94 protein-coding genes and 4 pseudogenes are annotated in these 114032 nt (G+C 68.8%); 51 read left to right on the top strand and 47 right to left on the bottom strand.

Features of this window, described 5'->3' with window-relative positions; all coding sequences use genetic code 11:
* On the bottom strand, positions 1-362 hold a 362-nt coding region (locus ACWDV4_RS21595), incomplete at its 3' end, for a hypothetical protein (RefSeq protein ID WP_449981555.1).
* A gap of 181 nt (positions 363-543) precedes the next feature.
* On the opposite strand from ACWDV4_RS21595, the gene ACWDV4_RS21600 reads away from it, so the two are divergent.
* Positions 544-1185 (top strand): LuxR C-terminal-related transcriptional regulator, encoded by a 642-nt coding sequence (locus ACWDV4_RS21600; protein ID WP_449981557.1) that lies wholly within the window; start codon positions 544-546, stop codon positions 1183-1185.
* A 54-nt stretch (positions 1186-1239) separates the two neighbouring features.
* Here ACWDV4_RS21600 and ACWDV4_RS21605 read toward each other — a convergent pair whose 3' ends face one another.
* From ACWDV4_RS21605 to ACWDV4_RS21625, 5 genes are read right to left on the bottom strand one after another with little or no spacing between them, the layout of a single operon-like run.
* Positions 1240-2619 carry an EsaB/YukD family protein gene (locus ACWDV4_RS21605; RefSeq protein WP_449981559.1) on the bottom strand — a complete coding sequence of 460 codons (1380 nt, stop codon included), beginning with the start codon at positions 2617-2619 and terminating at the stop codon, positions 1240-1242.
* A 32-nt stretch (positions 2620-2651) separates the two neighbouring features.
* A complete protein-coding gene (gene eccCb, locus ACWDV4_RS21610; protein ID WP_449981561.1) occupies positions 2652-6674 on the bottom strand; it encodes a type VII secretion protein EccCb in 4023 nt (1340 codons plus the stop codon).
* 9 nt (positions 6675-6683) lie between these two features.
* Positions 6684-9383: a right-handed parallel beta-helix repeat-containing protein gene (locus ACWDV4_RS21615; protein ID WP_449981563.1), complete on the bottom strand. Its 2700-nt coding sequence runs from the start codon at positions 9381-9383 to the stop codon at positions 6684-6686.
* A 43-nt stretch (positions 9384-9426) separates the two neighbouring features.
* Entirely contained in the window at positions 9427-10221 is a 795-nt protein-coding gene (locus ACWDV4_RS21620) for a hypothetical protein (RefSeq protein WP_449981565.1), read from the bottom strand.
* Positions 10214-12091 carry a S8 family serine peptidase gene (locus ACWDV4_RS21625; RefSeq protein WP_449981567.1) on the bottom strand — a complete coding sequence of 626 codons (1878 nt, stop codon included), beginning with the start codon at positions 12089-12091 and terminating at the stop codon, positions 10214-10216. The genes ACWDV4_RS21620 and ACWDV4_RS21625 overlap by 8 nt, the downstream gene beginning before the upstream one ends.
* A gap of 284 nt (positions 12092-12375) precedes the next feature.
* On the opposite strand from ACWDV4_RS21625, the gene ACWDV4_RS21630 reads away from it, so the two are divergent.
* Entirely contained in the window at positions 12376-13479 is a 1104-nt protein-coding gene (locus tag ACWDV4_RS21630) for a CE1758 family FMN-dependent luciferase-like monooxygenase (protein WP_449981569.1), read from the top strand.
* A 10-nt stretch (positions 13480-13489) separates the two neighbouring features.
* Here ACWDV4_RS21630 and ACWDV4_RS21635 read toward each other — a convergent pair whose 3' ends face one another.
* From ACWDV4_RS21635 to ACWDV4_RS21655, 5 genes and pseudogenes are all read right to left on the bottom strand, one after another.
* Complete coding sequence (locus ACWDV4_RS21635) at positions 13490-14317, bottom strand: zf-HC2 domain-containing protein (RefSeq protein WP_449981571.1); 828 nt, start codon at positions 14315-14317, stop codon at positions 13490-13492.
* 204 nt (positions 14318-14521) lie between these two features.
* Positions 14522-16126 carry a S8 family serine peptidase gene (locus tag ACWDV4_RS21640; RefSeq protein ID WP_449981573.1) on the bottom strand — a complete coding sequence of 535 codons (1605 nt, stop codon included), beginning with the start codon at positions 16124-16126 and terminating at the stop codon, positions 14522-14524.
* 88 nt (positions 16127-16214) lie between these two features.
* On the bottom strand, positions 16215-17567 hold the full coding sequence (locus ACWDV4_RS21645; RefSeq protein WP_449981719.1) for a sigma-70 family RNA polymerase sigma factor: 1353 nt from the start codon (positions 17565-17567) through the stop codon (positions 16215-16217).
* 24 nt (positions 17568-17591) lie between these two features.
* Positions 17592-17708, bottom strand: a pseudogene (locus tag ACWDV4_RS21650) (hypothetical protein); the annotation flags it as partial.
* A gap of 452 nt (positions 17709-18160) precedes the next feature.
* Complete coding sequence (locus ACWDV4_RS21655) at positions 18161-18745, bottom strand: hypothetical protein (protein WP_449981575.1); 585 nt, start codon at positions 18743-18745, stop codon at positions 18161-18163.
* On the opposite strand from ACWDV4_RS21655, the gene ACWDV4_RS21660 reads away from it, so the two are divergent.
* The 3 genes from ACWDV4_RS21660 to ACWDV4_RS21670 all read left to right on the top strand — a co-directional run bounded on the left by ACWDV4_RS21660 (position 18735) and on the right by ACWDV4_RS21670 (position 22689).
* On the top strand, positions 18735-19466 hold the full coding sequence (locus tag ACWDV4_RS21660; protein ID WP_449981577.1) for a hypothetical protein: 732 nt from the start codon (positions 18735-18737) through the stop codon (positions 19464-19466). The two genes, ACWDV4_RS21655 and ACWDV4_RS21660, sit on opposite strands and share 11 nt — an antisense overlap.
* A 107-nt stretch (positions 19467-19573) precedes the next feature.
* Positions 19574-22015 carry a hypothetical protein gene (locus ACWDV4_RS21665; protein ID WP_449981579.1) on the top strand — a complete coding sequence of 814 codons (2442 nt, stop codon included), beginning with the start codon at positions 19574-19576 and terminating at the stop codon, positions 22013-22015.
* A gap of 140 nt (positions 22016-22155) precedes the next feature.
* On the top strand, positions 22156-22689 hold the full coding sequence (locus tag ACWDV4_RS21670) for a hypothetical protein (RefSeq protein ID WP_449981581.1): 534 nt from the start codon (positions 22156-22158) through the stop codon (positions 22687-22689).
* Between the two features lie 63 nt (positions 22690-22752).
* Here the strand turns inward: ACWDV4_RS21670 and ACWDV4_RS21675 are convergent, their stop codons facing one another.
* Positions 22753-23484, bottom strand: coding sequence for a FadR/GntR family transcriptional regulator (locus tag ACWDV4_RS21675; RefSeq protein ID WP_449981583.1), 732 nt, complete (start codon positions 23482-23484; stop codon positions 22753-22755).
* 140 nt (positions 23485-23624) lie between these two features.
* On the opposite strand from ACWDV4_RS21675, the gene ACWDV4_RS21680 reads away from it, so the two are divergent.
* The 8 genes from ACWDV4_RS21680 (at position 23625) to ACWDV4_RS21715 (ending at position 32961) form a co-directional block, all read left to right on the top strand.
* The gene (locus ACWDV4_RS21680; protein ID WP_449981585.1) at positions 23625-25253 is read left to right on the top strand and encodes an ABC transporter substrate-binding protein; all 1629 of its coding nucleotides are present in this window, start codon (positions 23625-23627) and stop codon (positions 25251-25253) included.
* Between the two features lie 107 nt (positions 25254-25360).
* Positions 25361-26317: an ABC transporter permease gene (locus ACWDV4_RS21685; protein WP_449981586.1), complete on the top strand. Its 957-nt coding sequence runs from the start codon at positions 25361-25363 to the stop codon at positions 26315-26317.
* Positions 26317-28275, top strand: a complete 1959-nt coding sequence (locus tag ACWDV4_RS21690; protein ID WP_449981588.1) for a dipeptide/oligopeptide/nickel ABC transporter permease/ATP-binding protein — start codon at positions 26317-26319, stop codon at positions 28273-28275. Before ACWDV4_RS21685 ends, ACWDV4_RS21690 begins: the two co-directional genes overlap by 1 nt.
* Positions 28272-29369 (top strand): oligopeptide/dipeptide ABC transporter ATP-binding protein, encoded by a 1098-nt coding sequence (locus ACWDV4_RS21695; RefSeq protein WP_449981590.1) that lies wholly within the window; start codon positions 28272-28274, stop codon positions 29367-29369. The genes ACWDV4_RS21690 and ACWDV4_RS21695 overlap by 4 nt, the downstream gene beginning before the upstream one ends.
* A complete protein-coding gene (locus ACWDV4_RS21700) occupies positions 29366-30301 on the top strand; it encodes a dihydrodipicolinate synthase family protein (RefSeq protein ID WP_449981592.1) in 936 nt (311 codons plus the stop codon). The genes ACWDV4_RS21695 and ACWDV4_RS21700 overlap by 4 nt, the downstream gene beginning before the upstream one ends.
* A 2-nt stretch (positions 30302-30303) precedes the next feature.
* A complete protein-coding gene (locus ACWDV4_RS21705; protein WP_449981594.1) occupies positions 30304-31254 on the top strand; it encodes an ROK family protein in 951 nt (316 codons plus the stop codon).
* A complete protein-coding gene (locus tag ACWDV4_RS21710; RefSeq protein WP_449981596.1) occupies positions 31251-31958 on the top strand; it encodes an N-acetylmannosamine-6-phosphate 2-epimerase in 708 nt (235 codons plus the stop codon). The genes ACWDV4_RS21705 and ACWDV4_RS21710 overlap by 4 nt, the downstream gene beginning before the upstream one ends.
* A gap of 25 nt (positions 31959-31983) precedes the next feature.
* On the top strand, positions 31984-32961 hold the full coding sequence (locus ACWDV4_RS21715; RefSeq protein WP_449981598.1) for an acetylxylan esterase: 978 nt from the start codon (positions 31984-31986) through the stop codon (positions 32959-32961).
* Positions 32962-32992: 31 nt separating this feature from the next.
* Here the strand turns inward: ACWDV4_RS21715 and ACWDV4_RS21720 are convergent, their stop codons facing one another.
* Positions 32993-33871 (bottom strand): alpha/beta fold hydrolase, encoded by an 879-nt coding sequence (locus ACWDV4_RS21720; protein WP_449981599.1) that lies wholly within the window; start codon positions 33869-33871, stop codon positions 32993-32995.
* 154 nt (positions 33872-34025) lie between these two features.
* On the opposite strand from ACWDV4_RS21720, the gene ACWDV4_RS21725 reads away from it, so the two are divergent.
* Positions 34026-37409 carry a BTAD domain-containing putative transcriptional regulator gene (locus tag ACWDV4_RS21725; protein ID WP_449981601.1) on the top strand — a complete coding sequence of 1128 codons (3384 nt, stop codon included), beginning with the start codon at positions 34026-34028 and terminating at the stop codon, positions 37407-37409.
* On the opposite strand, the gene ACWDV4_RS21730 is transcribed toward ACWDV4_RS21725, so the two are convergent.
* Positions 37348-38448 carry a ricin-type beta-trefoil lectin domain protein gene (locus ACWDV4_RS21730; protein ID WP_449981603.1) on the bottom strand — a complete coding sequence of 367 codons (1101 nt, stop codon included), beginning with the start codon at positions 38446-38448 and terminating at the stop codon, positions 37348-37350. The two genes, ACWDV4_RS21725 and ACWDV4_RS21730, sit on opposite strands and share 62 nt — an antisense overlap.
* 339 nt (positions 38449-38787) lie before the next feature.
* Between ACWDV4_RS21730 and ACWDV4_RS21735 the strand changes: the two genes are divergently transcribed.
* The gene (locus tag ACWDV4_RS21735) at positions 38788-40173 is read left to right on the top strand and encodes a hypothetical protein (protein ID WP_449981604.1); all 1386 of its coding nucleotides are present in this window, start codon (positions 38788-38790) and stop codon (positions 40171-40173) included.
* A 146-nt stretch (positions 40174-40319) separates the two neighbouring features.
* Here the strand turns inward: ACWDV4_RS21735 and ACWDV4_RS21740 are convergent, their stop codons facing one another.
* Positions 40320-41474: a phospholipase D-like domain-containing protein gene (locus tag ACWDV4_RS21740; RefSeq protein ID WP_449981606.1), complete on the bottom strand. Its 1155-nt coding sequence runs from the start codon at positions 41472-41474 to the stop codon at positions 40320-40322.
* 75 nt (positions 41475-41549) lie between these two features.
* Positions 41550-41711 carry a hypothetical protein gene (locus ACWDV4_RS21745; RefSeq protein ID WP_449981608.1) on the bottom strand — a complete coding sequence of 54 codons (162 nt, stop codon included), beginning with the start codon at positions 41709-41711 and terminating at the stop codon, positions 41550-41552.
* 272 nt (positions 41712-41983) lie between these two features.
* Here ACWDV4_RS21745 and ACWDV4_RS21750 point away from each other — a divergent pair, with 272 nt between their 5' ends.
* The 3 genes from ACWDV4_RS21750 to ACWDV4_RS21760 all read left to right on the top strand — a co-directional run bounded on the left by ACWDV4_RS21750 (position 41984) and on the right by ACWDV4_RS21760 (position 44653).
* Positions 41984-43336, top strand: a complete 1353-nt coding sequence (locus tag ACWDV4_RS21750; RefSeq protein ID WP_449981610.1) for a hypothetical protein — start codon at positions 41984-41986, stop codon at positions 43334-43336.
* Between the two features lie 154 nt (positions 43337-43490).
* Entirely contained in the window at positions 43491-43985 is a 495-nt protein-coding gene (locus tag ACWDV4_RS21755) for a hypothetical protein (protein WP_449981612.1), read from the top strand.
* A complete protein-coding gene (locus tag ACWDV4_RS21760) occupies positions 43982-44653 on the top strand; it encodes a hypothetical protein (RefSeq protein WP_449981614.1) in 672 nt (223 codons plus the stop codon). The genes ACWDV4_RS21755 and ACWDV4_RS21760 overlap by 4 nt, the downstream gene beginning before the upstream one ends.
* Before the next feature lie 21 nt (positions 44654-44674).
* Here the strand turns inward: ACWDV4_RS21760 and ACWDV4_RS21765 are convergent, their stop codons facing one another.
* The 13 genes from ACWDV4_RS21765 to ACWDV4_RS21825 all read right to left on the bottom strand — a co-directional run bounded on the left by ACWDV4_RS21765 (position 44675) and on the right by ACWDV4_RS21825 (position 60244).
* A complete protein-coding gene (locus ACWDV4_RS21765; RefSeq protein WP_449981616.1) occupies positions 44675-45271 on the bottom strand; it encodes a nicotinate-nucleotide adenylyltransferase in 597 nt (198 codons plus the stop codon).
* Positions 45272-45345: 74 nt separating this feature from the next.
* On the bottom strand, positions 45346-46515 hold the full coding sequence (locus tag ACWDV4_RS21770; protein WP_449981618.1) for a low temperature requirement protein A: 1170 nt from the start codon (positions 46513-46515) through the stop codon (positions 45346-45348).
* Between the two features lie 115 nt (positions 46516-46630).
* Entirely contained in the window at positions 46631-46999 is a 369-nt protein-coding gene (locus ACWDV4_RS21775) for a hypothetical protein (protein ID WP_449981619.1), read from the bottom strand.
* A gap of 178 nt (positions 47000-47177) precedes the next feature.
* Complete coding sequence (locus tag ACWDV4_RS21780; protein ID WP_449981621.1) at positions 47178-49148, bottom strand: glycosyltransferase; 1971 nt, start codon at positions 49146-49148, stop codon at positions 47178-47180.
* The gene (locus ACWDV4_RS21785; RefSeq protein ID WP_449981622.1) at positions 49145-50236 is read right to left on the bottom strand and encodes a glycosyltransferase family 2 protein; all 1092 of its coding nucleotides are present in this window, start codon (positions 50234-50236) and stop codon (positions 49145-49147) included. Before ACWDV4_RS21785 ends, ACWDV4_RS21780 begins: the two co-directional genes overlap by 4 nt.
* A gap of 21 nt (positions 50237-50257) precedes the next feature.
* On the bottom strand, positions 50258-51331 hold the full coding sequence (locus ACWDV4_RS21790; protein WP_449981721.1) for a CU044_5270 family protein: 1074 nt from the start codon (positions 51329-51331) through the stop codon (positions 50258-50260).
* Between the two features lies 1 nt (position 51332).
* Complete coding sequence (locus tag ACWDV4_RS21795) at positions 51333-51968, bottom strand: RNA polymerase sigma factor (RefSeq protein WP_449981624.1); 636 nt, start codon at positions 51966-51968, stop codon at positions 51333-51335.
* Between the two features lie 164 nt (positions 51969-52132).
* Complete coding sequence (locus tag ACWDV4_RS21800; RefSeq protein WP_449981626.1) at positions 52133-54613, bottom strand: hypothetical protein; 2481 nt, start codon at positions 54611-54613, stop codon at positions 52133-52135.
* A gap of 353 nt (positions 54614-54966) precedes the next feature.
* Entirely contained in the window at positions 54967-55104 is a 138-nt protein-coding gene (locus tag ACWDV4_RS21805) for a hypothetical protein (RefSeq protein WP_449981628.1), read from the bottom strand.
* 281 nt (positions 55105-55385) lie between these two features.
* Positions 55386-56813 carry a dihydrolipoamide acetyltransferase family protein gene (locus ACWDV4_RS21810; RefSeq protein ID WP_449981630.1) on the bottom strand — a complete coding sequence of 476 codons (1428 nt, stop codon included), beginning with the start codon at positions 56811-56813 and terminating at the stop codon, positions 55386-55388.
* Between the two features lie 4 nt (positions 56814-56817).
* On the bottom strand, positions 56818-57807 hold the full coding sequence (locus ACWDV4_RS21815; RefSeq protein WP_449981632.1) for an alpha-ketoacid dehydrogenase subunit beta: 990 nt from the start codon (positions 57805-57807) through the stop codon (positions 56818-56820).
* Complete coding sequence (pdhA, locus tag ACWDV4_RS21820) at positions 57807-58991, bottom strand: pyruvate dehydrogenase (acetyl-transferring) E1 component subunit alpha (RefSeq protein ID WP_449981634.1); 1185 nt, start codon at positions 58989-58991, stop codon at positions 57807-57809. The genes ACWDV4_RS21815 and pdhA overlap by 1 nt, the downstream gene beginning before the upstream one ends.
* 911 nt (positions 58992-59902) lie before the next feature.
* A complete protein-coding gene (locus ACWDV4_RS21825; protein WP_449981635.1) occupies positions 59903-60244 on the bottom strand; it encodes a hypothetical protein in 342 nt (113 codons plus the stop codon).
* Positions 60245-60289: 45 nt separating this feature from the next.
* Here ACWDV4_RS21825 and ACWDV4_RS21830 point away from each other — a divergent pair, with 45 nt between their 5' ends.
* Positions 60290-60868 carry a phosphatase PAP2 family protein gene (locus ACWDV4_RS21830; protein WP_449981637.1) on the top strand — a complete coding sequence of 193 codons (579 nt, stop codon included), beginning with the start codon at positions 60290-60292 and terminating at the stop codon, positions 60866-60868.
* 106 nt (positions 60869-60974) lie between these two features.
* On the opposite strand, the gene ACWDV4_RS21835 is transcribed toward ACWDV4_RS21830, so the two are convergent.
* A complete protein-coding gene (locus ACWDV4_RS21835) occupies positions 60975-61667 on the bottom strand; it encodes an NUDIX hydrolase (RefSeq protein WP_449981639.1) in 693 nt (230 codons plus the stop codon).
* A gap of 76 nt (positions 61668-61743) precedes the next feature.
* On the opposite strand from ACWDV4_RS21835, the gene ACWDV4_RS21840 reads away from it, so the two are divergent.
* The 3 genes from ACWDV4_RS21840 to ACWDV4_RS21850 all read left to right on the top strand — a co-directional run bounded on the left by ACWDV4_RS21840 (position 61744) and on the right by ACWDV4_RS21850 (position 64505).
* The gene (locus ACWDV4_RS21840) at positions 61744-62805 is read left to right on the top strand and encodes an SPFH domain-containing protein (protein WP_449981641.1); all 1062 of its coding nucleotides are present in this window, start codon (positions 61744-61746) and stop codon (positions 62803-62805) included.
* 34 nt (positions 62806-62839) lie between these two features.
* Positions 62840-63754 (top strand): hypothetical protein, encoded by a 915-nt coding sequence (locus ACWDV4_RS21845; RefSeq protein WP_449981643.1) that lies wholly within the window; start codon positions 62840-62842, stop codon positions 63752-63754.
* Between the two features lie 109 nt (positions 63755-63863).
* Positions 63864-64505 carry a Uma2 family endonuclease gene (locus ACWDV4_RS21850; protein ID WP_449981645.1) on the top strand — a complete coding sequence of 214 codons (642 nt, stop codon included), beginning with the start codon at positions 63864-63866 and terminating at the stop codon, positions 64503-64505.
* 136 nt (positions 64506-64641) lie between these two features.
* Here the strand turns inward: ACWDV4_RS21850 and ACWDV4_RS21855 are convergent, their stop codons facing one another.
* Positions 64642-64824, bottom strand: coding sequence for a DUF397 domain-containing protein (locus ACWDV4_RS21855; RefSeq protein ID WP_449981647.1), 183 nt, complete (start codon positions 64822-64824; stop codon positions 64642-64644).
* A complete protein-coding gene (locus ACWDV4_RS21860) occupies positions 64815-65627 on the bottom strand; it encodes a helix-turn-helix domain-containing protein (protein ID WP_449981649.1) in 813 nt (270 codons plus the stop codon). Before ACWDV4_RS21860 ends, ACWDV4_RS21855 begins: the two co-directional genes overlap by 10 nt.
* 463 nt (positions 65628-66090) lie before the next feature.
* On the opposite strand from ACWDV4_RS21860, the gene ACWDV4_RS21865 reads away from it, so the two are divergent.
* Positions 66091-66441 carry a hypothetical protein gene (locus ACWDV4_RS21865; RefSeq protein ID WP_449981651.1) on the top strand — a complete coding sequence of 117 codons (351 nt, stop codon included), beginning with the start codon at positions 66091-66093 and terminating at the stop codon, positions 66439-66441.
* Positions 66442-66533: 92 nt separating this feature from the next.
* Here the strand turns inward: ACWDV4_RS21865 and ACWDV4_RS21870 are convergent, their stop codons facing one another.
* From ACWDV4_RS21870 to ACWDV4_RS21880, 3 genes are all read right to left on the bottom strand, one after another.
* The gene (locus tag ACWDV4_RS21870) at positions 66534-67763 is read right to left on the bottom strand and encodes a hypothetical protein (RefSeq protein ID WP_449981653.1); all 1230 of its coding nucleotides are present in this window, start codon (positions 67761-67763) and stop codon (positions 66534-66536) included.
* Between the two features lie 115 nt (positions 67764-67878).
* Positions 67879-69615, bottom strand: coding sequence for a GTPase (locus ACWDV4_RS21875; RefSeq protein WP_449981723.1), 1737 nt, complete (start codon positions 69613-69615; stop codon positions 67879-67881).
* A gap of 5 nt (positions 69616-69620) precedes the next feature.
* Positions 69621-71351: an ABC transporter gene (locus ACWDV4_RS21880; RefSeq protein WP_449981655.1), complete on the bottom strand. Its 1731-nt coding sequence runs from the start codon at positions 71349-71351 to the stop codon at positions 69621-69623.
* A gap of 387 nt (positions 71352-71738) precedes the next feature.
* Here ACWDV4_RS21880 and dnaK point away from each other — a divergent pair, with 387 nt between their 5' ends.
* The 4 genes from dnaK (at position 71739) to ACWDV4_RS21900 (ending at position 76556) form a co-directional block, all read left to right on the top strand.
* Positions 71739-73643, top strand: coding sequence for a molecular chaperone DnaK (gene dnaK, locus ACWDV4_RS21885; RefSeq protein ID WP_449981657.1), 1905 nt, complete (start codon positions 71739-71741; stop codon positions 73641-73643).
* A 172-nt stretch (positions 73644-73815) separates the two neighbouring features.
* Positions 73816-74802, top strand: a complete 987-nt coding sequence (gene grpE / locus ACWDV4_RS21890; protein WP_449981725.1) for a nucleotide exchange factor GrpE — start codon at positions 73816-73818, stop codon at positions 74800-74802.
* A 93-nt stretch (positions 74803-74895) separates the two neighbouring features.
* Positions 74896-76083, top strand: coding sequence for a molecular chaperone DnaJ (dnaJ, locus tag ACWDV4_RS21895; protein ID WP_449981659.1), 1188 nt, complete (start codon positions 74896-74898; stop codon positions 76081-76083).
* A 26-nt stretch (positions 76084-76109) separates the two neighbouring features.
* Positions 76110-76556, top strand: coding sequence for a heat shock protein transcriptional repressor HspR (locus tag ACWDV4_RS21900; protein ID WP_449981660.1), 447 nt, complete (start codon positions 76110-76112; stop codon positions 76554-76556).
* Between the two features lie 242 nt (positions 76557-76798).
* Here the strand turns inward: ACWDV4_RS21900 and ACWDV4_RS21905 are convergent, their stop codons facing one another.
* The 4 genes from ACWDV4_RS21905 to ACWDV4_RS21920 form a co-directional block, all read right to left on the bottom strand.
* Positions 76799-77887: a S66 peptidase family protein gene (locus tag ACWDV4_RS21905; RefSeq protein ID WP_449981662.1), complete on the bottom strand. Its 1089-nt coding sequence runs from the start codon at positions 77885-77887 to the stop codon at positions 76799-76801.
* 212 nt (positions 77888-78099) lie between these two features.
* Positions 78100-78531 carry a hypothetical protein gene (locus tag ACWDV4_RS21910; protein WP_449981664.1) on the bottom strand — a complete coding sequence of 144 codons (432 nt, stop codon included), beginning with the start codon at positions 78529-78531 and terminating at the stop codon, positions 78100-78102.
* 188 nt (positions 78532-78719) lie between these two features.
* The gene (locus ACWDV4_RS21915) at positions 78720-79925 is read right to left on the bottom strand and encodes a cation:proton antiporter (protein WP_449981666.1); all 1206 of its coding nucleotides are present in this window, start codon (positions 79923-79925) and stop codon (positions 78720-78722) included.
* A 4-nt stretch (positions 79926-79929) separates the two neighbouring features.
* Positions 79930-80430, bottom strand: a complete 501-nt coding sequence (locus ACWDV4_RS21920; RefSeq protein ID WP_449981667.1) for a cation:proton antiporter regulatory subunit — start codon at positions 80428-80430, stop codon at positions 79930-79932.
* 348 nt (positions 80431-80778) lie between these two features.
* Here ACWDV4_RS21920 and ACWDV4_RS21925 point away from each other — a divergent pair, with 348 nt between their 5' ends.
* The 14 genes and pseudogenes from ACWDV4_RS21925 to ACWDV4_RS21990 all read left to right on the top strand — a co-directional run bounded on the left by ACWDV4_RS21925 (position 80779) and on the right by ACWDV4_RS21990 (position 93328).
* Complete coding sequence (locus ACWDV4_RS21925) at positions 80779-81735, top strand: hypothetical protein (protein WP_449981669.1); 957 nt, start codon at positions 80779-80781, stop codon at positions 81733-81735.
* Positions 81736-81818: 83 nt separating this feature from the next.
* Positions 81819-84410 carry an ATP-dependent chaperone ClpB gene (gene clpB, locus ACWDV4_RS21930; protein WP_449981671.1) on the top strand — a complete coding sequence of 864 codons (2592 nt, stop codon included), beginning with the start codon at positions 81819-81821 and terminating at the stop codon, positions 84408-84410.
* A 192-nt stretch (positions 84411-84602) separates the two neighbouring features.
* Positions 84603-85259, top strand: a complete 657-nt coding sequence (locus ACWDV4_RS21935) for a DUF4178 domain-containing protein (RefSeq protein WP_449981673.1) — start codon at positions 84603-84605, stop codon at positions 85257-85259.
* A gap of 2 nt (positions 85260-85261) precedes the next feature.
* Entirely contained in the window at positions 85262-85780 is a 519-nt protein-coding gene (locus ACWDV4_RS21940) for a DUF2617 family protein (RefSeq protein WP_449981674.1), read from the top strand.
* On the top strand, positions 85777-86202 hold the full coding sequence (locus ACWDV4_RS21945) for a DUF4247 domain-containing protein (protein WP_449981676.1): 426 nt from the start codon (positions 85777-85779) through the stop codon (positions 86200-86202). Before ACWDV4_RS21940 ends, ACWDV4_RS21945 begins: the two co-directional genes overlap by 4 nt.
* Positions 86203-86254: 52 nt before the next feature.
* On the top strand, positions 86255-86677 hold the full coding sequence (locus ACWDV4_RS21950) for a DUF350 domain-containing protein (RefSeq protein WP_449981678.1): 423 nt from the start codon (positions 86255-86257) through the stop codon (positions 86675-86677).
* Positions 86677-87492: a hypothetical protein gene (locus ACWDV4_RS21955; protein ID WP_449981680.1), complete on the top strand. Its 816-nt coding sequence runs from the start codon at positions 86677-86679 to the stop codon at positions 87490-87492. Before ACWDV4_RS21950 ends, ACWDV4_RS21955 begins: the two co-directional genes overlap by 1 nt.
* A complete protein-coding gene (locus ACWDV4_RS21960) occupies positions 87489-89072 on the top strand; it encodes a polyamine aminopropyltransferase (protein WP_449981682.1) in 1584 nt (527 codons plus the stop codon). Before ACWDV4_RS21955 ends, ACWDV4_RS21960 begins: the two co-directional genes overlap by 4 nt.
* Before the next feature lie 140 nt (positions 89073-89212).
* On the top strand, positions 89213-89923 hold the full coding sequence (locus ACWDV4_RS21965; RefSeq protein ID WP_449981684.1) for a hypothetical protein: 711 nt from the start codon (positions 89213-89215) through the stop codon (positions 89921-89923).
* A gap of 159 nt (positions 89924-90082) precedes the next feature.
* A pseudogene (locus ACWDV4_RS21970) lies at positions 90083-90350 on the top strand (spermine/spermidine synthase domain-containing protein); the annotation flags it as partial.
* A gap of 140 nt (positions 90351-90490) precedes the next feature.
* Positions 90491-91198 carry a hypothetical protein gene (locus ACWDV4_RS21975; RefSeq protein ID WP_449981686.1) on the top strand — a complete coding sequence of 236 codons (708 nt, stop codon included), beginning with the start codon at positions 90491-90493 and terminating at the stop codon, positions 91196-91198.
* Between the two features lie 114 nt (positions 91199-91312).
* Entirely contained in the window at positions 91313-92164 is an 852-nt protein-coding gene (locus tag ACWDV4_RS21980) for an SDR family NAD(P)-dependent oxidoreductase (RefSeq protein WP_449981688.1), read from the top strand.
* A 189-nt stretch (positions 92165-92353) separates the two neighbouring features.
* The gene (gene pyrE, locus ACWDV4_RS21985; protein ID WP_449981727.1) at positions 92354-92893 is read left to right on the top strand and encodes an orotate phosphoribosyltransferase; all 540 of its coding nucleotides are present in this window, start codon (positions 92354-92356) and stop codon (positions 92891-92893) included.
* A 57-nt stretch (positions 92894-92950) separates the two neighbouring features.
* On the top strand, positions 92951-93328 hold the full coding sequence (locus ACWDV4_RS21990; protein WP_007073957.1) for an ArsR/SmtB family transcription factor: 378 nt from the start codon (positions 92951-92953) through the stop codon (positions 93326-93328).
* A 656-nt stretch (positions 93329-93984) separates the two neighbouring features.
* Here the strand turns inward: ACWDV4_RS21990 and ACWDV4_RS21995 are convergent.
* The 5 genes and pseudogenes from ACWDV4_RS21995 to ACWDV4_RS22015 form a co-directional block, all read right to left on the bottom strand.
* Positions 93985-94692, bottom strand: a pseudogene (locus tag ACWDV4_RS21995) (DedA family protein); the annotation flags it as partial.
* Positions 94693-94839: 147 nt separating this feature from the next.
* Entirely contained in the window at positions 94840-97386 is a 2547-nt protein-coding gene (locus ACWDV4_RS22000) for a polynucleotide kinase-phosphatase (RefSeq protein ID WP_449981690.1), read from the bottom strand.
* Entirely contained in the window at positions 97383-98879 is a 1497-nt protein-coding gene (locus ACWDV4_RS22005; protein WP_449981692.1) for a 3' terminal RNA ribose 2'-O-methyltransferase Hen1, read from the bottom strand. Before ACWDV4_RS22005 ends, ACWDV4_RS22000 begins: the two co-directional genes overlap by 4 nt.
* 151 nt (positions 98880-99030) lie before the next feature.
* Positions 99031-100428, bottom strand: coding sequence for an LPXTG cell wall anchor domain-containing protein (locus ACWDV4_RS22010; RefSeq protein WP_449981694.1), 1398 nt, complete (start codon positions 100426-100428; stop codon positions 99031-99033).
* Positions 100429-100605: 177 nt separating this feature from the next.
* Positions 100606-100815 (bottom strand): hypothetical protein, encoded by a 210-nt coding sequence (locus tag ACWDV4_RS22015; protein WP_449981696.1) that lies wholly within the window; start codon positions 100813-100815, stop codon positions 100606-100608.
* A gap of 224 nt (positions 100816-101039) precedes the next feature.
* On the opposite strand from ACWDV4_RS22015, the gene ACWDV4_RS22020 reads away from it, so the two are divergent.
* From ACWDV4_RS22020 to ACWDV4_RS22040, 5 genes are all read left to right on the top strand, one after another.
* Positions 101040-101423, top strand: a complete 384-nt coding sequence (locus tag ACWDV4_RS22020; RefSeq protein WP_449981698.1) for a phage holin family protein — start codon at positions 101040-101042, stop codon at positions 101421-101423.
* Positions 101424-101552: 129 nt separating this feature from the next.
* Positions 101553-102578, top strand: a complete 1026-nt coding sequence (gene fbaA, locus ACWDV4_RS22025) for a class II fructose-bisphosphate aldolase (protein WP_449981699.1) — start codon at positions 101553-101555, stop codon at positions 102576-102578.
* 208 nt (positions 102579-102786) lie between these two features.
* A complete protein-coding gene (locus ACWDV4_RS22030; protein WP_449981701.1) occupies positions 102787-103215 on the top strand; it encodes a DUF3151 domain-containing protein in 429 nt (142 codons plus the stop codon).
* A 30-nt stretch (positions 103216-103245) separates the two neighbouring features.
* Positions 103246-103437, top strand: a complete 192-nt coding sequence (locus tag ACWDV4_RS22035; protein WP_449981703.1) for a hypothetical protein — start codon at positions 103246-103248, stop codon at positions 103435-103437.
* 69 nt (positions 103438-103506) lie between these two features.
* Positions 103507-103722 (top strand): hypothetical protein, encoded by a 216-nt coding sequence (locus tag ACWDV4_RS22040; RefSeq protein WP_449981705.1) that lies wholly within the window; start codon positions 103507-103509, stop codon positions 103720-103722.
* A 71-nt stretch (positions 103723-103793) separates the two neighbouring features.
* Here ACWDV4_RS22040 and ACWDV4_RS22045 read toward each other — a convergent pair.
* Together ACWDV4_RS22045 and ACWDV4_RS22050 are read right to left on the bottom strand one after the other, a co-directional pair.
* Positions 103794-104984 (bottom strand): annotated as a pseudogene (locus ACWDV4_RS22045) (chromosome partitioning protein); the annotation flags it as partial.
* 1641 nt (positions 104985-106625) lie between these two features.
* A complete protein-coding gene (locus tag ACWDV4_RS22050) occupies positions 106626-107612 on the bottom strand; it encodes a hypothetical protein (protein WP_449981707.1) in 987 nt (328 codons plus the stop codon).
* A 126-nt stretch (positions 107613-107738) separates the two neighbouring features.
* On the opposite strand from ACWDV4_RS22050, the gene ACWDV4_RS22055 reads away from it, so the two are divergent.
* The 4 genes from ACWDV4_RS22055 to ACWDV4_RS22070 all read left to right on the top strand — a co-directional run bounded on the left by ACWDV4_RS22055 (position 107739) and on the right by ACWDV4_RS22070 (position 112255).
* The gene (locus ACWDV4_RS22055) at positions 107739-109028 is read left to right on the top strand and encodes an adenylosuccinate synthase (RefSeq protein WP_449981709.1); all 1290 of its coding nucleotides are present in this window, start codon (positions 107739-107741) and stop codon (positions 109026-109028) included.
* Between the two features lie 180 nt (positions 109029-109208).
* Entirely contained in the window at positions 109209-110138 is a 930-nt protein-coding gene (locus tag ACWDV4_RS22060) for a type IV toxin-antitoxin system AbiEi family antitoxin domain-containing protein (protein ID WP_449981711.1), read from the top strand.
* 184 nt (positions 110139-110322) lie between these two features.
* The gene (gene purD / locus ACWDV4_RS22065) at positions 110323-111573 is read left to right on the top strand and encodes a phosphoribosylamine--glycine ligase (RefSeq protein WP_449981713.1); all 1251 of its coding nucleotides are present in this window, start codon (positions 110323-110325) and stop codon (positions 111571-111573) included.
* A gap of 247 nt (positions 111574-111820) precedes the next feature.
* On the top strand, positions 111821-112255 hold the full coding sequence (locus ACWDV4_RS22070) for a hypothetical protein (RefSeq protein WP_449981715.1): 435 nt from the start codon (positions 111821-111823) through the stop codon (positions 112253-112255).
* Between the two features lie 102 nt (positions 112256-112357).
* Here the strand turns inward: ACWDV4_RS22070 and ACWDV4_RS22075 are convergent, their stop codons facing one another.
* A complete protein-coding gene (locus ACWDV4_RS22075; protein WP_449981717.1) occupies positions 112358-113707 on the bottom strand; it encodes an MFS transporter in 1350 nt (449 codons plus the stop codon).
* Positions 113708-113782: 75 nt separating this feature from the next.
* On the opposite strand from ACWDV4_RS22075, the gene ACWDV4_RS22080 reads away from it, so the two are divergent.
* The gene (locus tag ACWDV4_RS22080; protein ID WP_449981729.1) at positions 113783-113932 is read left to right on the top strand and encodes a pentapeptide repeat-containing protein; all 150 of its coding nucleotides are present in this window, start codon (positions 113783-113785) and stop codon (positions 113930-113932) included.
* The last annotated feature ends 100 nt before the right edge of the window (positions 113933-114032 follow it).

Below are 114032 nucleotides of genomic sequence, written 5' to 3' on the forward strand. Positions count from 1 at the left end.
TTGACGGGCTGTGGTGGTTGGCCGTTTTCGCCTGCGAGTACGCCGTGGGTTGGTTCGCCGTTGGCGTTGAAGCGGTCGAAGACGGTGCCGTCGGGCAACTGTTGGCGTATGACGTTGCCATCGCTGTTGTAGGTGACGGTGGTGCCGTCGGTGTAGTGCCAGGTGCTGCCGTTGTCGTTGTAGCTGATGTTGACGGCCTGGCTGTTCTCGCCTGCGAGTACGCCGTGGGTTGGTTCGCCGTTGGCGTTGAAGCGGTCGAAGACGGTGCCGTCCGGCAGCTCCTGGCGTATGACGTTGCCATCGCTGTTGTAGACGATGGTGGTGCCGTCGGAGAGCGTCTGGGTAGTGCCGTCGGTCGGCACATCGGCCTCCTCGCTAGGCGGACGGATGCCCGTCGAGGCTAGGAGCGGGTTTGGGAACGGGCGCAATACCTCCTTCGGGGACGTGCCGTGGACATCCGCCGGGTGATCCGTGAACCGGCCTGTGCCCGGACCCGTCTTAGGGCCAAGTTCCCGCATGTGCGGGAGGCCGTATGGAGGAGCCGTGTACCAAGTAGCGATCGTCGCGGACCACCCGGTATCACGCGCCGGAATGGAGAAGTTGGCGTCCGACGATGCCAGGATGCGGGTCGTGACGGCCGTCGCGACGGTCGAGGAGCTGTACCAGCGCGCGGACTCTTACGACGTGGTTGTGCTAGATCTCCCGCAACTGTCGGCTGCCGCGCTCGACGCGGTGGCCAAGGTGGCGACCGTCGGGCCTCCGCTGGTCAGCTCTTTGTGGGAAGGCTCGCCGACGCTGCTCGCCACCATCCGAACCGGTGCCCGGGGCTGCATCAGCCGGTTCGCCGAGCAGCGTGACGTCCGCGAGGCGATGCGCGTCATCGCCCATGGTGGCTTCTACATCTGCCCGCGCATGGTTGGCCAGTTCCAGGTGGAGCTGGCCGGGCATACCGAGGAGGAGCAGAGTGGCCTGGCGCCGCGGGAGATCGAGACGCTGCGCTGGATCGCGTCGGGACTGACGCACGCGCAGATCGCCACCCGGATGGGCCTGTCACAGGCGACAGTCAACACGTACGCGAAGCGGATCCGCGCGAAGCTGAACGTCAGCAACAAGGCCGACTTGACCCGTATGGCGATTGAGTTGGGACACGTCGCGCAGAAGCGGCGCATCAATCCGGCAGCGTAGCGACGCTGGTCCGCCGGAGCCGGGTGCCGCGCCCACCCGTGCATCCGGCAACTGTCAGAACAACGTGCGGCCGACCATGACGAGGTGGCTGAAGACACCGAACACGCCCATCGTGAGCGGGGCGATGGCGATGCCGGCAACCATGCCGATCCCATCGGCGCGGCTGCGCTTGCGGGGCCGGATGAGCCCCCCTGGCGTCTCGGGTTGGTCGTCGCCAGGCCCGGTGACCAGGACCGCCAACGCGACGCCGATACCGACGACGGCGAGGCCGGAGCCCAGCGACAGCACGGTCAGCAGAGCCACGGATCCCCCGATCATGCTGATCAGCTGGTGGAGCAGGCTGAACAGACCGACGATTGCGGCACCGCCGATCAACAGAAGCTCGCTGGTGAGGGCGGGCCGCCGGACCCGGGCGAGCAATGCGATAGTGACGACGGCTGCCACTGCGACGGCGAAGCCGCGGCCGGACAGGGTCAGAAATGGCAGCGCCACGACGAGAGCCACCGCCGGTCCGGCCATGACGACGCCGAGAATCCGCCCGGACTGGGCCACCAACTGGGCGGTGGCGTCGGCCGCCGTCTCCCGGCCACGGGGGCGTTCCCGGCCCCAGGCGGTGACCGTGGCGGCGGTCCGCCGGGCGGCGGCGAGCAGCCCGGTCGCCACGGCGGCGATCGCCGCAGCGGCCTCGACCCCGCTTGCGTCCAGGCCGAGTAGCAGGAACGCGAGTACGGCGGCCACGAGCAGCTGGAACTGCACCGCCATCAGGACCAGGTTGGGGCCGATCGCGAGGGCCATGAGGGTGGCCAGGTTTGCGCCGACGATGATGCCAGCCCAGCGGTAGTCGGGGCCGCCCAGCCCATCGGCGACGAACATCCCGGCGACCGCGAAGCAGGGCACCGCAGCGAGGGAGATGACCGGCAGTAGGCCGTTGGGTATCGCCGTCTGCCGCTGCCCGAGCCCCCAGCTGGTACCGAGCAGCGTGACGCCGGCTACGACGAGCATCGCCAGGGCACCGATGCCGAGTCCGGTCCGCCACGCTGTCAGCACAGTGGCGGCGAGCAGCCAGACCAGGCCGAACGCCAGGACTGCGGGTCCGGCGTGCATGCGGTGGCGACGCTGCTGTGCCGACTCGTCGGCGACCACCTCGTCGATGTCCTTGACGACGGGCGCGTCACCGGGTTCCTGGGCGAGGTCGCGCAGGTAGAGCACCTGACCGTCGACGACGCGCAGGTCCCGCAGGGTCGCGTCGAGCGGGTAGGCGGCGTCTTCGGCGGGTGCCAGCGACCAGGCCGGCGGCATGACACCGGTTTCCTTCTGGCCACACAGTTCCGCCAGCCGGGGTGCGTACTCGCCGATCGGGGCGTCGGAGGGCACAGCGATGTCGACTCTGCGGCGCGCGCCGACGACGGTGATTCGGCTCTGTTCGTTGGCCATCGATGTTGCCTTTCGAGGGGTCGCGCGGGTCGTCAGGAGGAGGCCGGGGCGGGCGTCTCGGCGGTGGTGGCCACCTGGATCAGCCGGTTCGGGTAGCCGCGCTGCACCAGCACCCCGCGACCGGGCGGGCGCTGGGTGGCCCGTTCGTCGCCGAGCACGACGCCTTCGCGCTGGTCACCGGAGAGGATCAGGCCGCCGGTGCCCATGTCGCGGATGCGGGCGGCGAGCGGATCGCCGAGGCTGCGGGACATGCCAGCCACCCGCCGGGCGAGGACCACGTGCAGGCCGACCTCACGGGACTGCGGGATGAACGCGGCGAGCGGATTCAGCGGTGCCCCTGCGCCGCCGGCCAGCAGGTCGTAGTCGTCGACCACGACGTACAGCTCGGCCCCCTCCCACCAGTCTCGGGCCCGCAGTTGCGCCTGGGTGATGCCGATCGGGGGAATACGTTCCTGGAGTTTCTCTACCACCTGCTGGACGTACACCTGAGCGGTGGTGGCGTCGCCGGCGTACGCGCCGAGGTGCTCCTCGGGTACGACGTCGAGCAGGGCGTGCCGGTAGTCGAACACGACCACTCGGATGTCGTAGGCCGATTTGCGGCTGGTGAGTCCGGTCAGCCAGGTCTTGAGCAGGGTCGACTTGCCCGATCCGGCGTCGCCGTACACCAGGAAGTGCGGGTTTTCGTCGTTGAGGTCGATTGTGACGGTTTGTAGGTTGTCCTCGGCCAGCCCGATTGGTACGGCGCTGGTGTCCGGCTTGCTGGTCAGCTCGCGCACCTCGACGCGGTGTGGCAGCAACCGGATCGGTGGCGCGGTGTGCCCGGTCCAGCCGGAGACGATCTTGGTCAGCACTTCCTCCTGGGCCTCCCGGAGCCCGTCGACGCTGTCCTGGCCGTCCAGGCGTGGCAGCACCAGTTGGAAGAACGCGCCCGGCGGGCTGATGCCCCGGCCGGCGACGTCGTTGGGCACCCGCGCGGCGAGCCGGCGGTGCACCTCGGACTCGGTGGGGTCGTTGAGCCGTAGCTCCATCCGGGTGCCGATGCTGTCGCGCAACTGGGGCCGGATGTCGTTCCAGCGGCCGCTGGTCATCACCACGTGGACGCCCACACCGAGTCCGCGGCCCGCGATGTCGGAGAGGATCGCGTCGGCGTTCTCGAACTCGGCCCGGAACGCCCCCCAGTTGTCGATCATCAGGAAGACATCGGCGCTGCGTAGGGTGCCGGGCAGTCGTCCGGCGGCGCGGCGTTCCCGGAAGTCACCGATCGAGTCGACGCCGAGTTGCCGCATCAGCCGTTCCCGTTCCGCGATGAGCTGGCGGATCTCGGCGAGCGTCCGGCTCACCAGTTCCCGGTCGGTGCGCCCGGCCACCGAGCCGACGTGCGGTGCCTGCGCGAACGGGTGCAGGGTGCCACCCCCGTAGTCGATGCAGTAGAACTGCGCCTCTTCTGGCGTGTGGGTGAGCATCGTGGACAGCATGATCGTGCGTAGCAGGGTGCTACGTCCGGTTCTCGGCGCGCCGACCGCAGCGAGGTGCCCGTGCGCCCCGCCGAAGTCCATCACCAAGGTTTCCTGCTCCTGCCGGACCGGCAGGTCCAGCAGGCCGAGCGGCACGGCAAGCTTGCCGTTGTACGGCCACACCCGGGACGAGTAGCCACGGCCGGACTGGATGGCGGGACGGCCGATGAGGTGGTCGAGGGCGAGGGCAGCGGGCAGCGGTGGCAGCCACACCTGGTGCGCGGGCGCGGTGACCGAGCTGAGCCGGTCCACGACGATCTGTAGCTCGGTTGGTCCGGTGCCGACATTCAGCTCGGGCTCCTCGGGCTCCGGCTCGACGACATCCGCAGCCGTGCGGATCTCGAACGCCACCAGCCCGCTGGTGGCGCGCCCAGCCGCCGCGTCACGCTCGGCGGCACTGACGTAGCGGGCGGAGACGTGTGCGACGCGCAGCCGGGTGTAGATGGACTCGTCGACCTTCAGGTAGGCGGAGCCGGGGATCGGAGGCAGCTTGTACGCGTCCGGAGTGCCGATCACGGTACGGCTCTCGGAGGCGCTGAAGGTGCGCAGGCAGATCCGGTACGACAGGTGGGAGTCCAGTCCGCGCAGCCGGCCCTCCTCGAGACGCTGGGTGGCCAGGAGCAGGTGCATGCCGAGGCTGCGGCCGAGTCGGCCGATCTGGACGAACAGGTCGCTGAACTCGGGTCGGCCGGTCAGCAGCTCCCCGAACTCGTCCACGATGATCAACAGGTACGGCAGCGGCTCCAGCGGCTCGCCGTTCGACTTGGTGGCGCCGGCGCTTCGGCGCATCTGGTACTCCCGGATCGTGTCCAGGTTGCCGGCGTCGCGCAGCATCTGCTGGCGGCGTTGCTGCTCCCCGATGAGCGCGGCGAGCACCCGGTCGATCATGGCGCTGTCGTCGACCAGGTTGGTGATCAGCCCGGCCGTGTGTGGGAGCCCGGCCAGTGGCGCGAACGCCGCACCACCCTTGAAGTCGATCAGTACGAAGCTGAGCAGTTCCGGCGAGTGGGTCAGCGCGAGCCCGGTGACCAGCGTCCGCAGCAGCTCACTCTTGCCGGAGCCGGTGGCACCGACGATCAGTCCGTGTGGGCCGGATCCGCCCTGCGCCGACTCCTTGATGTCGAGGACCACCGTCTCGCCCTCGCCGTTCGTTCCGATCGGCGCGCGCAACATACGCGGGTCGCCGGCGCCCACCCAACGGCTGGTCAGGTCGCCGTCGAACGGATTTGCGCCGAGAACCATCTCCGCCAGGGAGGTGACCCGGGACAGGACCTGCTCGCGTTCGTCACTGAGCCGCAGCGGTGCGAGGCTGCGGGCGATCAGTTCGGCGAAGTCCGGGGTGATCGCGTCCGGCACGCAGCCCATCGCGGGGGTGGTCACCAGCTCGGTGCGTCCCTCAGTGACCAGCCGGCCGTCGCCGCCCACCCGGATGCGCAGGTCCACCCGGCTTGGCTCGTCCGGATCCTGGTCGGCGAGGAAGATCAGGGTGAGGCCGAGTTCTGGGCTGGCGGCACCGAGTAGTGCGGTCATCAACTCGGAACGGCCCCATTCGGAGACCGGGGCGAATCCGGTGAAGACGACGATCAGCCGCCGCTGGCGAGGTGCCTTTCCCTGCTCCAGCGTGCCGCGACGGTTGCTCTGCTCCTCGGCTCGCCTGACCAGCTCCTGTTGCAGGTACGGGCCGAGGAGCTCGGGCTGGGGCGAGACGAGGGACACGGTGCCGGCCTCGCCGCGGGCCTTCGGCTCGAACGTGTGCGGCAGCCACTTGGCCCATTCCCACTGCGATGACCCGGAGGTCTCGAGGGCGATGGTCACGTCGTCCGGTGCGTGTAGCACGGCGATCTGGCAGAGCATCGCGCGCAGCAACGGCTCGGTGCGGGCCGTGCCGCCGACCAGGCTGACCACCCCGGCGGCACCGATGTCGATCACCATGGGCTGCCGGTCGACCCGGCCCATCCGTTCGATGAGCAGGTGCGCGGCTTGGGCGGAGTCCCAGTCGTACTCGGTCAGTGGGTCCATCTGACCGTCCATCTGCATCGGCGTGGCCAGACGTACGGACCCGCAGCCGACGCGGACGCGCAGGAAGTCGGTGTCGTGCTGCCGCCGCTCCCACACCCGCATCCGGCTGGTGGCGATCGACCAGAGCCGAGCCGGTTCCGGGTTGGCCAAAGCGGCGACCGTGCGCTGCGCTGCGGCCACCTCCCGGGCGCGGGCTCGGGACAGTTTGAGGTGGCTGCGATAGCGGACCCGCTGCTTACGGAGTTGCTTGCCGGCCGTGCTGCGCTGTTGCATCCGCATCGCGATCACCGCACCCACCGAGGTGACCATGAACAGTACGCCGATGATGATCATGGTTGGCCGGCCGAAGGTGACCATGTAGGCGGCCATACCCACACTGCTCAGCAGGGGCATGACCAGACTCCACATGTTGGAGGCGGCGTTCTCTTTGGGCGGTTCCGGCGGGGTGGGCAGCGTGACGCTCTCAGTGGGCAGCTCGGGTGCCAGGAACCGGGCCGGTCGGTGAAAGGCGAGCTTGGTCATTGCGCCTCCTCAGCCGCGTACGTCGATGTCGATGCGGGCGAGATCGTCAGCCTCCAGGGTGCTCAGCTGCTCGGCGGTGATATCGGCAAGCTCGGTGACCCGGCCAGCGTGCTGCTCGGTCATCTGCTGGAACACCTTTCGGGCAAACCGACCGTTGCCGAAGCCCTCGCCGCGGTAGACGGTGACGAAGTATTCGGCGAGCGCGGCACGGGCGGCGTCGGACAGCTGGTACTGGTGCTGTTCGGCCTGGCTGTCGACGATTCCGACGAGTTCGGTCGCCGAGTAGTCGTCGAAGGTGAGAGTGCGGGAGAACCGCGAGGACAGACCCGGGTTGGCCGCAATGAAGTGCCGCATCTGGTCCGGATAACCGGCGACGATGACCACCACCTCGTCCCGGTGGTCCTCCATCAGCTTCACCAACGTGGAGATGGCCTCCTGGCCGAAGTCGGTGCTCTGGCCCTCGGGCACCAGGGCGTACGCCTCGTCGATGAACAGGACACCACCCAGGGCACGGCGGAAGGCGGCCTGCGTCTTGGGTGCCGTGTGCCCGACGTACTCGCCGACCAGGGTGCCCCGATCGACCTCGACAAGGTGGCCGCTGCCGAGCATGCCGAGGGCGGCAAGTAACTGTCCGTACAGTCGGGCGACGGTCGTCTTACCGGTGCCCGGGTTGCCGGCGAAGACCAGATGCCGTGACATCGGCGGCGGAGACAGACCGGCCTCGCGGCGCCGCTTGACCATCTGCATCAGGCTGACCATGGAGCCGACATCCTGCTTGACCCGGGTCAGGCCGACCAGGGCGTTCAGTTGGGCGAGCAGGACATCGAGGCCGCTGGCGTCGCCCGCCGGGGCACCGCCCGGTTTCGTGGTGGACGGGGTGGCCGCTCGTCGTCCCTCGGCCGGCGCCTGCCGGTCGGTTGGCCAGACCGCGTTGGCGACCTCGGTGCTCCAGCAGTCCTCGTACGCGGCACCGGCTCCGTCGTCGGCGCTGACGTCCTCGTCGGAGTTGCGCACCTGGCACCGGACAAAGGTCGGGTCGGCGGCAGCACCGAGGTAGATCGCTGGGTACTCGGTGTGCGAGACCTCGCTGTCGATGATGCGCCCGTGTGCGCCCGGCGCGAAGTACAGCCCATTCTTGCGGCACTTGCTGACTCGCAGGTTGCGGATCTGCGGGCTCGCACCCTCCCAGACGGCGAGTCCGCTGCCACCAGCCCCGGTGATCTCGCACTCCTCCAGCACCGGGGCGGCGCCCTCGTCGATGAAGATACCCGCCGCTCCGCATCCGGAGACCTTCGTGCCCAGCACGGTAGGGATGGCCCGGGTGGCGATCTCGATTCCGGTCTGCGCGACGTCGGTGATCCGGCAGTTCTCGATCAGCGGACGGTGCGGCGTGTCGACGTGCAGCCCGATCCGGCCGCCGGTGAGCGTGATGTCGCGCAGCACCGCGTCGGCGGTGTCTTCGATGCGTACGCCCTGCAGTTCGGCCGCTTCGATTACGCCGCCTCGGACGTGCAGCAGGGCACGCTCTCCGGCGCGGATGCCGATCTCTGGGGTGTTCGCGACCACGCAGTCGAGCAGCACGGCGGAGGCGGTACCGCCGAGGTGTACGGCGGTGAGTCCGGTGCCGCGGATTTCGCAGCCACTCAGCAGGACCTGCCCACCGGTGACGTACAGGCCGTTGGCGGCGGAGTCAGCGAGCGTGCCGCCGACGCCCCGGACCTGCGCGTCGTCGTGCACGGCGAGGCCGGTCTTGGCCGTATTGACGATGCGAGTGCCGACCAGTGCGACACGGCTGTCCGCCGTGGCCAGCACTCCGGCCGTCCCGGCCCGATCCACCGTCGAATCGATGAGCTGCACCTGGGCCTGCCCGCCGAGCAGCAGGCCCGACGCCTCGGTCCGGCTGATCGTGCATTTGTCCAGCACCACACCTCCGGTATCACCGGATTCGCCGGTTTCGGCGGAGCCGGCCCGGCCCGGCTGCATTGTCGGCCACCACCCGGAGGGGAGCGCGGCGCTGCCGAGCGCCTGCACTCCGCTGCCGGCGATGTCATGGATTGCGCAGTTCCGCAGCCGTGCCGAGCCGGACTCCGACACGTCCACCCCGGCCACGCCGGTATGGCCGATGTCGCAGTTCTCCAGCACAGCGGTGGCGGTCCCGCCGACACTGACACCGGCACCGGTCAGCGTGGAGAACCGAGCTCCGGCCAGGACCAACCGGGCGGCGCCGTTGGCCCGTACCCCGGTGCCGGCGACCCGCTCCAGGCGCAGATCCGCGGCCTCGACCTGGGCGCCATCGGCGGCGACCAGGGCGGGACCATCGGTGTCCTCGATCGCACACTGCCGCAGCGTCGCGGTGGCGCTGCCACCGACCTCGACGCTCCCGGCCGTGATCAGCACGGATTCCAGGGCGAGACTGCCTGCGGCGACGCTGACCGCAGGGCCCTGCCGGGGCCCGCGAATGGTCAGCCCGCGGACCGTGACCCCGCCGAATCGTACGGCCAGGGCGGGGCCTTCGGCGCAGACGAGTTCGACGCTGCCGGCATTCTCCTCAGCCACGATCGTGACCGCGCGGTCGAGCACCAGCCGTTCCCGGTATACGCCGGCGGCGACGGAGATGACGCTGCCCTCCCGGGCCGCACGGACCGCCGACCCGATGGTCTTGTGCCGGCTCCACGCCCGCGTCGAGACCCGTTCGATCCGGGCGCTCATCGGGGTCGCCGTCCGGCCGCTGCCTGACGGCGTCACGCTGCTATCAGTGGCCACAGTGCACCTTTATCTGGGCGAGGACGATGCGACTATCGCGCGCTCCGGTGGCACTCGCTAGATCGAGCGATATCGCGATCTGGTTCTGGTGGACCGGGTACGACCCGACGTTGACCCACTTGCCGAGGTTCGCGGCCTGGTCGACGGTGAAAACCGCGTACGGTGTGCCGGTGCCGCCGGCTCGCATCGCGTAGCGCACGGTTTGCGCGGGACGGTAGTCGGCCCCCGGCACGTGGATCGAGACCTGGCAGCTGTTCATACCCGGGGGTGGGGTGAACCACCAGGTCGCCGACTGCGACGCGGCGTCCTGATCCTTGTTCGGGATCGGCAGGGTGGCGAAGGTGCCGTGACATCCGTCGCCGGTCCACCCGCCGGACGGCATGGTTTGCCAGCCCGCCGACCGGCCCTGGGCATCGAAGCCGTGGTCGGATGCCGCAGCGCAGTCCCACCCGGCCACGGCGGTCCAGCTGGTGGGCGCACCGGCCGACGGCGATCCGTTCGGCCCGGCGGCCACTCGCCGTGCTGCCTCCTTCTCCGCATCCGGCAGGGGCCGGAGCAGGCCCCAGAACACGCCGACCACGAAAGCGGCCAAACAGACCAGGGCACTGACGGTGATGAGGGTGGGCCAGCGCACGGTGAACCGCTCGCTGGCTGGCGGGTCGCCCGCATGCTCCACGAAGGCACGGACGAACTCGCTGCGCTGCGCGATCGCCGCTGAGGCACCGGCATCGTCAGGCGTGGGCATGACGACCGAGGTGCCGCTGCCTCGGCTTCGGTCACTCATCGGTGGACCGGGCCGGAGCGGACGACTTGGCACCGGCGGTCGCCTTGTCCGCGATAGTCGTCTTGCCTGCGGCGGCTGTGGTTGCGGCGGCTGTGGTTGCGGCACCGGCCGGTGCGGGGTGGCTGGCCTCCAAAGTGTCGGTGTCCTTCGCCCGAGCACGCCCAGTTGACTCGTCCACCGAGTCGCGGTCGTCCATGGCTGGTCGAGACAGGCCGCCGCTGGGCTTGGCCGCCAGCCTGACCGTCGGCTGGTCGGCCGTGACGGCCGAATCCGGCTGGTTGACCGTGATGGCCGGACCCGGCGGGGCGGCCGGGGCGGACGGAACAGGTGAGGGTGGCGCGGCGGCCGGAACAGGCAGGCCGGGCGGGGCAGGCGGACCGCCCGGCGGTACGTCGTCGGGCCGTCCGGTGGCTGGCTCGGTCGGGAGCCGTGGGACCCCGATGGACGGTTCGTCGGGCTTGTCAGCCTGCACCATCCGTCGGAACCGGAAGACCAGCAGGACCACTGCCGCGAGGGCGACCAGTACGACGATCACCAGCAACGTCGTCTGGCCGCTCGGCGTGGTCGGACTGGCCGTGCTCGCGTCCCCGTCCGCCGGATCGGCGCGGGTCTCCTCGGGCAGCACCGTGGAGACCGACGCGGCCGGGTCGATCAAACCCCAGCCGTACTGGCCGTCGGGTACGACGCCATTGCCCATGCTTTTGGCAGTCTTCCGCATCCGGTGCGCCACCTGCTGTGGGGTGAGTTCCGGGTGGGCCGACCGGACCAGAGCTGCCTCGCCCGCGACGAAGGCGACGGCGTAGTACGTGCCGCTGCCGGCAATCGGCCCGGTACCGGTGATACCGATACTGCTGACGTCGACGCCGGGGGCCACCACATCAATGCCGCCCCGCCGATAGCCGTCGGCCACCTGGCCGGCTATCCCGATCCCGCCGACGCGCAGCACACCCTCGCCGAGCTTGGCGGCCGGGTTTACCGGCACCGTGCTGAGCACGGCTCCGACCACCACCACCGCACCCTGCTCGACCGCAGCGTTGACGGCCTTGGCCACCTCGACCTGGTTGATGTCGACGTGCGAGCCAATCGCGATGACGGTCGCGCCGGCGGCCACCGCCGCCCCGATGGCCGCAGCGCCGTCGGCGGGCCGCGACGGAGCGTTCTTGTCGACGACGCGCATCGGCAGGACGGTGGCGTCGGGCGCGATGCCCGCCACCGTGCTGCCCTTGATCGGCTGTGCGGCGATCAGGCCGGCCATGGCGGTGCCAGAACCGAGGCAGTCGGTGTCACCACGACCGCTGCCGGTGATGATGTCCCTTCCCATCGCGACACGGCCGCTCAGTTGCGGTAGGGCACCGTCAACGCCGGAGTCGATCACCGCGACGAGTTGGCCCGCGCCACGGCTCCACGGCCAGGCTTGGTTGGCGGCGAGCCGCAGGCTGGCCCAATCCGAACTGGCTTTGGATCCCGCTGCGGTATTGCATCCTTGCGTCGTGGCCGACACATCGTTGCGTGGCGGAGAACTGGGCGATGTGCTGGGCGGTGTGCTGGGCAGAGCTGCGTCGGGGACGGTCGTACGGGACTCTGGTGGTGTGCTGGGCTTCGTGGTCACCGGGGCCTTGTCGGGCAGGAGCCCGTACTGGACTCCAGCGCCAACGGCGTCCCACGGCAGCACCAGCAGCCAGCCCGGGTTCAGTTGTCTGGGGTTTGTCAGTGCCATGCCGTCCGGCTGTTTACGCCCGGCGTTGAGGCTGAGCAGTTCCCCGGACCGCGAGCCGTCGCCGAGTAATCGGGTCGCGATCTCGGTGAGGTTCTGGTCGCTCGCAGCCACCACGTAGTACTTGACATACTCGCCGTTGGCCTTCGCGGACACCGCTGTGACGGACAGGCCGAGCAACGCTGCCGCTACACCGACGGCGACGGCAACACGACGTGTCGTTCGTCTGATCCAGGACATACGCGTCTCTCACCTTTATGGTCGCCCACGGCTGTCGCGCTACAGACGCGCCCGAAGATGGCTCGGTTCACGTTGCGTCCGGCAAATCTGGTGCCGTGCCCGGTTTCCGAACTTCGGCGAAGCGCACCCTCGGATGTGCTGAACTAGCGGACCCCGCTGGTCGTCCTATCGTCGAAGCGAAAGTCGTTTGGGGAGGGCGCATGCAATTTGGGGTCTACAGCGTCGGTGACGTCACGCCTGATCCGACCACTGGACGCGCGCCCTCCGAACACGAGCGGCTCGCCGCCATTACGGCGATCGCGGTCCGCGCCGAGGAAGCCGGTTTCGACGTATTCGCCACTGGCGAGCACCACAACCCGCCGTTCGTGTCGTCGGCTCCGGCGGTCCTGCTGGCCGCCATCGCCGCCCGAACCGACCGGCTGCTGCTGAGTACGGCTACTACCCTGATCACCACCAATGACCCCGTCCGGGTTGCCGAAGAGTACGCCCTTCTGCAACACCTCGCGGGCGGCCGCGTGGACCTCATGATGGGGCGGGGAAACGCTGCCTCGGTCTTTCCCTGGTTCGGTAGGCGGTTAGCGGACAGCCATCCACTGGCCGCCGAGAACTACGCCCTGCTGCGTCGGCTGTGGCGTGAGGAGTCGGTGACGTGGTCCGGTGAGCATCGCACGCCGCTGACCGACTTCACCTCCGTGCCGCGTCCCCTGCACGGGGTGCCGCCCTTCGTCTGGCACGGTGCGGTGACCAGCCCGGAGACCGCCGAGCAGGCGGCGACGTACGGCGACGGTTTCTTCGCCAACCACATCTTTTGGCCGCCCGAGCACACCCGTCGGATGATCGCGCTGTATCGGGAGCGGTTCGCCGCCCACGGCCACGGTGACGCCGACCGGGCGATCGTGGGCCTGGGGGGACAGGTCTTTGTCCGCCGCAACTCGCAGGATGCCATCCGCGAGTTCCGGCCCTACTTCGACCGGGCACCCGTTTACGGACGCGGGCCTTCTCTTGAGGAGTACTGCTCTACTACGCCGCTGACCGTGGGAAGCCCACAGCAGATCATCGACCGGGTGCTCGGCTTCCGGGAATATGCCGGCGACTACCAGCGGCAGCTGTTTCTGATTGACCACGCCGGCCTGCCGCTGAGTACGGTGCTGGAACAGCTCGACCTGCTCGGGGCGGAGGTGCTTCCGGTGCTGCGGGCCGAGTTCGCGATCGGCCGCCCGGCACACGTTCCGGATGCGCCGCAGCACCCGGCGGCCACCACCGCCACCGGTACGCCGCACTCGGCCAGTGCGGGCGCTCGCTGACCGGGTCGGCTCAGCGAGATGCTGACGGCGACGGCGACGCAGGATCGTTGACGTCCGCCTGCACCGCTAGCGCACCGTCGTCCCCCGTGACGCTGAAGCGTGCCAGCGCGTCGAGCGGTACCGGGCAGCTCGCCTCGACATCCTGCGTGCCATCACGGCCCGTCAGTACGGCCAGCTCCCAGATTTGACCATCACGATCGGTCGCATAGAGCCGGTAACGGTGTCCTGGCCGTAGACCCGCGACGGTGGCGCGGACAGTGGCTCGGTCGTCCTGCCCATCGTCGGTGACGACAACCGACAGCGAGGCACCGGTAGACCGGTCAGCGGCGTCAGCGACGAGCGTGACGCCGTTGGGTGGGCGCTGTGGTTCGTCAAGGGTCGACCAGCTCAGCGCACCGATCGAAAGCACCAGAAGCGTCACCACCCCCGCGATGACGAGCAGAGAGCGGGGGCGGCTGCGGCGAGGCGATCTCGCACCACGGCCCGGTCCGGTTTGTGCCGTCGGCTGCTGTCGTGGACCTGAGGCGTTCGATGGCCGGGGCGAGGGTGAGGATGACCCGACTCCGGGTGCGCTGCTGGACGGAGAACCTGCCGCATCCGCCAGTGCGTCCCGCGAATTTTGGGTACCGAACTCCGCGACCAGCTCCCGGCGATCCGTCTCGGTCAGCAGCGCCAGCGCAGCCACCACCTGACTGAGCTCATCGGCCTCGCCCAGACATACTTCGCAGTTGGTCAGGTGCTCCTCGATGCGTGCTTGTTCGTCGCTCGATACCGCCCCCGCCAGATACAAGCCGAGCGAGGACTGGACATGCTGCTCGTTGTCCTCAGACTCATCCACGACACATCAGTCCTCAATCCACCTCACCCGCCGTACGACTATCGACGTATGTCGTAGGAACGGGTGGCCGTAGTTTATTGGTTCAGTCACGAGCCGGAGTTCGCAACATCCAGCAAAGCGCCACCGGCTCGGCACAGTCAGCTCTCGAAGATTCGCGCCAGTTTGGCCAGGTCAGCTTGGCCAAGCCAGTCGGCATGTCGATAGTCAGCGGGATTTGGGTTCCTCCTCCTCCGGCCGCCCCGCGGCCGCTGGGGCGGGAGCCTCCTCGCTTCCGTCGGCTACGTCGTCATCGCCACCACGCTTCTGCCCCAGGGTGCGCCGTATCCGGAAGGTAACCAGGGCGGCAAGGGCGAGCACAGCGAGTATCGGGAAGAGGAACAGCAGGCCCTTGCCATCGTTGGTGCCAGCGGGATCCGCCGCAGGCCGACCATCCGAGGCAGTCGACTGTGCCTCCTCGGACAGCTCCCTCGTTACCGACGTTGCCGGATTGATCATGCCGTGTCCGTACCGCCCGTCCGGCTGGGCGTCGCCCATCGAGTCCGCGGTCATCTTGATTCGGGTTGCCACCTGGGCGGGGCTGAGATCCGGGTACGCGGATCGCACCAGAGCCGCCTCGCCAGCCACCAGTGCGACGGCGTACTGGGTGCCGCTGCCGACGAACCCCTTCGTGCCAGTGATGCCGATGCTGGTCACGTTGACGCCTGGTGCCACGACGTCGATCGCTCCGGCGACGTATTCCGCGACGGCCTTGCCGTCAACACCGACCCCAGCAACCCGGATGACCTCGTCGGGGAGGTCTGCCCGCTCGTTCGTCGTGCCGGTCACCGGTGCTCCGGCCACCACGACCACGCCCTGCTCGACGGCGGACTTGATTGCCTGCGCGACGGTGGGATTGTCGGGGTCGAGGTATCCCCCGAGGGCGAGTACGGTCGCACCTGCGGAGACCGCCACCTCAATCGCGGTGGCCTGGTTGGCCGCGCTCGCCTCGGGGGAGTCCGTTACCACCCGCACCGGCATGACAACCGCCTCAGGTGCGACACCGGCGAAACCACCGGTGCTGGCCGGCTGTGCGGCAACGAGCCCTGCCATCGCCGTACCAGACCCCAGACAGTCCGTGTTGCCCTGACCGCCGGTCACGATGTTCGCACCGGCCGAGACTCGCCCGCTCAGTTGGGTGAGAGTGCCGTCGACCCCGGAGTCGATGATCGCGACCAGTTGTCCTCGGCCACGACTACGCGTCCAAGCCTGTTCGGGAGCGAGCCGCACCATCGCCCAGTTGGACGAATCACTGGCCGCAATCGCCTTGACGCAGTTGCGGCCGTTCGCCGACGACGTACCACCGGGTGATGGGCTTCCACTGGTCGCCCCGGGTTGCGGCCCGGGAGACGCGGAGTTCGTCGCGCCAGGCGTTGGGTTCGTCCCGGACGAACGGCCAGGCGATGGTTGTGGTGCGGTTTTCGGTAACAGGCCGTACTGCACTTCGGTGCCGACGGCGTCCCAGGGGAGGACGAGGTGCCATCCGGCGTGCAGCACCGTCGGGTCGGAGAGGGCCGCACCGTCGGGCTGGGTACGCCCGACGTTCAGGTTGAAGATTTCCGTACCACGGTTCGCGTTGCCCAGGAACCGTATTGCGATCGCGCGCAGGTTCTCCGGGGCGCCCTGGTACGCCGCCGTGACGGTGTAGTACTTGACGTATTCGTCGGCCGCTGCAGCCGGGGCAGGAACAGCCGTAACTATTCCCAACGCCACCAACAGGGCAGCGAGGATGCCGTGGCGTACCTGCGCCGTACGCCAGAGACCGGCACTCATCGGATCACCGGCCATTCCTGGTCTTCTTGCGTCTTGGTCACGAATGGTTCCCTCTCGACCGCAGGGGTGCCTCGAAGGTCGGTGCCGATCAAAACGTAAAACCCCGTTCGATCAGCGCCTTGTGCAGGGCACGTAGCGCATAGAACGTGCGCGACTTCACCGTGCCGACGGGCACAGCCAGGTTCTCTGCCGCCTCGGCAGCCGAGTGCTCCTGGAAGTAGATTTCGATCAGAGCGCTGCGCAGGCGCTCGGGTAGCCCAGCTACCGCCTCACGGACCGCCTGGGCGTTGAGCAGCCGTTCGATGTCGTCGTCCTGGCCTCTGTGATCCTCGATTCGCTCGTCGAGCACCTCGGCAGGGCGACGCTGCGCTGCTCTGATGTGGTCTATGGCGATACGTCGGGCCACAGTGAACAGCCAGGCCCGGCTCCACTGACCGTCGTTGGTGCGCGCCTCCGGATGGCTCCAGGCTCGCACCAGCGTTTCCTGCACAATGTCCTCTGCCATGCCACGGTTTCCATTGGTCAGTCGCAGCAGGTAGTTGAGCAGGACCGGACCGTGTTGCTGGTAGGCGAGCCGTAGCGCCCGCTCTTCTGTGGAGGCAGGCGTCAGCTCCTCAGGCGCCGTGTACCCCATGGTCGGATCCATGGGAACGATGATGGACGCTTCGGCGGCAAAATTCACCAGTGGACGGAGTTCTTCCGACCTGAAAGTAAGTGGTCCCTTGCCGAGGCTGCTTGTCCGGGACGACGCGGTTGTCGATGCGCTGGGCGAGCCGTACATGACGTCGGCCTCCACCATGACGGTACCGTCCAGTTGCCTGATTATGAACGACCGGAGCTGGTCGACCGGGATGGTGACGGGTCCCACGTACTGTCCGCCATCGTCGCCGCACGTCAGCTGGCCAAGGACCAGTTCCGCACCGTCGGTGGTGACAGCGAACAGTTGACAGGGAGTGTGTACGCCCAGCCCACCAGTGGTGAGCCGGACCGTGGCACCTCCCTCGCCGCCATATATGACTGCCGTCAGATGAATGCCGTAGATGATGTCCTCAGCGGACGCGAACGCCACTACCGGGCTGGGCGACGGGTGCCTGGTCGAGTCGGTCAGTACGAAGAGGGAGCCGGCGCCAATGATGATCGCCATCCCGATGGCCAGGAGTGCCACTCGTACCGGCCGGCGGCCCGGTCGCGATCGGTGTGAGTGCGGGCCCCGCGACAGCGGGCCGGTGGGTGGGCGGGGTGGCAGAAAACCCTCTGCGCTGCGGGGCAGGCGACGGCGATCGACGGGACGTGGCTCCTGCTCCACCCCTGGGGCGGTGAACAGGTGTTCCGTCGTTGCGGCGATGGATGGTTCGGGTGCCGAATCGACGGCGAACTCGGCAATGAGCCCGCGAATGTCCTCGGCAGTCAGCAGTCCCAACGCCGCAGCGACACGATCCACGTCGTTTCGTTCCGACCGGCAGGACGGGCAGCTATCCAAGTGGAGCTGGACAGCGCTACGTTCGCTGTAGGAGAGCCGGTCGAGAACGAGAAAGCCGACCAGGGTCCGCATGGAAGGGGCACGGCAGGTGGGCGGACTCATTCCGGGCGTAACCCGAGGGGTCGCGCGGTGCGATGTGTCAATATTGCGATGCCCTCCGATTGGCTGGGCCGAAGGCAGCCGGCCGACCCGGTGGCCTCGACAACATGGCCCGGAGACAGGAAGATTTGCCGCATTTCGCCTCCATCGCTCGCGAGAACACCACTTGAACGAGGAGGGCCGGGCGCTGGTTCAAGACTGGCGGATTGAAGCCCAACTCGGATTCGTCGGTGCTGTGGTGTCAAGGTCTCGATTTTCTCGGCGAAGGACGATCACACGATGACGCGACTCATGGCAGTGTTCGGCCTTGTTGCCGCCCTGTTCCTGGTGGCGGCACCCGTACCGGCGCAAGCCGCGGAGGAAACGGGTAAGTACTACGTGGTTGGGCCGCCGGTGAATGGCCAGCGGGAATACCTCTTCGCGATCGCTTCTGCCACTTTGGGTGACGGCAGACGTTACGTGGAGATCTTCAAGATCAATGAAGGTCGATTGCAGCCGGACGGCCAACGCCTGACGAAGCCGACCACGGTGGAGCCAGGGTGGGTCCTCGCACTGCCCAAGGATGCCAAGGGGCCTGGCGTGGTGAGTGGGCCGTTGCCGGTGGTATCACCGGTCACGGCGCAAGAGTCTCCATCGGCAGGCGCCACAACCAGCAGTCTGCGTTCGTCCGGGGAGTTAGCCGCCGGTGGCGGCTCGACGACAGCACCGTTGCAGATCTGGTCGCCGACCGGGCTCTGGCTCGCGCTGTTCGCACTGGTCGTCCTGCTGTTGCTCTGGCGTCCGCTGACGACGCGTTCGCGTAGCCGGCGGGCGGCGACGGTACCGGCACAGCAGTCTGAACCAGCAGCCGGATCCACGATGGTGGCAACGGCGACGCCTACCGCGAAAGCCACGACAGAGACGACGGCGACGCCTACCGCGAAAGCCAGGCAATCGACATCCGCGGTCCCGGTTACCACCAGCACTGGACAGAAGCTGCCGGTGCCGCCGCTACCTGCCAGGTCGGCGTCCGCAACAACATCCGCGCTGATGGTGCCCACGACACCGGTTGCCCCGCCTACACCGACAACCGGTCCCGCGGAGGGCGAGGAGGTCACCTCCGCCGCTTCGCGGCGAGTGTTTTCCCCGACCGCGCTCTCGCTGCCGATGCTCGCCGCTGGTCGGGACATCGGCGCGGTTGGGCGCGGTGTCTCGTCGAGCCCCAGCGGGTTTCCGATCCTCGAGGCAGAGCTGACCTGTGGCTCCGATCGTGCGACCGTTCGGCTGATCGGCACTCGGGCAGTCCGATGGGGAGCCGCGCACGGATGGCTCGGCCCGCAGGATGACCCACCGCCGTCCAGTGTCCCGTTGGTGCTCGGTGAGCAGGAGGACCGCCGGCTCTGGGTCGACCTGGCACTGGCTCCCGACGTGTTCACCATTGGCGGTGATCCGGCTGCGGTACGTCGGCAGGGAAGTGCGCTGATCACACAACTGCACCGCGCTGGAACGGACGTGGTGGTGGCCGGCGATGTGCTTGGCGAGACGCTGCCGTCCGGGGCTCGGCGAATCGCGACCGTGGCGGAGTTGGCAGCGGACCGTTCGGCGAGCGGTATCCGGGTGCTGGTGTGCGCGCCTGCCGACGTACCCGCGCTGCGACGGCTGCTTCGGTCGGCGCGACCGTCACGGGAGCAGCTCGTTCCGGTGGTCATCGGAGACGGCCCGGCCGCACGGTGGTCACTCCGGCTGGGCGAGTCGGCACCGGTGGCGTCGGCGAAGCAGTGACCCCGGTCGCACCGGCGGCACTGATCGGCCAACAGAGGTAGCCGGGTCCGAAGGATGCGCGCAAAATTGTTGCATCGGCCGTCGGGGGGCCAGAGCCGACGGATGGAATGCGAGGAACGTTGCGAGCCAGCGGTGTGCCCAGGAACGCCTCGAACGAGCTGTCTGGCGATCAGGAAGCCTCGGCGGACTCTCCGCTTCCGGTTGACGGGCTGTGTGACCTGCGGCTTGTCCGGGCTGCGGACGGTGGCTTGGCCGACCCGGTCCACCCCGGTGTTTCGTTGGGTGTGGGCGAACTGGTCGAGCTCGCACAGGCGTCCGGTGTCGTTGGTAGCGATCTACGCATCCTTGTCGACGACGGCGCCCGCAACGCGTCGCTGCTTGGCCTCGTCGCGGACCAACTGGGCTGCGACATTCTGGTCACACCGATAGGTGCCACCTTGCGTTGCCCGGCCGGTACGACGCCCGATGAAGCCGTGGAGGCCATGCCGGTCGACCGGGCCAGCGGCAACGTCGTGGACTGGATACTGATCCAGCCGAGCGCGCTGCGCACCGCGCTGCCTGGCTGGTTCGATTTGGTCGGTGGGCTGGTTCTGAGCCGTACCGGAGTGGTGACCCTCCCACTGCCCGATGGGCTGGAGTTCGCCAACCGGGAGGATTTCGTCGTCCGACGGGCGGCAGCCGCGCGACTCGGCGTGGGCCATCCCGAATTGGTTACCGTGGCCCTGGCCAGCAGGTCTGGTGGCTTCCTGCTTTCCGTGTACGACGCTGGCACGGCCGGGCCATCCCAGACCGTCCATGGCGGGCGAGATGTGGCGGCGGCGCTTTCCTCGATCGATCTTTACGGCGGCGACCTGCGGCTGTGGCTACGTTGGCCGGACAGTCACGCCGAACAGCAACAGCTCGACGAACAGTTGCGCGAGTTGGCGCTGGCGACCGGGGCCAGCATCTGGACGCCTGCGCTCGGCGGTATGGCCGTACTGCTGAAGGGTTGTCTCGATCTTGCCGTTCGTGACCGGGACGGCCGAGGTGACCAGTGGCGGGAGTACCGGCCGCCGGGCCTGACCGAGCCGGCACGCTTTCTCAGCGACCGGGACGGTCGGTTGGTGCCGCAGGGCGGTCCAGTGACCGAGACCGTCGGAGACGTGGCGTTGATCAGCGTCGGCCAGGCCCGCGAGGACGCGCTGCGCGACCGGTACACGCAGCTTTCCAGCGAGCCGGGGATGTTCCTGTTCGACCTCACCGTCCTGGAGGACGGGCGGCTGGCCCTGCGCTACACCGACGACAGCTACCTCGCCGTCGGTGTGACAGAGTTTCGGGCTCGCCTCGACCAAGCCGGTTGGGCGGGCGAGGACCTGATGTTGCTGACCCAGGTCGCCCCTGAACGGGCTGTTGGGCTTCGGGAACACCTGACCGTGCTCGCCGACGAGCTGAGCGTCGAGATCTGGACCCTGACGCCCGGCAACACGGTGGTGGTCCAGCAGGGATTGGCCCGCACAGTCGACGAGCAGCGTCGTCCCGCACGGTGGGCGAGGATCGCGCCAGGCGATGTAGAACCCCGTTGGCGCAACGACGACGGCTGGTTGATTCCGAGGCGACCGGACGCCCCCACGCCGGTTCCGGTACCGGCGGCCGCGCCGGTCATGCCGCTGCCGCCCCCCGATACCGGTGCGCTGCCCCAGGCCAGTCCCCGGCCGGCGCTGGCCAATCCAGCCCGGAACACCCGACCGCACGGCGTGCGCTGGCTGCCCGAGCGCCCAGGCGTCAACGCCGAACCGATCAGGCTGTGGATCAGCAGCGAGTGCTCCCCGCAGCAGGCCGCGGTGGAGGGGGTACCCGGCGCCGAACTGTTCCTTCTCGGCATCCTGGACGGCGAGCGGCTGGCCCGTAGCCACCCGCAGCACCATCTGATCTGCCTACGGGTCGAGGCCGGCGGCGCGGTGGACCTCAGCCAGACTGGCATCGACATTCCGGCAGACCTGCGGCATCTGGTCACGTCGTCCGACACCTTTCTACTACCGGCGGGTTGGCTCGACCAGGCACGCCTACAGGCGGGCTACCTGATCGACGAGACGGGTCATCCGCAGCAGTGCGACGAGCTGCCGGGCACACCACTGACGCTGCGCTGCACCGGAGCGCGACACGGAACGGAGGGTCTGCCGAACGAGGTGGTGCGCTGGCCGCACGCCACCCGGGGTGCCCGGGCCTGGGCCGTCATCCCAGAAGCGCCGGTCACGTTGGACAGCGACTACCTGGCGCTCCATCAGCGCCGACCATCGGTGGTGCCGGGACAGCGCCTGGTGCAACTACACGTCGGTACGAACCGGGCCATCGACGTGAGCGCGAGCATGGCCGGACTGGCCGGCTTCACGTCGGTGCGATCCCGGCTGCCCGAGCTACTGGCGAACGGCGTCGCGCTGCTGCTGCCCCGGCGCTCCTTCGAGCGGACCACCGTCAACCGGGTACTGGTGGCAGACGAGGGCACCTGGCGGGAACGGGCCAAACACATCGACCTGCCGTTGTCGAGCCTGATCGAGCCGGGACACCAGTAACCCGCCTAGATGGACTTGGGAGCTATCCCCAGAACATGCCATCAGCGGACCCGATTGGAGATCATGTTCCGGATCTGACACACACTATGGCGACATCACCTCAGGAGAGCGCCATGACAATCCCCGCAACCGGTCGGCCGTTGACCCGACTGGAGATCGCCAAGCAGCACACGGAGCGTTTGTACGGCCGCAAAACCGCTGACCGGGTCGAGATGTTCAAGAACGGCATCCTGTACGTCCGGCCCGGTGGCTGGGCGCAGTTCTTCACCTGGCTCATCGACTTTGTGGTGTACGTGGTGACTGTCGCGGTGGGCATCGTCGTCGTGGCCTTGGTGGGCAGCAGTGCGGGCCTGACGAACGGTGTCCTTGCCCTGCTGATGATTGCTGTGCTGTTCGGGGCGCCGGTGCTGTACGGCCTGTTCTACGGCAATGGCCGCGCGCTCGGCGCGCTCTTCACCGGCACGCAACTGGTGCGGGTCAAGGACGGTGGTCGAGTCGGTTTCGCGGCGTGCTGGGCAATGCTGATCAGAACGGTGCTTATGCCGGGGCTCTTCCTCGTGCTGATGTTTGGGGCGCTCGAAGGGGGTGGCTTTGTGTCGCCGGGGGGTTCGTTGGTGCGGACCAGCATCGACCGTGCCGCCACCCGACAGCTCCATGCCGCAGGCATCCGGTGAGCCACTGAGCGGCTGGTGTTCGCCGGGACGACTCGATGAGGCCTCCCGGCGAACTTGTGTAGTTCAGCCCTGGACGGTACGGGCGAGGCTCGCTCGTACGGGTGCATAGTGGTCGGCCAACGCGTCCCGCAGCACCGCCGGGTCCCCGCCGATGACGGCGTCCACGATGGCCCGATGTCGTTGGACGGTGATCGCCCGGTCTTCGGGGTCGGTGCGTAGGGTCGGGGCGACGATCGCCTGGACCTGCCAGAACGCCTCGGTCAGCTGCAGGATCAGGTCGTTGCCCAGGGGCTCCATCAGTTTCAGATGAAATTCCCGGTCGACCGCGAGGAAGTCCTCGCCCTTGGCGGCCAGCTCGGCCATCTGGTCGGCGAGATCGGCGAGTTCGGACCGGTGGTCGGCGTCGAGGACCTCGATGATCTGGGCGGCCAGCCCCTGTTCGAGCGTCTGCCGGACGTCCACGACCTGGCCCAGTACGTGATGATCTTCTTCGCCGCTCAGTAGGCCCCGGAAGGCCAGGCTCTCCACGAGCGCATTGAGGGACATGCGGCCGACGAAGGTGCCGTGCCCGTGACGTACCTCAACGATGTCGAGGGCGGAGAGGATCTTCACCGCCTCCCGGATGCTGGAGCGGCTTGCTCCCACGGCTTCGCACAGTTCCGTTTCGGTGGGCAACAAATCGCCCGGCTTGAGCCGATTGCGCAGAACGTACTCCTTGATCCGCGTTACGACCTCCTGCCGGCGGGGACCTGGGCGCGCCTGCCCGCGTAGCGGACTCGCGTCAATCGTTGTCATCTGGCCCTTGCCCTTCCTTGACAGATCTGCCACGCTCAGAGTACTGACATCAGACATCAGACGTCGTACCCCATACACTCGGACCCCCGCAGCGCTGAGCGGTCACGCGGAGCGCATGAAGAGCCTATGGAGGCAGTTACGTGAGCACCACCCATAAGCGGGCAGTGCGGCGAATCGGCGCGTCGCGCCGGACTCGCTCGCTGGCCATGATGGCTACCGCCACGACCGTGGCGCTGGGGCTGGCGGCGTGCAGTGGCGGCCCCGCCTCGACCAACGCCGTCGGCGGCGGCAAGGACGGGAAGACGTCGATCGAGGCGACGATGGCGTTCACCCTCTCCAGCGGGTTCGACCCCGCCAACGCCTCGTCGGCGGTGGCGACAGCGGTCAACCAGCACATCTCCGAAGGTCTCATCGACCTCGACCCGATCACTCGCGAGCCGTACCTGGCGCTGGCCAAGGCCGACCCGGTGGCCAGCGCTGACGGGCTCACGCAAACCGTGACGCTGCGTGACGGTGCCAAGTTCTCCGACGGCACCCCGGTCACGGCCGAGGACGTCGCCTGGTCCTTCAACCGGGTGCTGAAGCCGGCGGACCCGGCGGCGCCGCCGCTGATGCAGGGCTTCATCCCGTTCATCGACTCGGTCACCGCCAAGGACGCGACGACGACCGAGTTCAAGCTGAAGTACCCGTTTGCCCTCTTCTCCGAGCGCATCTCGGTCATCAAGATCGTCCCCAAGGCGAAGACCGGCGACGCCGCCGCCGCGAAGGCCTTCGACACGGCCCCGATCGGCTCCGGCCCCTTCAAGCTGGACAGCGCGTCGAAGGAGTCCGGCATCAAGCTGAGCCGGAACGAGAACTACAACGGCCCCCGGGCGGCCAAGGTCGACACGATGACGTGGAACACCACGTCGGAGGCCGCAGCCCGGGTGTCTGACCTGCAGGGTGGTCGGGTCCAGGCCATCGAGTCGGTGCCGTACCTCAACGTCGACTCGCTCAAGGACAAGTACACCGTCGACGTGAAGCAGGCCTTCAACCAGGTCTTCCTCATGTTCAACACGGAGGCGAAGCCGTTCAGCGACAAGCGGGTACGGCAGGCGCTGCACTACGCCATCGACAAGGACGCGGTCATCAAGACGGCGCTCAACGGGTACGGCAGCGCGGCGACCAGCTACCTCGACGAGGGCAACAAGGACTACCAGAAGGCCGCGACGGTCTACGACCACAACATCGACAAGGCCAAGGCCCTGCTCCAGGAGGCCGGGGTCACGAACCTGTCGTTCCAGCTCGACACCACCGACAACTCGGTCGTGAAGGACGTCGCCCCGCTGGTCATCGAGCAGTGGAAGAAGATCGGCGTCAACGCCACCCTCAACACGGTGCCCTCCTCGGCTGTCTACGGCGACCTCGTTCCGAAGGACACCTTCCGGGTGTTGATGGCCACCGGTGACCCGAGCGTCTTCGGCACCGACACCGACCTGCTGATGCGCTGGTACTACTACGGCGAGACCTGGCCGGGAGACCGTTACCGCTGGTCCGACGCGGATCGCAAGGCCATGGCCGACCTGCTCGACAAGGCGGCCCAGACCTCCGACGAGGCGACCCGCAAGGCCCTGTGGAAGCAGGCCCTCGACATGGTGGCCGACCAGGTCCCGCTCTACCCGATCCTGCACACCAAGGTCGTCACGGCCTACGACCCGGCCAAGGTCACCGGTTTCTCCGGTGCCGCGACCACCGGCCTGTACTTCCTGGGCAGCAGCCGCAGCAGCTGAGCCCGAAATCGGGGGCCCGGACCCCGCTCCCCCCAACGTCCCGCCCTGCCCCGGTCACCCCGGGGTAGGGCGGGACACCCGGTGCCTCCCGACGAGAGAGAGACACGATGCTGACCGTCCTGAACCTGGTCGCGCGACGACTACTGACCCTGATCCCCCTGGTGCTGGGGATCACGCTCTTCGTCTTCGTGATCATGCAGTTCTCCCCGATCGATCCGGCGCTGTCCGTACTCGGGGACCAGGCAACCCCCGCGCAGATCGAGGCGTTCAAGGCCGCCAACGGCCTCAACGACCCGCTGCCACTGCGCTACCTGAACTTCCTGGGCGACCTGGTCCGCGGCGACCTGGGCATGACCTTCCCGCCCTCGGTGCCGGTCGCCGAGAAGATCGCCACCGCGCTGCCCCTGACGATCCAGCTGACGTTGCTGGGTGTGCTCGGCGCGCTGGTCATCGCGCTGGCCCTCGGCATTCCGGCCGCCCTGTACCGGGACCGCTGGCCCGACCAGGTCATCCGGTTCGTCTCCATGGCCGGCATCGCCACCCCGTCCTTCTGGCTGGCCCTCCTGTTCATCCAGGAGTTCGCGGTCCGGCGACCGATCTTCCCGACCGGCGGGTACGTCAACCCGGCCGACTCGGTCTCGCTCTGGTTCCAGTCCCTCGCCATGCCCGCGCTCGCGCTCGCCATACCGGTGGGGTGTTCGCTCGCCCGGATCGTGCGGACGTCCATGGTCGAGGAACTCGACAAGGACTACGTCCGTACCGCCATCGGCGCCGGCCTGCCGCCGCGCGTGGTGATCGGACGTAACGTGCTGCGCAACGCGCTGGTCAACCCGCTCACCGCACTGGGCCTGCGGATCGGCTACCTGATCGGCGGCACGGTCGTCATCGAGGCCATCTTCTCGCTGCCCGGGATGGGCACCCAGATCATGAGCGCGGTGCAGCAGAACGACACCGCACTCGCGCAGGGGACCGTCCTGACGATCGCCCTCGGGTTCGTCGTGGTGAACCTGATCGTCGACATCCTCTACCTCTTCGCCAACCCTCGACTGCGCGGAGGCCACTGATGCGCCGGACGCTCACCGCCCAGCTCTCGCGCCCCGGCGTCGCCTTCAAACGGCTCAGCCTCGCCGCCCGGGTCGCGCTCGGCTTCGTCCTGCTCATCGTCCTGGTGGGCCTCTTCGCCCCGGTCCTGCTCCGGTACGACCCCGCGCAGGCCGGACTGGGGCCGGCACTCACCGGCCCGAACGGTGACTTCTGGTTCGGTCTGGACAAGCTCGGGCGGGACGTCTTCTCCCGTCTGGTGGCCGGCACCCAGCGTTCCCTGATCGTCGGGTTCGGTGCCGCCGCCATCGCCCTGGTCGTCGGGGGGATCCTCGGTGCGGTGGCGGGCACCAGCCGGACCGCCGTGGACGAGGTGGTGATGCGCTGCCTCGACGTCATCATGGCCTTCCCCGCCATCGTGCTCTCCGCCCTGCTGATCATCTCGTTCGGGAAGAACAGCCTGCTGGTCCTGGTGCTCGCGATCGGCTTCGTCTTCACCCCCTCCATCGCCCGCATCGTCCGCGCCAACGTGCTCTCGCAGTACCGCGAGGACTACGTGGCCGCCGAGCGGATCATCGGGGCCCGGCGACCGCACATCCTCTGGCGGCACGTGCTGCGCAACTGCGCCGCGCCGATCCTGGTCTTCGTCACCGTCATGGTCGCCGACGCGATCGTCTTCGAGGCATCCCTCTCCTTCATCGGTGGCGGGTTGGCACCACAGGAGGCGGAGTCCTCGTGGGGCTCGGTGATCGCGTACGGCAAGGAGATGGTGCAGATCGGTGGCTGGTGGGCCACCTTCTTCCCCGGCCTGCTGATCCTGCTGACCGTGCTCGCGCTGAACGTACTCTCCGAGGGCATGTCCGACGCCTGGGCCGCCCCGGCGGCCCGCCGGGCCACCAGCAAGCCGGCCAGCGACGTGGCCGAGCCGGCGCTGGCCGGCTCCGGCGAGGTCGTACCGCTGCCCGGTCTCGACACCGCGGCCCAGCGACTGCGGGAGCGGGCACGTCCCCTCCCGCAGGGCGAGCCGGTCCTGACGGTCCAGGACCTGTCGATCGGGTTCGAAGGACGTCACCAGGGCGTCGACATCGTCGACGGCCTCAGCTTCGACGTTCGTCCCGGTGAGGTGCTCGGTCTCGTCGGCGAGTCCGGCTCGGGCAAGTCGCTGACCGCGCTGGCCGTCATGGGCCTGCTGCCGCAGGGGGCGCGGGTACGCGGAGAGATCCGCTTCCAGGGCGCGGACCTGCTGACGATGAGTATGAAGCGTCGGCGCGCCCTGATGGGGCGGGAGATCGCCATGGTCTACCAGGACGCGCTCTCGGCGTTGAACCCCGCACTACGCGTCGGCACCCAGCTGGCGCAGATGATCCGTCGGGGCGGCACCCGGTCCGCCGAGGAACTGATGCAACTGGTGGGTCTGGACCCCCGGCGCACGCTGGGGGCGTACCCGCACGAACTCTCCGGTGGGCAGCGGCAACGAGTGGTGATCGCCATGGCGCTGTCCCGCGACCCGCGCCTGATCATCGCCGACGAGCCGACCACCGCGCTCGACGTCACGGTCCAGGCGCAGGTGATGGAGCTGCTGCTGCGGCTGCGTGACGAGCTGGGCTTCGCCCTGATCCTGGTCAGCCACGACCTCGCGCTGGTCAGCGACGTCTCCGACCGGGTCGTCGTGATGTACGGCGGGCAGATCGTGGAGACCGGGGTGACCGCCGACGTGATCGAGGCCCCGGCGCACCACTACGCCCGGGGCCTGCTCGGATCCGTCCTCTCCCTGGAGGCCGGTGCCGAGCGGCTCACCCAGATCCGTGGTGTCGTGCCAGCACCGGCGGACTTCCCGGCCGGCTGCCGCTTCTCCGACCGGTGCCCAATGGCGACCGAGGTATGTCGGGACACCGTTCCTCAGCTGACCGGCACCGCCGAACACGGGTTCGCCTGCCACCACCCGGCCGTCACCGTCGACGACAAGGAGCTGGCCCGATGAGCACGACATCCCTGTCTGCACCGACTGCCGTGCCGGGTAAGCCGATCGTCGAGCTGGACGACGTGTACGTGCTGCACCGTACCCGCAGCAGCGGCCTGTTCAACCGGGCCCGGGTGCACGCCCTGACCGGCGCGGACCTGGCCATCCGTCCTGGCGAGACGGTGGGCATCGTCGGCGAGTCCGGGTGCGGAAAGTCCACCCTGGCCAAGGTGCTGGTCGGCCTCCAGCGGCCGACCAGCGGCACGGTCGCCTTCGCTGGGCAGGACGTGTGGTCGATGAGCGCGGCGGAACGCCGCCGGCACATCGGCGCGGGCGTCGGCATGATCTTCCAGGACCCCGCCACCTCACTGAACCGCCGCATGCCGGTACGCGAGATCCTGCGCGACCCGCTCGACGTACACAGTCGGGGTACCCGCCGGCAGCGGGAAGAACGGGTCGCGGAACTGATGGCCCTGGTGGGGCTGCCCCGCTCGGTCGCCGACGTCCTGCCGAGTCAACTCTCCGGCGGCCAGCGCCAGCGGGTGTCCATCGCCCGCGCCCTGGCCCTGGAACCGGGGCTGGTCATCGCCGACGAACCCACCAGCGCCCTCGACGTCTCGGTCCGGGCCCAGATCCTCAACCTGCTCCTGGACCTCAAGGACCGGCTCGGGCTGGCCATGGTCTTCGTCTCGCACGACATCCAGACCGTCAAGCGGATCAGTGACCGGGTGGTCACCATGTATCTCGGCCGGATCGTCGAGCAGGCACCGGCCGCCCTGCTCCCCGAGGGGGCACGGCATCCGTACACCCGGGCGCTCTTCTCCGCCACGCCGGGGCTGCTCTCGCCGATCGACCCGATCCCGCTGGTCGGCCCGGTCCCGTCCGCCGTCAATCCGCCCAGCGGATGCCCGTTCCGGACCCGCTGCTGGAACGCCACCGACCAGTGCGCCACCGAGCTGCCGCCGGTCCAGCGCGCCAACGCCGACGGCGGCGACCACCACGAGTTCCGGTGCTACCACCCGGTTCCCGCCGGGACCAGCAACGCGGAGCTGGTCGCACTCGCCAGCGCGGCGACCGGCCGTACCACCCCCCAACATGTCGAGGAGATAGCGTGACCACCCCTGCCCGGTTCGCCGGAGTCGTGCCGCCGACCGTCACCCCCCTGACCGAGGAGGGCGAGGTCGACGTCAGCTCCCTCGAACGGCTCGTTGAGCGGATGCTCGACGCTGGCGTCAACGGGATCTTCGCGCTCGGCAGTTCCGGGGAGACCGTCTTTCTCACCGACCGGCAGCGGGACCTGGCTCTCGAAACCATCGTGAAGACCGTCGGGGGAGCCGTACCGGTCATCGCGGGCTGCATCGAGCCGACCACCCGGCGGGTGCTGGACCGGGCCGAGGCGTCGACCCGGCTGGGGGCCGACGGGCTGGTGGTGACCGCCCCCTTCTACGCCATCGTCGGCCCGCACGAGGTCGAGCGACACTTCCGGTCGATCGCCGCATCGGTCGAGCTGCCGCTGCTCGCGTACGACATCCCGGTCTGCGTACACACCAAGCTCTCCGGCGACCTGCTCACCCGGCTCGCCGAGGAAGGGCTCCTCGCCGGCGTCAAGGACTCCAGCGGAGACGACGTCGCCTTCCGGCAGCTGGTGCTCTCCGTCGCCGAACGCGCCCCGAACACCGGGTTCAGCCTGCTGACCGGGCACGAAGTGGTGGTCGACGCGATGATGCTGGCCGGAGCCTCCGGCTCGGTCCCCGGACTGGGCAATGTGGACCCGGCCGGCTACGTACGGCTGCATCGGGCCTGCGTCGACGGCGACTGGGACACCGCCCGTCGCGAGCAGGACCGCCTCACCCGGCTGTTCCGGATCGTCGACGCCGCCGACCCCGCCACGTCGGCCGGCGCGACCCGGGGCGTCGGCGCGTTCAAGACCGCCCTCGCCCTGCTCGGCGTCATCGACAGCAACGCGGTCTCCCTGCCGCTGCGTCCGCTCGACGCCGACGAGACGGCCCGCGTGCGTACCCACCTGGAACTGGCGGGGCTGCTCTGACCATGCCCGAGGCAAGCACGCCCCGAGCTGCTACCACTGAGCTGGTCGCGGCGCTCGACATCGGTGGCACCAAGACGGCAGCCGCCCTGGTGACGAGGCAGGGGGAGATCGTCGACCGGCTCACCGCCGCGACCCCCGGCCGGGCCGGCGCATCCGCTGTCCTGGACACCGCCGCCGGCCTGGTCGAACAGTTGCGGGCGAGGTCGGCGGGAGCAGCCATCCGGGCGCTCGGCGTCGGCAGCGCCGGGGTGATCGACCGTACGACCGGCCGGGTGCTCTCGGCCACCGACGTACTGGCCGGCTGGGCCGGCACCGACCTGCGTGGGAGCCTGCACCAGGCAGTGGGGCTACCGGTCACGGTCATCAACGACGTGCACGCGCACGCCCTCGGTGAAGCCCGGTACGGGGTCGCCGCCGGACGCGAGACCGTGCTCTACCTCGCGGTCGGCACCGGCATCGGTGCCTCGTTCGTCATCGGCGGCACCGTGCTCGCCGGTGCCCACTCCGCAGCCGGTCACGCCGGTCACCAGCCCTCCCCGTACGCCGGGTCGCTGCCCTGCACCTGCGGCGGCCGGGGACACCTCGAAGCGATCGCGGCCGGGCCGAGCCTGGTCGAGGAGTACGCGCGGCGAACCGGGCAGCCGGTCGAAGACCTACGGTCCGTGGCCACCCTTGCCGCAGCTGGCGACGAGGCGGCCAGCGAGGTGGTCCGGCTGGGCGGGACTGCCGTCGGCTCGGCGGTCGGCGGGCTGGTCAACCTGCTCGATCCCGATGTCGTCGTGATCGGGGGCGGGGTCACCGGCCTCGGCGAGCGCTGGTGGCAGGCACTGCGGGACGCGGTGCGGCAGGAGACGTTGCCCGGTTTGGACGCCGTCCCCGTCCTGGCCTCCGACCTCGGTTCGGATGCCCCGGTCCTCGGGGCCGCCTCGCTCGCCTGGGAGGTCGAGTCATGAATCCACTGATCGCGCAGTTTCGGCACCGGCTGGTGGTGTCGTGCCAGGCGTACCCGGGTGAACCGATGCGCGACCCGGACACGATGCGCCGGGTGGCCCTGGCCACCGTCCGGGGCGGAGCCGCTGGCATCCGCGCCCAGGGGCTCGAAGACATCGCCGCGATCCGCGACGCGGTCGACCTGCCGCTGATCGGGCTCTGGAAGGACGGCGACGACGACGTCTTCATCACCCCGACCATCGACCATGCCATAGCCGTGGCGCGGGCCGGCGCGCACATCGTGGCGCTTGACGGCACCTCTCGGCCCCGGCCCGATGGTCGGACCCTCGCCGAAACTATCGCCGCCGTACACGAGCAGACCGGTGCCCTGGTCATGGCCGACTGCTCCACCCTCGACGAGGGGATCATCGCGGCCCGTGCGGGCGCGGACCTGGTCGGCACCACGCTGGCCGGTTACACCGCCTACACCAGCAAGGGTGACGGCCCGGACCTGGACCTGGTGGCACGGCTGGCGGCAGCGGTCGACGTTCCGGTGATCGCCGAGGGGCGGGTGCACACCCCGGCGCAGGCCGCGCAGGCCCTGCACGCCGGTGCCTGGTCCGTGGTGGTCGGCACCGCCATCACCCACCCCACCACCATCACCAGCTGGTTCGCCACCGCCATCAACGACGCCGCCGTTGCCGACGCCGCAGCGGCAGAGGCGTGACCGGTACGTAGTAGGAGGCCATGCCGTGGCTCTGACCGATCTCACCCTGGACCAGTGCTGGGCGTACCGGCCCGACCTGACGGTCCCTGCCGACCTGGACGACTTCTGGGCGCGCACGCTCACCGCCGACCAGCCCGGTCAGGCGACGTACGAGCCGGTCGACACCGGCCTCACCCAGATCCGTACCTTCGCGGTCACCATCGCCGGGTATGCGGGTGAACCCGTACACGGCTGGCTGCACCTGCCCGCGCAGGCCGAGGAGCCACTGCCCTGCGTCGTCGAATACCTGGGGTACGGCCGGGGCCGGGGTCGACCGCACGAGAAGCTGTTCTGGGCGGCGGCCGGCTTCGCCCATCTGATCATGGACACCCGTGGTCAGGGCTGGAGCGCTGCCTCCGGCAGCACCCCGGACCCGCACCCGTACCCGGCGGGCACCGTCCCGGGCTTCCTCACCCGGGGCATCACCGACCCGGACGAGTTCTACTACCGTCGGGTGATCACGGATGCCGTACGGTTCGCCCAGGCCGCCCGGGAGCATCCGGCCGTTGATGCCGATCGGGTCGCGGTCACCGGCATCAGCCAGGGCGGGGGTCTTACGCTGGCGGTGGCCGCGCTGTGTCCCGGCGTTGCGGCGGCCATGCCCGACGTGCCCTTCCTGTGTGACTTCCGGCGGGGGACCCAGGTCGCCGGCCGGGGCCCGTACGGCGAGATCGTCGAATACCTCAAGCTGCATCGGGACCGGGGCAGTCAGGTGTTCCACACCCTGTCCTACTTCGACGCCGCGGTGCTCGCGCCTCGGGCCACCGCCCCCGCGCTCGTCTCCATCGCGATGATGGACGCCGTCTGCCCGCCATCGACCTGCTTCGCCGCCTACCACCGTTACGGCGGCGAGAAGGAGTTGCGGGTGTACGAGTTCAACGACCACGAGGGCGGCGAAGCCGACCATCAGGTTGAGCAGCTTGCCTGGCTACGCAGGACCCTCGACGTGGGCAGCCCCCGGTAGCCGGGTACGCCCGGAGCTACCTGGCCCGGAGCTACCTGGCCAAGAGCGCGCGCAGCGCCTTCACCACCTCGGCGGGAGCCTCCTCGGCCATGAAGTGACCGCAACTGACCGTACGGTGTTCCAGCTCCGGGGCCCACGCCCGCCACACCTCGGCCGCGTCGTAGCCGAGGGCCGCCCCCCAGTCCTGCTGTAGTACGGCAACCGGCATCCGCAGCTGGGTTCCGGCGGCCCGGTCTGCCTGATCGTGCTCGATGTCGATACCGGCGGTGGCCCGGTAGTCGGCGACGATGGAGGGTACGGCGTTACGGGAGGCTGTCAGGTACGCGTCCCGTACGTCGGCCGGAATGGCGTCCGGGTTCTGGGTCCAGATGTCGAGGAAGTGGCCGAAGAACGCGTCCGCGCTGGCGCTGATCAACTGCTCCGGCAGGCCGGGCGGCTGCGCCATCAGGTAGAGGTGGAAGCCGACGGCGGCGCTGGCCCCGTGCATGACGTTCCACGTGTCGAGGGTCGGCAGCACGTCGAGCGCGGCCAGATGAGTGATCGTCTGCGGATGGTCCAGACCGGCGCGGACCGCGACCAGAGCACCCCGGTCGTGTCCGGCCAGGGCGAACCGTTCGTGTCCCAGGTGCCGGGCCAACGAGACGATGTCGGCGGCCATGGTGCGCTTGGCGTACGCCGTACCGTCGGGGTCGGCGGGCTTGTCGCTGTCGCCGTAGCCGCGCAGGTCGGGGCAGATCACGGTGTGATCGGCGGCGAGGTCGGCGGCGACATGTCGCCACATGAGGTGGGTCTGCGGGAAGCCGTGCAGCAGCACGATCGGGCTGCCGGATCCGCCTACCGCTGCGTTGAGCGCCACGCCGTCGGCGACGGGAACCCGCTGGTAGTCGAATCCGCTGATCTTGGTGGTCATGGGAACCTCTCGCTCGGATCGGGTCTTCGCGTACGACACCCAGCCTGGCCAGCGGCGATGAGCAACGGATCAGCAGCGGATGAGTGCCCGGAGGCAGACTGTCGTCCAGCGAGTGCTTGCGAGCTGCCGTCGGTGGCATGCCTAGATTGGGTGCATGACCAGGCAGGCGTCGACCCCGGGGGTGGCCTTCGGCGTACTCGGCCCGCTGGAGGCGGTGGACGGGCGTGGTCCGGTCCCGCTGAAGGGTCCACGCCACCGTACGGTGCTGGCCCGCCTGCTGATCGCGCGTGGCCGGGTCGTGTCGACCGACCGCCTGGTCGATGACCTGTGGACGACGCCACCGGAGGGTGCGGTGGCGGCGATCCGTACCTTCGTGGCCGATTTGCGGCGAGCCTTGGAGCCTGACCGGCCATCCCGGCAGCCGGCCCGGCTGCTGGTCACCGCCCCACCCGGGTACGCGTTACGTGCGACGCCGGCGGCCGTGGACGCGTGGCGGTTCGAGGCGGCGGTCGCCGAGTCGGCCCGACTGTTGGCAGCGGGCGAGGCCGGGCCCGCCCTGCGCTGCCTCGACGACGCGTTGGCGCTGTGGCGGGGACCCGCATACGGCGAGTGGGCCGCCGAAGGGTGGGCCCGCGCCGAGATCGACCGTCTGGACGAGCTGCGGATACTGGCCGTCGAGCGGCGGGCCGAGGCACTGTTGGCGTTGGGGCGGGCCGCCGAGGCGGCTTCCGACCTGTCGGCCCACGTGCGCGACTATCCCCTGCGCGAGGATGCCTGGCGGCTGTTGGCCACCGCCCGATACCGCGCGGGCCGCCAGGGGGAGGCGCTGGCCGCGTTACGCCAGGCCCGGGAGACCCTGGTGGCGGAACTCGGTATCGACCCCGGCCCCCGGCTGCGGGAGTTGGAGAGCGACATCCTCGCCCAGGCCCCGCACCTCACCCCGACACCGCCGATCGAGGCTACTTCGGTGACCGCCGCCGCCTCTCGCCCGCCGCCGTCGTTGTCGCTGTCGCCGGAGGAGCCACGTCCGTTTGTCGGTCGGGACGAGGAGTTGGGCCGCCTGCTCGGGGTGGCCGAGCAGGTCGCCCGGTCTGGTCGCCCCGGCCTCGTCCTGGTCTCCGGGGACGCGGGGGCGGGTAAGACCGCGCTGGCCGAGGCACTCACTCGGCGGCTGGCGGCCGACGGCTGGACGACGGCGTGGGGTCGCAGCCCCGAGTACGAGGGTGCGCCCGTCGCCTGGCCATGGACGCAGATCACCAATGCCCTGGCCGGGACGGCTCCGGCTGGCGGCGCGAACATCGGCAGCGCGAACATCGGCAGTGCCGAGGAGCCGGCCGTGGCCCGGTTCCGTCTGCACCGTACCGTCGTGTCACTGGTGACGACGGTGGCCGAGCGAGGGCCGGTGCTGCTGGTCCTCGACGACCTGCACCGGGCGGACGAGGACACCCTCGACCTGCTGGTCGCGCTGCTCGGCGAGCCGGAACCGGTCACCGGTCCCGTCCTGGTCGTCGGCACGTTCCGCGCCACCGAGATCAGCCCGGTGCTCACCACGACCCTGGCGCGGTTGGCCCGGAACGAGCCGGTCCGCAGCTATCTGGGCGGGCTCGCCGAGCCGGCGACCGGGGAACTCGTCCGAGCTGTCGTCGGGCCGGACCCGGACCCCTCGGCGGTACGGCAGATCCACCGTCGCAGCGGCGGTAACCCCTTCTTCGTACGGGAGTTGGCGCGGCTGTTCGAAGCCGAGGGCGGCACGGCGCTGGAGCGGGTCCCGGCGGGGGTACGGGACGTCATCCGGCATCGACTGGCCCAGTTGCCGGACGCGGCACAGACACTGTTACGGCAGGCCGCGGTGATCGGCCGGGACATCCATCCGGACGTGCTGACCGCCCTGGCCGGCGACGATCCGGCGGTGCTCGACGCGCTGGACCACGCCGTACAGGCCGGGTTCCTGATCGAAGCGGACACTGGCGGCGGCTTTCTGGCCGAGCAGGGCATCGCCGACCAGCTTCGATTCACCCACATCCTGGTGCGCGACACGCTGTACGGCGACCTGTCGGCACTGCGTCGGACCCGCTGGCACGCCGCAGTCGGCGAGGCTATTGAACGGCTACACCCGGACGATGTCGCCGCCCTCGCCCACCACTTCACCCAGGCCGCCAGCCGGGCCACCGCACCCCGCGCCGCCAACTACGCGCGGGCCGCCGCCGAACAGGCCGAAGGCCGGTCCAACCTGCACGAGGCGGCCCGTCGGTGGCAGCAGGCGGTCGAGGCGTACGACCGGGCCGGTGGCGACGACGTACCCGGACGGTTGTCGGCGGTGATGGGCCTGGGCCGGGCGTTGGCCGTGACCGGTCGCCTGGCGGAGGCCCGTCGGCACCGGGTCGAGGCGATTACGGTAGCCGAGCGGATCGACGATCCTGATCTGATGGCGACCGTGCTCGCCGCCTTCGAGGTGCCGGCGGTCTGGACCCGCAACGACGACGAACAGCTCTCCCAACGGATCGTCCAGGCGGCCCGACGTGTGTTGGCTGCACTGCCCGAGGGCGAGGCGGAACAACGTAGCCGGCTGTTGAGCACCCTCGTCCTGGAACTGCGGGGCACCACGACCGAGCACGGTCGCCGGTCGGCGCAGGAGGCGGAGACGCTGGCTCGACAGACCGGCCACCCGGCCCTGCTGGCCTTCGCGCTCAACGCCCGTTTCATGCACACCTTCGAACGCACCGGGCTGGCCGAAGCCCGAGCCCGGATCGGTGCCGAACTGGTGGACCTGGCCGCCCGGCACGAACTGGTCACCTTCGAGGTGCTCGGGCACCTCATCCTGCTCCAGGCGCACTGCGCGTTCGCCGACCTTGCCGCCGCCGACACCCACGCCCGTACCGTCGACCGGCTCGCCGAGCAGTACGACCTACCACTGGTCGGCGTCTTCACCCGGTGGTACGCCGCCCTGCGCCGGTCCATCACGGGGCACCTCGGCGAGGCGGAAGCCGCATACCGGGCGGCGAACGCCAGCCTGCCCCAGGGCGGGATGCCCGGCCTGGAGCAGGGACTGCTTCCCCTCGCCCTGCTGTCGTTGCGGCTGTCCGGGGACCGGTCCGCGCCGGCGGATCCGGACGAGTGGGCGGGAACCGACTGGGGTCCGTACGAACCCTGGGTACGTCCACTGGTGTTGTTGGCGGCCGACCGTCGCGTCGAGGCGCTCGCCGCGCTGCGTACCTGCCCGGAATCTCCGTACGACCTGCTCCGGGAAGCCCGCCTCTGTCTCACCGCCCGGGCCGCGCTCGCGCTCGACGACCACGACACGATGGCGTACGTCTACGCCGAACTCCTCCCCGCAGCCGCCGAGCTGGCCGGGGCGGGGAGCGGCGTGCTCACCCTCGGTCCGGTGGCCGGCTACCTTGGCGACCTCGCCACCGCGCTCGGCCGATCCGATGAAGCCGATGTCCACTGGCAGCGGGCGGAGGAGCTGACCGGGAGCGTCACCGCTGCTGACGGAAATATTGGTTGCCCTGGTCCAGACAGCCGTACATCAGAACAGTAATCTGCTTGTCGAGAATATGGACGTTCAGGCACTTGTTCGCGAACGGGCTGTAGACCTGCTTCTTGCTGTTGATCCGGAACTGCTGCGCCGGATTGCCACTGCACCAGGCCACCTGGACCGGGGTCCAAGAGTCCGTCGAAGCGTTCGCGACGTCCATGCACAAGCCCACCGATCGGATCGTGCCGTCGGATCGCGTTTCCCAGCGCTGCACCGAGGAGCCGTCGCACTTCATTACCCGCAGGTGGGTGCCATCCTGCGCCCGCACCGCGCTCACGCAGCCGTGGTACTCGTCGTTGACCAGTGCGAAACCCGGCGGCGTGGTCGGTGTGGCGGAACGCGTTGGCGTCGGGGTGGCCGACCTGCTGTTACTGGGCGAGGAGGATGCCTGCGGTGACGGTGTGCTGCCGGCCCGGGGTGAGGTGGTCGTGGTGGCCCCGGGGGGACCGGCAGCCAGCAGCGATGGGTCACTGAAGGTGGTGTTGAGCGCGTACCAGGCCGCGTACCGTTCTATCCGGTTCACGTAGTCGCTGGCATCGTCGGGAACGCCGCCGGCCGAGAGCACTGCTGGCATTCCCGAGTGGTAGGCAGCCACTGCCAGTGGCCACGGCTCTCCTCCGACCTTCACCTCGCGGACCTGTCCCATCAGGTGGCAGAGGTAGTGCGCCAGCGCCAGGACGCTTGCCTCCGCGTCCACCTGATCGACGCCTGGCCAGGGCTGCCAGGTACGCCATTCGTCGTCGGTCAATCCAGCCAGCCCACGACCTGTCCGGGCGGTGGTCGCATCGGCGACGAATCGCGACTCCTCCATGAGCTGTCCGGCCAGCCTCGCCGGAGTCAGGGTCGGGCAGGATGTGGCGGCTTCGGTGATCGGTCGCAGGTGTTCGGCCGGTACGGTCACGCCAGGTAAGGGTGCCTTTTCGGCGTCGCCCAGGCTGGCCAGCACGACCGTCGTCCCGGCACTCGCCACGACGACGAGAGTGATGGCGGCCAACGCCGTACGCCAGCTTGCGCGCAGCGCGGGTCTCTTGGGCCGGCTCATCGGGGGCACCCCTTCGATCGTCCTTGCTGTTCACACAGCGGCCCGGACCCACGTGCGCTTGGTGTGGCCAGGTCAGACACGACATGCGACCGCATCGGATACTGGGCCAGTGGAAGGATAGCGGGACGACGGACCGCCGCTACTAATCCACTGTAACCAGTCGTCTCCGGCACGCCCCAAACCCGACGACTCCACCTTGGGCGTGGCTTCGCTACAGTTGCCCAGCGTGCCGGAATCGGGCTCCTGACAAACCCCGATCGTGATGAGCCGTTCGGGGATCAAATCATCAGGTGGGGCCGGCCCATCCCGAGCGTCGGGTTCTCGGCGGAGGAGGATGCCGTGCCTACGATTCGGCGGAGACTGTCCCTACTGGCCATGCTTCTTACGGTGGCCATCTCTGGGCTCCAGCTCGCGCTACCGGGAATCTCGGCCGGGCAGGCGCCCTCCGACACACGTACGGTCAAGTACTACACCGTGTCCGATTCTCCGGGCGGCGAGACGCTGGCCAGCGTCGCTGGTCGGATCCTCGGTGACGAGTCGCGTGCTGACGAGCTCTACCAGCTCAATGCGGGCCGGACGCAGCCGGACGGCGGCACGCTCACCGAGCCCACCCGGCTACGAGTCGGCTGGCACCTGATCCTGCCCTGGGACGCGGTAGGCGACGGCGTGCAGTACGGTCGGTTGCCGACCGGAAAGGGGACTCCGCCGCCGACCACGCCCCTGCCCTCGGTCGATCCGGCCGCAGCTCGAACCGCAGCCGCAGCCCAGGGCGACGGCAAGCTTCCCATCCTGTGGATCGCGCTGGCCATCGTGTTGGCCTTGTTGCTCGTGGCGGCGGTCGGCATCTGGTGGTGGCGCGGATCCGGGAGCAGCGGTGGCCAGGGCCGGCCGCGACGGCCTGGAAGGAACGCGACCCCAGGCGGTCCCGAGCTCCTCGGTACCACGGTCGCCGCCACGATCGACCAGACACTGCGCACGTTGGGAACCGAGTGCGCGGCCACCGGTCAGGCAGTTCCCCGTATCCAGGGGATCAGCGTCGACGACGAGCTGGTCACACTTCGGCTGTCCAGCGCCGATGAGCAGACCGTAGCGCCGTGGACAGCCGACAGGTCCGGCCGGACCTGGCACGCGCCGCTCGGGGCGCTTCGGGATCGACCCACCAGGTGGGACATCGACGTACCCTGCCCACGCCTGGTCACCCTCGGCACCTGGGATGGCCACGAGGAGCTGGTCGAACTTGGGGCTGCCAGCGGGCTGATCAGCGTCGGTGGGGACCGGACAGCAGCCCAGGAGCTGGTTTTGGCCTGGGCGAACCAACTCGTCGTCAGTCCCTGGTCAGAGGAGGTCCAGGTGGTGGTCAGTGGGCTTGGCGAGGTGGTGGTGGATGCGGACATGGACGATCGGATCGTCTCGGTTGGCAGCACGAGCGAGGCGTTGGCCGAGATCGACGGACAGGGGCAACTGGCCGACTGGTTCGGGCCGGGCGTGCTGATTCTCGCCTCCGCCCCGACCGAGCAGGAGGCCGCCCGGGTGGCCGCCCTGGTCTCGCGACCGCAGAACCCCTGGGCGGTGGTGGCCCTCGGGGAGAGCCCGCACGATCAGTGGCGGTTCACTGTGGACGAGCAGCGCCGGGTGGAAACGGGCGCGCTCGGCATCACGGTCTACTCGGCCGCCACGACCGGCGCGCGGCCCTGGGCCGGGCAGGAGAACACCGTCTGGCGCTGATCCCCTCCCGCCGAACGAGTGGAACCTGCTGCGGGGGCACAACCGGCACGGCCGACCGGGTGCCGTCAGCTGACGAAGCGAAAGGGCGGGTGCGCGTCCCCCCGAAGCCCGCGCACCCGCCCTGCTAGATGGCCAACCGTCGACGATCAGCCGCCGGCGGCGGTACGCAGCGACCAGAAGTTCGACCGGTACGCGTCGTGGATCGAGTTCGAGGTGATCCGCAGCAGTGCCTCGTCGTTCTCCCGCAGCGCCGAGTAGCTCCAGTTGTGGCTACCGGTGAAGACGAGCTTGGTGTCCTTGACACCGGCGTAGGTGCCCTCGATCGCCATGTACTTGGAGTGCACCAGGTAACCGTCGGCGTTGTTGAGCTTGTAGACCATGATCCGGTCATGGTTCAGCGCCGCCAGCACCTCCGGCGTCGACTCGGCGTAGACGATGTCCACCCAACACTTCTGGTTGGCCAAGGCGCGGAGCACGTTGGCCACCTCGACCCGGGTGAACGACCACATTGCGATCCGGATCATGGTCCGCCCGGTGCCCGTACCGGTGTTGGTGTTGCCGGTGCAGGTGACGTTCTCACTGAGCGCGTTGGCGATGGTGTCGCTGCTGGCACCCGATCCGGCGCGGGGGAAGAAGTACGACTTCACCGATCCGACTGAGGTCGACCGGTAGTAGTCGTTGTTCTTCACCTTGGCCGCGAGGTCGTTGTGGTAGCTGACGTAGCTGTTGTATATCTCGTTGTGGCCGACGAGCTGCAGCGCGTTGTTCCAGTAACGCTCGCTGTTGGACCAGTTCAGGTTGGCCGACGACTGCACCAACACGTTCGAGGCACCGAGCGTGCTGGAGAAGAGGAAGAACTTGTTGTGCATGATCGGCGTGTTGAGGTTGCCGATGCACGCCCGGCCGGCGGTGCAGACAACGCCCCAGGACGGGTTGGCCCGGTTGGTGCCCAATGCCGAGATCAGCGTTGAAGCGGCCGTCTCGCTGGCCCGGTCCGAGTCCACGACTACCCGGACGTTGACCCCCCGGTCCCGGGCTGCGATCAGGTCGGCGGTGATGTTCTGGTCGGTGGTGTTGTAGATCGCGACCCGGATGGTCGAACCGCTGGGCGAGCCCTGGATCAGTTCGCGGATCCGGTTGACGATGGCGTACTTCTGCGCCGTCGTTCCCGTCGGGTTGTTGAACACCGCCCCGGTCACCGGCGTCGCCACCTCGGCAGCGGCCGGTGCGCCGACGAGCAGTCCGGTCACCACCACCGCCGAGAGTAGGCCGGCCAAGCCGAGCCTCGTCGTACGTCTCATCGCATCCCCGTTCGATGATCGTGGGCGCCTGCTGCGCCCGACGTAAGGGAGGTAATCAGAGTCCGGCGATACCGGTCAATGCCGCCGGAGTTGTAGTCGACTACCACCCGGGTCGTCGGCGGCCTCGCCCACGACGGTGATGCCCGGGGCGGCGCGGAGCAGGGCGACCAGGCCTGCGCGGATCAGGGTCTGATCGTCGACGACGAGGACCTCGACCGGCCGACTGGTGCTGGTCATGGGATTCCCGTCTGTTACCGGTTTGATGCCGAATACTTCGGAGGTGTCACTGAAGCCTATGACTGCATGGTTGGCCGCAGTACGCTGACCTACCGCATAGGTTGTAGACACCCGCACATCCACGGTGGTGGCTGTCCACTGAAGATCTACCCGCTGTTGGATTCGGCCCCACGAAGAACCGCCTAGCTTGGGTACGTCTATGGCCTGGCAGGGCACTACCTGATTCACGGCTTATCGGGCGTTCGTTCGGGACTATCGGAAGAGGGCGGTACGTGCGGCAGCGGGAGCGGCAGCAGCCTGGTGGCGGAGTTTGTGGCGGGTGGTCGCGGCGGTCGTTGCTGCTCACCACCGGTCTCGTGGCCGCCGGTTGTGGAAAGCAGGAGCGACCCAGACTCCAGGACGAGGGCAGCCAGTCCACGGGTGAGCCCACCAAGCAGGGGCTACAGGCCCTGCTCAACCGCCGGGCCGAGGCGCTGCAAAAGGGTGACGAGGCAGCTTTCCTGGCGGACCTCAACCAGGCCGACGACAAGCTGGTCAAACAGCAGAAGCTCCTCTTCGACAACCTACGTAAGTTCAAGCTTGCCGCCTTCCGCTACACCATCGGCCAGTCCTTCCTGATGCCGGAGGGAGAGGTGTACCGGTTTATGCCGGTGCACGAGGTGGTACAGCTCACCGCGGATGACGGGCCTGGTGGGGTGGCGCCTGCGGGCAGTTACCGCTACTCGGTCGTGCGCCGTGACGGTCGGCTGGTGATCACCGAGATCCTTCCCGTCACCAGGGAGAACAGCAAGGAGCTGAACGCGTTCAACGCGCTGGAAGCCGATGCTCCCTGGATGCACACGCCGCTGACGGTCCAGTACGTCGACAACGCCTGTCTGGTCGGCGACGCCAGCGTCTCCGACCTGCAGCGCTACGCCGATGCCGCCCGCAGCGAGGTTCGCCATGTCGAGTCACTCTGGGGTGACCGGCTCCGCTTCCCGGGGTATGTGCTCTTTCTGACCAGGGACGAGGAGAACTTCAAGAAGTGGTTCAGCGTCGGTCAGGCCAGTAACTACAAGTCCACCGTCGAGGGATTCCAGATCCCGCAGTACGGTGTGCGCCAGAACGGTGACGTCTACAAGGATCAGTACGTCGGCTCCCGGGTTCTGGTCAATCTCAAGACCATCGCCAACTTCAACGACGATCCGCGCCGGGTGATTCGGCACGAGCTGGCGCACAGTGTTGGTTCGCGGGCGACCACGCTCAGTCCGGGTGGTTGGGTGCTGGGTGCGCCGACCTGGGCCGTTGAGGGGTACGCCCGCTGGACGGAGCAGATCAACGAACGCCCGTACATCGCCAGTCAGTTGGCGGCCTTCAAGGGCAGATTGCCCACGTCAAAGGACTTCTATGGTGGCACTGCGCCGTTCAACTATGCGTTGAGCTCGACGGCCTTCTACTTCGTCGAGCAGAAGAAGGGCCGGGCCGCCGCCGTCGAGTTCTACGCCAGCGTGATCAAGTACAACGACACCGAGGGCGAGCCGGTGGTCGATACGCCGATCTTCAATGCCATCTGCAAGCGGGTGCTCGGCGTGACGAGCAGTGACTTCACCCAGCAATGGGCGAGCTTCGTACGGAATGGAGCGTGACGCGGTGCAGGTGACACCCCCGACGTCGCCGTTCGGCCCAGCCGGTCCGCCCGGCGCGCCGCTGGGTCCCCCACCTCCGGTTGTCGCCGAGTCGAGCGGGGGCAGGCGCGGGACGAGCTGGGGACGGTTGGTTCTTGTGGCCGCAGTGGTCGGCTTGGTCTCGCTGCTGGGTGCTGGTGGCGGCGGCTACGCCATCGCCCGCAATACGGAGCTCGCGAAGCAGACCGCTCGATGCGGAAATGCCCGCTGTATCCCTGGCCTCAGCGCGACCACCCTGATCGACGGGCTCAAGCAGAAGGGCTTTACGTGCGAGGAGCGCAGCGGTAGCTGGACTTGCCAGCTCAAGATCGGTCAAGCGTACTTCGAGACCTACGTCAGCAGTCACGAAGGGTTGATCATTGATTTCTCCGGGTCGGTCCGTTCTGTTTACGAGGACGAGGTCCCGGCGATGACCAAGTCCTTCCTTACCTGGCTCGGATCCGTGCCGGTTGCCCACGACCCGGTCTCCATCGAAGAGGTCCGTGGTTGGCTCGACCAGCGGTTCGAGGGCGGCGCGGACGCCAACGCGACCATCGGTAGCTACAGCTACCAGTTGACTGCCACCGACAAGCGGGCTCTCCGGCTTCGGGTCCTGGTGAAGCAGGGATGAACATGCCCCATCAGCCACCCATGAACACCGGTGCGCAAGGGCTGCCGCCGGCGGTTCCACCGTCTGGACGCCGTGCGCGCTCCTCCGGGCCGGGCAAGGTCCTGCTGGTGCTGGCCGTGGTCGTGTCTCTGGTTCTGAGCGGGCTCGTCGGGGCAGTCGTCGGCGGGGTCACCGGAACGTTGACCACCGGCCCGGAGGGGCCGTCAGCGCTACCGTCGACCGATGCCAGCTTCCCCACCGTGGAACGTCGCTACCTGCCGGGAGTCAAGGTTTCGACCGTTACCGAGGAGTGGCTGAAGAAGGCCAACTCCTACACCTGCACCCCACCCGATTCGGGCCGCAGGACCATCAGTGAGGCGGCGAAGCAACTGCAGTGTGAGCCCCCCGGCAACCTCAAGTACGCCATGAGTGTCGGCATCGAGTTCGGTGACGAAGCTCAGGTGCGGTACGTCCGGGCGGACTGCTGGCTCAAGCCGGGTTCCAAGGTGTGCGTCTCGCTCTTCGCCACGTTTGCTGACGCGCTGATGTACGGAAACACTGAGCTGCGCAAGCAGGCGTACGAGTGGGCGGAGAAGAACGCCGAAACCGACAATGTCACCACGATCGGCGGGATCCGGTTCACGGTCCGTCTGGAACCGCGCAGCATCGTGGCGGAGCCGGCACTCTGACGCGGTCGGTCCACCACGCTGTTACCGCTGGTCCTCGTCCGCCAAGTGGCGTAGTCGATGCTCGATGTCCAGTTCGAGCAGATAGTCCCGGCAGGCCGGCGGGACCAGGTCGGGCCAATCGGTACGCCGCTGCCGGATCATCTCCCGGATTGCCGAGCCGGTGATCCGGTCGGCGGTGCGATGGAAGAGGACCCGTACGTCGTAGCCGAGGCTACGGAGAAGCTCGACCTTGCGTACGTTCCACTCGTCGCAGATCGTCACGTAGGCGACCACCGTCGGAGGGATGGACCGGGTGAGCAGTTCCGGCTGCTCGATCGGAAATGGCTGCACGGTGAAGCGATCCTGGTCCAGCCCGGCGGCGAACAGAGTGCGCCGGATCATCGTTGCCCGCTCCAGGTAGGTGAGCGGATTGGCCTGCGGTTGGTGGCGGTGCGCAGCGCCCTGGTGAGTGCTGCGCAGCCGATGCGGGTCCGGCTGGGTGACACCGACCCGGAGGAAGTCGCACTTGTTCGCCGCGGCGAGCAAATAGGCGAGGTGGTCGAGGTGCAGGATCTGGAATCGGCCGTGCGCGAATCCCTCCCGGGGCCGACCTGCGTACGGCTGTCTGTGGTCGACCACGCACGTCTCCGTACCGCAGATGGAAAGCTGTCGATCGAAGTATAGAGATGAGTCGTGCTCTTGTTCTGTCCGATTCAAGAGCCCAGCGGGGTGGTGTGTCGTTCGACCCGGGTCAGGTGTCGGCTGATCGTGAAGGCGTAGCCGACGAGTACGGCGGCCAGCGCGACGATGGTCGCCACCGGCGTTGGCATCGTCATGGTGACCACGGCGGCAAGCGTGACCCCCACGACCGTGGTCAGCAGTCGGGCGACGTTGAACGGGCCGAAGGTGACCCGTTGCAGTCCGGCTCCGCCGATCATCCAGGTGCCGATCGCTGCGGCGAGGAGTAGTCGTAAGCCGGTTGGTAGGTCGTCTGCGCCCTCTCCGATCTGGGCCAGGATCTGCCCGAGTGCCCATCCGAACAGCAGGACGGTTGTGGCGAGGCAACCGTGCAGATAGGCGTACGCCTGTCCGCCCCTGAGCCGGTCTCGGCTAACGCCCTTCGACACGAAGATGCTGTACACCCACCAGATGGAGGCGGGTACGCAGAAAGCGACGACGGCGCTGGCGAAAACTGGACCACGTGGTGCGTCGGAGACCGCGTCGAGCAGGTCCGTCAGCGAGACACCCAGCAGGATGATCGTGAACAGACCGAGTCGCTCTGGCAGGTGAGAGGTGTGTACCGGAGCGCGTTTGAGCAGGTAGCGGCCGATCCACGGGGTGAGTAGCTCGATGGTGAGTCCGGTGGCCCAGAGGGCCGGCCGGGTGCTGGGCGGAGCGAAGAGTGAACCGAACCAGATCAGCCAGCCGAGCCCGAAGCCCGGTAGGTAGATGAAGGTGACCCAGCGGAATTCGGTTCGGCTGGCCCGTACCCGTAGATAGAGACCGAGTAACGCGCCTCGGACGACGAGGTAGCCGATCGGAAAGAGCAGGGTACGGGGCGCGTCGGCGACCCCGACGGCCATTGCGCCGGCCCCGACCATCGCCGCGAGGACGCTGAGCCGTTGCGTCACGTCGTCGCAGTCGAACCGGGTGTCGAAGAAGGCTTGGCCGACCCAGGCCCACCAGAGAGCGGCGAAGAGTCCGAGGGCGGCGAGGACCTCTCCCCAGGTGAGGCGGGGATCATTGCCGAGTCGGGCGGTGACCGTCGTCATCGCGAACACGAACGCGAGGTCGAAGAAGAGTTCCAGCCAGCTTGAGTGCCGGTTCTCCTCGTCCTTTCCGTTGATTCGCGGATTCACCCCGTCGGAGCAGCGTTCGGTCACTCCCCATCGTCCCCCTAAAATGCCACTAATTCACCTCATACTCGTCATCCCGATAGCGCTGTGGCCCCGGCGTCAGCCGGGGCCACAGTTGGTTCGACCTGCCTGGTCGAGGAGGTCACTTCCTGTTCTCGCCGCCCCGCCAGGCACTACCTGCCTTGGCCAGACCACGGCTGACCAGGTAACCGATCGTCAGCAGGGTGATCATGAACCAGGCGTTGTCGGCCCGGAAGATGTCTACCCCGGTGCTGTTCCGTCCGACGATCTGCGACGCGATCAGCACACCGGCCACCGCCGCCAGGTAGACGTACAGCTCAGTGCTCTTCAAGGCCGGCTTCGTCTCCGTGCCCGGTTTCATCTCCCGATGGACGTGACCGCCGCCCCGCATGTCCATTTGTTGGGTGGGCAGGTTGCCGATGTCCGTCCTCGGCTGGTTCTGGGTCCGGGTGGCCTGCTGCGGTGCCCGCACAGGTGTCTGGATGCTCATCTTTCCTCCTCGGAATTCGATGAGTGTTCCCGGTTCCGCCCTTCGCCGTCCGCGCACGCGTGAACGGCAGGGCACCCACCTGGCTACCCGACCGAGCCCTGGAGTAACCAGCGGCGGTACGGGTGCGCCACCGTTCGGGCATTGGCGGCATGACCGACCCAGCAGACGGTTGACAGACCTAACAGAGCGAAGCCGCAGGATCCCGCTCAACAGGGTCGAATACGACGTCAACCGGGTCGAGTACGACGTCGCGGGGAATGCCCGGCCAGCGTTCGAAGGTGGCGTCGAGGAAGTACTGCTGGCCAGGATCCCAGGTATGACCAGTGGCCCGACGGTGGTAGATGTAGCCGAGCGAGTGGGTGCGGTAGATGGTCGCGCCGGCACGACGGAGACGGTCGAGTAGTCCGTAGTCGACTGATCTCGGCACCGGCCGCCAACCCCCCACCGCTTCCAAATCGCCCTTTGCGATCAGCATCGTGCCACCGGCGACGGCCTCGCAGTCTGTCTCGGGAACTCCGACGGCCCGTCGAACGGTGACGCCCAAGGTTTCGAGATGGACGAACTCGCTGCCCTTACCGACGAGTGTTGCCCCGGAGTAGTGCCGAGCCAGCACCAGATCCCACACGTGTTCAGTGGAGTAGGTGTCGTCGTCATCGAACTTGGTTACCAGGCTGCCTTGCGCCCGTCGGGTGGCCAGCCCGAGCGCCTCGCCGAAGCTGACCGTCTCCGGCACGGACACGATCTCGAACGGCCGCCCAGATTCGGCCAGCCGGATGCGCAGCCCGGCCGGCAGTTCGACGCCGTGCAGACAGAGAATGATCTCCAACTCGGGGTACGTCTGGGCGATGATCGCCTCAAGCGTGGCCGTCATCATCTCCGGCCGTCGGGTCGCCAGAACCACGCTGACCTGCGGCAGGTGACTCAACGCGGGAAAGGTCGACGTCGTCAGTCGGGGCAGCGCGAATGCGGTGGCGTGTCCGCGTAGGGCAGCCCGCCGCTGTCGGACGCTGCGCGCTTCGAGGGCGAGCGCGTCGACCGCGTCCACCGGCGTACTCAGCAGGGTACGCAGCTCCGGGGCGATCAGATCGGCGACCCGTGCCGGTAGCGTGGGCGCGTGGACCACGGCACCGGTCATCGCGATCTGCGCCAGGAGAAAAGCCGTACCGGGCGGATCGGTGTCGTCCAGTTGTGGGCAGTGCACCACGCCGATCTGACGTAGCATCGCCAGGGCTGCCGCGTCCAGGCCGTTGCCGGGCAGCACGTAGTCCGCCGTACGACTCCCGTCGGGATGTCGCTGTGCTGACCGAAGCTGAGCTTGCTGTGCTGGCCGAAGCCGAGCCGAGAGCCGGGAAAACCGTCCACGGTCGACCGGGGCGTACACCAACTGGACCTGGGGAGCATCGGGTCGGTAGGAGCTGGGCCGCCGGTTGCGCGGGTTGATTCGCTGGGCGTCGACCAGTACGAGCGGACCGGACGGTGCCCGTAGGTCCTGACCGGTTGCGTCGACGGCGACCGCGAATGGCGGGACCCCGGCGATCGCGTATTGCGGGACCTCGGTGACGGCGCTGGTCGTACCGATTCCGCGCAGCACGATGTCGTGTGCCCGGATGTTCTCGCTCTCCGGCAGATCGTCGGCGACGACGATCGTGGTCCGTGCGGTCGGCAGGTACGCCGGCAGTAGCCCGTGCGCGGTGATCTCCGGGCTTGCTGGCTCAGGCAGCGGCTGGGCCGGGCCGAGTGCCTTCAGCGTGCCGGCGAGGATGTCGCGCAGCGGAGCCGGGCGGGAGAGCCGGACGGTGACCTGTGCGGTGCCCCGGCCGTCGCCGGGCAGCGACACCCGATGCCGGGTCATGTGGGCGATGCTGCCAATGCCGCCGTTCCAGCCCCGACGCGGTGCACGCCACCAGGCCACCAGGACCCGTACCGACTTTGCCGGGGTCAACCCGGCCGGATCGACCAGCAGGTCCCGCAACCGGTCGACCGAGCCGGCGAGCACGAGTGTCCGCCGGAAGGGCATCCGGAGCACCCGGATGCCCACCGTCCGACTGAGTCGTTCGGCCCGTTCGGGTCGCGGCGTGCCCACCAGCCGCCAGGCTCGGTCGGAGCCGGTTGTTCCATCAGTGCTGACCCCGATGTTGCTCTCGATCATCGGGCCAACCCACTTGGCGTGGGAAAGGGCAGATCGACCGGCTCTTGCCGGGGTGGATGGAGCGCCCGGTTGAGCCGGCGTCGGGCGCGCGACAGCGTGGTGAGCATCTCGAACAGGCGGTACGCCCCAGCTGTCAGCAGCCGCTGCTTGATCCCGTCGTTGCCGGGCAGTGGTGGACAGCCTTCGGCCGGTAGGTGCCGACGGTGGTACGTCGTAGCCTGGGCAAAGTATTCTCGGCGCAGGGCTGGCGGGATCCGTCGCGGGTGGGCCAGCACCTTCAGGAAGTGCCAGATCATTCGCTGGAAGATCATCTGGCGTACCGCTGTGGAGCGAGTGGAGTCGAGACGGTCGAAGACCCGCTGCCACTGATCGAACATCTCGAAATGTCGACGGCTCACCGTCTGGGTGATGGCCCCGTCCGACCGCTGCCGATACGCATAGCAGTACCGGTCCAGCAGAGCGATCCGCTTCGCGGCCAACATCAGCGGAAAGGCAAACGAGACATCCTCGTACCAGCCGGGCGCGAAGACGAGCCCGGACTCGATGAGGAACTCCCGGCGGATCACCCGATTGCAGGCGATCCACAGCACCTTGAGCAGGCTCGGCTGCTCCTCGACCGTGACGACTTCCGCCACCGGTCTGCTGTCGTTGGGTTCACCCACCCCGTGATGGGTGACCCGACCATCTGGGTAGGCCCGACCGTAGCCGACGATGAGCAGGTCGGGCCTTGTTTGCGCCAGCCGCTCGGCCACTGCCGTGAGGGTTCCGTTCGGTAGCCAGTCGTCACTGTCCACAAACCACACATACTGCCCGGTGGCGTGCGCGAGGCCGAGGTTGCGGGCAGCGCTCAGACCGCCGTTCTGCGGCAGCGTGACCACCTTCAGGCGGCTATGTCGACTGGCGTACGTCGACAGGATCTGCGCGCTGCCGTCGTCTGACCCATCGTCGACAGCGATCACTTCGAGGTCTGCGAACGACTGACTGAAGATCGAGTCGAGGCATACCGCGAGGTACTTCTCGACCCGGTACACCGGGACGATCAAACTGAGTAGAACTGCCGGGCAGGCTGCGGCGACCGTATTCGTCATCTTGTGTCTGGTCCCAGGTCTCTACGGCGCGGTGGGGGATGTTGGCCGTGCGTCGGTCCACTCGGCTATCAGGATCAGCTTGTTGTTGTAACCGTCTATGGGTGTGCTGATTATCTTGTTGGTAAGTAGCTGACCCTTCGCCTGGTCGACGATCATTTCCCAGGCGGTTCCATGTACGGGCTGATAGACGATTCGTACGCCGGCACGGCCGAGGGCGTCCTGTGCCGGGCCCGCGTTCCGCGTCCCGGGCAGACCTGCCAGCAGCCGGAACGCCGCAGCCCGAACCGCCGGCGTGGTCGGTAGGCTGCCCAACAGGGACATGGCCAGATCGGCCGCCTGGGCGTCGGTGTCTTCGGGTTTCGTGGTGTTACCGGGGCCCACGAACCGCCGCACTCCCCAGGCCCGCAACTGGACCGGATCTGCCGGGAGCTGCTGAATTTCAGCCAAACTGATTTCGAGTTCCCCGAAGAAACTCCTGGTGGAGTTGGGGATCTCCCCAAAGAAAGGCGGCTCGGCAGCCCATCGCAGCCCTTCCGGGTGGGTGCGAGTGGACCACTCAGTGGGTGAGCCCGCAGCGCGCCAGGCTACTTCGTCGGCTGGGGTGCTGGGGCGGGTACCAAGCTCTATTGTCCCGATCCAGTCCTTGTCACTGGCCTTGGCAGCAGTCCAGTGCTCCTCAACCCTTCGGTTGGTCACCTGATATCCGCCGACGACCGAGTGGTGGGTGACGAAGAGTGTCTTGGAACGCCAGTATCGACTGCCGGACGTCTTTTGTTCGATGCGCTCTGCCGCAGTTAGAAGCACCTGTTGGGCGCTTACCTGGTTAGCCGGGGACTCGGCCGATGGCGATTCGATCGACGGTGGCGCGACCGGTGCCGTCATGCCCGAGCCCAGGGCCAGCGCTGCGGCCGCTGCGGCGGCTAACAGGCCGGTACCGCCCAGTGACCAGCGCAGCGGTCCGTTCAGCCGGAACCGGGGCGTCCGCGAGCCATCAGCCTTACTGTGGATAGCCGTATCCAGCCTTGTTCGAGCCGTGTTCATGCTCTCTGAAGAATCGACCAGGTCCTGGTGGAGCAGATCCCGCACTGCTGTCATCTCATCCACGGAGCCACCCCTTCCTACCGCTGCTTTTCGTGGTGACCTGCGTCGGATCGGTGCCACCCAACGCTTTGCGTACCTTTCGCCGGGCTCGGTCGAGGCGAGAGCAGACCGTCCCGTAAGGAATCCCGAGCGCTGCTGCCGCATCCGCGTAGTTCAGGTCGCCGAGCGCGACCAGCAGCAACACGTCCCGCTCCCGTACGGAAAGGCCGGCGAGCGCCTTCGCGAGTTCCTGCCGCACCCCTTGGGCGCTGACCTGCGCGGCCACCTGCTCGTCAGGTGGCTGCTCAGGCAGGTCCGCCCCGGCACGGGCCAGCGCCCGGTAGCGCCGAAGCTCGTCGCGCCAGTGTCTGCGAATCAGATTGGTGGCTATGCCGTACAGCCAGGCCCGTACCTGGCCGCTGCTCTCGGTGACGTGGAAACGCGTTCGGCCACGAAACGCGATCAGGAAGGTTTCCGACGCCACGTCGTCAGCGAGGTGAGCGGCCAACCGAGCTTGGGCGTACCGGTGGATTTCCGGGTAGTAGCTGTTGAACAGCATCCCGAACCGCTCGGGCACGGTGCGGGACTCAACCAGTAACGCCACGTCGTTGTTCTGCCCGCGATACGGCTTGGCGTCGGCCAAGGTTGTCATGGAGCGCGTCCGGTCATGCTCTGGCCTCCCTTGAAGCCGTGATGACATGTCGCACCTGTATGCCCGACCCAGGATCGCCCCGTCGCAAATAATTTCAGGGTCCCGACAGGAAAAGGCCGGGGCAGCGATTGCTGCCCCGGCCCGTGTGCTTCTGCGCGAACTGGTTATCCGGCCGCCTGCGGCTTCAGGCAGTACACCTGGGCCTTGCCGTCGCCGAGCGGCACCTCGATGTACGGCGGGTTCTGCCCCTCGCACTTGTCCTGACTGGGCACCTTGGAGACCACCTGGAATGCGCCCTCGTCGGCGCAGTTGACGGCCACCGGCTCCTTGTTGGACTCCTTGACGCAGGATCCGATTTCGGGCACGAAGGACGCCGCATCGTCACCGGACTTGCCGAGCAGCCAGAGCGCGCCCAAGGGTACGGCCAGGAGCAGGATCGCCACCGTCAGCACCGCGAGCAGTACCCGTCCATTGCGGACCTTGGGCGTCGGTGGATCGGCCTTGGGGGCTTCCTCCGGCTCTGCCTCCGGTTTGAACGCGTCGAATCGACCCTGGTCGGGGTCTGCCCCCCATGCTCCGCCAGCCGGGGCCGGCGAATCGTCCCATCCCGGCGCCGTTGAACCGAACCCGGCGCGATCCGGCGCCCCGAAGCCGCCGGGCTCGCCTGCCTCGAAGCCGCCGGGCTCGCCTGGCCCGAAGCCGCCGACGTTACCTGGCCCGAAGCCGCCGGGCTCGGCGGAACCGAAGTTGGCTGGCGGGGCCGACGACGGACCGAACCGGCCTGCGCCCTGGGGCGCTGGGCTATCCGGCCGGGCACCGTTGACCGGTCCACCGAGCGGGGAACCGTTCACCGGACCGCCAAGGTGGGTCCCGTTGGCTGCTCCACCGAGTGCGGAGCCGTTGACCGGTGCACCTGAGGGCCGGCCGCTCCCCGGGCCGCCGATCAGGTCACCGAAGGGCGGGTTACCGGAGCCGCCGAACTGGGGAGCTGGTTCGCCAGCCGGCCCATCGAGATCCGGATTACGAGGCGCGACGCGACCCGATCCGGCTGCTGGTGGACCCGACATCGACGGGGGGAACTGGTCGGCAAAGCTGTCCGGGGACTGGGCCGAGGCTGGCCCCGCGCCGAACGGGGTGGCGGTCCGTTGCGGCCCGTTGTCGACCGGCGGCCAGTGCTGGTCAGCCTGCGGCTCTGGCGGAGCGTAGGCACCAGGCCGAGCGTACGGATCGGGCTGTCGGTAGGGGTCCGGCGCGGCCTGCTGTTCCGGCTGAGCGTACGGGTCGGGTTGCGCGTACGGGTCGGGTTGCGCGTACGGGTCCGGCTGAGCGTACGCGTCCGGCTGGCGGTATGCGTCCGGCGCGGCCTGCGGCTCCGGCTGACGGTAGGGGTCCGGCATGGCCGGCTGCTCCGGCTCTGCCACCGGCTCGGCTGTGGCGGCTCGGCCGTACACCCGAGGCTGGGGGGCTGGCATGCCAGTCGACCGTAGTTCGGCGTCAGCAGGTGGCGTGATCCGGCTGGCCACCGGTACGGAGGCGCTGGCCGAGACCGCACCGGCGGCGCTCGACGCCTGGTCCAGGTCGGGTGACTCCTGGTGGCCCGCATCCGGCATGGTGACCCGGCCGGAGCTTTCGGCGTCCCCGGCCGGACGGGGCTGGGGGACCACCGGCGCCGAGGCGGGCGGCCAGGACTGTTCGGCGCCACCCTCCCAGCCCGGGAACGCTGGGCTGGGTTCGCCACCGTACGGGCTGCCACTGTCGGGCCAGGGGGCGGAGTCCTGCGCCTGCGGTGTTTCGTAACCCGTCGCAGCGAACCCGCCTGACTGCTCGTAGCCGGGGGGCGCGGATGCTGCGAGGGTCGCACCGGGGACCCGGGGCTCCTGCGGCGGTAGCGGGACCGCGTTGGCGGGAGAGAAGCCTGGTGACGGTGCCGGCTGGTAGGCCGGAACGTCCCGGTCGGCACCGTCCTCGGGCCCGCCAGCGGAGGCGAACGGAGGGGCGGCGAACGGAGCGGAGCCAGCGGTCGACCTGGGGTCTTCCTCGGGCCGGCGGGGCGAGGGTACGGCGCCGGTGCCCCACGCGTCACCCGCTGGCCATGGCGTCGGATCGGGAACTCCCGGCTGCCCGGGAAGGTTGCCGCGCTGCCCGGGAAGGTTGCTGCCCGAATCGCCGGGGCCGGGCCAAGGCGGCGGAGGGGTTGCCCCGCTCGGCACTGGCGCGGTTGCGGCGGCTGGTGGTGGTACGGCAGCCGGTGGGTTGCCCCAGGGGGCGGGGAAGTCGGCGTTCGCCTGGTTTGCCGGTGCCGATGAGTTACCGGGAGCGCCCCCCGGCGGGCCCCAGGGGTTTGCTGCCGCAGGATGCTCGGGGGCGGCGCTGGGAGGCGCGCCCCACATGCTGGCTTGCGGTGCGGGGGCGGGCGGCGGGCCACCCGGTACGCCCCACGGGGTGACCGAAGCGCTTCCGCTGTGCGGGTGGGTGGTCGGGGACGGCGGTGCCCACGCAGTGTTGGGTGCCGTACCCGAATCGTATTGGGTGGGGAATCGTTGTTGGTCTTGTGGTGCGTGGCTGCCGTGTGGCGCTGGTCCAGCGGCGCCCGGCGCAGCCCCCTCCGGCTCCTGGCCGGGGTGCTGCAGGCCCTCGGACGTCATGCGTGCGCCTCCTCCATCACATGTCGGCCGCCGGTTGCCGACTCGGGTGCCGCCGGCGGGGAAGGTCGACGGCGCCGCCGGCGGAACCGGCCGTGCAAGCTTCCCGCACCGTAACCGGCGGATGCCGGCGGCGCTGGGCAGCGCTGTCGTCGAGCCCAACCGGCCGGAGGATGTGAGTGACGTCGATCAGCTCGAGGGTCCGCGCGGCCGGTCCTGGTAACGACTGAACCCAACCGTACCGGGCGCTGTGAGGGGTATGGAATCCCGGTGTCGGTCGGGGTGAAACGCAGATGACCCGCCCGAGGTGCGGGGCGGGTCATCAATTGGGGAGGAAGTGCGGGCTTTGGGGTTCGTCAGCGGTACTGACGCTGCGCGATCGCGAGGATCTCGTTGCGGACGGCTGGCGAGTTGGTGGAACGCAGCGCGCGCTCGATGGCCCGTGCGCGGCGTGCGGCGTCCCGGCGGTTGCGAAGTCGGTTCATCATGCTCATGGTGTCGCTCTCCTGGCTATTCGGTTGTGAGCCCGTCGTGTCTCTATTAAACCGCAGGAGACCCAATGATTTCCATCGAATCTTAGGTGAGCTGGGCCACGCGCCTAACAATCGAAGGCTTAACGCTCGATCAGCTGATGTTCGTTAGGTGATCGAGTAGTCGGAGGTGGGGGCGTGTCCGGGCCGCCCAGGTAGGGGCGAACGGCCTGGAAACGGCACCGGCCGGGGTGCTCCAGGGTTCCTGGAGCACCCCGGCCGGCACGGGGTTTCGCTGTGTTGGATCAGGTCCAGCCCAGCAGGGCCGCCTCCGGATCGGTCAGGAACGCGCCGATGTCCCGTAGGAACTTCGAGCCCAGTTCGCCGTCGATGATCCGGTGGTCGAAGGAGAGCGCGAGGGTCGTCACCTTACGAATCTTGATCTTGCCCTTGTGTACCCAGGGCATTTCCCGGACCGCGCCGAAGGCGAGGATCGCCGACTCGCCAGGCGGCAGGATCGGCGTACCGGTGTCGACCCCGAAGACCCCCACGTTGGTGATCGTCAGGGTGCCACCGGACATGGCCGCCGGTGCCGTCCGGCCTGCCTTCGCGGTCTGCACCAGGTCGGTCATCGCGTCCGCCAGTTCACGCATGGTCAGCCGGCCGGCGTCCTTGATGTTCGGCACGATCAGACCGCGGTCGGTGGCCGCGGCGATACCCAGGTTGACGTAGTCCTTGACCACGATCTCGTCGCCAGCCCAGGTCGAGTTGACCATCGGGTGACGACGGACCGCCAGCAGCACCGCCTTCGCGACCAGCAGCAGCGGGGAGATGCGTACATCGCGCCAGTCGGGCAGCTCGCGCAGCCGGTCGATCGCCTTCATCGACCGGGTCATGTCGATCGTCAGGAACTCGGTGACATGCGGTGCGGTGAACGCCGACCGGGCCATGTTCTCCGCGGTGAGCTTGCGGACTCCCTTGACCGGGATGCGCTGCTCCCGGTCCGGGCCGAAGGCCGCCGCCATCGTGGTCGAGGTAGCCACGGTCGACTCGGCCGCCGTCGCAGCGTCGGCTGCCGCCCGCTGTACGTCTTCCCGGCTGATCGAGCCGAGCGGGCCCGAGCCGACGAGCGCGGTCAGGTCGATGCCCAGATCCTTGGCGAGCTTGCGGACTGGCGGCTTGGCCAGCACCGGTCCGCTCCGCTGAACCTGGGCCGGTACGACCGGCCGGGCCGGCGCGGGGGCCACCACCGGAGCCGGTGCCGCCGGTGCGGTCGACGTCGCCTTACGCGGGCGGCGCTTGGCAGCGGTGGTACGCGGCCCGTAGCCGACCAGGATGGCGGTCCGGCCACCGGGCGCGGGCCCACCGATCAGGCCCGGCTCGACGGCGGCGTCGGCCGGGGCCAACTCCACAGCGGCCAGAGCCTCGGCCGACGGGGTGGGCAGCGCCTCGTCCGGCTGGGACGAGGTGGGCAGCTCACCGGCGTCCGGCTGGGTGTCGATCGCGAAGATCGGCACACCGACCTCGACGACGGTGCCCTCCTTGTGGAAGATCGCGTGCACGCGACCGGCCCACTTGGCCGGGATCTCCACCGCCGCCTTGGCGGTCTCGACCTCGACGACGGGCTGGTTCAGCTCGACGATGTCGCCGACCGACACCAGCCAGCTGATGATCTCGCCCTCGGTCAGCCCCTCCGCGAGGTCGGGCAGGGGGAACTCCTTGATCCGCGACATCCGATCACCACCCGAAGGTGCGGTCGACAGCGTCGAGCACCCGGTCGAGGTTGGGCAGGTAGTCCTCCTCCAGCCGGGCGGCTGGGTAGGGCGTGTCGAAGCCGGTCACCCGCAGTACCGGGGACTCCAGCGAGTAGAAGCAGTTCTCGGTGATCCGAGCCGCCAACTCGGCACCCAGGCCGACGTTGCTCGGTGCCTCGTGCACCACCACGCAGCGGCCGGTACGGCGTACCGAGTCGTAGACCGGGTCCAGGTCGAACGGGGAGAGCGTGCGCAGGTCGATGACCTCCAGGGAGCGGCCGTCCTCCTCGGCGGCGGTGGCCGCGTCGAGGGCGGTACGCACCATCGGGCCGTACGCCAGCACCGTCACGTCGGTGCCGGACCGCACCACCCGAGAGGCGTTCAGCGGGTACGCCGTGGCGATGTCGGTCTCGGTGTCGACCTGCCCCTTCTCGTGGTAGCGCCGCTTGGGCTCCAGGAAGACCACCGGGTCGTCGGAGCGTACCGCCTGTTGGATCATGACGTACGCGTCCTGCGGGTTCGAGCAGGCGACGACCTTCAGGCCGGCGGTGTGCGCGAAGTACGCCTCGGGCGACTCGGAGTGGTGCTCCACCGCGCCGATGCCACCGCCGAACGGAATCCGGATCACGATGGGCATCTTGACCTTGCCCTGCGACCGGTAGTGCATCTTCGCGACCTGGGAGACGATCTGGTCGTACGCCGGGTAGACGAAGCCGTCGAACTGGATCTCGCAGATCGGGCGGTAACCCCGGATGGCCAGACCGACGGCGGTGCCGATGATGCCGGACTCAGCCAGCGGGGTGTCGATCACCCGGTTCTCGCCGAAGTCCTTCTGGAGCTGGTCGGTGATGCGGAAGACGCCGCCGAGCTTGCCGACGTCCTCGCCCATGATGACGACCTTGGGGTCGTGTTCCAGTGCCCGGCGCAGACCGAGGGTGAGGGCCTTGCCCAGGGTGAGGGTCTCGGTGGCCATCAGTGGGTGCTCCCCTCGAACGAGTCCAGGTACGTCGCGAGCTGGTCACGCTGCGCGTCGACCTCGGGTGAACCCTCCGCGTGTACGTGGTCGAAGAGGGTCAGTGGCTGCGGGTCGGGCATGGCGAGCACCCGCTCACGCAGGCTGAGGGACTCCTGCTTGGCCTCCTCGTCGACCCCGGCGAAGAACGCCTCGTCGGCGATCTGCTGCTTTTCGAGGAATGCCCGGACCCGGGCGATCGGGTCCTTGGCCTGCCACGCCTCGACCTCGCTGGCGATGCGGTACCGAGTCGGGTCGTCCGTGGTGGTGTGCGCGCCCATCCGGTAGGTGTACGCCTCGATCATCGTCGGGCCCTGCCCGTGCCGGGCGTTGTCCAGCGCGGCGCGGGTGACCGCGTACGTGGCCAGCACGTCGTTGCCGTCAACCCGGATGCCGGGGAAGCCGAATCCGGACGAACGCTGGTAGAGCGGGATACGGGTCTGCCGCTCCAGCGGTTCGGAGATGGCGTACTGGTTGTTCTGGCAGAAGAACACGATCGGGGCGTTGAAGACGCTCGACCAGATGAAGGCTTCGTTGACGTCACCCTGGGAGGTGGCGCCGTCACCGAAGTACGCGATGACGGCCTCGCCGTCGTCCGTGCCGGTCTTGCCGTCCATCGTGATGCCCATGGCGTAGCCGGTCGCGTGCAGTGTCTGCGCGCCGATCACGATCGTGTACATGTTGAACTTGAACTCGTTGGGGTCCCAGCCGCCCTGGTCGACCCCGCGGAACAGGCCCAACGGCATGATCGGGTCGATGCCCCGGCAGTAGAGCACGCCGTGCTCGCGGTAGGTCGGGAAGGCCATGTCCTGTGGTCGCAGCGCCCGGCCGGAGCCGACCTGTGCGGCCTCCTGCCCGAGCAGACTGGCCCAGATGCCCAGCTCACCCTGGCGTTGCAGGGCGGTCGCCTCGGCGTCCAACTTCCGGATCACGACGAGGTCCCGGTAGAGACCGCGGTATTCCTCGTCGGTGAAGTCGACGGTGTATTCCGTGCCGTCCGGGCCGGTCACCGAGTCGATCCGCTCACCCTCCGGGGTGAGCAGCTGTACGAATTCCGGGTCGCCGCCGCGTCCCGATTTGGACCGTCCAGCCCGGGGCGTTGCCCGCTTGCCGCGGGCTGTCGTGCCGCGGTCACCCTTCGCCATCCGTATCTCCCTGTCGTTCGTGCGTCGGCACCGGGGGTGTCCCGACCGCGCAGCTCCTGCGCCTGTCCGGCTGCTGCCGGACCGGGTTTATGGCGGCCGCGCCTAGCCCCGGTGGGGGTTGCCGCGCGGCAGTGAACCGAGTTCTGGCGGAAGCCGGTTCGGGAGCGCTGGCATGCAGCCGCGCCTGCCGCTGGGTACGCGGAGGCTACGGCTGCGTTGCCGTGGAGTCCATATTCGCAGAGCAGACGTGTCCCAAGACAGCATGGGAGGCCACCCAATCTCGATCTAGCGTCGGGTTTCTGATATATGGCCGGGTTTGTTGGCTTAGTCATCTCGACCAATCGGAAAATTGGCACGCCGACTCGCTGTGTCGGGCTGGATAACTCAGCGTTACTTGGTCAGGCTGTATGGCGGAGTGGCCGGTTTGGACCGACTTGTCCATCGGCATGTCTTCGTACCACCGAGTCGGCCGATGCGGCCCCACGACGATGAGGAGTTCCGCCCGTGCCGGACTACGGTGATGACCTTCCGCCATCGCCCCCGGCCCGACACCGCTGGCCAGGTTCGGGTCCCGGTGGACCCCGGCGGGTGGTCGGCGTGCATCGGGCCCAGGGACTCGCCGGACCGACCCGGCGCTATCTGTTCATCGTCGGACTGCTGGCCAGTACGGCTTCGATGCCGATCCTGACCGCGATCGGCGCCGGTTCGACCAACCTGGGTGCCGATAGGCTCTCCGCTGACGCCACCCCGTTCATCACGCCGCCCTCCGCCGAGCCGACCCTGGTCGTACCCCTGGTGCCGATTCCCGGGGCGGGGCCACCCTTGGGGGCGATTGGACCGGCGCCCTTCGCCCAGTCCGGGCAAGACCCGGCCCACCCTGATCCGGGCCGACCAGATCAGAGCAACCCTGATCAGAGTCGACCTGACCCGGGCCGGCCGCCGCTGCCGGAACCGCCGCGCCCGCCGCTGCCGGAGCCGCCCGTGGCTACCCCACCCCCAGCGACGCTGCCGGGCGCGACACCAACACCGACGCCAACGCCTGGTCCGACACCGAGCGTGCCACCGACACCGGCCCCGACCACCCTGCCAACGCCGACCCCGACTCCGGCACCGACCACGGTTCCGCCCTCTCCGTCGTCCTCGACCACGCCACCCTCGACCCCGGCGCCGTCGCCGACCCAGGAGCCGAGCACGCCAGGTCCGACGGCACCCGGACCGACGACATCTGGATCGGTGACGCCCGAGTTGGTCATATCCGGATCGGGCGACCCGGACGCTCCGCCCGCCGTGCCAGCCGCGTGACCCGACTGGCCCGGATCGTCACCGAGGTGACCGCCCCGGCCGTCCTGGTCACGGTGCTGTTCGTCGCCGTGGGCTGGCACAGCACCCGCGACCGGCTGGTCGGGCTGGGCTGGGGGCTGCTGGCAGCGATCTTTGCGAGCGTCATCCCGTTCGCCTTCATCGTCGGCGGGGTACGCCGGGGCCGGCTCACCGACCACCACGTCGGGGAACGGCGGCAACGTCGTACGCCGTTGCTCATCGGCCTGGTGTCGGTGGCTGTCGGGCTGGTCCTGATGGTCGCGTTGGACGCGCCGCGTCCGGTGTTGGCCCTGGTGGTGGCCGGTGCCATCGGGCTGGTCGTCGGAGTGGGCGTCGGCCACCGGTGGAAACTGTCGATCCACACCGCGGTCGCCGCCGCAGCGGCGGTGATCGTCGTACTTGTTTTCGGGCCGGCCATGTTCGTGACCTGGCCGGTGCTCGGCCTGGTGGGTTGGTCCCGGATCCACCTCGGGGCGCACACGATCGCGCAGGTGGTGGCTGGCGGTGTCGTCGGTGGTCTCGTCGCCGGGGCAGTGTTCGTCGCCGCCCTGCGGTGACAGTCAACCGAGACGCGGTGACAGTCAACCGAGACGCGGTGACAGCCAACCGAGACCTTGGCGGGTTGCGGCCCTTCTGAGGGCCAAAACCCGCCAAGATCGGAGCCTATGAGGCTGTCGGCGGGCGCAGCATCGGTGGATAGAGCAGGCTGGCCGGTCCACGGTGGAACAGCTGCGCCGGCCGCCCCCGTTCTCCCTCGGTGGAGCGGCCGACCGGGGCCACGAATCCCGGGGTGCCGGTGACCTTGCGATGGAAGTTGCGGGGGTCGAGCCTGGTGTTCCACACCGTCTCGTATACCGCGCGTAGTTGCGCGATGGTGAACTCGGGCGGGCAGAACGCAGCGGCCAGCGGGGTGTATTCGAGCTTCGCCCGGGCCCGTTCCACACCGTCGGCGAGGATTCCGTCGTGGTCGAAGGCGAGTTCCGCGTCGGACAGTTTGGACACCGGCCGCCACTGCGCCTGGGCCGCGTCGGAGCCGGCGACCGGGGTGGGCAGGTCGGGTAGCAGCGCGAGGTAGGCGACGGTCACCACCCGTCCCCGTGGATCCCGGCCGGGTGTGCCGTAACTGCCCAGTTGTTCCAGGTGGCCGGCGGGGTCGGCGACTCCGGTCTCCTCGGTCAGCTCGCGGATTGCCGCGTCGATGAGGTCCTCGTCAATGTGTACGAAGCCACCCGGTAACGCCCACTGCCCCTGATGCGGCGGCACCCCCCGACGGACCAGCAGGGCGGAGAGTTCCTCGTCGCGCACGGTCAGCACCACCAGGTCCACGGTGACCGCGAATGCGGAGTCTTCCGACATCTGATTTATCACCACCTTGACGAGAATCTAGCACGCGAGTTATCGTCGTGTTGACGAAAATCTGGGGAGGCACGACATGGCCGACGTGACCAAGCGTCTGTTCCTGCGACACCTGCGCGGAGCGCCGACGAGCTGGCTACGCCACCAGGTAAAGGGAAAGGTGCGCCGGGAAGGCGTCGCACTGTCCTTCTGGTACCGGCCGCTCGGCGCGGTGCTCAGCGAGGTGCCGGTCGACGACCGGGAGCTACCTTTGCTGTTCCACGCCAGAACCAGCGACTTCGCCGACATCACCGTGCAGGCCACAGTGACCTATCGGGTGGCCGACCCGGCGCTCGCCGCCACCCGGCTCGACTTCTCGCTCGACCCGAAACGGGGCACCCCGCAGGCCCGCCCGCTGGACCAGGTGGCCACCCTCCTCGCCGAGCTGGCCCAGCAACCAGCCCTCGACCTGCTGGCCCGAGTCCCACTGGCCGAGGCGCTGACCAACATCGCCCCGATCCGCGAGGCGGTCTCGACCGCGTTGCGGGACGAGACCCGGCTCAGCGACGTCGGCGTCGCCGTGGTCAGCGCCCGGGTGGTCGCCATCCGGCCCGAACCGGAGTTGGAACGCGCGTTGCAGACCCCCACCCGCGAGGCGGTACAGGTCGACGCCGACCGGGCCACCTACGCCCGCCGTGCCCAGGCGGTCGAGCAGGAACGGGCCATCGCCGAGAACGAGATGCAGAACAAAATCGAGCTGGCCCGCCGGGAACAGCAGCTCGTCGAGCAGCACGGCGCGAACTCGCGGCGCAAGGTCGAGCTGGACGCCGCCGCCGAACTCGCGGTCGCGCAGGGCAAGGCCGCACGGGAGAAGGTGGCCAACCAGGCGGCAGCGGAGCGGTCCCGAGTGCTGGCCACCGCCGAGGCCGAGAAGGAACGCACCCTGACCGCCGCCCGCGCCGAAGGCGTACGCGACATCGGTCTGGCCGAGGCCGAGACCGAGGCGGCCAAACTGGCGGCGTACGCGGACCTGCCGGCCGGCGTCCTCCAGGCGTTGGCGCTCAAGGAACTCGCCGGCCACCTCCCGGAGATCGGGCAGCTCACCGTCACGCCGGACGTGGTGACCGACCTGCTGGCCCGGCTGGCACCCACGCGATGAGCGCCACCCTTGCATCCAGGCTGGGGGCGGCCCGATGAGCGCCACCCTCGCGCCCCGGGTGGTTGTGGTGAGCCGGCGCAGCGAGCTGGACGAACTGCTCGCCCGGCACGGCACCCGGGCAGCGGCCGGCTACTACCTGCGGCAGCGGGGCCGCACCCTGGACGAGGTCGTCGACCGGCACGACGCCCTCCTGGCGGCGCTGACCTCGGTCAGCGCCGCCATCCCGGCCGACTGGCGGCGCGGTCAGGTGGACCGCGCCGACCTGCCCCGCTTCCTGTTCTCGCCGGAGGACATCGTGGTCGCGGTGGGGCAGGACGGGCTGGTCGCCAACGTGGCGAAGTACCTCGACCGGCAACCGGTGCTCGGCGTCGACCCCGAACCGGGGCGCAATGCTGGCGTACTCGTGCGGTTCACCGCCGACCGCGTCGCCCGGCTGCTGCCGGCGGTGGCCGCTGGCCGCGTACGCATGCAGGAGCGCACCATGGTCCGCGCCGCGCTCGACGACGGCCAGCAGTTGCTCGGCCTCAACGAGGTGTACGTCGGCCACGCCTCCCACCAGTCCGCCCGGTACCTGCTCTCCGCTGTGGACGGTGGCAGCTCGGCCCACCGGGAACGGCACTCCTCCTCCGGCGTGGTGGTCGGCACCGGTACGGGGGCGACCGGCTGGTGCGCGTCCATTGCACGCGACCGGTCGGGTACGCCGACCCTGCCCACGCCGGAGGAGGAGGCGCTGTGCTGGTTCGTCCGCGAGGCGTGGCCGTCGCCCGCGACCGGGGTCACGCTGACCGCCGGTCGGCTCGGTACGACCGACGAGCTGGAGATCACCGCCGAGGGGGACGGGCTGGTGGTCTTCGCGGACGGTTTGGAGACCGATCACCTGGCGATGAGCTGGGGCCAGCGGGTGACCGTGACAGTGGCACCACGAAAGCTCTCCGTGGTGGTTCCCTGACGTTCCGAAGTCGCCTTTCCGACGCGGCGCGTCGCCGACTCGGCCGGACGAGGCGTCGAGAAATCGATAACGTGGCACCCGTGAACGTCACACCCGTAGCCTTGACCTCGTGGCTTCCACGACCGACCCGGGAGATGCGATGACTGCGGCCCTGATCGGCTTCGATCGGCCCGGCCCGCGCGGCTACACGACGGCGGACCTGCACGCCCTGCCGGACGACGGTAGGCGCTACGAGCTGATCGACGGGAGCCTCATCGTGTCCCCCTCGGCCACGATCGACCACAACACCATCGCGCGTTGGATCGCCAACCTGCTGGAAGACGCATGTCCGTCCGACGACTATGCCGTCGGAACGGATCAGTCGACCACTATCGACGCCCACAACGAACCACGGCCCGACATCGTGGTCACCCGGGCGGAGCATCTGCGGCACACCCCGTTCCCGATCACCGACGCGTCCCTGGTTGTGGAGGTGGTCTCGCCGACCTCGGCACTTCGAGACACCGAGACAAAGCGGGCGCTGTATGCGAAGGCCGGAGTGCCGGCGTACTGGATCGTGGTGCCGGACGAGGACAAGCCCACTATCTCCCTTGCCGAGTTGGTGCTCGACGGGGAGAGCGGGCAGTACCGCTACCTCGCGCACTACACGACGGAAGCCTTCGAGACCCGCCACCCCTGGCCGGTACGGATCGACCTGCCGGAGCTGACCCGCCGACGCGCCCGCCTGATGGGGATGGACCCCGTCAGCTAGCCCCACACCCTTGCGCGTTGATCATGGAGTTGTAGCGCGGATTTCGACCGAATCGCCGCTACAACTTCATGGTCAACGAGGTGGGTGGGGTGGGGCGACGGTCACCTGCGCACCGGCTGGGCGGCGGGGGTCAGTGTTACTTGGCCAGGTTGACGAAGGTTTGCCAGGCGGCGGGGGTGAAGGTGAGGGTGCCGCCGTCGCGGTCTTTGGTGTCGCGTACGAGGACAATGCCGGTGAGGTTGTCTGCCACCTCGACGCAGGCACCCTGGTTACCGTTGCTGCGGCTGCTCTTGTGCCATTTGGCGTCGTTCAGGTCCATGTCTCCGCCACCTCTCGGATGAGCTGTATCGATTGGTGGGGGGTGAGCGCCTCGCCCAGCGTTGACTCCCATGCGTCGCGCAGGCACGCCAGATCAGCGGGGCGGTCGGTCACCTGGCCCTCCAGGTAATTGTCTAGATAGGCCACCTCTTCGCCGCTCGGCAAAGTGGCGAGGATGAATGGCCCGTCGAGGCCAGCGTACTCGCCGACGGACCTCGGAACGACGTGGATTCGGAGTCGGGGACGCTCGGTGCCGAGCTGGGCGAGATGCAGCAGCTGGTGGCGGATGACCTTGCCGCCACCGACCGGCCGATGCAGCACGCCCTCGTCGATGACGGCGACCAAGTGCGGTGGATTGGGCTGAATCAGTGCGTCCTGTCGGGCCAGTCGGTCCGCGACCCGCCGTTCCACCTCGTCGGCGCTGAAGATGCCGCCCCGACTGAAGACTGCTCGGGCGTAGTCCTCAGTCTGGAGGAGGCCGGGGACGTAGGCGTGCTCGAACCAGCGCAACGAGACGGCCTCCCGTTCCAGGGCGTCGCGCTGTCGCCGCCACTGCGGCGTTTCGTCCACCTTGAGCTGCGCACCGAGGCGTACGAACAGCCCGCCGGTCGCCAACGCCTTGTCAACCAGGGCGAGGTAGTCGGGCGGAAGTCGCCGCGTGCCGTTCTCCACCATGGCCACCATGGATGCCGAATAGCCCATCCGTCGGCCCTGCTCCTCCTGGGTAAGGCCGGCGTGCTTGCGTGCACGCCGTAACTCGGCGAGTAGGAAATCCACGTTGCTGGGCTGCTGCTCCTCTGTCATCGCACACCTTCTTCACAGCTGTTCACGGGCCGTTTTACGGGTGTTGCACAGCTGCCACGCGCCGCTGACGGTACGGGCATTGATCGTCACGGACGGTCATTTCGACTTCCGACAGTAACCGCACGGGCACCACGATGTCTGCATCGGATGTGGTGGCTCGGCAAACCACATGAGGGACACATCCGATCGGGGCCGCCGTCGCCATCACCCGTCCACCGACGGCGGCCCCGCCGACACCGTCGAGAGGGGACAGAACCGTGTTCAGTGGTGACTACGAACCCGTACGGCGCGACGACCGCCGTCCAGCCCGGACGAGCCAATCAGCCCGGACGAGCCAATCGGAGGCGGATGCCACCCAGCCCGGCTCAGCGACTACGGATGAGCCGGGCGCGGCAGCCGAGGAAACGGACCCGGACCAGAGTGGGCCCGCCACGCGGCGGATGCCGAACCAGCGGAGCTTCTGATGGTCGGGCCAGCTCCCGAGGGCGACCGGGGCGAGTTATCCGGGCCGGGTGGGGCTGAGGACGAAGAGTTGGCCGCGCTTGCCGTACTGGCGGCATGGGTGCGGGAGCGGGTCACCCCGGGAGACACGATCACGATCCCCGAGTCGTGCTACAGCCCCGGCAGCGGGACGCTCCGGATGGAGGTGGCCGCCGTGGGCATCGTGATGCGGGTTGGTGCCCGCGCAGTGGTCGAGGTGATCGGCTGGGAGGTGAGCCGGTTCCTTCGGGGACGGTGGACGCGCCGTGCCTTCGTACACGTCGACGCGCTACAGCGTCCCGGAGCGGTGAGCCGGGCGCTCACCGCCCGATAGTCACGCCGCCCCGCCCGATAATCGCGTTGAAGCAGGGTCGATAGCCGCGTCGGGCAGGGCCAGGCTGCTGGCCCTGCCCGACGCGAGCACGATCAGGTCGGGTTGTCCTCGCCGAGCCGCTGCCGATTGGCCTCGATCCAGGCGTCCAGGGCCACCGGGTCGTCCGGGTCGATCCCGTCCGCCATCAGCTGGGCCACCGCCGCCGTGGCCGGGCTGCGTCGCTCGCCGGTGGTGTAGAGCCGGACGAACTCCGGCACCATCTCCTCGATCGCGGAGTCGGTACGCTCAGCCGCCGGTCCGGACAGCCCCCGCTGCCGGGCGGCGTACGCGGCCCAGCCGCGCAGCACCCGGGGCAGCATCGCCGCGTCGTCCATGTCGAGCACCGCCCGCCGGTGTACCCAGTCCAGCAGGAACAGGCCCGCAACGGCCGGGCTCCACCGCATCGGGTCGGCCTCGGTGTAGCTCGCCGTGTGGTCGAGTAGCAGGCTAAGGCAGAAGTGCAGCGAGGCCAGGTCCGGACCGTCCACCTTGTCCAGACCGAACCGGGCCGCTTCGCGGGAGGCCAGGAAGGCGCGTACGAGTTCGGACCGCTCGGCGGGGGTGAGCGGTGCCGGGACGGCGGGCGCACGGGTGGGCCGGGGCGGGGGCAGCAGCGCCAGTCGGGCACCGACCAGGGCCCGGTCGGTGGCGAGGGAACCTTCCCCGGGCAGGTCGGTGAGATCGTCGGTGACCAGGAGATGGCGGTTTACCGCGTCCCGCAGGCGAGCCGGGTCCTCCTCACGGAACCAGGTCAGCTCGTCGCTCGCGCACATCTGCCGTACCTGGTCGAGGACCTGGGCCGCCTGACCGCCCACGAAGACGTCCTTGGTGATGCCGATGTTGTGGTCGACCAGGGCCACCACGGCGTGTTCCGGGCCGCCGGACTCGCCGTCGTCGTAGGCGAAGGTGGCAAGGTAGGAGGTCTGGTCGCCGTACACGTCACCGTAGGCGTAGCTGCCGGTGAGCCGTACCTTGCCAAGCTGATGGGACCACGGCGGCGCATACGCTCCGGGCTTGACCTTTGCGGCACCGGCGGCGTCGGGTACCAGGGTGGCGAAGATGTAGCGGATCGTCGTCGCCGCCGCACTCCGGCGGCGGGTGGTAGCGGCGAGGAAACCGCCCACGAAGTCACGAACTGCCTCGGTGCGGTCTTCCTCCGCTATCGCGTAGACGCTACCGAGAAGTGCGGTACCGAGCATCTCCGCGTCGAGTGCGCAGTCCAGCTTGGTCACCTCGCGGGCGGCGTGGAGCACCGCGTCGTAGGGGGTCTGAGGTGTAGCCATGTTTCGACCCTACGCCGGGATGGGCCAGCGTAGCGGCCCAGCGCGCGAGGAACGAATTGTGCCACGCTCAATCGCTCGCTGTGATTACCGACGGTGTGCGTCAGAAGTCGTTCTGTCAGCGACTGGCGACGTCCGCGAGCGCCGTACGCGCCTCGGTGTAGCGCCGCAGCACCTCCTGCACCGGTACGACGACATGCTCCCGCCCGACCTCGGCGACCGCCGCGTGCAGTCGCTGCTCGACCCGTCGCCGGGCCTGTCGGGCGGCCCAGCCGACGACCGGTTTGACCAGCAACGCCACGGCCACGCCGAGGAACAGTCCGCCAAGCAGCATCAGGGTCGGCACCGGTACGACGCCGACCTGCGGGTTGTCGAGCCCGGGCAACCCCAGGGCTTGGAGCAGCCAGCCGAGGGCCAGCCAAGCCAGCCCGGCCAGCGCGGTGATCGTGACCAGCCACTGCATCGCGCCGATCAGTCGCCACCAGACCGGTTTGCGCTCCATGTCCAGATCGGCGGTCGCGATCGCCTGGTCGAGCGCATCGGGCAGGTCGGTGAGTCGGGACCGGGCGGCAGCGGTCACCGCCGCAGGCCACTGGGCCGGAAGCGTCGTGGCGGCCTGCTCGGCGACGGTTCGTACGGCCAGCCCGACCGCGGCGCGGTGCGCGGCGATCGGAGCGGGCAGGGACGTCGCCCCGACCGGGGTACGGGCCCCGCTGGTCTCCCCACCGCCCTCGCCATCGGTGCTGGTCCCACCACCGGTGCCGCCGCCGGTCAGGTGCAGTCGGCGCAACGGGTCTGGCCGTAGTCGCCGCCACGCCCGGACCAGCGGCCAGCCGGTGCTGCTCGCGGCCCGATGCCGGTACGCCGCCTCCACCGCGTCGGCCACCGCCGGTACGCCTGCCGAGGCGGCCAGTGCCTCGGTGAGGCCACGTACGGCCCCCGCCGGCACCTCGTCGGCCACGTCGGGACCCACCAGGTCGGTGAGTTGTTCGGCAACCCGGTCGACGTCACCGGAGAGCCGCCGTAGCGCCGCCTGCCGCTCGGCGACGGTCCGTTCGAGGGTCGACCGCAGCCCGGCCACCGCTCGTGGGTCGACGGCCGAGGTGGCCAGCAGCGGAACCCCGTCGAGCTGGTCGCTGTCGAGTAGCCGGCGCAGGTCGGCCAGGAGAGTGGGCACCTCGGCCGGCGGCAGCCGGTCGGTCTGGTTGAGTACGACCACGGTGACGTCCCGGTGCCGCTGGAACTCCCGCAGGTAGGTGCGGTGTACCAGCCGGTCGGCGTACTTCTGCGGATCGACCACCCAGATCACCTGGTCGACCAGGCCCAGCATCCGGTCGACTTCCAGCCGGTGGGTGCGCTGTACCGAGTCGAAGTCGGGCAGGTCGAGCAGGATCAGCCCGTGTAGCCCTGCCTCGTCGTTGCCGTCAAGGGCGCTCTCCCGGACGAACCGGTGCCGGGGCAGCACCCCCACCCAGTCGAGCAGCTTCGTCGCCCCCGCCAGCGGTCCCCAGACACAGGCGTGGGTGGCGGCGGTGGTCGGCCGGCGTACCCCGACCGAGGAGAGCTCGAAACCGGCGAGCGCGTTGAAGAGACTGGACTTGCCGCTGCCGGTGGCGCCGGCCAGGGCGACGACGGTGTGGTCGCGGGACAGGGCGAGCCGATCGCCGGCCCGCTCGATCAGGGTGTGTGCGGTGACCAGCCGGTTGTCGGGCAGGTGGCCGTCCACGGCGGCCAGGAACTGCTGTACGGCGGTCAGCCGACGCAGCAGCGTGTCGGCGTCGATCCGCCGCTCACCCCGTACCGCGTCGCGCACCCTGCTCACGATGCCGGCCACCGTACCCCGTCCAGCTGCCATTCCGGTCACGACCACGCCCCTGCCGGGCGCGGCGGGTGACCGGGATGGGCGAGGCTGCTTCGGGTCTGGGCCTGCGCGACGGTACGGGCGGCCCGGCGCAGGCGCGCACCCGGTCCGACACCGATCCCGGCGGCCTCGATGCGTACCCGGTAGCGCCGTGCCTCCTCGTCGAGGAGGGTGTCGACCCGGGCGAGCAGATCGGTGCGGGCCTGGGCGGCCAGGTTACGTACCGCCTGATCGCCGAAGATCGCTTGGAGTACGGCCTGCGCGGCGACGGTCGTGCTGGCCCCGGTGGCGACCTCCAGCCCGGTGGGGATGAACGCGGTCGAGGCGAACACCGCGATGGTGACGGCGAGACCGGCAGCGTTGACCGCGTACGCCGCACCCCGGGCCACGAATCGTTTGCCGGCACCCTCCCGGCGGACCAGTTCCAGTACTTCCCGCTGCCAGTCGCGGATCAGCCGTTCGGCGCGTTCGGGCAGGTCTTCGGTGGGCTGGCCCAGCGCCGGTTCCAGTAGCGCTGCCCCGGCGGGGTGGGTCTGCCAGGCGGCGTACGCGTTCTCGGCGGCCTCGGCCGCGACTGCGCGTAGCAGGGTGACGAGCTGTGACTCGATGGCCTGTTGCAGTTGGGCGCCGGGGGCGGGGCGGCCGGTCATCCGGGCCACGATCTGGTCCCGGAGTCGACCGATCCGGGCCTCCAGGTTGCGGAAGAAGGCCCCGGTGCCGACGAACTCCTGCCAGCGGGTGAGCACCTCGCCCCGGAGTAGCCGGCCGTCGCCGAGCCCCTGTTCGACGGTGCGGTGGCCGGACCGGTAGGCGGCGTGCACCCGCTCGTCGAGGACCTCCGCCGCCTTCACCTGTTCGTCGGCGGCGTTGGCCAGACTCTCGGTGGTCGTCTGGAGGGCGGCCAACGCACCGTCGAGGGTCTGCCGGACCACTGCGGCGCGGGCGTCGGCATCGGCGGCGAGCTGGCTGAACCAGTCACGTAACGGTGCGGTGGTGAGCTCCGGCAGCAGCCCCTGCCCGTCGGTGATCGTCTCGGGCAGTACGAACAGCGGGGCGGTGGCCAGGTCGTTCTCGGCCAACATCTCGATCAGGTGGGCGGTGACCTCGTCGATGGCCTCGGTGGGCACCCGATCGAGGACCAGGGCGATGGCGGTGCCCCGGGACCGGGCGGTCCGGAGCAGTTCCCACGGCACCGCGTCGGCGTAGCGGGCGGCGGTGGTCACGAACAGCCAGAGGTCGGCGGCGGCCAGCAGTTGGCTGGCCAGCGCCCGGTTGGCGTCGACCACCGAGTCGATGTCGGGCGCGTCGAGGAAGGCGAGTCCGGCCGTGAGGGCTGGTGCGGCCACGAGTTGCAGGGTGTTGGGCTCGTCCCCCGGTGCCGAGGTACGCGTCAACCCGGGTAGCAGCTCGCCGTGCCGGAACCAGGCACTGTCGGTCGGGTTGCAGACCAGCACCGGTGCCCGGGTGGTGGGTCGCAGTACGCCGGCCGTGCTCACCGGGGCCCGTACCAGGCTGTTGACCAGGGTCGACTTGCCGGCCCCGGTGGAGCCACCGACGACGACCAGCAGGGGGGCGTCCAGTCTGGTGAGCCGGGGCAGGAGGTAGTCGTCGAGTTGGGCGACGAGCGCGGTGACGTCCTGCCGGGCCTCGTCGGCCGAAGGCAGCAGCAACGGGTAGGCGGTGGTGACGAGGGTCGTCCGCAAGTCGGTCAATGCCTGTCGCAGATCCATTTGGGGATCTTTTGTGCTTTTGTCCGCTATGGCGGCGAACGTTCCGACAGTGTCAGCCGGTTCGCCCTGCATGGTCACGGGTAAAGCGTGCCCGACCCGAGCAACACCGACAACAAGCACCCCCATCCCACACCCCGTGTCGCGCCCCGACACAAGGACTGATGCAAGGAAGGGCCCCTTGTTATCGCATTCTGCCTTGGAAGGGGCCCTTCCTAACCGGCGGGCTCAGCGAGCACGCTCCGCCCAGGGTTGCGTCACATCGGCTCAACTCCGACTTGACGTCTGCGACGATCGTGGCAGTATTGAGTCCGGTCCACTCAAGTTAATCCGCGGGCATCTGGGGGCAGCGCCCGCCACCTGCTCAAGCAACGAAGCGAGGAAGCAAAGATGGCACGTGCGGTCGGCATCGACCTCGGCACGACGAACTCCTGCGTCAGCGTCCTGGAGGGTGGTGAGCCCACCGTTATCACCAACGCTGAGGGCTCGCGTACGACCCCTTCGATCGTCGCGTTCGCCCGTAACGGTGAAGTGCTCGTCGGCGAGGTTGCCAAGCGTCAGGCGGTGACCAACCCGGACCGGACCATCCGGTCGGTCAAGCGGGAGATGGGCTCCAACTGGACCGTCGACATCGACGGAAAGAAGTACACCCCGCAGGAGATCTCCGCCCGGACCCTGATGAAGCTGAAGCGGGACGCCGAGGCGTACCTGGGCGAGCGGATCACCGACGCGGTGATCACCGTCCCGGCCTACTTCAACGACTCCCAGCGGCAGGCCACCAAGGAGGCCGGTGAGATCGCCGGCTTCAACGTGCTGCGGATCGTCAACGAGCCGACCGCGGCCGCCCTGGCCTACGGCCTGGACAAGGGCTCCAAGGAGCAGACCGTCCTGGTCTTCGACCTTGGTGGCGGCACCTTCGACGTCTCCCTGCTCGAACTGGCCGAGGGTGTCATCGAGGTCAAGTCGACCAGCGGTGACAACAACCTCGGTGGTGACGACTGGGACGAGCGGGTCATCGACCACCTGGTCAAGACTTTCCGTGGTCAGCACGGCGTCGACCTGTCGCAGGACAAGATGGCGATGCAGCGGCTTCGTGAGGCTGCCGAGAAGGCCAAGATCGAGCTGTCCGCCGCCACCACCACCAGCATCAACCTGCCGTACATCACGGCTGGCCCGGCGGCCACCGACGGTGCCCCGTCCGCGCCGCTGCACCTTGACGTGACCCTGACCCGCGCCGAGTTCCAGCGGATGACCCAGGACCTGCTGGACCGCTGCAAGGGCCCGTTCGAGCAGGCCATCAAGGACGCCGGTGTCAAGGTCTCCGACGTCGATCACGTCATCCTGGTCGGTGGTTCGACCCGGATGCCGGCCGTCACCGACCTGGTCAAGCAGCTCATCGGTCGTGAGCCCAACAAGGGCGTCAACCCCGACGAGGTCGTCGCGGTCGGTGCGGCTCTGCAGGCCGGCGTGCTCAAGGGCGAGGTCAAGGACGTCCTGCTGCTGGACGTGACCCCGCTGAGCCTGGGCATCGAAACCAAGGGCGGCATCTTCACCAAGCTGATCGAGCGCAACACCACCATCCCCACCAAGCGCTCCGAGGTGTTCACCACCGCCGACGACAACCAGCCGTCGGTGCTGATCCAGGTCTTCCAGGGTGAGCGGGACATTGCCGCCTACAACAAGAAGCTGGGCACCTTCGAGCTGACCGGGCTCCCGCCGGCGCCGCGCAGCGTGCCGCAGATCGAGGTCACCTTCGACATCGACGCCAACGGCATCGTGCACGTCAACGCCAAGGACCTTGGCACCGGCAAGGAGCAGTCGATGACGATCACCGGTGGCTCCGCGCTGCCGAAGGACGACATCGAGCGGATGATGCGCGACGCCCAGGACCACGCCGACGACGACAAGCGTCGCCGGGAGGAGGCGGAAACCCGCAACCTGGCCGAGCAGCTTCAGTGGCAGACCGAGAAGTTCCTGGCCGAGAGCGGCGACAAGCTGCCCGCCGAGTCCAGGGACCAGATCAACGAGGCCCTCGGTGAGCTGCGGGGCGCCCTCGCCGGTACCGACCTGGAGAAGATCAAGTCGGCGCACGAGAAGCTGGCCCAGGTCTCGCAGCAGGCCGGTTCGCTGCTCTACGCCCAGCAGGGCGAGCAGGCGCCGGGTGCGGACGCGGGTGCCACCGGAGCCGGAGCCGGGGCTGGCGCGGCCGGAGCTGGCGCGGCCGGTGGCCGTACGGCTGGCGGTCCGGACGACGTGGTGGACGCGGAGATCATCGACGAGGATGGCAAGAAGTGATCTCCTGTTCCTGCCCAGCCAACTCGTTGACCGGATAGAGGTAGTCGCAATGACGGAAAAGCCACGAGCCGCTGACCCGGGTTCCACCGGGTCAGCGCCGGGTGGCTCGGTGCCCGCCAATCCCGCCGAGGGTGAGGCCGGCCAGCGCATCGTGATCCGTGACCGACGGAAGATCGATCCGAGCGGTGGCAAGAGCGAACCGGTCGCCAGTGGCAAGAGCGATGGCGGCGAGAGCGATGGCGGCAAGGCCGATCCGGTTGCCGACAACACGGAACCCGCCGACAGCAAGGTCGACGCCGTCGACGGCAAGGCCGAGTCCGATGTTGACGCCGAGTCCGACGGCAAGGCCACCGCTGGGGGCAAGTCCGGCGGTGAGTCCAAGCCAGGCAGTGAGGGCAAGGCAGCCGGTGACGCCAAGCCGGTCGACGCCACAGCGACTGCAGCCGAGGCGGAGATCGTCGAGGGTGAGCTGGTCGAAGACGACGCGGTGAACGCCGACGAGGTCCGAGCCGATGCGGTGGACGCGGCCGAGGCAGCCGAAGCCGACGAGTTGTCGTCGACCTCGGCGACCAGCCCGGTCCTCGACGAACTGGTCGACGAGGCCGAGGTCGAGGCCGAGGTCGGAGACGCCAAGGCCCGGGTTCCCAAGATCGAGCAGCCCAAGGGCGTCGACGGGCCCGTCGTGGACGCCCCGGCGAAGGCAGCGGACGGGCCCGGCCCGCTCGGTGCCGAGTTGGAGGCACTCCGCGCCGACCTCGACGAACGGACCCGTGATCTGCAGCGGGTGACGGCGGAGTACGCCAACTACCGCCGGCGGGTGGAACGGGACCGTACCGTGGCGGCCGAGCAGGCCACCGGTACGGTGCTGGCCACGCTGCTGCCCGTACTGGACGATCTGGATCGGGCGCGGGAACACGGCGACCTGGTCGGGCCGTTCGGCTCGGTGGCCGAGCAGCTCACCACGGCGCTGACCAAGTTCGGGCTGACCGCCTTTGGCGAGAAGGGCGACCCGTTCGACCCGACCCGGCACGAGGCAGTCGCGCACCTGACCTCGGCCGAGGTCACCGAGCCGACCTGCGTCGACGTGATGCGTCGGGGCTATCTGCTCGGTGATCGGCTCCTGCGGGCCGCGCTGGTAGCTGTTGCTGATCCTGAATAGTTCGCACGTCGTGATCGGGGCGACCCGCATGTGCCTTGACCGGTGGCATGTGGGACGCCCCGATCACGCGACGAGGGAGGAGGTGGACGACCGTTGAGTTCCAAGGACTGGCTGGAGAAAGACTTCTACGCCGTACTGGGGGTGGACAAGTCAGCCTCCTCCGACGAGATCAAGAAGACGTACCGGAAGGTGGCCCGAGAGTCGCATCCGGACCGTAACCCCGGGAACGCCCAGGCCGAGGAGCGGTTCAAGGCCGCGTCCGAGGCGTACGACGTCCTCTCCGACGAGCGCAAACGCCGCGAGTACGACGAGATGCGCTCGCTGTTCGGCTCCGGCGCGTTCCGACGTAACGCCCGAGCCGGCGGCCCGGGTGGTTTCCCGTTCGACGCCTCCGACCTGTTCGGCGGCATGGGTGGTCAGCAGCCGGGGGCGGGTGCCCGGTTCGGTGGCGGGGCAGGCTTCTCCGACCTGTTCGGATCCATCTTCTCGGGCGGTGGCGGTGCCGCAGGCCGGCGCGGTCCGACCCGGGGCCGGGACGTCGAGGCCGAGGTGGCACTCGACTTCGGCGACGCCGTACACGGGGTGACGCTGCCGTTGACCCTGCGCGCACCGGGGGTGTGCGAGACCTGCCACGGCAACGGTGCCAAGCCGGGTAGCCAGCCGAGGGCCTGCCCGCAGTGCCATGGTGCCGGGGTGGTCACCCGTGACCAGGGTTCGTTCAGCTTTTCCGAGCCGTGCCGGGAGTGCCAGGGCGTCGGGACGATCGTCGAGGAGAAGTGCCCGGAGTGCCGGGGCACCGGTGGGGTGACCAAGACCCGCACGCTCAACGTCAGGTTCCCGGCCGGGGTCGCCGACGGACAGCGGATCCGGCTCGCCGGCCGAGGGGAGCCGGGCGATCGGGGCGGCCCAGCCGGTGACCTCTTCGTCCTGGTCAAGGTCCGGGGCGACGACCTGTTTGGACGCAGCGGGGACGATCTGACCCTCACCGTGCCGATCACGTTTGCCGAGGCCACGCTCGGCACCGATCTGCGGGTGCCGACCCTGGACGGCGCGGTGACCCTGCGGGTGCCGCCGGGGACGCCCAGCGGTCGTACGCTGCGGGCCCGAGGCAAGGGCGTGGTCCGCCGTGATGGTCAGGCCGGTGATCTGCTGGTCACCGTCGAGATCGTGGTGCCCGCCGAACTCTCCGACGAGGCCCGCAAGGCCCTGGAGACGTTCGCCGAGCACACCCCGTCCGCTGGACGGGAACAAATCGAAGCCCGAGTACGTCGTTCCAGTTGACCGCGTTGCGTATCCGGAGGTGAACCATGGTGGCTGAGGAGTTCCCAGCCGCAGGCGACCCGGCGTACGACGCCAAGGTGTTGATGATCTCGGTTGCCGCCCGGATGGCGGGTATGCATCCGCAGACCCTGCGCCAGTACGACCGCTTGGGGCTGGTCCAGGCCGGCCGGGCGGCTGGCGGTGGGCGTCGCTACAGCGTGCGGGACGTGGTGTTGCTGCGTGAGGTGCAGCGGCTCAGCCAGGACGACGGGGTCAACCTGGCCGGCATCAAGCGGATCATCGGCTTGGAGCAGTTGCTGGGGGAGATGCAACAGCGAATTGCGCAGCTTGAGGCGGAGTTGATGGCTGCGGTCCGCCGGGCCGCCGAGTTGGAGACGATCTCCGCGTTCCCGCGTCGGGATCTTGTGCCGACGAGTCGGGTCTCCACCGCCCTGGTGGTCTGGAAGCCAAAGCGAAAGCCTGGCGAGGGCTGAGTAAAGCTGCGTGCGTAGAGGCCCGGGAAACCGTGCGGAAAGATGACCGGTTTGCCCGGTAAATTCCTCCACTGATCAGCTAACCTCTCTTATGGTCCGGACCTGCACAATTCGGACGGAACCACCAGCGTAATCGCCGTCTGGACCGGCGGTTGGCGCATGCCGTGGCGGGCCGGGATCCACGGGGGCTCCCGGCCCGCTGCGACGTCACCCGGATCAACGGGCCTGACTCGTCACCCGGATCAACGGGGTCTGACCCCAGGGGTCACTGTCAACGTCCCGGCCTGCGCGTCCATGGTTGCGTGCGCGCCGAGTGGAATGGTGAGCTGCCCGTTGTCGTGCCCGAGGGGAAGCCCCCCCAGGACTGGCACGCCGAGGTCGTAGAGACGGTCCTTGAGTACGGCCACCGCATCCCACTCGTCAGGCTCGCCGACGCTGTTGGTGATCTGGCCGATGACCACGCCGGCAACCCTCGACAGAATGCCCAGCCGGCGAAGCTCGGTGAGCATCATGTCGATGCTGGAGGGCACCTCGTTCACATCCTCGAAGAACAACAGGGCACCATCGAAATTCGGACTGTCCTTGGCACCCAACGAAGTCGAGATCAGAGTCAGGCAGCCGCCCAGCAATCGGCCGCTAGCTCGACCTGGCACCAGGACGGGTGCGGTGCTTTCCGTCGGATTCCGAGTGATGGTGATCGGATCGGTCGTCATCACCGCTCGGCGCAGCGCCTCGGCTGACTCGGGACCGGTACGGCTGTCGGTCCAGTTGACCATCGGACCATAGAAGGTGACCAGCCCGGCATCGCGCCACAGCTTGCCGTGAATGCTGGTGATGTCGCTGAATCCCACGACGACCCGAGGGTCGCGGCGGAGCTTGGACGTGTCGATCTGGTCGACGATCCGTTGGGTGCCGTAGCCGCCCCGCGCTGCGAATACGCCACGAATTCCGGGGTCGTTGAGGGCGGCGTTGAGATCCGCGATCCGCTCGGCATCGGTGCCGGCCAGATATCCGTACTTCGTGTAGACGTGGGGTGCCAATTCCACCTGGAGGCCCCAGCTGCGCAGTATCTCGATACCTCGTGCCATGTTGACGGGGTCTGGCGTGCTGCCGGGGGATACGACCCGTACCCGGTCCCCTGGGCGTAGTGCTGGCGGGCGTACCGCCCCCGCGACGGTACGTGGTGCCGCATGTACGGGTGTCTCGGCGACCGCGCCGACCAGTAGTGCACTGCTGGTGGCGGCCGCGCCGGCGCGGAGCATGCCGCGTCGGGAAATCGCGGCTCTACCGGGATTCGAGGCGGGATCACTCTCTTCTCGTGGATTCGACATGGATGTCCTCTCGACGTTGTCGGTCGGCGCTCCGCAATGCCTGTGGTGATACCGAGCAACGCTCGCACTGGGTGCGCAGGAAGCTCGATGGGTGGCCGAGCGTACGTCGATTGTGGTAAATGCGTGCATGGCCGTCAATGTTTGTCGGTTGGCGGTAACCGACTTCGACGCATGCCGCCGCCGGACGCCTACGCCCAGGCGAGCGAATCCCCCTAGCCGAGCCGGCGGGCCTGGCGGACCAGGCCGCCCTCGCACCATTCGTGATAGTCGAATCGCTCCGGGTCGGTCATCAGCACCCGGCAGTTGTGGGCCCAGATCGCCATCAGCTCGTCGCCGTGCCGCTCGGCCTGCTTGAGCAGCTTGCTCAGCCGGCGCTTGGGATGGGCACGGAACCCGGTCCGGATTCCGTCGCCGGAGTAGATGTAGAGACAGTGCAGGGCGAACCGGCGGGCCGGGCAGGACGGGTCCATGGCCAGGTCGAACAGCGTCGTGATCAGTTGGTCACCGGAGACGAGCAGGTCCCAGTCCTGTGGCATCGACTCCAGGGGTACCGAGTCGGGCTGGTAGGCCCAGGCGCGCAACTCGGCCGGCGACGGGTCGACCGGGTTGGCGAAGCCGCGGAACGTCGACTCCTGCAAGCTCACCCGGGCTGACCTTCCGTTCACTGTCGCAGGGGCGCTGGCGCCGTCCCCGCGTACCCGCCACCAATTGCGGCGACACGTTAGCGTGCCGCCGGTACGCGGTGGAAGGGTCACGGAGTGCCATTAGGCAAGCCGTTCGCCTGATGCCTGGGTCAGTTGGAAGGTCAGCCCGGTGAGCCGGGACGAATGGTTCAGTCGGTTGCGGGCAGCGGTTCGCAGCGCTGGGCAGCGGCCCGGCGCCGCAGCCAGGCCTTGAACCACGGGGTGTCCGGGACTCGGGCCAGCAGTGGCCCGGTGACCACCGTGATCAACACGTACGCGGTTGCCAGCGGAGCCAACTGCGGAGCGATGCCGGTAGCACCGACCGCCAGCCCGGCGATGACGATGGAGAACTCCCCACGCGGCATCAATCCGAGCCCAGCCCGCCATCGACCCGGTTCGGCGATGCCAACCCGCTTCGCGGCCAGGTAGCCGGTGAGCACCTTGGTCGCCATGGTGACGACGGCCAGCGCCAGCGCCGGCAGCAGCACCGGTGGCATGTCCGCTGGATTGGTGGCCAACCCGAAGAACACGAAGAACACTGCGGCGAACAGGTCCCGCAGCGGCGAGAGCAGTTCGGTCGCGTTGTGCGCCACCTGTCCGGAGAGTGCGATGCCGACCAGGAAGGCGCCGACCGCCGCAGACACCTTGAGGCTGGCCGCGATGCCGGCCACCAGGACGGTCAGGCCGAGCACCCCGAGCAGCAGCGCCTCCGGGTCCTTCGGGGAGAACATCGCGGAGATGGCGTTGCCGTACTTGATGGCCACGATCAGCACCAGGACCACGGTGAAGACCGCGATGCCGAGGGCGACGCTGCCGCCCTTCAGACCGGTGCCGGCCAGCACTGCGGTTACCAGGGGCAGGTAGAGCGCCATCGCGAGGTCCTCGATGACCAGCACCGAGAGGATGACCGGGGTTTCTCGGTTACCCAGCCGACCCAGGTCGGCCAGCACCTTGGCGATCACCCCGGACGACGAGACCCAGGTGACACCGGCCAGCACGATCGCCGAGACCCAGCCCCAACCCATCAGGAAAGCGAAGGCCGCACCCGGTAGCGCGTTGAGCAGCCCGTCGATCAGCCCGGCCGGGGCTGCCGAGCGCAGGTTGCCGATGAGTTCCTTCGCGGAGTATTCGAGGCCGAGCATGACCAGCAGCAGGATCACGCCGATCTCCGCGCCGACCGCGAAGAACTCCTCGCTGGCGGAGAGCGGCAGGAGCCCACCATGGCCGAAGGCCAGTCCGGCGAGCAGGTAGAGCGGGATCGGGGAAAGCCCGATCCGCCGGCTGAGCCGGCCAAGGAGCCCGAGCCCCAACAGCAGTGCGCCGACCTCGATCAGCAGAACGGTGAAATCGTGCATCCGATCATGCGTCCGGGTCGTTGCCAGCGAGGATCGCGCCGACACCGTCGAGGCCCGTGCGGGTGCCGACCACGACCACCACGTCACCAGCCTCGAAGCGGAAGGTCGGGTCCGGGGAGGCGATGACCTCCCGCTCCCGCAACACTGCCACGATGGAGGCACTGGTACGGGTGCGCGCCTTGGTGTCACCCAGCCTGCGGCCCACATACGGCGAGCCGGCCGGGATGGAGATCTGCTCGGTCAACAGGCCGGCAGCCTGCTCCCGGAGCCCGGAGAGTTGGCCGAGCATGAGCGAGGCACCGAGGATGTCCGCGAGGGCGTCCGCCTCGTCGTCGGTCAGCGGAATGTCCGCGACCGACGCGTCGGGATCGTCTTCGTCGTAGAGCACCAGATCACGTCGGCCGTTTCGATGGGTGACCACACCCACTCGCCGTCCCGAGGTCGTCACCAGGTCGTGACGTACACCGATGCCAGGCAGTGCCGTCTGTTCTACGCGTACTCGCACGGCGGTCACGCTACCGCGTCTGGACAATCCGACCCGCCTCGGCCGGGTGCCCTGGCCACGACGGTTACGCACCGCCGTCGAAACGGTCCTTTCCGGTACGTCGCGCAGGGCGTACACGCCCTACCCTGACGGGCATCACTGGGACGTCGGTCGTGGGGGTGCCGGATGCGGCGATGGTCGGGACGGCTGGCGGCGAGCGTGGTGGTGACCCTGATGATCTCGGGCTGCTCGGTCGGCCCCATCCGCCGTGCGGCACCGACCAGGGCGCCCGCCGACCCACCGGGAAACACGTCGGGAGGGCAAGGCCCCAGGGCACCGCTCCCACCGGACGAGATCCGGCGGAGCCAGGTGCCCGTACCGGCCGGCTATGGGCAGCACCAGGTCGAGTTCACCGATGCCGAGCACGGCTACGCCCTGTACACCAACTGTCCACCGGGTCCAGCGGAAGCCCCCGAGGTGGACTGCCCGGCGATCCTGCTCGCCACCGCCGATGGTGGCCGCTCCTGGCAGGCGCTGCGCCATCCCCGCCCGACGGCAAAGAACCATCAGCTGTACGCCGCCGGCAACGACCTGGTCCTGCAAGCCACGCCGCACGGCTGGTTTGCGTCCGCGAATCGAGGCTCGACGTTCGTCGCCGTTCCAGCGGTGATGGAGGGTGCGCCGGTGGCGTACCGGAAACTGCTCGGGCGCTTTCAGCTCAGCCACGACACGAGCACGACGCAGGTGGGCGAGTGGATCGACGACCGGTTCCGTCCGTTGCCGACCCAGCCGATGGTGCCCGGTCTTAGTGAGGTGGCGTACGCCGGTGGTCGACTTTTCGTCAGTGGGTTGCGCGACGGTCAGCCGTACGCGGCGTACTCCTTCGACCTGGGGCAGACCTGGCGCCGGATGACGGTGCCGGCACCCGACGTGGCCCTGCGCTCGCTGCGGTTGGTGGTCGCCGCCATCGACGGCGGGGCCTGGTTGATCGGCCATGGCGAAAACTCGATGGTCTTCCCCCAGCTCTGGCAGCTCACCGGTGGCACGGGTTGGGAGCGGGTACGGGTGGCCGGGCAGCCGGGGCGGATCAGCGAGCCGGCGGTCATCGGCGCGGGAATGCTGGCGGTGACCGGACCGTGGGGCAGTGGGGTGATCAGCGAGGGGCGGTATCGCGACCTTGGCTGGCCACTCGGCGGTGAAGTGGTGCGGGCGTTGCCGGACGGCACCCTTTTCAGTACCCACGAGCACGACGGCAGCGTGTGGTTGGGCATCGGGAAGTACGACGAGCGGCGGTGGATCCAGGTCGTTCTGGAGAAACAGACGTGACGGGGGTCACATCGCAGAGTTGAGCGGAATAGGCTCAACTCTGGTTGTGTCTCTACCAGTGGACACGCCGATCAGGGGAGCCCATGAACGCCGAACGCCTCACCACCAAGAGCCGCGAAGTCATCACCGGTGCCGTCGCCATCGCCAATCAGCGGGGCCACGCCACCGTCGAGCCGTGGCACCTGTTGCTCTCGCTGTTGGACACCGGTGGGTCGACCGCTGCCGGTCTGCTGCGTGCGGTCGGAGCCAACCCCGCCGACGTACGCCGAGCCGCCATCCGGGCCGTGGAGAAACTGCCGGCCGCCCGGGGAGCCAGCGTCGCCGAGCCGAGCCTCTCCCGCGAGTTCGTCAACGCCATCGGTGCCGCCGAGCAGATCGCCCGCCCGTTGGGCGACGAATACACCTCCACCGAGCACCTGCTCGCCGGCCTGGCCCAGGTCGGTGGCGTGGTCGCCCAGGCTCTCAAGACAGCCGGGGTCACCGAGGAGAACCTGGTGGCCGCCTTCCCGGCGATCCGGGGCGGTGACCGCCGGGTCACCACCGCCGACCCCGAGCAGACCTACCAGGCCCTGGAGAAGTACGGCGTCGACCTGACCGCCAGCGCCCGGGACGGCAAGATCGACCCGGTGATCGGCCGGGACGCCGAGATCCGTCGAGTGATCCAGGTGCTGTCCCGCCGTACCAAGAACAACCCGGTGCTCATCGGGGAGCCGGGCGTCGGCAAGACCGCCATCGTGGAAGGTCTGGCCCAGCGCATCGTCGCCGGGGACGTACCCGAGTCGCTGCGCGACAAGAAGCTCGTCTCGCTCGACCTCGGCGCGATGGTGGCCGGCGCGCAGTACCGCGGCCAGTTCGAGGAGCGGCTCAAGTCCGTACTGGAGGAGATCAAGAACTCCGACGGGCAGGTCATCACCTTCCTCGACGAGCTGCACACCGTGGTCGGTGCCGGTAAGGGCGAGGGCTCGATGGACGCCGGCAACATGCTCAAGCCGATGCTGGCCCGGGGCGAGCTGCGGATGGTCGGTGCGACCACCCTCGACGAATACCGCGAGCACATCGAGAAGGACCCGGCCCTGGAGCGCCGCTTCCAGCCGGTGCTGGTCGGCGAGCCGACCATCGAGGACACCATCGGCATCCTGCGCGGGCTCAAGGAGCGCTACGAGGTGCACCACGGCGTACGCATCACCGACGCCGCGCTGGTCGCCGCCGCCTCGCTCTCCGACCGCTACATCACCGACCGGTTCCTGCCGGACAAGGCGATCGACCTGGTGGACGAGTCCGCCTCCCGGCTGCGGATGGAGATCGACTCACGGCCGGTCGAGGTGGACGAGATCGAGCGGGCGGTACGCCGGCTGGAGATCGAGGAGATGGCGCTGGCCAAGGAGCCGGACCCCGCCTCCGCCGAGCGGCTGAACCGGCTGCGCAAGGAGCTGGCCGACAAGCGCGAGCAGCTCACCGCGCTCAGCGACCGGTGGAAGTTGGAGAAGGAGCACATCACCCGGATCTCCACCGCCAAGGAGGAGCTGGAACGGCTCGGCGGCGAGGCCGAGCGGGCCGAACGTGACGGCGAGCTGGAACGCGCCGCTGAGCTGCGCTACGGCCGGATCCCCACCCTCAAGGGCGAACTGGTCCGGGCCGAGGCGGAGCTCGCCGGCATCCAGGCCGACGGGGCGATGCTGAAGGAGGAGGTCGGCGCGGACGACATCGCCGCCGTGGTCGCCTCCTGGACCGGCATCCCGGCCGGTCGGCTGATGGAGGGCGAGACTGCCAAGCTGCTGCGGATGGAGTCGTCGCTCGGCGCCCGGGTGATCGGGCAAACCGAGGCGGTCGGCGCGGTCTCCGACGCGGTCCGGCGGGCCCGTACCGGCGTCGCCGACCCGGACCGCCCCACCGGCAGCTTCCTGTTCCTCGGCCCCACCGGGGTCGGTAAGACCGAGCTGGGCAAGGCGCTGGCCGAATTCCTCTTCGACGACGAGCGGGCCATGGTCCGCATCGACATGAGCGAGTACGCCGAGAAGCACTCGGTGGCCCGGCTCGTCGGTGCCCCGCCCGGCTACGTCGGCTACGAGGAGGGCGGTCAGCTCACCGAGGCGGTGCGCCGGAGGCCGTACTCGGTGGTGCTGCTGGACGAGGTGGAGAAGGCCCACCCGGACGTCTTCGACGTGCTGTTGCAGGTGCTCGACGATGGCCGGCTCACCGACGGCCAGGGTCGTACGGTCGACTTCCGCAACGCGATCCTGATCCTCACCGCCAACCTCGGCTCGTCGGTGATCGCCGATCCCACCCTCTCCGAGGGCCAGCGCCGCGAGGCGGTGCTGGCGGTGGTGCGCTCGCACTTCAAGCCGGAGTTCCTCAACCGGCTCGACGACATCGTCGTCTTCGCCGCGCTGACCGGCGAGGAGCTGCGCTCCATCGTGGACATTCAGATCGGCCGGATGCGGCGCCGGTTGGCCGACCGTCGGCTCACCCTGGACGTCTCGGACACGGCCCGAACCTGGCTGGCCGAGCACGGCTACGACCCGATCTACGGTGCCCGGCCCCTGCGTCGACTGGTGCAGTCGGCGATCGGGGACCGGTTGGCCAAGGCGCTACTGGCCGGTGAGGTGCGTGACGGCGACACGGTCCGAGTGGACCTGGCCGACAGCAAGGACGGCCTGACCGTCACCGCCGCCTGACCGTAGGGCTGGCCGCAAGGCTGGCCTGCCGACCGGCGTACCTCGATCCTGGTTCGGGATCGAGGTACGCCGTCGTCGTCTCTGCCGTCGGTCGGGCCGTCCGACAGTTGACCAGGCTGCCCCTTGCCGGGTGACGGCCGTGCACGGGTTTGTTACCGTCACCGGCCGATCGGGTTGGAGAGGACGGGCTGGATGAACGGCACGCTAGCGTACCTGCTGGTCACGGTGAGTTGCCTGGTCGCGGTCGCCGGGGTGGTGGTGGCCGTGGTGGCCCTGCGGGCCGCCCGAAAGAAGGCAGCGGAAGCCACCAAGGCGAAGACACCATCGCGAAGTGACCCATTCCGCAGCGCGGACGACGACGCTGACGCGTTGCGGGGTGACCCCCGCCGCCTCCAGCCTGGCGACATCGTGGAGATTCGGCACACCTCGTACGGCGTACGCGGCACGCTGCGCTTCACCGAGGGCGACTGGGGTTGGACCGAGCACCTACTCGACACCGTGGCCGGCGAGAAGGTCTGGCTCTCCGTCGAGGAGGACCCCGACCTGGAACTGGTGCTCTGGACCGCCGAACCGGCCGCTACCGTCACCCCGGGCAAGGCGACCATCAACTTCGACGGGCGGCGCTACACCAAGAAGGAATCCGGTAAGGCCCGCTACACCGCGACCGGCACCACCGGACTCAACCCCACCGGGACGGTCGCCTACCACGACTACACCGCCGGTCCGGCGCGACTCTCCTTCGAGTCGTACGGCGACAGCGGCAAGTGGGAGGTGGCCCGAGGCGAGCGGCTGCACCGGGCCGAGGTGCAGATCTATCCGCAGGCCGGGCCGGCGGACAAGGTCGGCTGACCATGCTCGTCACCCTCGACGCGCCGTACGCCGACACCTCCGCCGCTGACCTGAGCTTCGCCCTGGAATCGGCCGAGCGGCCCGCCCTGTACGTGCTCGACCTTGCTCTGCCGACGGCGGCGCAGCCGGACGGCGTACGACTGCGGCTGCGGTTGCTCGGCGCATCGCACCAGGTGGTGCTGGACGTGTTGGGCACCGAGTTCATCGAGACGGTCGCCTGCCTGCCCGGCCGGCACCCCGAACTGCCCACCGCCGTGGCCGACGAGGAGAGCGGTTACCGGTTCACCGCCCGGGTGCTGCACCTGGCCCCCGCCGAGTTGGTCCGCCGGACCGCCGCCCTGCGCCACGAACTCGCCGACGATCCGTACGCGTTGGTCGGGGTCTTTCCCGGCGGCCCGGACTCGATCACCGCACTGCGGGCCAGGACCGACCCCGCAGGCGACATCGGATGGCGCACCTGGCACGCCTATCCACAGACCGGAGAACTCGTCGAGACCGAAACGACGGTGAGGATGCGATGAAGTACCGCAGATGGATCATCGTGGGAACGGCGTTCGCGCTGATCGGAGTGCTGGTGGCCGGCTTTGCCGTGTTCTACGGCAACTTCTCGCCACGTGGCTACGTCAAGGACAAGTACACCCGGGCGGCCAGCCACGACATCGGCAGGCAGGCCACCGCCTACACCTCGCGGAAGTCCCCGAGCGCGGTCTCCGACGAGATCACCAAGGCCTGGAAACCGGCCGACCAGTACGTCGACGGCAGTGGCGTCTACCTGCGCTACGACGACGACTCGGTGGTGATCAAGCCGATCGCTGGGGGGTCGGTGATCCTGCTGGAGAAGATGTCCAGCGCCTACCCGCGTTACCACAGCACCGTCGGTCACTCCTGGGCCTGGGGGCGGGGCAACACCGTCCGTGGCGGCGGCCCTGGTGCTGGTAAGTAGTCCCGGGCCCGCAGCCCGGTAGCCCCCACCCCTCACCCCTCAGGAGCCCACCTTGATGACCCTCGTCACCGATCTGCTGTTGACCCTCGCCTACGGTGTGGTCGGCATCGTACTGATGGGGATCGGCTACGTCCTGGTGGACGTCGCCACCCCCGGCCGACTACACGAACTGATCTGGGTCGACCGGAACCGCAACGCCGCCCTGTTGCTCGCCTCCAACCTGCTCGGCGTCGGCATCATCGTGGTCGCCGCCATCGTCAGCAGCGAGGACGACTTCGTCACCGGGATCATCGGCTGCGCCGCGTACGGCATCCTCGGCCTGCTCATCATGGCCGCCGCCTTCCTGCTGCTGGACCTGGCCACCCCGGGCCGGCTGGGGGAGATCCTGGTCGACCCGGAACCGCACCCGGCGGTCTGGGTCTCCGCGGTCATCCACCTCGCCGCCGGTGCGGTCGTCGCCGCGGCGATCAGTTGATGGCGACGACGAAGCGACCGGCGAAGCCCACATCGTCGGCCAAGAAGGGAGACGCAAAGGTCACAGCCTGGGCGCTCGCCGTTACGTTGGCCGTTACCGCCGCCCTCTTTGTACTGGTCCCGCTGATCGGGGACGACGACAGCCTGAAGGTGCCGCCCCCGACCGCCACCGAACGCGCCGACACGGTCGCGATCCTGGAGCGGGCCAGCAAGGCGCAGAACATCTGCTACGGCTGGCGGCTCGTCGAGGGCGACAGCAGCGACGTGGTCAGCGTCGGCTCCAACCTCGGCGACAACGTACCGGTCGACAAGGACCCGGTCCGCTGCCCCCGCTGGATCAGAGTCCGGGCAGTCGTGACCTACACCTCGGAGAGCAGCGAGTCAGAGGACTACGCCTCGATCTGGGTGGACAGCTCGGACGATCTTTCGACCGTCGGCTTCGAGGTCGGCTTGGAACGGCTCGGCCTCGACGACGACGTGTTCATCGACGATCCGGGCTGGGCAACCGCCCGGGCCGCGGTCTTCCTGCCGCTGCTGGCGGCGGAGCAGGAACTGGCCCCGCCGGTGCCGCAGGAAACGGCTGCCCCGGATCAGGCGGGTGCCTCGCCGGCACCGACCCCCCTGCCGGACGCGGGCAGCGACTTCCTCCGGGACCGCTGGGCGTACCTGCTTGGCGCGGTGGCCTTCCTGCTGGTCAGCGCCCTGCTGATCATCATCGGGCTGGTGCAGCGCAGCCGGCACGGGAACCAGCCGCACGTCAACCCCGTCGGTAAGCCCCACACCGGCACTCGTACCCAGAACAAACGGAAGTCATGAGCACTACCACTGTTCCCTCCGAACCCCGGGCCGTCCCGCGTTGGCGGCTGGCCCGGGCCTCAGTGCTTCTCGCGGTCTTCGTCTGCGCCGCCTGTGGCCTGGTCTACGAACTGGCCCTGGTCGCGCTCGGCAGTTACCTGATCGGCGACACCGTCGGGCAGGCCTCCATCGTGCTCGGCGTGATGGTCTTCGCGATGGGCATCGGCGCGTTGGCCGCCAAACCATTGCAGCCCTGGGCGGCCAGTGCATTCGCTGCAGTCGAACTCATTCTCGCCCTGCTCGGCGGGCTCTCCGTACTCGGTCTCTACGCCGCCTTCGCCTGGCTCGACCTCTACGCGCCCGCCCTGGTGGCGACCGCGTTCATCCTCGGCCTGCTGATCGGCGCGGAGATCCCGCTGCTGATGGTGTTGTTGCAGAAGATCCGCGAGCAGTCCGCCGGCAGCGCGGTGGCGGACCTCTTCGCCGCTGACTACGTGGGCGCGCTCCTCGGTGGCTTGGCCTTCCCGTTCCTGCTCATGCCGGTCTTCGGTCAGCTGCGCGGCGCGCTCGTCGTCGGCGCGGTGAACGCGCTGGCCGGAGTGGTGCTGGTCTTCACCGTCTTCCGCCGCGACGTGAGCCGTCGGGCGCGCATCGGACTCGCCGCCGGCTCCGTCGCGGTCGGGCTCTGCCTCGGGTACGCCTACGTGGTGGCGGACGACTTCGAGGTGACCGCGCGCCAGCAGCTCTACCGCGACCCGGTGGTGCACGCCGAGCGCAGCCAGTACCAGGACATCGTGCTGACCCGGTCGGTGCCGCTCGTCTCCCAGGGCGTCACCGACCTGCGGCTCTACCTCAACGGCGATCTTCAGTTCAGCTCGGTCGACGAATACCGCTACCACGAGGCGCTGGTGCACCCGGCGCTGCGCGGGACACGCGGCTCGGTGCTGGTGCTCGGCGGCGGGGACGGGCTGGCCGTACGGGAGGTGTTGCGCTATCCCGACGTCACCTCGGTGACCGTGGTCGAGCTGGACCCGGCGGTGGTGGCGCTGGCCCGGCGCGAGCCGCAGCTGCGGGACCTCAACCGGAGCGCCTTCGACGACCCCCGGGTACACCTGGTGCACACCGACGCCTTCGGCTGGCTGCGGGAGGTGCGTGAACGCTTCGACGCCGTCATCGTGGACCTGCCGGACCCGGACGAGACCGCCACCGCCAAGCTCTACTCGGTGGAGTTCTACGCGCTGGTCCGGGCGGTACTGGCCCCCGAGGCGCGGATGGTGGTCCAGTCCGGCTCGCCGTACTTCGCGCCTCGGTCGTTCTGGTGTATCGAGGCGTCGATCCGGGAGGCCGGTTTCGCCACCGTGCCGTACCACGTGGACGTGCCGTCCTTCGGCGACTGGGGGTTCCTGCTCGCCACCGCCGGGCCGACCCCTCCGGTGCTCGAACTGCCCGCCGACGCGCCACCGTTGCGCTATCTCGACGCTGGCACGCTCCAGCTCGCCGGGCACTTTCCGCCGGACCGGGCCCGAGTCGACGTACCCTCCTCGACCCTGCTGCATCCCCGGGTGCTGGAGTACGCCCGAGACGAGTGGCGTAGCTACTGACACCCAGGGTGTCGATCCGACAACAGCCGAGCCTTCTTCCGTAGCACGCTGGTCAGGTGCGGGTACGGTGATTGACCAAACTCGTAAGACGAATGTTTGGACGCGGTCCGTCGATGGGCTGGTCGTGGGAAAGGAGCACCGTGTCGGATGCGATGAACCCGGCCACGCCGCCAGCGAGGCAGCGCCCGGGAGTCGTCACCATCTCCAGTCTTCTGCTGTTCCTGGTTGCCGGGTTGCAGGTGCTGGCGCTCATCACGTCGTTCCTGGTGCTGGACACCATGAACGATGTCTATGAGCAGGCGTACGCCGACACCGACCTGGCGGGTATGTCAGACTCGCTCTCCACCTTCACCACCGCTGGGGCGATCATTGGATCGATCATCAGCCTGATCATTGCCGTGGTGCTGGTGCTCTTGGCCATCTTCAACAACATGGGCAAGAACGGATCGCGGATCGCGACCTGGGTCATCGGCGGCATCTTTGTCTGTTGCTCCGGCTTCGGACTGCTGGGGACGGTGGCCGGTAGCTCGCTGAGCATGGAGACGGACAGCACCACCGAGCCGGACCCGGCCGAGATCCAGCGCATGCTCGACGAGGCACTGCCTGGTTGGTACGAACCGGTCACCCTGGCGACCAGCCTGTTCACGCTGATCGCATTGTTGGTGGCGTTGATCCTGCTGGCCCTGCCAGCGGCCAACGAGTTCTTCCGCAAGCCGCAGGGGCCCGGCTGGGAGCCGCCGCTGCCGGGCGGGACCTACCCCGGCTACCCCCAGTCGTACCCGCAGTACCCGCCGACCAGCCCGCCGGGGCCGGGTAACCCACCGTATCCGCCGGCACCGCCCGCGAGCTGACCACGGGGAAGTAGACACCCCGTGTAGATCCCCCCGAGTAGGTTCCCGTTGCGGAGCCCACCGGGGGGATCTCTTCGTTTCGCGCCACCGTTATCGACCTGAGGAGTGTCCATGTCCACAACGCCCGACCCTCGTTCCGCCGCTCGGGATGAGCCGTAGCTGCGGGAGGTACGCGAGCGTTTCGACGCCGTGATCGTGGACCTGTCGGACCCGGATGAGACGGCCACCCGCCAAGCTCTATTCGGTGGAGTTCTATGCCCTGGTCCGGGCGGTGCTGGCTCCCGGGGCAAGGTTGGTGGTTCAGTCCGGTTCGCCGTACTTCGCGTCTCGCTCGTTTTGGTGCACGACCCGTGTCGACGTACCGCCCTCGACCCCGCTGCATCCCCGGGTGCTGGAGTACGCCCGAGACGAGTGGCGTCGCTGCTGACACCCAGGGTGTCGATCCGACAACAGCCGAGCCTTCTTCCGTAGCACGCTGGTCAGGTGCGGGTACGGTGATTGACCAAACTCTTAAGACGAATGGTTGGACGCGGTCCGTCGATGGGCTGGTCGTGGGAAAGGAGCACCGTGTCGGATCCGATGAACCCGGCCACGCCGACGGCGAGGCGGCGTCCGGGAGTTGTCACTGTCTCCAGTTACCTGCTGTTCCTGGTCGCCGGGTTGCAGGTGCTGGGGCTCATCATGTCGTTCTCGGTGCTGGGCACCATCACCGAGGTCTACGACGAGGCGTACGCCGGCACGGAGATGGCCGATATGGGCAACACCATCGCCATCGCAGGCGTGGTCGGCGGTGGGATCGTCAACCTGCTGGCCGCGATCGGGCTGGTGCTGCTGGCCATCTTCAACAACATGGGCAAGAACGGATCGCGCATCGCGACCTGGGTAGTCGGCGGCATTTTCGCCTGCTGCGCCGGCTTCGGACTGTTGGGGACGGCGGCCAGTAACGCGCTGACCTCGGACATGACGAGCGGTAGCACCACCGAGCCGGATCCGGCTGAGCTTCAGCGCATGCTCGACGAGGCGCTGCCGGGTTGGTACAACCCGGGCACCATAGCGATCAACCTGATTACGCTGATCGCACTGTTGGTGGCACTGATTCTGCTGGCCCTGCCGGCGGCCAACGAGTTCTTCCGCAAGCCGCAGGTGCCCGGCTGGGAGCCGCCGTTGCCGGGCGGGACCTACCCCGGCTACCCCCAGTCGTACCCGCAGTACCCACCGGCCAGCCCGCCCGGACCGGGTAACCCGCCGTACCCGCCCGCCCCGCCCGCGAGCTGATCACGGTGAAGTAGAGATTTGCTGCGGATCCCCCCGGTCGGTTCCTCAACGGAACCGACCGGGGGGATCCTTCGTTTGGTGTCACTGCCATAGCCATCGATGTGAGGAGTGTCCGTGTCCACTGCACCTGATCCTCGTCCTGCTGAGTCCGACCCGGCCCGACCCAATGGCACACCGGCCGTTGGTGCGCAACGAGCCGTCGTCACGGGTGCCACCGCCGGAATCGGTGCGGCGTTCGCCCGAAGACTCGCTGCCGAGGGCTATCACCTGCTCCTGGTCGCCCGGGACGAGCAGCGTCTAGCCGCATCCGCCGCCGAGCTGACCGACCGGTACGGCGTACCGGTGGAGGTGCTGTCGGCGGATCTCTCCACTGACGAGGGCTGCGCAGCGGTTGAGGAACGACTTCGGCAGCCGGTCGACCTGCTGGTCAACAATGCGGGGATCAGCCTCAACCGACCGTTCCTGCGGTCGACCGTGGCCGACGAAGCCCGGTTGCTCCGTCTCAACATCCACTCGGTCATGCGGTTGACCCTGGCCGCGCTGCCCGGCATGACCGATCGCCGCCGAGGGGCAGTGATAAATGTCTCTTCCGTTGCTGGCTTTGCGGCCCTGATGCCTGGCTCAACCTACCCGGCAAGCAAGGCCTGGGTGACCAATTTCAGTGAATCGATGGCCCATTCGGTACGTCCGTTCGGCGTACGGGTGATGGCGCTCTGCCCTGGCTACACCCGTACGGAGTTCCACGACCGGGCGGGCATCAACATGTCCAAGACACCCGAGTGGATGTGGCTGGAGGCCGACGCTGTGGTCCGCGACGCCCTGCGTGACCTGCGCAAAGGCAAAGTGGTCAGTGTCCCGGACTGGAAGTACAAGCTGGCCGTCGTCGCCCTGCGGCACACGCCGAGAGGGCTGGTGCAGGCGGTTGGTCGAAAGGGTCGAGGACGGCTCGGTCGCGAGGAAGGCTGAGCGGACCGGGGTGTCGAGGGCCGCTGCCGGGCGCGCGTCAAGGGGATGCCGACGGCGCGGCTTTGACCGCCTGTCTAATACGGAGAGTAACGATGCAAGGTCATCTTGGCTGCCGCCAAGGTCACGTCCGGTCGTATCCAGCCGGGTCAACCGTTCGGTCATCAGGAACGAGCAGTACCCTTGTCCGCCATGGGGGACCACGACGACCTGCGTAAATTCATCACTGACCTTGCCGTTGTCCATGGACGGGTAGTGTTGTCCTCGGGTCGGGAGGCCGACTGGTACGTCGATCTGCGTCGAGTGACGCTCCATCACGCGGCGGCACCATTGGTGGGTCGGGTACTCCTCGACCTCACCTCGGACTGGGAGTACGACGCGGTTGGTGGGCTGACCCTGGGCGCCGATCCGATAGCTGTGTCCATGCTGCACGCTGCGGCGGCGGCGCAGGGCGGACTGGACGCCTTCGTGGTACGAAAAACTGAGAAGACGCACGGATTGCAGCGTCGGATCGAAGGCCCGAATGTGGCCGGACGTCGGGTACTGGCGGTGGAAGATACCTCGACAACGGGCGGCAGTGTGTTGACCGCGGTTGAGGCGTTACGAGAGGCCGGGGCCGAAGTCGTGGGCGTTGCGGTTATTGTTGATCGTGGCGCGGGCGACGCGGTGCGAGCGACCGGACTGCCATACCGAGCGGCCTTTACGTTGGCTGACCTCGGCCTTGTGGCCTAAAAGTTTGCCGATTCGGATCTGCTGATATGCAGGCGGGTCGATGCTGCTGGTGGAAGGATGGAATACGTGGGAACTGCATTGGCTGAAATGACTATGCCTCAGATCTCGCCGCTTGCCGGCGAGCCAATCGAACGTGCCGATGCCGAGCGTCTCGCGGGGGTTCTCAAGGCCCTCGCCGATCCCGCTCGGCTCCGGCTGCTCAGTCTGATCCAGTCGGCGCCCGAGGGCGAAGCGTGCGTGTGTGACCTCACCGCGCCGCTTGGCCTCTCGCAGCCGACGGTCAGCCACCACCTCCGGATCCTCACTGAGGCCGGCCTGCTGGAGCGGGAGAAGCGTGGTGTGTGGGCCTACTACCGGCTGGTGCCGACGGCGATCGCGACCATCGCCGACCTGCTGACCCCGCCGCGTAAGCGGGCGACCAAGAAGGCCCGCTGAATCAGGCTGTGCCGTCTGGTGCCGCCCCGATCAGGGCGGCACCAGACGTTCAACCAGGTGTGATCGAGCACACCTGGTATATGTGCATGCGCCACACCTGAGATCGACGAACGTGAACCATGCTGTTCACGTATCGCGGTGAGAGTATCGGCGCGGGTCACTGCTCGGGATCGGTATTCAACGTTGATCCCGGCCTCTTCGTGGCCCCGGCCGGATTGGCGGGTGTGAGTCCCGTTCCGGTCATTGTAATTCCGATCACCCCTAAGGGTGATTGGCTTGTCTGTGCGCGGCCGTCACGGTCGAACCGGCGGTACCCGGTTCGGCCGTGACGGCCGTTCGCTTTTGCGGAAGCTGTCCTACTGCCCGTAGGGGCGCTGCCCGTACGGTGCCTGCTGCTGCCCGTGTCCCTGCTGCCCGTACGAGGGCTGGCCGTATGAGGGCTCCTGCTGCTGCCCGTACGGTGCCTGCTGGCCGTACGAGGGCTGCTCCTGCTGGCCGTACGGTGCCTGCTGGCTGTTCTGCTGCTGCCCGTACGAGGGTTGCTGCTGGCCGTACGGTGCCTGCTGCTGGCCGTACGACGGCTGCGCGTCGTACGAGGACTGCTGCCCGTACACCGGCTGCGAGCCGTAGACCGCCTGCTGGCCGTACGCCTGCTGCTGGCTGTAGTGCTGCTGGGTCTCCTGGATCGCCTGCTCGGCGGCGGCCTTCTCCTCCGGGCTGGTGCCCTGCTTCGCGCCCATCCGGGCCCGGAGCAGCTCGATGAGAATCGGGATGACCGAGATGAACACGATCGCGACCAGGATGAACTCGATGTTGGCCTTGACGAACGGGATCTGGCCGAGGAAGTAGCCGAGCACCGTGACGCCGGTGCCCCAGAGGACACCGCCGATGACGTTGTAGACCACGAACGTCTTGTAGTTCATCCGGCTCACGCCGGCCACGATCGGCGTGAAGGTCCGGACGATGGGCACGAAGCGGGCCAGAACGATTGAGCGGGCACCGTACTTCTCGAAGAACTCATGCGCCTTGAGCAGGTTCTCCTGCTTGAAGAGCTTCGAGTTGGGCCGTCGGAACAGCGCCGGCCCAACTTTCCGCCCGAACAGGTAACCCACCTGGTCACCGGCGATCGCCGCGATCGTGATCAGCAGACACACCAGCCACAACGGGTAGGTGATGTACCGCCCGTCGGCGGTGAGCAGGCCGGTGGTGAACAGCAGCGAGTCGCCCGGCAGGAAGAACCCGATCAGCAGGCCGGATTCAGCGAAGACGATGACCAGGATGCCGAGTAGCCCGAAGGTTGAGATCAACCACTCCGGATCCAGGAAATCAGGCCCCAGGGCCAGGGTGGCGGTGGGCGTCGGCACGAGGTGACCTCCGATGTGTTTCGGTCAGGTGTCGGCTTTCATCCCCATGATGCCGGTGGCATGGTCTCTGCCCGCCACCGGCGACGGGCACGAATGGCAAGTCTAGGCGGCCTCCCGATACCCCCGGTGCGCGACGTCACACCCCCTCTACAGGCGTGGATCGACCGCCTCCGACTCGCAGGCGAGGATGGCGAAGACCAACTCGTGTCGACGCCACAGCGGTGCCCCGTCCGCGAGCCGGTCAAGGGCCGCCAGACCGAGCCCGTGCTCACGCAGCGCCAAGCCCCGTTTCCGCCCCAGCGACCGGTGTCGCAGCGCGGCGAGCTGTTGCGGTTCGGTGTACTCCGGTCCGTAGATGATCCGCAGGTACTCCCGGCCACGACACTTCACCCCGGGTTGGAGCAGCCGTCCCTGCCCGTCGGCGGCGGCCAGGCCCGCGTACGGCTTGACCACCATGCCCTCACCGCCGGCCGCAGTCAGCTCCAACCACCATTCTGTCGCCGCAGCCACCGCTGTTTCGTCGGTGAGGTCCACCACTTGGCGTCGGGTCACCGTGAACAGGGTGGGGTCGGCAGCGTGTAGCCGGTCGGCCACGGCGAGATGCCAGCCGTGGTCCTTCCCGGCGTGGGACGCGCCCGCGCTGGCTAGGACGGCGAACGGAGCCAGCGTCACCCCGGCCAGGCCATCGGTAGGTGCCACGTATGCCCGGTATGCGGTGCTGTAAGCGGTCACGTCGGCAAACCGCCGGGCCATCCGGTCCCGTAGCTCCGCCATTGGCAGGCCACGGTCGGCCGCCCGGCCCAGTACATCGAGCACCGGAGGCAGCGCGGACCGTCCCGCCGCGCCGACGCTGGCGTACTGCCCCCGGATCAGACCCATCGCCTTGGCCGACCAGGGCAGCAACTCGCAGTCGAGCAGCAGCCAGTCGGTGTCCAACTCCGCCCACAGACCGGCGGTGGTGACGGCAGCCCGGACCCGGGACAGCAGCTCAGCGTCCAGCGGCTCACCAAAGAACGGGCGACCGGTACGGGTGTAGACCACCCCGCCACCCGGAACCGGGCCGCCGCCGGCGAAGTCGACGGTGTCGTCCCGGCAGACCAGCACCACCGCGCGGGAGCCCATGTGCTTCTCCTCGCAGACCACCCGCTGCACGCCAGCCGCCCGGTAGTCGGCGAACGCCTGGGTCGGGTGCTCCAGGAACCCGTCGACCGTCGAGGTCGAACACGGTGCCATCGTCGGCGGTAGCCACGGCAGCCAGCGCGGATCCACCGAGAAGCGGCTCATCACCTCCAGCGCCGCAGCCGACTGCTCCGCCGCGACCGTCACCGTGCCGTAGCCGTAGTCGAGGTGCCGCCGTCCGGTCACGTCGGCCAGGTCGAGCACCCCGTCCTGCCGTACCGGGTCGGTGGTCACCGGCACCAACGGTCGGGCCGGTGCGTAGTACTCCTTGGCGGCCGGGACTGAGACGAGGTCGCGCTCCGGGTAGCGCAGGGCGGTTAGCGTTCCGCCGAAGACGCATCCGGTGTCGATGCAGATGGTGTTGTTCACCCACTCCGGCGTCGGGGTGGGGGTGTGCCCGTACACCACCATCGCCGAGCCTCGGTAGTCGCGCGCCCACGGGTAGCGCACCGGCAGGCCGTACTCGTCGGTCTCGCCGGTGGTCTCCCCGAACAGCGCGAACGCCCGTACCCGGCCGGAGGCCCGACCCTGGTATTCCTCCTTGAGCCCGGCGTGCGCGACCACCAGCCGGCCCTCGTCCAGCAGGTAGTGGCTGACCAGGCCGTCGATGAAGGTGGCGGCCTCGGCGACGAAGGTCGGGTCCTCGGCTTCCAGTTGGGCCAGCGTCTCGGCCAGCCCGTGTGAGACGGTGACGTTGCGGCCGCGCAGCCGGCGGAGCAGCTTCTGCTCGTGGTTACCCGGCACGCAGAGCGCGTTGCCGGCCGCGACCATCCCCATCACCAACCGGAGTACGCCCGGCGAGTCCGGACCCCGGTCCACCAGGTCACCGACGAAGACGGCGGTACGGCCCTCCGGGTGGGTCGCGTTCACCGGCCGCCCGTCGGCGTCGGTGTGCAGGGTCCAGCCCAGCCGGACCAGCAGCGCCTCCAACTCGGCCCGGCAGCCGTGCACGTCACCGATGATGTCGAACGGGCCGGTCAGCTCCTTCCGGTCGTTGAACAGCTTCTCGTAGCGGATCTCGACCGCGTCGATCTCCTCGACGCCGCGCAGCACGTGCACCTTGCGGAAGCCCTCCCGCCCCAGCCGGGCGACCGAGCGTTGCAGGTCACGACGCATCCGGCCGAGCACCTGGCGGCCGAAGGTCCGGTCCGGCCGGGCCTGCGTACGCTCCCAGCACAGCGGCTCGGGCACGTCGAGCACGATCGCCACCGGCAGTACGTCGTGCTCGCGGGCCACCTTCACCAGCCCGGCACGCGCGTGCGGCTGCAGGTTGGTGGCGTCCACGACGGTCAGCCGCCCGGCCCGCAGCCGCTTGCCGGCGATGTAGTGCAGTGCGTCGAACGCCTCCGCCGACGCGGACTGGTCGTTCTCGTCGTCGGCGACCATCGCCCGGAAGGCGTCGGAGGAAAGCACCTGGGTCGGGCCGAAGTGCCGGCCGGCGAAGGTGGACTTGCCCGACCCGGAGATGCCGACCAGGGCAACCAGCGCCAGTTCGGGGATGTCGATGCTGGTCACAGTGCTTCCTTTCCACGCTCGTCGGTACCACTCGCCGTCGGGCTGCTCGCGACACCGCGGGTGAACACGGCGAGTTGGGTGGGGCAGCCAACCTCGGGGTCGTCGTCGCCCACCCCACTGATCGACACCTGGTAGCCGTACGTCCGGCCGACCTCGTCGGCCCAGGCAGCGAACTGCGCCCGGGTCCATTCGAAGCGGTGGTCGGCGTGCCGCATCGCCCCCGGGGCCAGGCCCTCGTATCGCACGTTGTATTCCACGTTGGGCGTCGTCACGATCACCGTGGTCGGCTGGGCGTGGCCGAACACGGTACCGGCCAGGGCCGGCAGTCTCGGCGGGTCGACGTGCTCGACGACCTCCATCAGCACGGCGGCGTCGAAGCCGCGTAGCCGGTCGTCGCGGTAGGTCAGGGCCGACTGCCACAGCTTGATCCGGTCGCGTTGCCGCTGCGGCAGTCGCTCCAGCCGCAGCCGGCGCTCGGCTATCGCCAGCGTCACGGACGACACGTCGGTGCCGACGATTTCGGTGTAGCGCCGGTCGCGGATCAAATCGGCCAGCAGCGCCCCCGGGCCGCAGCCCAGGTCGAGCACCCGGGTCGCGCCGCTTTCCGTCAGCGCCGCCAGTACGGCTGCCCGCCGCTGCACCGCCAGGGGCTGCCGCTTGGCTGGGCTGGTCTCATCCGGGGTACCGGGGTCGATGCTGTCCGGCTCCACCGGGTCGTCGCTGAGTCGGATCTCGGCCGACTGGAGTTCGGCGAGCCGGCCAAGTGCCTTGCCAGCCAGGGAACGCCGATGGGCCAGGTAACGCCGGATGATCAGGTTTCGCTCGGGATGCTGGGCGAGCCACCCGTCACCAGCTCGGAGCAGCTTGTCGATCTCGTCCGGAGCGACCCAGTAGTGCTTGGCGTCATCCAACACGGGGAGCAGGACGTAGAGATGGTTGAGCGCGTCGGCGAGTCGTACGGTGCCGGTCAGGGTGAGGTCGACGTACCGGCTGTCGCCCCACTCGGGGTGCTGGTCGTCGAGCGGTACCACGGTGGCGGTCACCGTCCAGCCCAACGGGGTGAAGAGGCGGTCGGCGAGTTCCGCGCCGCCCCGGCAACGCAGCACCGGAATGCCGATCTCCAACGGAATCGGGGTGGCGGCCAACTCCGGCCGGTCCTTCGAGGCACCGCGCAGGGCGGACCGGAACACCTTGTTCAGCGCCGAGGCGAGCAGGCTGGATGCCGCGTACGGCCGGTCGTTGACGTACTGGCCGAGGGTGAAGCCCTCCGGGGTCGTACCCCGGCCGTTGCCCTTGCCACGCGCGGCGGTCAGCCGCAGCGGGTCGACGTCGAGCAGTAGCGCCGCGGTGCAGCGGGTCTCGGACGCCTCCGGATAGAGCACATGGGCCGTACCGGTGGGCACCTCGAACGAGTGCGCTCGGTCCGGGTGCTTGACCAGCAGGTAGCCCAGGTCGGTCGCCGGGCGGTGCGTGGTGGAGACGGTGATCAGCACGCTGGCAATGATGACAGTCGAGACCTCGATCGGTCGCCCGCATTATGTGGGCCCTACGCGGAGTGCCCCGCCGACCGGACGACGGTCGGCGGGGCGCTGCGACAGGAATCGATCAGGCGACGAACCGGGTCCGCCGTCGCCGTCCGACCGGCTAGCTCGCGTTGACCAGCAGTTGCACCATGTCGTTGCTCGGGTCGAGATCGTTGACGAAGCCTTCGCACTGGCATATGGCGTTGATCGTGACCTTGCCGGCCGCGTTGGGGATGACGCTGTCGATACGTAGCCCCAACTCGACGATGTGCTGCTCCCCGACCTTTGAGAACGAGCCGGGGTAGCACCGGTAGCTGGGCATACCCGGCTTGCCCGGGATGCCGGAGCCGTCACGGGGCAGGCACGAGTCGGGCACGCTGACTGCGGTCGTTCCGGCGGGTACGTTCACGTCGATCTTGGTGACCACCGAGCCGGGCCGGGTGTAGTCGAGCGAAGCCGGACCGTTGTTGCCGAACCCCACGGTCGCGGTGACTACATCACCGACGTTGCCGGTCACGCTGTCCCCGATCGCGTAAAGGTCCGTACCGTTCACGCCGGTGACCGTGATCTCGAAGCCGCTCCACGCGTTGGTCGGATCGGTGTCGGCCTGGTCGTCCTGGGTGCGGACACCAGAAATCTCGGTCAGGGCGAGTTCGCCCTCGGTGCCGGGCTCACCGAGCGAAACCGAACGGCGCTGCAGGTATGCCGCGAAGTCGTCGAACTCTGCTCGCGTCATCAGCTTGCTGTATCCCGACGTCCGGCCCGGGGCGTAGGCGTCCACACCGAGCACGTAGGGCAGGGTCGCGGTGTAGGTACCGCCCGGACTCATCGACGTCGTGAAATGACAGGCTTTTAGTCGATCGCCCTGGTAGAGACAGTTGCTGTATCGCCCGATGGGCTGGATCGCATGGTCGTTATCGAAAAGCACACTCACGCCCGTGGCCGTCGTCGTGCCGATGTTGCGGACGACGAGAGGGCTGGTGAAGCTGTCGCCGGGTGCGGCGGTGACAGTCGTCTCCGGCCCGGCCGCGAGGTCGACACCCTCACCGACCCGGATGGTGGCGTTGCTGGTGACGGCGGGATAGCCGGCCGCGCTGAAGCTCACCTCGAGATTGCCCTCGTCGCCAATCTGCGCACCGCTGGTGGGGACGATGGCGATGGGGAAACCTGCGCCTATGCCATTCTGGTTGACCGGCAACCCGAACGGATCGCTACAGACGAGGACGTTGGGCGAGGGTGAGGTGCAATCGTCGGATGTCGACTCCTCGGAGATCTCCACCTTTCCGACGAGGTCGGTGAGGTCGTATTGCACCGTGATGTCGTACACGACTACCGGGGCGGAGCTGAAGACGATCGGATAGTCGACCTTGCCCGTGCTGCCGACGGCAACGGTGGTGTTGGAGAAGTAGACGCTTAGTTCTACGTCCGAGGCTTGCGCCGATACCGGGCTTGCGGCGGCGACGAATGCGCCCGCGACACCGAGGCCGGCGAGCAGCCGCCGGACCGTTTTGTTCCGCATCAAGGGGTTCCTCCGGGTGGGGATTCGCTAAAGCCAGCGGAGCGTAGCGCTGATCTACACGCACCGCTGTCCCGTTCCGGGATCCAGTGCAGAGACGGCCGTCAAACCGCAACGTTTTCGAGCGGTGATCCCGTCCACCCGATGTGGACATCTGGAGGCGTTAGTGCGGTGGGCCTTCTAGCGGTAGTCGTCCTCCGGGCCGATCACTCGGGCCTGCTCCAGGGCGTCCCACTCGGTGACCTCGAGACCCCGGTGTATCTCCGGCTCCTCCTCGGCCGGGTCGGCGATGGTCGCCTGCTCGACGACGTCGTCCGCCGACGCCTCCGGATCCCGCTCCTCCGGGGAGAGGTGGTCACTGGGGGCGAACTCCTCGCCAGGCTGAGCCATCATCGCCTCCTATCCGGTCCGCCGGGCCGCGTCGGACACGCCGCCACCTGGGCATTTCTCACCGTACGGGCTGCTGTCACCGTAGGTAGCCGCAACTCACCGTTGTCCGTACCCGCAGACTCCTGCCCAACTGCCGGTGGTGGCAAACGCCGAACCGGCGATCCGGGGTGGATCAGTGGCGGGAATGGGTTACCGCAGGCCAGTGGGAGTGACAAGATGGGAGAATGGCGTTCCTGATCCGGCTGGTGGTCACCGCGATCGCGTTGTGGATCACCACTCTGGTGGTGCCTGGCATCACGGTGAGCGGCCGGTCGGCCGGGGTCAACGCGCTGACCCTGCTCGCCGTGGCGCTGATCTTTGGCATCGTCAACGCCGTGCTGAAGCCGGTCATCCGGGTGGTTGGTTGCGTGTTCTACCTTCTCACCCTGGGCCTGTTCGCACTGGTCGTCAATGCGCTGCTCTTCCTGCTGACGGACTGGATCGCCAGCATCTTCGACCTTCCATTCAAGGTGGACGGCTTCTGGGCGGCGTTCTGGGGAGCCATCGTGGTGGCGGTGGTCAGCTGGTTGATCAGTCTCGTGATCCCCGACTCGGCGGATCAGGACTGAGCCGATCGGGTCGGTTGCGTTGACATTGCCGCGCTACGGGATACTTCCCGCGAAGGACAGCGCGGTCCGGCGCACCCATGAGAGACAGCGGCCGTCCTGGCCGGGAGTGGTTAGTAAGGAGCGTTTGTCATGCCCATCGCTTCCCCCGAGGTCTACGCCGAGATGCTCGACCGCGCCAAGGCTGGCCGGTTCGCGTATCCCGCAATCAACGTAACGTCCTCGCAGACCCTCAATGCCGCCCTGCAGGGGTTCGCCGACGCGGAGAGCGACGGCATCATTCAGGTCTCCACCGGTGGTGCTGAATACCTCTCCGGCCCGGGCGTCAAGGACATGGTCACCGGCGCGGCGGCGTTCGCGGCGTACGCCCGCGAGGTGGCCAAGAACTACCCGGTCAACATCGCCCTGCACACCGACCACTGCCCCAAGGACAAGCTGGACAAGTTCGTCCGGCCGCTGATGCAGATCTCCAAGGAGCGGGTGGCTCGCGGCGAGGAACCGCTGTTCCAGTCGCACATGTGGGACGGCTCGGCCGTACCGGTCGCGGAGAACCTGGAGATCGCCGCCGGGCTGCTGGCCGACGCGGCCCAGGCCAAGATCGTCCTGGAGATCGAGGTCGGCGTGGTCGGTGGTGAGGAGGACGGCGTCGAAAACGCCATCAACGACAAGCTCTACACCACCATCTCCGACGGTCTGCAGATGGTCGAGGTGCTCGGCCTCGGCGAGAAGGGCCGTTACATGGCGGCGCTGACCTTCGGCAACGTGCACGGCGTCTACAAGCCCGGCAACGTCAAGCTGCGCCCGGAGATCCTCAAGGAGATCCAGGACGCCGTCGCCGCCAAGTACGGTCAGGACAAGCCGCTCAGCCTGGTCTTCCACGGCGGCTCCGGCTCGCTGCTGTCGGAGATCCGCGAGGCGCTGGACTACGGCGTGGTGAAGATGAACATCGACACCGACACCCAGTACTGCTTCAGCCGGCCGGTCGCGGACCACATGTTCCGCAACTACGACGGCGTACTCAAGGTCGACGGCGAGGTCGGCAACAAGAAGATGTACGACCCCCGGGTCTGGGGCAAGGCCGCCGAGGCCGGCATGGCCCAGCGGGTCGTCGAGGCCTGCGAGCACCTGCGCTCGACCGGCACCAAGATCGGCATCTGAGCTTCGCCAACTGTCACGACGGCCGGCTCCCCGCCCGGGGAGCCGGCCGTTCCCGTTCAGGGGGCTGGTCGTTCCCGTTCTCGGGGAGCCGGCCGTTCCCGTCCAGGGCAGTCCTTCCCGGTTGGTTGGCCACGTTGACGAATACCTTGCCGCTGTGCCGGTCACCCCCACTCGCTGGCCGGGGCACCGGGCCAGGTTGAATGGTCCGATGCATAACCTGTTGCCCGAACCGCCCGCCACGCTCCTACCCGGAGACGTTGCCGCCGAGGCGGCCCTCGCCGAAGCTCAGGAGACGAACACGGACGAGGCGTACTCCTCGGTCGCGGCGCGCTTCCCGACCTTCAGCGCGGCCTGGTCGATGCTGGCTGCCCGCGCCTTCGAGTCCGGTCAGGTCGTCCCCGCGTACGCCTTCGCGCGTACCGGCTATCACCGAGGGCTGGACCAGTTGCGCCGTAGCGGCTGGAAGGGGCACGGCCCGGTGCCCTGGGCCCACGGCCCGAACCAGGGCTTCCTGCGCTGCCTGCATGTTCTGTCCCGGGCGGCCGGCGAGATCGGCGAGTCGGACGAGGCGGCTCGGTGCGCCCAGTTCCTGCGCGACTGCGACCCGGCTGCCGGCGACGCGCTCTCCAGCACCTGACGTCTTACTCCACCCGGGATCATCCCGCTGGTGCTGGTCTTCCCGATCGTCTGGGCGCTGCTCGGCCGGTCCCGGCGGTTCGGCCTGACCGTCGGAGCGGTGCTGACCGGCGGGGTCGCCGGGTGGTCGTTCGGCACCGTCGAGTTCGGCGCTTACGCCACGTCTCCGACCGTCGACGACTGGCTGGCTGGCCGGTGTCGGACTCTGGGCGGTCGGCGATGACCTGCTCTGCGCCCCGTCCGGCCGCGACTGCGATCGGCGGTTCACGATCGCGGCCAGGACGGTGTGCCGGTGCGGGATCTGGTACGCCGGCTCGGCCTGCATCTTGAGCACACCGAGGGCTGGCAACTCATCTGGTACGAGTTCACCCCTGAGCCCGCCATCGCCTGCCGCCCCACCGGCTGGCTGCTCCACCCGTACCGGCTGTGTGCTTCGGTGCACACCGACCAGCCCTCCACGGTGGAAGTGCGGCTCGGTCATTACAACGCGGCTGACCCGATCTACTGACCCGGGCAGTAGCCGGGCCCCGCCCAACATCCCGAGTTCGAATACCAGGGGCGTGGGCGGGGCTCGGGTCGCTACAGACCTTCGGCCACCGCCGCCGCGATCTTCAGCCACGCCTCCCGGGTCGCGGAGGAGAGCTGCCCGTACCGGAGCGGCTCGCCGGTGTCGATCAGACGCTCGTACGGGGCCAGCAACACCGCCCTGGTCCGGGCGGCGAAGTGCTGCTCGATCGCGGGCAGGTCGATCTCCTTACGTGACGGCGGCATCGACACCACCGTCACTGCCTGCCGAACCAGCCGCTGTCGGCCACTCTGTTCCAGGTGATCCAGCATCCGGGCGGCGGTCTCAGCGGAGTCGTTACGGGCCGACATGGTCACCAGGAGCTGGTCGGTCGCGTCGATCGCGGCCTGCCAGTTCTGGGCTCGTACGTTGTTGCCGGTGTCCACGAAGATCAACTTGTAAAACCGGCTGACCACTTCACGGATCTCCGCGAAGGCGCTCGCCGTCAGCATCTCGCCACCGGTGGCCGATTCGTCGGAGGCGAGTACGTCGAACATTCCCTCGCCCTGCGAGCGAACGTACTGCGACAGGTCACCGACCCGCCCGTGTGCGCCCTGGAACTGGCCGAGGTCGCGCAGCATGTCCCGGACGGTGCGGGCGTGGAAGTCCTGCTGCGCCCGCATGCCAAGGGTGCCCTGCGTCTCGTTGTTGTCCCAGGCCAGGACGTAGCCACCGCGCTTCTGGCCGAAGGTCATCGCCAGCAGCAGGATCGCCACCGTCTTGCCAGCGCCGCCCTTCGGGTTGACCACCGTCACCTGACGTAGACCACCGAAGTTGCGGCGCACCATCTCGATGTCGTGCCGAAGCTCCTGCTCTTGGCGTCCAGGTGCGAGTCGCATCAGCCCCAGGGTGGTCTTGTTGACCGCCGCCCGGAGGCCCATCGAGGCGACCGGATCGGCCGGCCGGACGGCCCGACGGCGGGCGAAATCCTCCGCTGTCGGCGCGGACGGATCCGGCGACCAGCCCGACTCCGAATAGGCCGCAGGTGGTGGTGGCGTCGGCAGGTGGACCACCCCGGGTGCGGCCGGATACGGATGTTGCGGCACCGGGGTGACTCCCGGGTGCCCCTCGCCCCGGGGATCGTAGGAACCGCTTGCGGGGCCGGGCGGCACTGGTCCCGCCGTACCGCCTGGTGGTGGCCACGGGGCCGACGGGCCAGGCTGCCCCGGTGCGCCCGCCTGCGGAGCCGGGTAGGAGGGCGCGGCCGGGTATCGCGGATCCACGGGCGGGGCCGGGTATCGCGGATCGACTGGTGGGGCTGGGTATCGCGGATCGACTGGTGGGGCTGGGTATCGCGGATCAGCGGGCGGCATCGGAGCTGCTGCGGCTCCTGGCGGCTGACCTGGGAAGCCCGGGTGTGGGAAGCCCGGCTGCGGAGGCTGTCCCGGAAAGCCCGGCTGCGGCGGTTGTCTCGGAAAGCCCGGCTGTGGGGAGGGAGCCGGGACGCCGGACTGCGGTGTCGGCAGGGGAGCCGGGAATCCCGCAGATGGGGCTGACGGCGAGAAACCCGGGTACGGCGGCTGCGGCCCAACTGGCGGTTGGGGGCCAGCCGGCGGCGCTGCCCCGCCGGGTGGCATCGGTGCCGGTGGCGTTCCGCCCGGCAGCGGGTTTGCCGGGGGCGAGCCCGGCGGCGTGGCACGGCCCCGATACGGACTCGTTGACGGATCCGCCAGCGGTCGCTGCGGTGGTTGGGCCCACGGCGATCGGGTCGCCTGCGGCAGGGTGCCGACTCCCTCGTCCGGGCTGTCCGTCACCTGGAGGTCGAGTGACTCGATGCCGCCAGGTTCCGGGTCGAGTGAGTCGTCATCAGCAGACTCGGTGTCGGTAGGGCTGGTGTCGTTCGGCTCCTCTGACACGTCGCCTGGCTTGTCGGACTGATCTGCCTCGGCTGCGGAGTGGCCAGCCAGTGGGTGATCGGTGGCGGTCGCGTCGCCCTCACTACGCAGTGGTACGTCCATACTGAACGGCTGGTTGAGGTCGACCGATGGGGTATCGGCGGCTCGATTGGTGGCTGACGCGGCGGTGGACAGTGGTTCCACTTCGGCGATCGGGATCGAGCCGCTGTCGTACCTCGGCTGGCTGCCCGGGCTCTCCGAACGGGGGTGGGGTACCACCCGCTGGCCGAGGTTGCCAGCCGACGGGTCAAACCCGCTACCGGGAGTTCCGGACGATGGATCGATGCCGCCCCCGGAAACCGGTCTGGTACCGGCCATCGGACCGAATGGGCTGGGGTGTTGGGGAGTGGGTTGACCAACCGTGCCCGGGGCGGGCATACCCGGGTAGGGAGCCTGACCCGCGTTTCCAGCGTAGGGCTGGGGTTGCGGCGGCATAGGCGGACCCGACGGACCCGGTGGGCCTGGCAGGCCTGGCGGGTACGGATCGGTGCTGCGGATTACTGGCCAAGCCTGCGTCGGGGGATCGCCGAGCGCCGGGTTTGGTGGCCCCGGTGGCTGGGCTGGGCCTTGTGTGTTGCCTGGCCAGGGCGTACCGGGTGGCATGTTGGACCATGCGGGGCCGGGCATACCGGGGGCTGCCGGATAGTTGGTCGGCCCCGGGGGCGTGACTGGCCCGGGCGGTGGGGCGGTTGGTCCGGGCGCGCCGGTATCCGGACCCGGACGGAAGTTGGCGGTTGCCTGGTCCGCCCCGTCCCATGGGTCGGTTCCGATCTCGTCCGGCGGCCAGAACGGCTCAACCTCTCGCTGCGGCACCGCAGGCATCTGACCTGGCCCGTGCCCTTGGTCCGAATGGTTGTCCATTACAGTCCACCTCCCCCTCCTGCCCGAGGATATGCCGATCGATCAGCATCAGCCGGGCAACGGAGGCCCGGAGCAGCTCCGCGTCGCAGCTCAACGGTCGAATACCGCCCATGCGCCCGGCTCGATCCACCATGATCGTTTGCGGTTCAGTTCACCAGTGACCCCATCGTCGAGATAGGGGAGCGCGCCGTCGCGAGGCGTGACGGCGACAGCACGCCCACGGGCCCGCCGTACCTCGATGCGTACCCGCTTCTTACCCAACGGCGACCGGGTGGTCACCGGAACGGCCACCGCCACCTCGATCACGCCGTTGGCCGGATCGGCCCCGACGAGCAGGGGCACCGGGTCGAGAGTGGCGTAGCCGTTGGCGTTGCCCACCGCACAGGCCAGGATCGGATCTTCGCCGCCGGACAGAACCGCGTCGTCGACCTCCACCCGACCCCGCCAGGGCAACGGCCGACCGGCCTCGTCGGCACCACCGAGCAGTGCGCCGTCGAGGGTCACCGATCCACCGTCGTTGCGCAACAGGTCGAGGCGACGGACCCGACCGTCGAGTACCGCGGCGGCGACCTCCGCCGGGTCGCGAGGCAGTCCGAGCTGCCCGGCCAGGTCCCGGTGGTCGGTACTGCGCGCCGGATCGAGCGGAAGGATGCCAATCGGCGGCAGATCCGGCACGGTCCGGTTACCGGCCAGGTCGGCTGGGCGACGGCTCGGCGGTGGGGCGTACCGGCGGACTAGCCGACGCATTACGGCCCGTAACTGTCCGTCACTAGCGGTAGCCACCACGAGCCTGGTCTTGCTGTCTCCGTCCGGCCAGCTGAGGCCGTCCGGGCGGACCGGGCCGTCGAGCCGGGCCAGCACCACGTCGATCTCCGCATCCGAGCGGGCGGTGATCGTCTCCACCCGGGCACCCCGGGCGGTGAGAGCATCTGCGCAGGCCAGGACGGGTACGCGCGGCGTGTCCGCGCATTCGCTGCCGGTCGTTTCGCGCTTCGAGCCACAGCACCCGTCGCCGCTGCCGCAGCCGCCCGGGTCGTCCGGAGCAGCCCCGAGGGTGAGCAGTACCACGTCGTACACGGGAGGTGGCCTCCTGTCTCTCCCACGGCCTCTGCCGGCCGGGTCGTCACTTCTTGTTAATCTGGGCCCTCGGGCTCGCCGCGCGGTCGCCACCTGGCACCCGGGCCCCGTGAAGGCGGGTAGAAGATGCCAGCGATCGTGCTCATCGGAGCGCAGTGGGGCGACGAGGGCAAGGGCAAGGTTACCGACCTCCTCGGCGGCCGGGTCGACTATGTCGTCCGCTACTCCGGCGGTAACAATGCCGGACACACCGTGATCACCCCGGATGGGCAGAAGTACGCACTGCACCTGATGCCGTCCGGCGCACTCTCGCCCACCGCGATGATCGTGATCGGTAACGGCGTGGTGGTGGACCCGAAGGTGCTCCTCACCGAGATCGACGGGCTCGCCGAGCGGGGCGTGGATGTCTCCCGGCTGCGGATCTCCGGCGACGCGCACCTGATCATGCCGCACCACCGGGCCCTGGACCGGGTCGTCGAGCGGTACCTCGGCTCGTCCCGGATCGGCACGACCGGTCGGGGCATCGGCCCGGCGTACGGTGACAAGGTCGCCCGGATGGGCATCCGGCTACAGGACCTGCTCGACCCGGGCATCCTGCGCAAGAAGCTCGAACTGGCGCTGCGCGAGAAGAACCAACTGCTGTTCAAGATCTACAACCGCAAGGCGCTCGACGTCGACGTGGTGATCGAGGAATACCTCGAATACGCGGAGCGGCTGCGGCCGTACATCGCCGAGACCCGGGCGATGCTCTGGGACGCGCTGGACCGGGGCGAGACGGTCCTGCTGGAGGGTGCCCAGGCCACCATGCTAGACATGGACCACGGCACCTACCCGTTCGTGACCTCCTCCAACCCGACCGCAGGTGGGGCGTGTGTGGGTGCGGGCATCCCGCCGACCGCGATCACCCAGGTCATCGGGGTGAGCAAGGCGTACACGACCCGGGTGGGTTCGGGCCCGTTCCCGACCGAGCTGTTCGACGACAACGGCATGCACCTGCGCAAGATCGGCGCCGAGTACGGCACCACCACCGGCCGTGAGCGGCGGTGCGGTTGGTTCGACGCGGTGGTGGCCCGGTACGCCTGCCGGCTCAACGGGATCACCGACCTCGTGATCACGAAGCTGGACGTGCTGACCGGGTTGGAGAAGGTGCCGATCTGCGTTGGCTACGAGATCGACGGCGAGCGCTTCTCCGACATGCCGATGACGCAGACCGCGTTCCACCACGCGAAGCCGATCTACGAGGAGCTGGACGGCTGGTGGGAGGACATCACCAAGGCGCGTACCGAGGCTGAGCTGCCGGAGAACGCCCGCCGCTACATCGCCCGGATCGAGGAGCTGTGCGGCACCCGGGTCAGCGTGGTGGGGGTCGGCCCCGGCCGGGACGAGAACATCGTCCGCCACCCCCTCCTGCCCTGACCTTCTCCGCCCCTCTCTTTTCGGTTTGATGGTTGATCAAGAGATTTGCGTCATGAAAAGCCGCTCGGCTTGACGTAAATCTCTTGATCAACGCAAGACGGCCGGGATGCGTGCAGGGTTATCCACAGAGTTATCCACAGGGGTCGCATCTGATGTCGCGGATCCTCGATGGTCTGAGCCGTGGATGCGGATGTGCTGTTGCGACGTATCGCGGCGGGTCAAGACGGAGTGATCACCGCGGACCAGGCGTGCCGGGCGGGGATGACCCGCGACCAGATCCGGCAGATGTGTCGCTCCGGTCGTTGGCGTCGCATGGCCTGGGGGATCTACCTCATCGATCCTGAGGTCGGGACGGATGTTCTTCGCCGGGCCCGGATCCGGGCTGCGGTGGCCTCCCTCGGGCCGGGCGCAGTCGCGGTGCTTGACACGGCAGCCGAGTTGTACGGCATCGCCGGCCTACGCCGGTCGCCGGTCGTCCACGTCTCCGTGCCGGTCGACCGGCCCCGTCCGCCGCGCCACGACGACCCCGAGGTGGTCGTGCACCAGTTGACCACCGCGCCAGACGAGCTCGGCCGGGCCGCCGGGATCCCTGCGACGACGCCAGCCCGCACATTGGCTGACCTCATCTTGCGGGTCGACCGATACCCGGCAGTTTGTCTGCTCGACTCGGCCTTGAACCAGGAGCTGGTTCCGGCCAGCGGCTGTCTGCTCATCGAGCGACTCATCCGTGGTCGGCGGGGCGCGGTGGCCGCCCGTCGGCATCTTGCCGAGGCGGATTGTCGGGCACAGTCGCCGCTGGAGACATGGGTACGACTGCGCTGCAACGACGGGCGGGTGCCGCCGGACGCGCTGCAGGTGGAGGTTCGCGACGACGACGGCTATCTGCTCGGCGTCGGTGACCTCGGCTGGCGACTACCCCGAATCATCGGTGAGGCGGACGGCAGGGGGCCGCACGGCACACCGGATGCGCTCCACGAAGACCGGAGACGGCAGAACCGCCTGGTCAACGCAGGCTGGGCGATACTCCGCTTCACCTGGGAGGACACCATGCGTCCCGACTACATCCCACACGTCGTTCGGACGGCGATCGCCGCCCGCCTGCCCCGCTGAACAACCGTCCTGCCGCTCGCCTCCTGCCCGCACCCCCGCCTCTCGCCTCATGCCCGCACCCCTGCCTCTCGCCTCCTGCCCCCCGCCCTGTTGATCAAGAGATTTACGTCATCCGAGGGGCGGATGCCTGACGTAAATCTCTTGATCAACAGGGCGGGGGGCAGGGCGCGTAGGATCAGGCACCGTGCGGGTTCTTCTTCTTGGGAGCGGGGGGCGGGAGCATGCGCTCGCGCTGGGCCTCGCCGGTGACGCGTCCGTCGAGCAGCTGATTGCGGCGCCGGGAAACCCCGGCATTGCCGCAGTCGCCTCGCTGCGGGCGGTCGATCCGTGCGATCCGGCGGCCGTCGCCGCGCTAGCCGTGGAGACCGGGGCCGATCTGGTGGTGATCGGGCCGGAGGCGCCGCTGGTCGCGGGGGTCGCCGACGCCGTACGCGCCAAGGGCATCCCCGCGTTCGGGCCATCCGGCGAGGCCGCCCAACTGGAGGGCTCGAAGGCGTTCGCCAAGGACGTGATGACCGCCGCCGGCGTGCCGACCGCCCGCGCGTACACCTGCGCCGACGCGGAGAGCACGGCCCGGGCGCTGGACGAGTTCGGCGCGCCGTACGTGGTGAAGAACGACGGGCTCGCCGCCGGCAAGGGCGTCGTGGTGACCGACGACCGCGCCGCCGCGCTCCGGCACGCCGAGGAGTGCGGCCGGGTCGTCGTGGAGGAATACCTGGCTGGCCCGGAAGTCTCCCTCTTCGTGGTCACCGACGGCGAGGCGGCGCTTCCGCTGCTGCCGGCGCAGGACTTCAAGCGGGTCGGAGATGGCGACACCGGCCCGAACACCGGCGGCATGGGGGCGTACGCGCCGCTGCCCTGGGCACCGGCCGGCCTGGTCGACGAGGTCATGCGTGACGTCGTCCATCCGACCCTGGCCGAGATGGCGCGCCGGGGCACGCCGTTTGCGGGCCTGCTCTACGTCGGGCTGGCGATCACCGCCGACGGCCCCCGGGTGATCGAGTTCAACGCCCGCTTCGGCGACCCGGAGACGCAGGTGGTGCTCGCGTTGCTGGAGACCCCACTCGCCGGGCTGCTGCACGCCGCCGCGACCGGCACGCTGGCCGCGCACCCGCCGCTGCGCTGGCGCGACGGGGCGGCCGTCACCGTTGTGGTCGCCGCCGAGGGCTACCCGGCGAAGCCGCGTAGCGGTGACGTGATCAGCGGGGCGGAGCGGCCGGGCGTCATCCACGCGGGCACCGCCCGGCGGGCTGTCGACGGCGCGTTGCTCTCCGCCGGGGGGCGGGTCCTCTGCGGTACGGCCACCGGCCCCGACCTGGCTGCCGCGCGTGAGGCCGCCTACGAACTGGTACGCGGCATCGACCTGCCCGGCTCGCACCACCGCAGCGACATCGCCGCCGCCGCAGTCGACGGCCGGATCGCCGTCCCGCACTGACCGACCGTGTGTCGACTCGTCCCGGGCTGATCGACCGTAGGTCGACTCGTCAAGCGGTGCCAGCGGCGGGGCGACCAGGGCGGCTGGAGTTGATGATCACAGCGCAAGATTTCCTCAAGTAACTCGGCGCGGCCCGTACGCCGCCCTCTTGTTGATCGAGGATGTTGTTTGCGCCACAATGGTCGACCTTCATCCATGCAGGTCACAGCGGGTGCTGTCGATCCAGTGCACGAAGGGATGCTGTTCCATGACCCGTCTCAGGACGCGACTGACCGCATGCGCCATTGCGCTCACCTCCGCCGCCGGAACACTGCTGGTCGGTAGCTCTCCCGCGCAAGCGGCCCCCAGCTTCAGCTTTCATTACTCTCCGTCGCCCAATGGATACAACATCTGGATCAACAACAATGACCGGGGTCTCCCGGCGGGATCCGGCCGATGGCTCCAGGATCCGGACGGTCCCTATCCGGGAGACGCGCTGGTGGCAGACGACCAACTGGCGGACGGCTACGGCGTCGAAGCGCACCTGAGCACGGGCCGGATCGCGACCACGCGTGGGCACAGTGCCCCGTACACCCACTACAAGACGGGCAATCTTCCTGAGGGCAACAAGTACTACATGTACGTGTGTGTGGTGAAGGGCGACTACTCGAACTGCTCCAACTCGGTGGCGGTTTACGCCTGACCCGGGCAGCCGTCGGCGAGCGCACTGGCTCGCCGACGACTGGCCAGGCCACCGTCGCTGGAGCGGCCGGCCCAGCCGAGACGTCGAGCCAGCCGTCCGTAGTCAGTCGTCGTCGGACTGGTCCCGACGGGCGGACGAGATCCACTGCTCGCCGAGCGGCACCGGCCCCTCGTCCAACGGTGCTGCGCCGATGGGGGCCGGTGGATAGGCCGGCGGCTCGTCCAGGGCCCGTAGGGCGGGCAGGGGTATGGCCGCCAGCGCCACCACCAGCAGGACGACGGCGAGTACGAGGAAGGCCGGCCGGACCCCGAGCCACTCCACCAGCGGCCCGGCGAGCAGGTAGCCAGCCGGCCCGGCGGCGTATGCCGAAGACGTCATCACCCCGACGACTCGCCCCCGCAGGTGTTCCGGGGTGCGAGTCTGCATCGCGTAGTTGGCCAATGGGTTGATCGGGCCGTACATCAGCCCGGTGGCCGCCGCGAGGACGATCATGGCCGGGTACGGCGGTAGCGCGGCCAGCCCGACCAGGACGATGCCGGTGCCGATCAGGGCTGTGACGAAGGCGCTCCGGCGGCGGATCCGGTGCCCCAGGCCACCGTAGAGCAGCGCGCCCACGATGCCGCCGGCGCTCATTGCCATCACGATGGTGCCGAGTCGCGACGGTGCGCCCTGCTCGACGAAGTAGGCGGGGAGGACGACACCTTCCGCCGGCAGGTAGAGCGCCACGAGTGCCATGGTGAGCAGGGCGATGGTACGTAGTAGCCGGTCCCGCCAGACGAAGAGCAGGCCTTCGACGGTGCCGCGCCAGATGCCGGCGGGCCGCTGCTCGGGCCGGCCCGCCCCGGGCAGCCGTACGGCGGCGACCAGCAGTATGGACAGCGCGAAGCCGCCGGCGGTGACCCAGAGGGTGCGCTCCGGGCCGATCGCCGCGATGAGCACCCCGCCGACGCCGGGGCCGATGAGGAAGGCCGCGCCCCAGACCGCCTCGTGGATGCTGTTGGCCCGTTCAATCCGCCAGCCGGCGGTCTGGGCGGCGGCCGGCAGCAGGGTCTCGCGGGCGGTGAGTCCGGCCGGATCGAAGACCGCACCGAGTACGGCGAGCGCCACGATGGCCGTGATGTTGAGCCCGACGGTCGCGTCCAGGATCGGGATGGCGGCGACGGAGAGGGCAGAGAAGGCGTCCGAGAAGATCGAGGTCCGCTTCCGACCGACCAGGTCGACCACGGTCCCGGAGAACAGACTGGAGACCAGTAGGGGGAGCGCGGTGGCCGCCGCGACGACACCGGCTGCGGTTGGACTACCGGTACGTTCCAGGACCAGCCAGGGCAGGGCGACCGTGGCCACGCCGTTGCCGATCCCGGAGAGCAGGGTGGCCGCCTCGACCAACAGGAGTGGCAGGCGGCGGTTGGCTGGCCGGGTGGCGGCGGCTGGTGGCAGTCGGCGGCTCCCCATCGAGCGAGGCACCTCTCCTTCGGGCAGCCAGAGCGCCCGAGTTGGCGTGCCCAGGAGCCGGACGGATCGGCGGAGCTGCGGTGGGCGAAGTTCAGTGCGGCAACCTTCAACGAGGCGAACCTCAGTGCGGCAACCTTCAGCGAGGCGGCCTTCAGCGGGCCTCCGATCCTCGGGACGAGGCTGGACGACACTGATTGGCAAAGCATTTCATGTCAGCCGGGCTGACGGGCCCCTAGACGAGTAGTTCCGAAACCTGGTCAGTGGTCGTAAGCGATCAGTGATCGGGTGACGGGTGCTCCGGTCTTGTTGTTGTGCCAGATCCCGG

This window comes from Micromonospora sp. NPDC003197 (assembly GCF_053590565.1).

Coding starts and splice junctions, on each gene's coding strand:
- eccCb (WP_449981561.1), bottom strand. CDS start 6,674: ATGACCAAGCTCGCCTTTCACCGACCGGCCCGGTTCCTGGCACCCGAG.
- ACWDV4_RS21710 (WP_449981596.1), top strand. CDS start 31,251: ATGAATCCACTGATCGCGCAGTTTCGGCACCGGCTGGTGGTGTCGTGC.
- ACWDV4_RS21835 (WP_449981639.1), bottom strand. CDS start 61,667: ATGTCGGAAGACTCCGCATTCGCGGTCACCGTGGACCTGGTGGTGCTG.
- ACWDV4_RS21800 (WP_449981626.1), bottom strand. CDS start 54,613: ATGACGTCCGAGGGCCTGCAGCACCCCGGCCAGGAGCCGGAGGGGGCT.
- ACWDV4_RS21780 (WP_449981621.1), bottom strand. CDS start 49,148: ATGATCGAGAGCAACATCGGGGTCAGCACTGATGGAACAACCGGCTCC.
- ACWDV4_RS21620 (WP_449981565.1), bottom strand. CDS start 10,221: ATGAGTGACCGAAGCCGAGGCAGCGGCACCTCGGTCGTCATGCCCACG.
- ACWDV4_RS21840 (WP_449981641.1), top strand. CDS start 61,744: ATGGCCGACGTGACCAAGCGTCTGTTCCTGCGACACCTGCGCGGAGCG.
- ACWDV4_RS21705 (WP_449981594.1), top strand. CDS start 30,304: ATGCCCGAGGCAAGCACGCCCCGAGCTGCTACCACTGAGCTGGTCGCG.
- ACWDV4_RS21880 (WP_449981655.1), bottom strand. CDS start 71,351: ATGGATCTGCGACAGGCATTGACCGACTTGCGGACGACCCTCGTCACC.
- ACWDV4_RS21685 (WP_449981586.1), top strand. CDS start 25,361: ATGCTGACCGTCCTGAACCTGGTCGCGCGACGACTACTGACCCTGATC.
- ACWDV4_RS21990 (WP_007073957.1), top strand. CDS start 92,951: ATGGAATACGTGGGAACTGCATTGGCTGAAATGACTATGCCTCAGATC.
- pdhA (WP_449981634.1), bottom strand. CDS start 58,991: ATGGCGAAGGGTGACCGCGGCACGACAGCCCGCGGCAAGCGGGCAACG.
- ACWDV4_RS21940 (WP_449981674.1), top strand. CDS start 85,262: ATGCTCGTCACCCTCGACGCGCCGTACGCCGACACCTCCGCCGCTGAC.
- ACWDV4_RS21720 (WP_449981599.1), bottom strand. CDS start 33,871: ATGACCACCAAGATCAGCGGATTCGACTACCAGCGGGTTCCCGTCGCC.
- ACWDV4_RS21730 (WP_449981603.1), bottom strand. CDS start 38,448: ATGAGCCGGCCCAAGAGACCCGCGCTGCGCGCAAGCTGGCGTACGGCG.
- ACWDV4_RS21675 (WP_449981583.1), bottom strand. CDS start 23,484: ATGACAACGATTGACGCGAGTCCGCTACGCGGGCAGGCGCGCCCAGGT.
- ACWDV4_RS21775 (WP_449981619.1), bottom strand. CDS start 46,999: ATGAGCATCCAGACACCTGTGCGGGCACCGCAGCAGGCCACCCGGACC.
- ACWDV4_RS22015 (WP_449981696.1), bottom strand. CDS start 100,815: ATGGCTCAGCCTGGCGAGGAGTTCGCCCCCAGTGACCACCTCTCCCCG.
- ACWDV4_RS21615 (WP_449981563.1), bottom strand. CDS start 9,383: ATGAGCGCCCGGATCGAACGGGTCTCGACGCGGGCGTGGAGCCGGCAC.
- ACWDV4_RS22010 (WP_449981694.1), bottom strand. CDS start 100,428: ATGCGGAACAAAACGGTCCGGCGGCTGCTCGCCGGCCTCGGTGTCGCG.
- ACWDV4_RS21605 (WP_449981559.1), bottom strand. CDS start 2,619: ATGGCCAACGAACAGAGCCGAATCACCGTCGTCGGCGCGCGCCGCAGA.
- ACWDV4_RS21915 (WP_449981666.1), bottom strand. CDS start 79,925: ATGCACGATTTCACCGTTCTGCTGATCGAGGTCGGCGCACTGCTGTTG.
- ACWDV4_RS21875 (WP_449981723.1), bottom strand. CDS start 69,615: ATGGCAGCTGGACGGGGTACGGTGGCCGGCATCGTGAGCAGGGTGCGC.
- pyrE (WP_449981727.1), top strand. CDS start 92,354: ATGGGGGACCACGACGACCTGCGTAAATTCATCACTGACCTTGCCGTT.
- ACWDV4_RS21825 (WP_449981635.1), bottom strand. CDS start 60,244: ATGACCAACTCGGGCGTCACCGATCCAGATGTCGTCGGTCCGGGTGCC.
- ACWDV4_RS21870 (WP_449981653.1), bottom strand. CDS start 67,763: ATGGCTACACCTCAGACCCCCTACGACGCGGTGCTCCACGCCGCCCGC.
- ACWDV4_RS21790 (WP_449981721.1), bottom strand. CDS start 51,331: ATGACAGCAGTGCGGGATCTGCTCCACCAGGACCTGGTCGATTCTTCA.
- ACWDV4_RS21805 (WP_449981628.1), bottom strand. CDS start 55,104: ATGAGCATGATGAACCGACTTCGCAACCGCCGGGACGCCGCACGCCGC.
- ACWDV4_RS21795 (WP_449981624.1), bottom strand. CDS start 51,968: ATGACAACCTTGGCCGACGCCAAGCCGTATCGCGGGCAGAACAACGAC.
- ACWDV4_RS21860 (WP_449981649.1), bottom strand. CDS start 65,627: ATGACAGAGGAGCAGCAGCCCAGCAACGTGGATTTCCTACTCGCCGAG.
- ACWDV4_RS21935 (WP_449981673.1), top strand. CDS start 84,603: ATGAACGGCACGCTAGCGTACCTGCTGGTCACGGTGAGTTGCCTGGTC.
- ACWDV4_RS21630 (WP_449981569.1), top strand. CDS start 12,376: ATGCAATTTGGGGTCTACAGCGTCGGTGACGTCACGCCTGATCCGACC.
- ACWDV4_RS21955 (WP_449981680.1), top strand. CDS start 86,677: ATGGCGACGACGAAGCGACCGGCGAAGCCCACATCGTCGGCCAAGAAG.
- ACWDV4_RS21640 (WP_449981573.1), bottom strand. CDS start 16,126: ATGAGTGCCGGTCTCTGGCGTACGGCGCAGGTACGCCACGGCATCCTC.
- ACWDV4_RS21865 (WP_449981651.1), top strand. CDS start 66,091: ATGGTCGGGCCAGCTCCCGAGGGCGACCGGGGCGAGTTATCCGGGCCG.
- ACWDV4_RS21785 (WP_449981622.1), bottom strand. CDS start 50,236: ATGACGAATACGGTCGCCGCAGCCTGCCCGGCAGTTCTACTCAGTTTG.
- ACWDV4_RS21725 (WP_449981601.1), top strand. CDS start 34,026: ATGACCAGGCAGGCGTCGACCCCGGGGGTGGCCTTCGGCGTACTCGGC.
- ACWDV4_RS21945 (WP_449981676.1), top strand. CDS start 85,777: ATGAAGTACCGCAGATGGATCATCGTGGGAACGGCGTTCGCGCTGATC.
- ACWDV4_RS22020 (WP_449981698.1), top strand. CDS start 101,040: ATGGCGTTCCTGATCCGGCTGGTGGTCACCGCGATCGCGTTGTGGATC.
- ACWDV4_RS21810 (WP_449981630.1), bottom strand. CDS start 56,813: ATGTCGCGGATCAAGGAGTTCCCCCTGCCCGACCTCGCGGAGGGGCTG.
- ACWDV4_RS21740 (WP_449981606.1), bottom strand. CDS start 41,474: ATGAGACGTACGACGAGGCTCGGCTTGGCCGGCCTACTCTCGGCGGTG.
- ACWDV4_RS21845 (WP_449981643.1), top strand. CDS start 62,840: ATGAGCGCCACCCTCGCGCCCCGGGTGGTTGTGGTGAGCCGGCGCAGC.
- clpB (WP_449981671.1), top strand. CDS start 81,819: ATGAACGCCGAACGCCTCACCACCAAGAGCCGCGAAGTCATCACCGGT.
- fbaA (WP_449981699.1), top strand. CDS start 101,553: ATGCCCATCGCTTCCCCCGAGGTCTACGCCGAGATGCTCGACCGCGCC.
- ACWDV4_RS21665 (WP_449981579.1), top strand. CDS start 19,574: ATGCGAGGAACGTTGCGAGCCAGCGGTGTGCCCAGGAACGCCTCGAAC.
- ACWDV4_RS21745 (WP_449981608.1), bottom strand. CDS start 41,711: ATGACCAGCACCAGTCGGCCGGTCGAGGTCCTCGTCGTCGACGATCAG.
- ACWDV4_RS21905 (WP_449981662.1), bottom strand. CDS start 77,887: ATGTCGAATCCACGAGAAGAGAGTGATCCCGCCTCGAATCCCGGTAGA.
- ACWDV4_RS21760 (WP_449981614.1), top strand. CDS start 43,982: ATGAACATGCCCCATCAGCCACCCATGAACACCGGTGCGCAAGGGCTG.
- ACWDV4_RS22055 (WP_449981709.1), top strand. CDS start 107,739: ATGCCAGCGATCGTGCTCATCGGAGCGCAGTGGGGCGACGAGGGCAAG.
- ACWDV4_RS22030 (WP_449981701.1), top strand. CDS start 102,787: ATGCATAACCTGTTGCCCGAACCGCCCGCCACGCTCCTACCCGGAGAC.
- ACWDV4_RS21900 (WP_449981660.1), top strand. CDS start 76,110: ATGGTGGCTGAGGAGTTCCCAGCCGCAGGCGACCCGGCGTACGACGCC.
- ACWDV4_RS21815 (WP_449981632.1), bottom strand. CDS start 57,807: ATGGCCACCGAGACCCTCACCCTGGGCAAGGCCCTCACCCTCGGTCTG.
- ACWDV4_RS22070 (WP_449981715.1), top strand. CDS start 111,821: ATGACCCGTCTCAGGACGCGACTGACCGCATGCGCCATTGCGCTCACC.
- ACWDV4_RS21690 (WP_449981588.1), top strand. CDS start 26,317: ATGCGCCGGACGCTCACCGCCCAGCTCTCGCGCCCCGGCGTCGCCTTC.
- ACWDV4_RS22075 (WP_449981717.1), bottom strand. CDS start 113,707: ATGGGGAGCCGCCGACTGCCACCAGCCGCCGCCACCCGGCCAGCCAAC.
- ACWDV4_RS21855 (WP_449981647.1), bottom strand. CDS start 64,824: ATGGACCTGAACGACGCCAAATGGCACAAGAGCAGCCGCAGCAACGGT.
- dnaK (WP_449981657.1), top strand. CDS start 71,739: ATGGCACGTGCGGTCGGCATCGACCTCGGCACGACGAACTCCTGCGTC.
- ACWDV4_RS21695 (WP_449981590.1), top strand. CDS start 28,272: ATGAGCACGACATCCCTGTCTGCACCGACTGCCGTGCCGGGTAAGCCG.
- ACWDV4_RS21960 (WP_449981682.1), top strand. CDS start 87,489: ATGAGCACTACCACTGTTCCCTCCGAACCCCGGGCCGTCCCGCGTTGG.
- ACWDV4_RS21660 (WP_449981577.1), top strand. CDS start 18,735: ATGGTGCCCACGACACCGGTTGCCCCGCCTACACCGACAACCGGTCCC.